The sequence below is a fragment of the Mediterraneibacter agrestimuris genome, from assembly GCF_943193195.1.
Lineage (GTDB): Bacteria > Bacillota > Clostridia > Lachnospirales > Lachnospiraceae > Schaedlerella > Schaedlerella agrestimuris.
This window is the reverse complement of the sequence record NZ_CALPDG010000007.1, coordinates 1-115,343: the sequence shown is the minus strand read 5'-3', so window position 1 is coordinate 115,343 and position 115,343 is coordinate 1. Positions and strand designations below refer to the sequence as shown.

The following is a 115,343-nucleotide window of genomic DNA, read 5'->3' as shown; positions in this document are numbered from 1 at the left end:
ATTGACACTTAAATCATCAAAACAGTAATCTACAAATGCTTCATAACCTGCACACAACAGTTCATCCTCTGGTACCAGATGCTGCGCCAGTTCCTGAAGAATCACAACATCACTCTTGCTTTCATAAAGCGGTTCAATAACTGGTTTAGTAAATGCTGCATATCCACCGCCATAGAGACGGCACTCTCCACGTTCAAAAGAACTGCATGCCGGCAGAACAATATCTGCAAGCTTTGTAGCCGGTGTTTCAAATAAATCTACTGCAACAAAGAAATCAAGTTTCTTCAATGCTTCTGCCATCTTACCCGGATCTGGGAACATATCTACGTTCATTCCCTGCCCAAACAGTGCTTTTACCGGATATGGATCTTCTTCCAGCACCTGTCTGGAGAAATCACTCATCTGCATCTCATCCACACATTTTCCCCAAAGAGGATAAGTAACTTCACCTACACGCGGTTTTGTCTGTTTCGGACGTACTGCATCATAATATTCACCCTCTTTTGTTTTGAAGCCTCCCATCTGATACACAAAATCAAACGGATATAACGGAAAGTTTCCGCCCGGGCAGTCATAATTGCCTGTCAGTCCCAGCAGTGCATTCATCGCACGATAATTCTGCAATCCATTTATGTGCTGGGTGATCGGGGATGCACTCTGATGAATGCTTGCCGGTTTCTCCGCAGCAAATAATCTGGCTGCTTCATATACCTTCTCCTTATCTGCCCCTGTAATTTTATGTACCCTCTCCAGATCAAATTCTTTTACATACTCTGCAAATGCTTCATAGCCATGTGTATGATTTTCCACGTATTCTTTGTCGATCCAGTCATTTTCAATGATGATTTTCGCCATGCCGAGAGCCAGCGCCCCATCTGTTCCCGGACGAATCTGTATAAAGATATCTGCAAATTTTTTCGCTGCAAGTGTTTTCTTTACATCGACAATAATCAGTTTGCCGCCTCTGTTCTTATATCCTTCCAGCCCGGCAATACCAAGATGGTTAGAATAATAAGGATTCAGTCCCCAGCCGAGATGCACCTTGCTTCTTGCCATATCAGGCACAGAAAAGCCGTCTGCCATCGTCTCCCATGCCACATCACTTGCATGCCAGCAGACACTGGACTCTGTTCCATAGTTACTGCTTCCGAAGGAAAATGCCAGACGTTTCAGCATAGGACGATACCATTTGGAATATCCGCAGAAAAATGAAACCGCATCTGCCCCGTCACTCTCTTTGATTACATTAAACTTCTTTGTAATCTCTGTATATGCCTCCTCCCATGTGATTGGTTCAAACTTACCTTCACCCTTTTCACCAACACGCTTTAACGGAGTCTTTAATCTGTCCTCTCTGTATATATACTGCCGGCTTGAGGCTCCTTTCGGACAAAGCAGGCCATGACTTCCCGGATGCTCCTTTGTACCTTCAACTTTGATAACTTTTCCATCTTTTACATAAGCGTCAATTCCGCAGTGAAAATTCGGTGCACAGATATCACAAAGAGTTTTCTTTACTTCAATCCCGGTTTCTGCACACGGAATCTTTGCTTTAAGAAGTTTGTTTACATCATTACTCATTCTTTTACTCCTCCAAGTATTTTTATAAATGCAGAATCAAATCCCTGCTGTCTTAGCTTCTCTTCCATAAAGGTATCAAATGAAGTACTATTTCCTCTCATACGCTTCATCATCATATTTTTAATGATACCTGTATTTTCATAGCTTCCAAGGATGTTCACGCAGATGAGTCCTTCTTCGCCTACTTTGGCAGCTGTCATTAATTCCGGATTCGGATTGTTGTATACAACGGTCTCTCCCGGCAGATTCTTATCACCAAAACTAATAAAGTCCATATCCATAAAATGTGTGATATTATGCACGATATTTCCTTCATAAGTATCTGAAAAACCTGCCATATTGCGTCCCGCGCATCTTCCCTGCGAAGCCGCGTTTGCCCACAGTCCGATTATCTGACTTGCTCCTGTCTGAATGTTCTTACCCTCTGCACAATCTCCGGCAGCATAAATCCCTTTCACATTCGTCTGCATTCTTTCATCAATCAGAATTCCTTTGTTAATCTCGATCTTTTCATCCAGTATTCCGGTCACAGCTCTTGTTCCGATGCAAAGTACAACCAGATCACATGGATAAGAGGATCCATCTGTCAGCTCCACGATAAGACCGCCGCCATCCTCAGTCACACAGCTGATTCCTGCCCCGAAAGCCAGTTCCACTCCGCGTGCCTGAACCCGTCTTTCAATTTCCTCTGCGATCGGATCCAACGCTGCCAGTGAAAAAATATGCGGGGCAAAATCATTTAACACGCAGTGAACCCCTTTGTTCAGCAAGACCTCTGCCACTTTGATTCCTGTCATGGAAGCTCCCACAACAACTGCCTTTCTGATATTTCCATTTTCCAGAAATTCTTTCAATCTGAGGCTGTCTTTCAGTGTTCGCATGACAAGCACATTTTCATTATCCCCGCCTTCCATATTGGGAACAAATGCATCCGCTCCAGCAGCGATCAGAATTTTTTCAAAGGAAAACCTTTGTCCGTCCGCCATCTCAACTTCTTTTTGCTCTGTATGAAGCTTCTCCACTCTTCCTTCATGTACCGTCAGATTGAGCGCCTCCGCTGCTTCCCCCAGATTTCCAAAAGGAAACGAAGCAGCTTCATCCAGCCTGCCGCCCGCCACATAAGTCGTCAGCATCGGATTAAAAAGCGCCTCGTTCTCCCCTGTAAATACATGGATTTCGCCTGTATATCCCGAATCTCTCAGCGCTTTTGCGCCATGATACCCTGCACAGCCGAAGCCTACAATTCCGTAGCACTCCATAAATCCACTTCCTTTCTATCTCATATTGCATTTATTGTAGCATTCGTGCTAAAATATTACCAATATAAGAAGGATTAAATCTTCTCAAAACTTATACTATTCAGAACACGCAAAAGAATCAGGGGGAAATCCACCGTGAAAAAAGAATTCAACTCTCCACTGGCACCAATTGACTTTTTAAGAGCATCCAAATTACTTCGGGTTTTAATTTCCTCTGACATTTATCCCTCGCAGCCCTTTGATTTCCGTGCCCACCGTGAATGTGAAATCTGTATTGTCCAGAAAGGTCATTTTATTATAAATGTTGCAGGAACTGATCTTCAAATGAATGAAAATGATTTCTTGTTTATACTGCCTTATGTCAGTCACGCCTTTTCAACAGCAGATTCAGAACCATGCCATGTATATTCCATCCACTTTAATCTGGATTTCCTGAGCAATCCTCTGTATCAGCTTCCGCAGATCCTGAAAATCGATCTTCGCCGTCACTTTATGCTGTATACACAGAAGTATCTGTTTGGCGCCGCTGACCAGCAGCTGAAGTTCTGTATTAAGAATATTGCCGCTGAATATGAATCCTGGAAGAACAATGACCTGTCCATGATGAATTTCTATATTTTAGAATTGGTTTTGCTTTTGAGCAGGAATATACACAGTCAATATCCTGCCGACACTGACTTTCACAATCCGTATGTAGAACAGGCGCTTTCCTATATCCACGAACACTATATGGACAAAATCACGGTTCCAGAGATTGCATCTGCTTTAAAAATATCTGACCGGTACTTGAGCAAGATATTCTATCAGTGTACCCACTCAACAGTTATGGACTATGTTCACTCTTACAGGATCAATCAATCTGTCCTGCTGATGACAAAAGGCTGTTCTCTGACTGATATTGCGGTCAATGTAGGATATAGCAGTCCTCCGCATTATACAAAAACCTTCAAAAAATATATGGGGCAGACCCCCAGAGAATATCTCAATACTTTAACAAAAAGCTGAATCTGCCGCATAAGCAGCAGATTCAGCTTTTTGTTAAATACCATATCTGTATCTTTTCACTAATATATTTCTTTTTCTATGACACAATAATTTTTCAATTCTCCAACTAATGTCTGCAGCGCTTCGATCACATGGGGACGGATGTCCCCTCCGATCAGCACGAGCATGATATCATCGCCTACTTCCAGACGCCCTTCGTTTAACCACGCCCGGACATAGCCAATTCCCGGCATCTGACGTGCTTTGCTTACTGCTGCTTCAACCTTCTCTGTATCATAGCCAAACTCCATGCCCGTTACATCAGAGACAGTTTCATCTCCCTGACGCACCTTAGCTTTTGCGCTTCTGCGCACGATCCCATTATGAAAGAGATACATTCCGCATTCAAAAGCGCTTGCATCTGCCTTAGCCTCCCGCATCCATTCGTCCATAGACGGCGCCGTCTTTTTTATCTGTTCCATAGAATCCCCCTGTTTCTTATATTTTCCCCATTTATGCATCGGGCATAATAACTGCCGCGATAAAATACGCCAGCAGACCTGTTCCGAAACTGCATACCGTAAGTAATACCCACCCAAGCCGAATCAATGTAGGATCCACATTAAAATACTCGGCAACACCTCCGCATACACCACAAACCTTTCTGTCTACTGTTGAACGTAATAATCTTTTCATAATCTAATACCTCTTTTCCATTTTATTTTTATATTGTGTTGAAATCACTTTCTAGTCGTAACTGTCCCGTTACTGTTCACAGCCTGCTGCTGTGAACAGTAACACTGTCCCACATTCTGGCTGCACTGTTACTTGTCAAAGGTTATATTCACTTCGCCGATTCCACACTCAATCTCCATCAGAGGACCGCCATTCATGATCTTCTTGCTATTGGCAAGTCCACTGTAGTCCTCGTTCCCAATAGAAACCACTCCTGCGCCCACTTCCAGATCATAGCTGTAATCCTTCTGACTTCCTACAGCCTGATAATTCACCTTACCGATTCCACATTCAATGATTGCCTCAGCAGCCGCAGTTCCGGTAAGATCAGCCTCTCCTGCGCCGACCTTCACTTCCAGGGAGTTCACGGTGAACTGATGAATATTCGCCTCCCCGGCGCCGACTCCTATCTCTAGTTCACTGACCCGTATATCGTCTGCTTCCAGTATACCTGCGCCAATATACAATGCCATAGAACGCAGACTATGGTTTTTTGGTATCTGAATGGTAAGAGTTGCAAGCTCTCCCCGGCTGTTCATTACTCTTCTCCATTTTTTTTCGTTCCGAATATAAACTTCCAGCTCATCACCCTCCTGCTGCAGCACGAGTTCATCTTCTACTTCCTCCGGAATATTATCTGTCAAAAATACAATCTCATCATTCACGCTTTCCTGAATCTCTACCAGAAGATAACTAACTTCCACATCCAGTTCACCGATGCCCGCCAAACTTGCTCTGGAATTATCTGTCACCGTTGAAGCATTTCCCGAAAGCCCCTCATCCCATACGGCTTCAGTTTCATTCTCCTCTGCCTCTTCAAAATACTCGTCTTCATATTCTTCTTCCAGCATTTCAATCTTTTGCACAACATGAGTTTCATATCTCCACAGACTGTGCTCTATCCCGGCAAATGTTGCTCCAGCCACCCAGCCGCCGATACAAAATACGATTCCCAGTCCTGTAAGACAGGCGCATACGATCCAGAAAACCTTCCATCCCTTTTTCATAATTTAAGCCACCGCCTTTCCTCTGTGAAATGGCTTTCTGCAAATGTTTACAAGAATTCTGCACATTGCAGGATACATCACCATACACAGCTTCACAGTTACAACTGTTCCGATCAATCCAACCACAAACGTCAGCAGCCCGGTTCCCATAGCCAGCATTGCGGAAGGGACCGCTGTTGCCAGAAGTGTAATTCCCGCAATAATAATAACTACTCCGGCTATCATCACGCCGATGGCGCCAATAACCAGACCCGCGAAGAATGCAAATGCGGCGATCATAAATCCCAGCACCATACATACCACGCCAAATGCAATCGGAATGACAATGGGCGCCCCTACAAGTACGATCAGTATAATAAGCGCGATCTTTAATCCCGTACTTGTTCGGGGTGATTCCTGTGTTGTCTGATCCCCTGCATAGCCGTACGTGTTCGTATTGTCCTGATCAAAAGTACCGTTTTCATACCTTGAACTATCTGTTCTCTGTGCCGGAGTTTCCTTCCTCTCAAAACGTTCGTCCCTGTAACCCCGTTCAGTAAATTCTCCTGCTTCTCCACCATTATCATATTTCAAATCTGCCTTGATCGTCGCCGCAACCCGTTGTGGACTGCCAAGCTCACGGATAACATCTGCCTCATTCTCCGCGCCTGCATCTTCAAAATAATCGTGATAATACTGGAGGGCCTCTTCCCTTTCTTCGGAAGAAATATCGGCCAGCAGCGCTTCTAGTCTTGTCATAAATTCATTCCGATTCATATAGCCTCACCTCCCTCAAATAGTTCCTGAATCTTCTTTGAATAATTCTTCCATTCTACTTTGTATAAATTCAACTGTGCCATCCCTTTTTCTGTTGTTTTATAGTATCTCCTGTTTCTCCCGTCAAATTGTCTGTCATATACTTCCAGACATTCATCTTTTTGCAGTCTCCTGAGGACAGGATACAGTGTGGACTCAGATACGTCGATCGCCTTTCTCACATCTTGCGTGATCTTGTATCCGTATGTTCCTTCTGCCTCGTGTGAAACAACTGCAAGAACGATTGCGTCCAGAAGCGCAGCGCCGGTATTAAATACCATATGATCACCTCGTTTTTGCTTTTTGTAATATTATGCTTTTATTAATATTATGTTTGTGTCTATATTATATTCTGTATAATATTATTTGTCAATAAGAAAATTTAGAAAAATTTCTGTAACAGTTCGGCGCAGGACTTTGCACTTGCTGCAAAGTCCGTAAGACTGCGTGATGGAAAAAAGAATCCGCCCTTTCACCGTAGGTGATCTTAAAATAGGGCGGATTTTGTAACTATGAAGCCGATAGGCTGAATAGTTACGAATTTCTTAAGAATTATGTAAGACAAAAAGAAAAAACAAAACCAATAATTGCATTATCAAAAACATCGGCACTCCAATGCGAAATTTCCGTTTACGGGTCTTGTGATGAAATGTTTTCATTCCAATCAGGGCGCCAAAGGCGCCCCCAAAGAATGCAAAAAGTAAAAGAGTCCGTTCCGGAATACGGTATTTATTCTGTCTGGCTCTTTTTTTATCTTCACCAAACAATAAAAAAGTAATAACATTGATCAATATAATACAGCTTTCCAAAAACATAACTTTTCACCCTTTCACTTTTTATACTGAAATCTCTTCTCCCAATGTAAATGAATATATAATTTTTTCTTTGACTCTTTTCTGAAGCAGCTGTTCCAATGCCTGAGCATAATAATCAAGCTGGGCATGATATTTCTCTTTTAATTGCTCTGCGGTACGGACGTTATCCGTTTTATAGTCCAATACTACCAGTTCTCCCTCTTCTTCAAAATATACGTCAATGATTCCCTGTACCAGAATGGTTTCATCGCTTGTGATATCGGGATAGATTTCTTCCGCATGAACTCCCAGCACGAACGGCTGCTCTTTGAACAGCTTCGACTGCACCGCTGCCTTTTGCATACGGACTCCCGCGCCGCAGTGCAGAAACTCCAGAATATCCGTTATCCGAATGCAGTCTGCCATCTCATCTGACAATTTTTTCTCTTCTTTTAACTTTGTAACGGCATCTGCAAGGGATCTTTCCTCATATTCCTTCCTAAAATCCAGCAGTTCCAGCAGTTTATGGTAGGCGCTTCCCCTCGATGCTCCGGTCAGTTCCTCTTCTTCCCGCAGAAACTGTGGGATCAAAGGAACTACTTCGGGTTCTTCATACAGAAGTTCCCCACTCTCTTCCTTCAAATATACCCGTTTCTTCAATTCAGATACGGTAAATTTCAGTTTTAATTTCTGTTCATCTGCATAAGGATACAGATACGCAGACTGCTGCTCCAAATGTTTCCTCAGCTCCCCGTCATATACCGCTCCCCGGTTCCAATGTTCCAGCACATCTCTCGCAAGTACATCACCCAGATCTTCCTCCTTTTCTGCCAGTTCGATTTCCTGTCTGCCCATCACACCGATAGCCACAGGCGCATCTTCCCAAAGCAGCGCCGGAAGTACCCAGTCCAGATAACTCTTTGCCCCGGCAAGCTGATGAAACGGAAAACTTTCACCTTCCGGCTCCTGACTAGCTCTTGGCTGCGTCCCGTCCCCGGATCCGATCACCTGCATAAGCTGCTTTTCTCCCGCCTGCCCGATCATAATTAATTTTTCTTTTGCACGGGTCAGGGCGACATAAAGCACCCGCAGCTCTTCCCCAAGATTTTCCAGCTTTACTTCCTGTTGGATCACTTTTTTCAAAATGGTCGGTATCTTCGTTCTCCGTTCCAGATCCACTGCATCCAGCCCAACGCCCAGCTCCGGATGAATAATCATACTTCCTGTCACATCACGCGTGTTAAACTGTTTTCCCATCCCGGCTGCAAATACGATTGGAAATTCCAATCCCTTACTCTTATGAATACTCATGATCCGTACGGTATTTGCCTGTTCATCGGCAAGATTCGCTTCTCCGTAATCCACATCATATTTCTGCAATTGCTCAATATACCTTACAAAATTGAACAAACCCTTATAACTGGTTCCTTCAAAAGCAGACGCCTTTTCCACCAGCATATCCAGATTCGCCAGACGCTGCTCTCCGCCCGGCATCGCCGCAATATACAATCCATATCCGGTTTCTTCCGTCAGCTTCCGCAATAATTCGTGGATTGCTGTGTAAGGAACGATTTCCCGAAACTGTGTAAGCTGTTTATAAAATCGTCTTAATTTTTTACAGATGCTCTGCGCATGCGTACCGCTTTCTGCCGTCTGACTGCATTGTGCCAGCCTTTCTGCCGCTTCGTAAAAGGAGCCGTCCTTTGCCGCCAGCCGGATCTCAGCCAGCTCCTGTGCGCTTAAGCCTACAAAAGGTGAGGTCAGAACTGCTGCCAGAGGCAGATCCTGCCTCTGGTTATCCAAGAGCTGTAAATAGTCCAGAAGAATACTGACTTCATACGTCTCAAAATACCCCTCCTTGCTTCCGGCATACGCAGGTACGCCTTCCTCCGCAAGAACTGCTGAAAATACATCTGCCCAGCCTTTGATACTCCGTGTCAGGATAACAATATCCCTGTACTCCGCGCGGCGGAGCTTCCCTGTTTTTTTATCTGTCACATTTGCTGTGCGTACCATTTCCCTAATTCTTCGGGCGATGATCCTTGCTTCCAGCCTTCTGGCAGTCTCTTCGATTTCCTCGCCTCTTCCACGTTCCTCTGCCGCCCCTTTTTCCAAAACTGCGCCTTGTTCTCCCACATCGCCGCCGTCCCCGGCTTCTTTCTGCCAATCTGGATTCACCAAGATCAGTTCCATCTTCTGACGGGATGCCCCTTCTTCGTCCATATCCGGCTCAAACTCTGCGCCCGGATTCAGTGCCACCTTATCATCGTACTGAATTCCGCCCAGATCCTTGCACATGATCTGCCGGAAAATATAATTGACTCCATCCAGCACCTCACTCCGGCTCCGGAAATTCTTGTGAAGATCGATCCTCTGCTTTTCCCCGTCTTCTGTAGAATACAAATCATATTTCTCCATAAACAGTTCTGGTCTGGACAGACGGAAACGGTAGATACTCTGTTTCACATCTCCTACCATGAAAATGTTGTTTTTCCCCTGACTCACTGTAGACACACTTGTCAGAATTGCCTCCTGTATCAGATTGCTGTCCTGATATTCGTCGATCATGACCTCATAAAACTGCTCCTGATATTCCCTTGCCGTAACCGATGGAACCAGCGCCCCATCCTGTTCCACAGTCAATATCCGAAGAGCAAACTGCTCCATATCTCCAAAATCAATCAGATTTTTTCTCTGCTTTTCCTCTGCAAATGCTTTTGCAAACTGATTCACCAGTTTTGCAAGTACATCCATGGTCCGACCGGCATCTGCCATATCCTGAAACAGTTCCTGCGGCTCTTCATAAAAATAGGCAGATATCAAATCTTTCGTCATTTTTTTTACAGAATCCCTCAGCGTTTTTACCGCTTCTCTTTTTTCTGCCGATACAGACTCGTCCTTTTTTCGAGAAAGGGCTTTCCACTTCAAAGCTGCCATATGCTCATACATACTTTCAAAATGCTCCGCCTGTATGACCTTCTCAATCTGCGCCTGATCAGATTCCAGCATTTCTGCATACATATAAGGTCCGTCCGGTTCCTCGCATACTTTCCTTCCAGTGTCCAAAACCCTTTGCATATCCTGCAGATACTGGTGTATCCGTTCTTCTGCTTTTCCCATAAATGCTTTACATTGTACATACTGTTCCACGCACTCTCTAAGCCACTTTTCCGGCTGGGGATAGCTGCGGGAATATTCGTATAGTTGTAAAATCAACTCCTCCAGCTTCTTATCCGTTCTCCCGTCTCCCAATTTCTCCACCAGTTCCAGAAATTCCTCTGTTCCACCGGCATAACATTCCTCCAGCAGATTCTCCAGTACATCTCGCTTTAGCAGTTTTAACTCTCCTTCTTCTGCAATACGAAATCCCGGATCTATATCGATCACATGAAAATGTTCCCGGATCACCGACAGGCAGAAACTGTGAATGGTCGTAATCTGCGCACTATGAATCAATGTTGCCTGCCGCTGCAAATGCACATTTCCCGGATTCTGTTCCAACGCCACTTCAATTGCCCCTCGGATACGCTCCTTCATTTCTGCTGCTGCCGCTTCGGTAAATGTCACGATAAGCAGGCGGTCCACATCCACCGGAGCAGTTTCATCTGTCAACATCCGGATAATACGCTCTACAAGTACGGCGGTCTTACCGGAACCTGCCGCCGCGGACACAAGGATATTCCTGTTCCTTAATTCTATTACTTTCTGTTGTTCTGTTGTCCATTGCACACCCATCAAACCGCTCCTTCTATCTGTGTAACCCTTTCTCAGTAACAGTTCAGCCTTCGGCTTCCTGTTACAGGCATCAAGCCATGCAAAACCACTTCGTGGTGGCTTGATGCTTCTCTACCTGTACGTTATTTCACGGACTTTGCAGCCAGTGCAAAGTCTTGGGCTGAACTGTTACCTTTCTCATCTATATTTTCTGCATGATCGCCGCTCTTTTCGTTTCCCAGCGCACTCCGGATCTTTGCCATTACCTCCTCTGAGGAATATTTTTCCAGTGTACGGTAATTACAACCCTCGATCCGTATATCAAATCCACAGATGTCCCTGTAGGCACAGTAATCACATCCGGTGCCATCCCCCAGTTCATATGGTTCCGCCCCTGCCGCGCCGTCTGCCATCTCTGCCTTCAATTCGGATTCTTTCTGCTTCGTATATTCCAGAAATTCCAGAAAGTCTTCCTCTGAAAGCACCTTAGAGTTTGCTTTCAGACTTCCATCGTTATTGCGTCCAATAGGATTCAGGTAAGAAAATCCTCTCAGATCCCTTTCTAAGTGCTGAAGCACTGCTTCTTTTGCATTGACCAGTCCGTCCAGCTTTAATTCTCTTAAAAGTTTTTCTTCCAGCACCGTATCATTCTTCTCTTTCTCTACGATCGGATCCTTCATGCGATAATAAAAGATTCCCGCCGGAACAATATTTTCACCATGGTGTTTCTTTTGCTCAAGTTCCATAGCCGCATTCAGATACACCGGAAGCTGCATCTGTAATCCGTAATAAAATGCCGTAATATCAAACGCCTTCGTCCCCGTCTTGTAATCCGTCACCTTCACATAAACTGTTCCGTCATCCTCACAAGTATCAATCCGGTCAATCTTACCGCTTCCGAACTTCAGCTCATATCCGCTCGGACGGAAATCTCCTTTCTCCATCTGCTTTGTCAACGCCCATACAGAGCGGCGGATCAACCGCTTGATCCGGGTGATCATATACTCATTACGCGCCGTACTGTAAAGCACCGTATTCCCATAATCTACAATACTTTCCTCCACACTTTCTTCAATCAGACCACTTTGCGCCTCATCGGACATTTCTGTCCAGTCCAGCTGCCTTTCATCTGCCTTTCTTGCAAAACGCTCCATAGACTGATGTGCAATATTTCCCAGATCCATAGGCTCAAACTGATACCGCTCCCGTTCAGACAGATGCAGTCCGTATGTCAAAAAATGTGCATAGGCACAAGACGCAAACCGCTCCAGCCGGGTCACGCTCACACGGGTTAAATCGCCAAACAATTCCTGAGCAGTGTCTTTCGATAACTGCTCTGCCCTTTTATGGTAAAAAGCCGCATCCAGCAAACGATGAATTTTTATCTTTTCAGCCATCACAAGGTCATCGGTCGTTTCCTCCCGCTTTCGTTCCTCGTCTGTGTACCATGTATACAGCTCTTTCCACTCATCACTGAATCCCAGATGCCTGTTCCGCAGTCCCGCGGCAAGCTCTTTCATGCCGCCGCTCCAAGTCAGTTCCCGTACAGACAGTTTCTTATTTTCCTCTTCTGTCACACTGATTTCCGGGAACATCCGCAGCAGATCCTGTACCAGATATGCAGGACGCAGCGCTTTCCCTTCCGCAGATGCCTTTGCATAGGAAATCACAAGCTGTTTTGAAGGCTTGGTCAGATTCATATATAAATAGAATTTCTGAATATATGTTTTCTCTTTTATTCCCGGAGAAAGCGGCAGTTTCTGTCCGGCAAATTTCTCCCTGTCACGCTCAGACAGCAGACCTCCCTGCCCCAGGTTGCCCGGAAGAAACATATCATTTGCCCCTACAAAGAACAATACTTTCAAATTATTCAAACGTGTCCGTTCCATATCTCCGATCACGACCTGATCCAGACCTGGCGGTATCACTCCTACCTTTGCCTCTTCCAGTCCCGCGTCCAGAAGCTCGCAGTAATCCCTGAGCGAAATCCTTTCTTCTCCCAAAAGCTCTACAAACTTATCGAATAAATCAATCACGATCCGATAAATCTGAGAGTACTCCTTCGCAAGAGCCAATTCACCTTCTGCCTGAAATCTCAGTTCCATTGCCTGAATCTGTTCCTGTATCTGCTCCCGGCGTAAGAATTCATAGACTGCCAGAGTCACATCTCGGATCGTTTTGCCGCGCTTTTTTAAAATACCCGTCAGACCGTCTGTCATTTCTACAAACCGCACCCGCAGATGATTGAGTTCTGCCAGCTCTTCTTCTCCTACACCGGAGGTTCTTCGTACCCACGCGCCCTGCCATTTCTTATAACCGCGCAGACCAAGGGCAATGACATAGTTCTCCAGCTTGTCCACTTCTTCACGGGTAAATCCGGTCATGTCAGTTCGTAAAAACCGAAATACACTCTCATATGAAAAGTTCTGCTCCTCCATTGCCAGAAGACTCCGCACATACTCCACAAATGCATTGAGGAGTATGCTTTTCTTATGATCCATAAAAATCGGTACGCCATAAGCGCAGCACTGCGCCTCTAACTGATCTGCATAGGCATTCATATCACTGGCGATAATCGCTATATCCCGGTAACGACAGCACTTTTCCCGCACAAGACACCGTATTTTGGCAGCCACAAATTCTGCTTCTTCCCGAGGATTTCTCGTGGCATGAATGGAAATCGCCAGAGATGCATTCTCTGTCTTTCTGCTGTCTTCCCCTACAATATATTTTCGTCCCGAATACCGGAACAACTCTTCCTCCAGAAATCCCAGCATGGGATTCTCTTTAAATCTGACCACCGGCTTTTCATACAGACAGACCGGTTCCTCCACCGCCGTCTTACATTTCCCTGCTATTGCTGCAAGCGAAGTCACCATCTGCTTACTGATCGCAAACAACTGATAGGGATGACGATAGGTAAAAGCATCTTCTCTTTCATCTATCACCACCGTTACGATCACCTGACGGCACACCTTCAGAAGTTCTCCCAGCAGACGGTTCTGTACCGGGGTAAATCCGGTAAATCCATCCAGTACTACGACACTGTTTTTTAAAAGCGCAGATTCCGGCACTGCATCGCTCAATACATCTAATAATTCTTCCTTCGTAATATATTTATCAGAAAGGTAGTCTTCAAACCCCTCATATACCTTACGGATGTCTCTCAATTTATATGCCAGATAGCTCTCCGGCTCCAATGACTCCAGAAATGTATCCAATTCTTCAAATCCGATCCCATACTGGGTAAACTCAGATATCACCGACTTTACTTCACTGATATAACCCTGTTTTTTCAAGTTGCCCTTCAGCACCTTCAATTCGTCTTCATATTGCCCGGCGATTTTCCGCAAGATCAGATTCTTCCCCTCATCATCCAGAATCCGCTTCGTCCCTCGTCCTGTTTCTTCAAATACACGGTGCGAAAGGCGCACAAAACTAAGCACATCGATATTCATGATCCCATGTCTTTGATGTGTCATACACAAGTCCTTCTGCGTCTGCATAGTGAACTGCTCCGGAACAAGAACCAGATAGTTCAATTCCGGATGCGCCATGGACTCCTGCACAATATAATTGTATAAAAAGTGGGATTTTCCCGCTCCCGAATTACCAAAAATAAACTGCAATGACATAAAGAACCTCCCCATTATTGTAAGATTTATATATTACTGAATTGTAACAGAATTTAAAGAAATAAGTCAGTCAGAAAATAGCAATTTCCCGGCTGACTCATTTATATCTCCTGTCTGTTTTATCGCATGCTTGGCAACTCAAATCTCACCTTTATATACGCTTTGATCTCCTCCACGCATTTCTCAAATCCTAGTTTTCCGCTGTTTAAACAGAGGTCATAATTTCTTGCGTCGGACCACTCTCTTCCCGTATAATGCTTGTAATAATCTGCACGGTACTTGTCTGTCACTGCAATGAATTTCTTCATTTCCTCTGTTGTCATACTATTGCGCTCCATCGCCCTGTCCAGATTGAATTCCGGCGATGCATGTACAAATACGCTGACTACGTTCGGATAATCTTTCAGCACAAAATCGGCTGCACGTCCTACGATAACACATGTCTCTGTTTTCGCCAGACGCTTGATGACTTCTGCCTGATAATTAAACAGATTCTTGGCTGATACAAAATCCTTGCTTCCCGGCGGAATCACCTTCCCATCATATATGTCTGTTGTCATGCGAAGCAACGGACTGTTGCGAAGCTTCTCATCCAACTGATTAAACAACAACTGGTTGATCCCGCTTTCCTCAGACGCCATCTGGAGCAGATTCCGTCCGTAGCACGGAATCCCCAGTTCCTTTGCATACATTTCTCCGATCGTTTTACCGCCGCTTCCATACTGTCTTGCAATCGTTACTACAATATTTTCCATGATACGAATCCCCCTATTCTCCGAGATATGCTTTCTTAATAGAATCATCGTTCATCAATTCGTTCGCATCGCCTTCCAGCACAATCTTGCCCGTTTCAAGCACATATGCACGGTCCGCAATGGATAACGCTTTCTTCGCATTCTGCTCTACCAGAAGAACTGTCGTTCCACTGGCGCTGACTTCCTTGATAATGTCAAAAATCTCGTTGACCAGTATCGGAGAAAGCCCCATTGAAGGTTCATCCATCACGATGATCTTCGGTTTGGACATAAGGGCACGTCCCATTGCCAGCATCTGCTGTTCTCCGCCGCTTAATGTTCCTGCAAGCTGATTCTTTCTCTCTTCCAGACGCGGGAAACGCTTATAGACCATCTGTAATGACTCCTCAATCTCCGTCTTGTCTTTTCTTGTATAAGCTCCCATTTTCAGGTTCTCGTATACAGACAGTTCTGCAAATACACGGCGTCCCTCTGGTACATGTGCCATTCCCAGCGATACAATCTTGTGTGCCGGAACCTTGGTGATATCCTGCCCTTCAAATAAAACGGAACCTTTCTTTGGGGACAGCAGTCCTGTAATCGTATGCAGTGTCGTTGTCTTACCCGCACCGTTGGCGCCGATCAGGGCAATGACCTCTCCTTCATTGACTTCAAAGGAAATGCCCTTGATCGCCTGAATCACACCGTAATATACTTCAATATCTTTTACCTCAAGCATTGCCATGACGTCACCCCCTATTCACCCAAATATGCCTTGACTACTTCCGGATTGTTCAGCACATCGCTGGTTTTCCCCTCTGCCAGTACCTGTCCAAAATTCAGCACAGTCAGATTCTCGCAGATACCAGATACCAGTTTCATATCATGTTCAATCAAAAGAATTGTCATATCAAATGTATCACGTACAAAACGGATTGTTTCCATCAGTTCCTTTGTTTCGTTCGGATTCATACCTGCCGCAGGCTCATCCAAAAGCAAAAGCTTAGGTTCTGTCGCCAGCGCCCGTGTGATCTCAAGCTTTCTCTGCTTTCCGTAAGGAAGATTGGATGCCAGCGTCTGAGCCTCCCCGTCCAGATCAAAGACCTTCAAAAGCTCCATTGCTTTTTCATCCATTGCTTTTTCCATTCTTCGATAATTTGGAAGACGCAGGATTCCTTCAATTGTAGAATATTTATAATGATTATGAAGTCCTGCTTTTACATTATCCAGCACTGTCAGTTCCTTAAACAGACGGATATTCTGAAATGTTCTGGCAACTCCCGCTTTGTTAATCTCAATGGTGCTCTTGCCGACTATATTGTCACCGTCCAGCTTAATGATCCCGGTATCCGGCTTATACACACCGGTCAAAAGATTGAACACGGTCGTTTTACCTGCGCCGTTTGGTCCGATCAGACCATACATACAGCCTTTTTCAATATTTAAGTGGAACTCGTTGACAGCACGAAGTCCGCCGAAGGAAATTCCCAGATTCGTTACTTCTAATAATGCCATCACTCTTAAACCTCCTCTTCCACTTTAAACTTTAAGAAATATAAATATTTCTTTCTCCACTGAATTGCTTTCGGGCTCCAGTTATAAAGCATCATAACAATCAGCACAATTGCATAGATCAACATCCGGTAATCGCTTAATCCGCGCAGCAATTCCGGCAGCAGTGTCAGCACAATTGCCGCAATGATAGAACCACGGATATTTCCGATTCCGCCTAATACAACGAATACCAGTATCATAATAGACATATTATAACCGAAATTCTTCGGCTGCGCCGTCAATGTCGCCAGATTATGCGCATAAATGACACCTGCCACACCAGCCAGCGCTGCTGATACAGAAAATGCCATCATTTTATACTTTGTTACATTGATTCCCACAGATTCTGCCGCAATCCGGTTGTCGCGGATTGCCATAATTGCACGTCCGCTTCTGGAATGAATCAAATTCAGCACAATAAAAAGCGTAATCAGTATCAAAATCACTCCGATTGTAAATGTTGAATCTTTCGGAGTCCCCGTAATTCCCTGCGGGCCATTGACAATAATCACTCCATCAGGTTCCATGCCAAGAGAAACCGCATCCTTTGTGGAGAAATGAAATCCATTTGCATCCTTTCCGATAAACATGATATTTACGATATTTTTAATGATCTCACCAAAAGCCAGTGTGACGATCGCAAGGTAATCACCTTTCAGACGGAGAACCGGAATTCCGATCAGAATACCGAAGACCCCCGCCGTCACTGCACCGATCAGCAATGCAAAGAAGAACCTGAGCCCCGCGCTCGGAATCACATCTACCATACATTTTGAAAAAAATGCACTGGAAAATGCTCCCACACACATAAATCCCGCATGTCCCAGACTCAGCTCTCCAAGAATACCCACTGTGAGATTCAGCGAAACTGCCAGAATCACATAAGCACAAAGAGGTACAAGAAGTCCCTGCATCAGACTTGACATACTTCCTGACATCACAAGCGTCTGCACCACGATATATATCACGATTACCAGAAGATAGGTAATGAAATTGGTTTTTGTTGTTTTGTTCATAGCTTTCATTTTCATCATCCCCACCTACACTTTCTCCTGAATATTCTTACCAAAAATTCCGGCAGGTCTGACAAGCAGTACCACGATCAGAACACCGAATACAATCGCATCTGCCATCTGAGAAGATATGTATGCTTTTCCGAAAATCTCTATGATGCCAAGCAAGATGCCGCCCACCATCGCACCCGGAATCGAACCGATACCGCCGAACACTGCCGCAACGAATGCCTTGATACCCGGCATTGCGCCTGTATACGGAGTCAGTGTCGGATATGCCGAACATAAAAGTACTCCTGCGATCGCTGCCAGCGCAGATCCGATCGCAAATGTCAGGGCAATCGTTCCATTTACATTGATCCCCATTAACTGAGCCGCACCCTTATCCTCGGAAACAGCCAGCATAGCCTGTCCTGCTTTTGTTTTCTTAACAAACAATGTCAGTCCGATCATAATAATAATACATGCGGCAATCGTCATAATCGTCTCTCCTGAGATTGTCAGTTCTCCGCCGGCAAGTGTCAGCGGCGGAATCGGTACGACCGATGCAAATGTCTTTGTGTTTGCGCCAAAAAACAGAAGTGCCGTATTCTGCAGAAGATAGCTTACGCCGATTGCAGTGATCAGAACTGCCAGCGGTGAAGCCGCATTTCTCAGAGGTTTGTATGCTACACGCTCGATCAGCATTCCGAGCGCGGTACAAAATACAACCGCTGCCAGAACCGCCGCTGCCGGCGGAAGTCCCATTCCGGTCATGGAGGTCAGCGCCACATACGCACCGATCATGATGACATCACCATGCGCAAAGTTCAACATCTTAGCGATACCATATACCATTGTATAGCCCAGGGCAATAATTGCATACACGCTTCCAAGGCTGATACCGTTGATTAAATAAGATATAAAGCTCATATCCACCCACCTGTCTCTCATTTATTATAACTGTTCATAATACAGAACAATTATCTTCTCCTATTGTGACATTTTTTCACACTAAAGTCAAAAGAATTTTTATGTGATAAAAGAAGGTTACCCCGAAAGATAACCTTCTTATTTTTATCTTGAAGCTGCCTTCAGGATTTCTTGTATTAGATTTTTATCTACTCTACTACTGCATAATCTCCGTCAGCAATCTTAACAACCATAGGTTCCTTACTCGGCTCGCCGCTTGCTTCCCATGTCAGTCCCTTTGCTGTTACACCGTCAATTGTAATTTCTGTCATAGCAGTCTTCATTGCCTCACAAATGTCAGAAGCACTCATGTCCGGTGTTACTTCTGCTTTCTCCATAGCTGCCTTAATTGCATATATTCCATCGTAAGCATCTGCTGCAAACTGATTCGGTGTTCCGCTATAAGCTGCCTCAAAATCTGTAACAAACTTTACAATTGTTTCGTCATCAGAGGTCGGTGTAAACGGGCTTAAGAACATCAGATCCTGTGCATTCTCTGCTTTAAATCCTTCAACACCAAGAATTCCGTCCATTCCATCGCATCCAAAGAAGATCGGTGCATAGTTCATACCTGCTGCCTGCTGAAGTACCAAAGCCGCTTCTGAATAGTAGAATGGCAGGAATACCAGTTCTGCTCCCGCATCCTTTGCCTTCTGAAGCTGTACAGAGAAGTCTGTCTTGCTCTCTGCTGTAAATGCTTCTGCCGCCACAATTTCAATACCAGTATTTTTTGCTTCTGCTGCAAATGAATTATAAATACCTGTTGAATATACATCGGAGCTGTCATAAATAACTGCTACCTTTGATGCCAGCTTGTTATCGCTGATATACTTTGCAGACTCAACACCCTGCATCGGATCTGAAAAGCATACACGGAACGCATTTTCGCCCTGTACACACTCTACTGCTGTTCCTGACGGAGTCAGAAGAAACATATTGTCATTCATCGCTTCAGAACCAACTGCAACACACGGTGCAGAAGTAACAGTTCCAAGCAGTGCCTGCATTCCCCAGTCTTTCAATGTATTATAAGCGTTAACTGCCTTCTCCGGATCGTTCTCATCATCCTGAAAATTTAATTCAATCTGAACACCGTTGATCCCGCCTGCTTCGTTGATTTCCTTCACTGCCAGTTCTGCGCCATTCTTAACGGCTTCGCCGTAAATAGCTGCTCCTCCGGTCACCGGTCCGATTGAACCGATCTTGAATACCGCTTCGCCGCTCTCAGAGTTTCCAGAACTTCCAGAGCTTCCTTCATTCTTATCATTGCCGCCACATCCTGCAAGCATACCTACTGTCATTGCGGTAACCATAGCCGCTGACATCACTTTTTTCCACTGTTTCATAATATCATTCCCTCCAGACTTTAAATAACAGAGTGCACTCTGTATTTTGCTTTTTTGAAATAATACCGTGTATTTTTAATTTTGTCAAGAGGTTTCTAAAATTTTATTGAATTACTTGTAACACTACTTGTAACACTGCAGCCGAAAGGCTGAACTGTTTTATCCTATCGGCTCAAAATCAGCAACTCCATGTTTACACAGCGGACAGATATAATCATCTGGAAGTGTCTCCCCTTCATAGATATATCCGCACACCTTGCAGACAAATCCTTTTTTGCCTTCTGTCTGCGGTTTCGGTTTTACATTGTTCTGATAGTAAGTATAAGTCATGGTCTCCTTGTCGCTCATTACACGTGCCTCTGTCACGGTACAGATGAACATACCGTGTGTATCCAGATCCACATACTGCTCAACCTTCAAAGACATAAATGCATTGATATATTTCGGAAGGAATACAAGACCATTATCGGAACGAAGTACTTCCTTACCTGCAAACTTGTCCACCTGACGTCCGCTCTGGAAACCAAATCTCTCAAACACACTAAACGGCGCTTCTACAGACAAACAGTTTACATTCAGCACACCGGTCTGTTTAATAACATGGTGAGAATAATTTGCCTTATTAATATTAACAGCCACACGGTTCGGAGTATCTGTCAGTTGGGTGACAGTATTGACAATCAGTCCGTTGTCTCTTGTACCATCATTGGAAGTCACCACATACAGGCCATATCCAATCTTAAACAGGGCAGTCATATCACTCTTATTCGCAGTCTCACCGGACTGTGCTACATATTCTTTACACAGCTCTTCTGCCATGCCTTCCATCTGCTCCATGTTTTCCTCACTGACAGAAGAGAGAATCTTCACTTCATTGTTAAGCCATGTAATTCCCTTACTCTTTTCAAACATTCCCTTCATTGTACGGATTGCCATCGGCGCCCAGGAACCGTTCTCGATCAGCCCGATCGTACGTTTCTGATAACCGCGTTCTGTCAGATGATCAATAAATGTCTTCATAAACGGGAAAATATCTGCATTGTAAGTTGTTGTAGCCAGTACCAGTTTCCCATAGCGGAATGCGTCTTCTACAGCCTCAGCCATATCCTCACGCGCGAGATCACATACAACTACCTTCGGGCATCCCTTTGCTTTCAGCTTGTCTGCCAGAATTTCAACTGCCTTCTTTGTATTACCATAAACAGATGTATAAGCGATCATCACGCCCTCACTCTCTACAGAATACGAAGACCAGATATTATATTTTTCAAGATAATGTCCCAGATTCTCAGTAAGTACCGGTCCGTGAAGCGGGCAGATAATCTGGATATCGAGTCCTGACGCCGCTTTCAGAAGGTTCTGGACCTGTGCTCCGTACTTGCCCACAATTCCAATATAGTAGCGGCGTGCCTCACAGTCCCAGTCCTCTTCTACATCCAAAGCACCAAACTTGCCAAATCCATCTGCCGAAAAGAGCACCTTGTCTGTACTGTCATAAGTTACCATAACTTCCGGCCAGTGTACCATCGGTGCAAATACAAAAGTCAGTTCGTGTTTACCAAGTGACAATGTCTCTCCATTTTTCACTTCTACTTTTCTGCCTTCCAGCTCCATCTTGCGGAAGAAGTTCTGCATCATAGTAAATGTTTTCACATTTGCCACAATTTTGGTATCTGGATACACCTTCATAAAATTCTCGATATTCGCAGAATGATCCGGCTCCATGTGCTGCACGATCAGATAATCCGGCTTTGTTCCATTTAATGCCTGTCCGACATTGTCCAGCCACTCATGTGTAAATTTCGCATCCACGGTGTCCACAACTGCCGTCTTTTCATCTTTTATTACATAAGAATTATATGCCATACCATTTGGCACAATGTACTGCCCCTCAAACAAGTCAACGTCATGGTCGTTCACTCCTACATAAATAATGTCGTTTGTAATCTGCATGATTATTACCTTCTTTCTTTTCCTATTTGCTATCCTATAAAATCTTCCAGTGTATTCTATTATGCAAAGTGCTTACAGCATGTAACAGTTACTACTGCATTTCTGCTTTCTTTTCCAGAATTGCTTCTACAGCCGCGCATGCCGGACAGTCACAGTAGACTGCGCCTGCATCTTTAATCTCTTTTCCATGGGCTGCCACAACTTTCGCATGGTCTGCCCCGAAAATCTTTGCGCCCATCTCAGACTCCGCAAGCGCAATCAGAGCATCAACCGTTACAATATCTTCTTCCAGCTCTGTGATGTACTTCTTTGTCTCTTCTGCCTCATCTGCTGTTCCGACAGCATCAAGCCAGCTTTGAGCAGCATCCCTTGCTTCCTGGCTGCAAGTCGGCGCCCCCATCAGTTCATGCGTTTTCTCAACTACAAAATCCAACACGTCCTTTGTCATGCTGCTTGTCCTCCTTTTATTGTCTTAGTTAAAAACACTGCACGGATTGTTCCGTGCGGTAACTCCCACAATCCTGTCTATCGTTTTATAAAATATTCTTCATACCATACAAGGAATGTGTAGATTGTCCACACTTTTCTCCAGTTGTCGGAGTTGCCTCCCACATACTCATTGAAGATTGCCTGAATCTCCTCCTGCTTAAAAAACTTCGCTGCATAATCACTGCGGAATTTCGCCTGCACGTCCTGATTGTAACGTTCATCCGCCATCCAGATACGAATCGGCACAATAAATCCCAGCTTTTTACGGAAAGCAATCTCCTCCGGAAGCACCTTTGCTGCAGCAGTACGAAGCGCAATCTTATTCTGCTCTTCTGTTACTTTATGCTTCGACGGCATTCTGGATGCAATGTCAAAGATTCTGCGGTCAGTCAGCGGCATACGAACTTCCAAACCAGCCGCATAACTCATCTTATCCACATTCAGATAAATGTCTCCCTCCAGCCAGATCTGAATATCCACATCCGACATCTTTGTCAACGGGTCTAAACCTTCCGTCTCCTCATAAATCGGAGCGGCAATCTCAATCGGAAGTACATCGGGATCATAATGCCGCAGAATCCTCTTTTTCTCATCTTCCTTCATAATATTCGTATTGCCTACATAGAATGTCTTTAAATTCTCTCCATAACGCTCTGCATTGCGGTACATATTATAGCCACCGAAGAACTCGTCAGACCCTTCGCCGGAATAGCAGATCTTCGTATGCTTCGCAGTTTCCTTACATCCAAGAGCAAATGCGATCGCAGAAGCATCTCCAAGCGGCTGTTCCATATTATACATCACCCACGGCACAATTTCAAAATATTCTTCCGGTGTGATCCGGCATCTTCTGTTGCCTCTCCCGAGCAAATCTGCGGTTTCCTTTGCCATACCGGACTCATCGAAGCGTTCTTCATCATAACCACAGGAATCTGTCATCTCCACGTCAGACATTGCCAGTACATAGGAAGAATCCACACCGCCTGACAAAAACGACTCTGCATACTCATCCTCTGCTTTTACTTCCGGCATAATCTCCTGCACGGTCGTATGGATTTCTTCTGCCCATTCTTCCAAAGACCGACTTTCATCCGGGTGAAACTCAGGCTTCCAGTAACGTACAATCTCCAGTTTTCCATTCTGCCACACCAGATATCGACCCGGCAGAAGCTTTTTCAGTCCACGGAAAAATGTATTCTCTCCCGCTCCATAAGTCAGACTCAAATAAATCTGAAGCATTTCTTCATTGAGTTGCTTTACAAAGCCAGGCTGCTCTATAATCTGACGAATCGTTGTGCCGTACAGCAGATCTCCATCCTCTGTTTCATAATAATAAAACGGTTTTGTTCCAAACTGGTCTCTCAGACAGAACAACTTCTTCTCATCCTCATCCCACAGCGCAAACGCAAACATACCATGCATATGATCCGCCATCTCACGGTCCCATGTCTCATATGCCCTGATCAGAATCGCTTCTTCGCGTTCTTCTCTTGGCAGATCCAATGCAACTCCAAGCCGCTCACAAAGTGCCTCCCAGTTACGGATGTGCCCTCTGTATTCCTGAATTTTTATCATCTGTTTATCCTCTTCTGTTAATAAATGCTTTCTTTAGTTCCTTTCTTTTTGTTATAATAATCACAAAAGACTCTTTCGTCATTATAAAACAATTCTGCTTTGCTAGCAAGAGTTTTGAAAAACTGTTATTACATGAGTTGGGGTCAAAAGCCCCCAACTATGATGCTCATATCGGGGCGGGTTCCAAGGTCTTTCACCCACTTATGAGCAAGTTCATGTGGGTTTAGGCCTTTTGACCCTGGCATCATTACATTATCTTATAAAATTAGTCCGGCTTGTGCGCTTGGTATCTGGCAGTGCAACGCCACTTTGTCTGCCAGCCTCAAAACACTTCATCATCCATGCCATATTTCTTGCCAGATTCCGCATCGTCTGCAGACCTTCCGCATCCTCACACGCTTCACCCTTTCTCGCCCCATGAATAATATTCCAATAAGTTGATCCGGCAACCGGCATCTGTGAAATTCCGAAATATTTATTCAGCACATCAAAAGATGCTGTTGTCCCGCCGCGTCTTGCCACCGCAACCGCTGCCCCCGGCTTAAAAGCAAACGCCTTGCTGCTGCTGTAAAATACACGGTCTAAGAAGGACTGGATCCGTCCGCTTGGATGTGCATAATACACCGGGGTTCCAAATACCATTCCATCTGCTTCCTTTGCCTTTGCAATAAATTCATTGACTTTGTCATCAGTAAATACACATCCTTGCTCAGAGCATTGTCCGCAGCCGATACAGTCTCTGATCGGATCTGCGCCTAATTGAAATATCTCATATTCAATTCCTTCCTTCTCCAGCTGCTTTCCGATTTCTTCAAGAGCAGTGTATGTATTTCCATTCAGTCTCGCACTGCCGTTTAACATTAATACTTTCATATATTTTTCATCCTTTCTTTTTTATTTACTTTCTGCCAAATATTATGCTATTTTTAATTCATATATTCACCCAGTTCTTTTTATTATATATACATCCTCCTTCGATTACAATATTTCTGCAGCATCTTATAAAGAAAACCCGGAACACCATCCTGAATCTTTCCAGTCCGATGTCCGGGTTTCTCTATTCACTATCTTATCCTAGTCCTCGCCTTCACATACCTTCGCGATCCATTGTCCGACTTACCAACCGCTATGCATGCCATGCAAGACGCACACTTGCTGTATGATGTGCTCCTGTCAGCCAGTCTACATCATTAGTGATCCAGTCCATGATCTCAAGCTGCCGTGTCTCCCACTCAACCGTAAACTTTTTGTCCTCTTCTGTAGGCTCTGTTTCCATTGTGGTATCAATCTCATTATAACCGAAAATATAACCTCCTGCATTCCAAATACTGAAATTACTGTCCGGTCCCTGTGTCACTGCACCTCTGCGCTTTTCAACCAGTCTGTCATGTCTGCGCTTATACTCTTCTTCACAGCCTGGCTTCAATTTCGTCATAAACATTCTATGGCGGATCAATTCCTTATTTTCTCTTACCACACCAAAATCCTGATACATCAGCCGCATCGGCTCCCCCGGTGTGGAAATCCATTCAAAAGTATCCTCAATCTTCGCTGTCAGTGCTTCTTTTACTGTATTTTCCTCTGCTGAAAGAACGGCACCGTCCACTGTCTCACAATACCCAAAAATCAGATTCTCTGCATTCCAGATACTAAAATTCCTCACCTGGTTTCTGTCCAGAAAAGCTGTCAGTTCCGGCCAGATCATCCCCAACTGCTTACGGTATGTATTCATCTGTCCATCCTTTACCTTCATTGCAAATGTGTGTCTCTTCATGTCTTTGTCCTCCTGATTTTATTTATCATATTGTTTCTATATTAATTGCTCAATGACATACAGAACTCCATCCTCATCATTGGAACGGGTAATCGGCTAAAACCATTATAACCATAACAACAATAGAATACAATTATATTATAAAAAACAGAACTGATTTTATAGTTTTCAAACGACTGCGTAATGCCACAGATATTAACTCAAATATCGAGCAGCCTACCCTGTCACGGTAAGCTGCTCGATACTTCTTCCCTTTGCTGCCTGAGCACAATATGAATTTGTACATTTCTGATATTCTTCAAACTGTCTTCTTGCTTTCTGCTCATTTCCGTATACTTTCCAATATCCGGTGCATTTACATCCTTCTCCCGGGTTATTGATAAATCCACAGACATCCTCGAAAGGATAACTTAAGAACAACCCGATTTCATGCGGAAATGTATCCGAACTGTATATTCTCTGACTCAGCTCTGCCACACATTTCCCCGGCTTATCCACAGAATAACCATATTCTTCCAACATCCCGGCAATCTTTTGCTCCGCAAAATCCTGTTCCAGACGGCTTGGCCTATAAATATATAAAAGAACCTTATTATTCCCCAATAGTTTCATCGGAACCACCCGCACACCTTTCGGCGCAAGCCTCCGATTCAGAGAGCGTAAGGACAGAAGAAGTTCTTCCTTCCCCGAATAAGGACAGTTGAACAGATTTCCTGTTTTCAGCCCCGCAAGCGTCGGAGAACTATGGCGGATAATAAATTCATCTGACATAGACACCTCCCATATGGCATAATTCTCTTCTAACGGCACGGGTTCTTACCTATTTTGTGTATGTATATCATATCTTATACATGTATCTTGCCTGCAATGCTTACCTTCCGGCAGATGAAAATTCCAACTAACAATAAAACCGGAAATATACTTCCTGCCAGAATCCCCATTTTCAGGTCATCATTCAACAATCCCGCTGCAAATCCGACCAAAGCCGGACCACTTGAGCAGCCTACATCACCGCCCAATGCCAGTAATGCAAACATAGCAGTTCCTCCTTTTGGCAATACTGCTGAAGCCTTGCTGAATGTTCCCGGCCACATAATCCCTACTGACAATCCACATATTGCACAGGCAGCAAGACTAAACTGGGGAACCGATAGCAATGATATTCCAATGTAGGATGCGATACACAAGATACTGCTCCAAACCATAAACCGGTCTAATTGTATCTTGTCTCCATATTTTCCATAAAATGTTCTGGCTGCTCCCATCAAAACCGCAAATGCCATTGGTCCTGCCAAATCTCCTGCCGTTTTTGAAATCCCCAGTCCTTGCTCGGCAAATGTAGATGCCCACTGGCTCACCGCCTGCTCACTGGCTCCCGCACAGATCATCATCACCAAAAGCAGCCAAAATACTTTATTGTGAAGCAGCTCCTTCAAGCTTAATCCGGACTCTCCTTCTTCCATTAAGGAAGCAATCGGCACCTTCATAAACGCAAACATATTGCAAAGAGGAATCAATGCCCAGACAACTGCCAGTACCTTCCAGTTTCCGATTCCAGCCGCTTTAAAAAACAGAGTGGACAGAAGGACGACACCCACATGCCCCCAACAGTAAAAAGAATGCAGCATACTCATTGCTTTTTCCTTATTATCAGACGGACATGCTTCCACCACCGGGCTGACCAAAACCTCCAACAATCCGCCGCCAACAGCATACACCATGACCGACAGCAGGATCCCGCCGAATGCAGACGGTAATACTTCCGGCAATATGGTAAGTAAGATCAGTCCCGCTGCTGAAAAAACATGCGCCATGATCATACACAGACGATATCCCAGTTTGTCCACAAACCCGACAGACAGCAAGTCTGTCAAAAGTTGTACTCCAAAGTTAAACGTAACCAATATTGTGATCTGTGACAGTGGTATCCCATAGCTCCGTTGAAACGTTAAAAATAGAAGCGGCACGAAATTATTTACAATCGCCTGTACAATGTACCCCGTAAAACAGGCAATGATCGTTTTGTTGTACTGATTTTGCATAATTGATCCTTCTTCTCCCAAGTATTTTTCTCATTGAAGTTTTTCTTGTTGTATGAAATCTGTACGATTTAAAAACAAGTCGTTTTCAATTATACTTCTTTTCTTCCTGCCCTGCAACACCTCAATATTCCTTATGGATGTCAATCTACTGTTGTGACATACCTAATGCAGCGTCACAGCCAGTATTTCTAACGCATTCGATTCTTCCACATCCAAAACCACCTCATATGTTCCGGCCGGAATTTCTGTTTTGCCCCAAGCTGTCTGTATCTTTCTTTCTGGTTCCTTTGTTCCGCCCTCCGCAGAGCATATGACTTCTCCCGCCTCAATCCGGCAGCCGGCATTCTCCTTCTTTTCTTTTTGAGTTCTTACATCTGTTTGAGGTGTCACACGCACACGGATTTTTCCGGAGCCTGTATACGTAATTTCTGTTTCTGACCACGAAGCACTATTCTTTACATACCGAAATACCATTTCATCTCCCACAGAAAGATTCATCAGCTTTTCTTCGTATCCGTTCTTTTTCTCTTCTTCTGTACTCAGGCCGATATAAACCGATCCCTTCATTTGACACGCCTGATATCCCATCATCGGTTCATGCGGTGCAAACGGCTCCCCGACTCCCTGAGATGTCATCTTCACTTCATCGATCGTTCCGTCCTCATGAATCGTGATCGGTTCGATACACAATCGCCTATGCTGCTGCACACCGCGGCTGCATCGATGATAGAACACATACCACTGGCCATTCACATTTTCAATAGAACCATGATTATTCCAGCTTTCCGGATCACAGCCATCATTGTCGATGATGATTCCCTGATATGCAAATGGTCCCAGCGGAGATTTTCCCGTAGAATATCCAAGTGATGTCGGCTTTCCCCGTTCCATATCTGCATATACATAATAATACATATCTCCTATTTTCCGCATTGACGATCCTTCGTGAAAGAAGTGTTCCTCCTCCGTCACCAGATCGTCTACAATATTTTCCGGATCAAAGGAAATCATATCTTCATTGAGTTTTACCCCATGCGAAAACAATTGGCCCCAGTAATAATATGCTTGTCCGTCATCATCAATAAAAATTGCCGGATCGATCCCGCCGCACGGAAGTTGGGTCGGATTTGTAAACGGTCCTTCCGGTTTTTCAGATACCGCTACTCCCTCACTATCATCTGACATACAAAAATACAAATAATATTTTCCGTCTTTCTCAATACAATCCGGTGCGAAAAGTAATGCCGGTTTTTCACCCTCATTTTTTTCAAATTTCTCTTTCATATCCTCTTCGCCGTCCGCCATAGCCGCAAGCATTTTCTGAATAAACGGAGTCGGATGACTCCAGTCGATCCCGGGATATTTCGGCGCATCCGGATTGTAAAACCATGGAATCTGCTGTCCTGTAAGGGAAATATCATGAATCGTCCAATTTTCCATATCCGGTGTTGAAACAACATGATATTTTTCACTGCAGTACACATCTTCCCTATCATCAAAGCTTCCGTAAATATAAAGCTTTCCATCCGGCATCATATGCCCCTCGCTGTCCGGAATGTGATATTCCAACGGAAGGATTGGATTGCGGGTATTTTTAAACATTTTCATTTTCATAATCTCCTGTCTCAGTACTATTTCCACTGCATTTTCTACTGTCTATTCTGTATCACTGCCTATATCATACGCTCTGATCCTGAGTCTGCATATGATAAAATCTGACATTCACCCTTGAAATGACGACATATTGACACTTGATTCTTTGAACTTTATACTTTTAATTAAATCCTGCACTTTTTGATTAAAAGAATTTGTACTGAAAATCTGATCCTATTTCGATCACTTACCTTTTTCATCATGCTTTTTTGCCCAAAGGAGGTTACTGCCATGAAATTTATCGAACAATATACACGTGAAATCAATACAAACCTACGTCCTTTAGAGATTACTCTAAAAAAACTGTACAAACAAAACCAAAATCGTGACCTTGAACTTCCCCATAAGATCGAGGACTGTAAAGATATCCTGACAAAAGCAAGCTTGATGAGCGAAAATCTGTTTCCTCAGATTTTATCGAATACATTGGAGGAAGACTTATTTTTCCATGAAAACCTGGACTGTGAAATCTACATGCATCTGCGTTATCTCCCATGCAACTGGCACTCCCATTCTTTTCTGGAAATTGTATGCGTCATGAAAGGCTCTTGTATCAATTATATTCTGGAACAGAAAATCGAGATGAAAGCCGGAGATATCTGTATCATTGCCCCTGATACCAGACATGCCATAAGCGCTTTTTCCGATGACAGTGTGATTTTCAATTTAATTCTACGAACCAGTACGTTTGAAACCGCCTTTTTCGGAACTCTTTCTGAAAATGACGTTCTATCGGATTTTTTTATGCGGAGTCTTTACAATTCCAAAACACACCCTTATCTTTTATTCCGCACAGGCGGCGATTCGGAAACTTTTAATTATGTAGGTTTTGCATATGAAGAATATTCCGGAAACCGACAGTATAAAAACCGGATGCTGAATTCCATCATCAACGCTTTCTTTATTATACTACTGAGAAATCACGGAAACAAAGTGATCGTCCCTGAACTGGGAGACGGCGATAAAGAACAGAATCTGATCTACATCCTGAAATATATGCAGGAACACTTCTGCACCGTAACGCTCAAAGAATTGTCTGTGTTTTTTAATTACAGTGAACGGCAGATCCAGCGGATCATCAAGACAAGCACAGGCATGAGTTTCAGCGAAAATATCCAAAAACTGAAAATGAACCGTGCAGCCCGCCTGCTTGCCAATCCGGATTTATCCGTCACAGCGATCGCGGAAGAACTTGGATATGCCGATGCAGGAAACTTCCGATATATATTCAAGAAATATTATAGCATCACCCCTGTAGAATTCAGATCAAAGATATCATGATGTCGTAAATTCTCCCCCCAGTGTCACCTCACCCTCTATCCGAAATCCTTTTGCCTTGTTATGCTGTATTTATCTTAAGAAACAGTTTCTAAAGGAAAGAACTTTTAACAGGTAAAATGAACGGAGGTAATTACAAATGAATGAGAAAAAAGAAATGTCTTTTTCACAAAAGCTTTTTTGGGCGCTGGGGCAATCTACGGGACGTCAGTTTATCACCGCATTAGTTTCCACTTATATTCTGGTATTTTTGACTGATATATTCGGTGTGGCGGCAGGCGCTGCCGGTGTGATCATGACTGCGGCAACCATCTGGGATGCGATCAATGATCCGATCATCGGAAATATTGCCGACAGGACAAAATCCCACTGGGGAAGCTACAGGCCATATTTATTATTTGTACCGCTGCCGCTGGCAGTTGCCGCAGTACTTTTGTTTGCCGCACCGCATCTGTCACCGGCCGGGAAGGTTGTCTATGCAGCTGTTCTGTATGTTTGTTACGGAATGCTTCTGACTGCACTTGAGATTCCGTATACAGCGATCCTTCCTACATTGTCAAAAAACGATATGGAAAAAAATGATGTGATTTCGATCGCAACCTTTATTTCTTCTGTCATGATTTTGATCGTTTCTTCCTTTACAACCAATCTGGTCGCTGTGCTCGGCGGTGATGATCCGGAAAAAGGATATATGATCCTTGTTGCAATCGGCGCTGTACTGATGTGCATTACAAGCTGGTGTGCATTTGCAAAATGTAAAGAGAAATACGTGACAGATACTACAAAGAAGGAGCCCGTCGGCAAAAGTCTGAAAAAATTGTTTAAAGTAAAAGAAATGTACCCGATGCTTTTATTCTGGTGCACAGGATGTATTTTGTTCCAGCTGATCATGACATCTTCCGTATTTTACTGCATGTATTATCTGATGAATCCTGCATTGATCGCAACCTATATGCTTGTGATCTCTGTAAGCGGTATGGTCGGTGTCATGGCATTGATGCCGGTCATCTTACGGCTGCTCAAGGGAAACCTGAAAAAAGCTGTTACTTATACACAGGCAATCTGTATCGTGTGCAACCTGATCCTGTTCTTTGTCGGCGGAAAATCTCTCCCGGCTTTGTATATTCTGACTGCCATCTGCAGTGCATTTGCAACTATGACAAATGCGTTCCGCCCGATGACCGTTGTCGGAATGACAGAATATGTGGCAAAAACAACCGGAGAACAGCTAAACGGAACAATTTCAGCGATCGGTGGATTTTCTTATAAATGTGGTACTGCAATTTCAAGCGCAATTCTGGCAGGCGTTCTGGCAGCGACAGGTTATATTGCCGGCGCGATCGGCCAACAGCCGGAAGCTGTTCTGACAGGAATAAATGCAGTCAGATTTTTAGCGCCCATGGCTGCAACTATCTTATATATTATTTTCATTCAATTCTATCCGGAAAAGAGTCCGGAGAATATCTGAAATGATCTGACAGATCAAAGATATCCGATGAAAGTAATAGGAAACGGAGATGAAGTGAAAATACTATGAAGAATCATTTAGGAAAATGGATTACCGGAGAAACGGCAGCACCGTTTTATGCGCGGAAAAAAATTAAGATACTGAAAGCCGTCAAAAAGGCGACTGTAAATGTCTGTGGCCTGGGGCAGTTTCATTTTTACATAAACGGAAAAAAAGTCGAGGATCACGAATTAGATCCGGGATGGACCGATTATCGCAAGTTAGTAGAATATGTAACATTTGATGTAACGAAATATCTGACGCCGGGAGAAAATGTACTTGGCGCAGAAGTCGGAAACGGCTGGTATATCAAAATGGATGAACATTACACATTTCATTTTCCGGAATTCATGCCGCCCAACCCCAACCCCTACCAACCCTTCGGAAAACATCTGGTGCTGGCGTTGAAACTCGTCATTGACTATGAAGACGGTTCCTCCGAGATCATCACGGCAGATGACACATTTCAGACGCAAAAGCATCCTGTCGTGATGAGCAATGTGTATGGTTCTGAGACAATAGACGGCAGGATCCGTGCAGAAAAAAACGTAAAAGGGCAGCCGCTTTCACAGTGGTGCAATGCAGATTATGATGCCTCCGGCTGGCGGCATGCAGTGATCGTAGACAGCGAAGATGCCCCCAAAGGCTTGCCAAAGGAACAGATCCAGCCGCCGGTCAAAGTCATCCAATCTTATGAAGGAAAATATCTTCGGGATGTAAATAACAGAGCAATCTATGATTTTGGGCAAAATATGTCCGGAATCCTGGAATTTGACGCAAAAGGAAACACAGGAGATACGATTTCCATCTATCCGGCAGAAAAGCTGTCGGAAGATGGAGATGTGGATCAGATTGCAAAAAACTGGACGAATGTAGACTCCTGTATCACATATATCATTGGCGAGGATCATGTGTGGGAAACATGCCGAATGAAATTCACTTATTTTGCGGGACGATATGCAGCTGTTGCAAAAAAGGCAAATATGGACGGCAGTAATGAACCGGTCCAGATCCGTAACCTGACCGCCCATGCGGTCACCAGCGCCCATGTCACACACGGTATGTTTACCTGTGATGAGAAACGTTATGAACAAATTTATCATCTTGTGGAAAAATCCGTAGAAGCAAATATGCTTAGTGTCCACACCGATTGTCCGACTATTGAGCGTTTTGCATGGCAGGAACCAAATCATCTGATGGCGCCTTCTATCATGTATATGAAAGACGGACGAAAGCTTTGGGAAAAATTTTTACTGGACATGCGGACTGCCCAACATAAAGACGGAGATTATTTTCTGAATATGGACGGCAGCAAATACGATATGCCTGAAGGTCTGATGCCTTCTCAATGTCCATGTTATATTCCAAATGTACTCCCGGTACCGGGTCTGGGTGATTTTTACGATATCATCCCCTGGGGAAGTACCTGTATTCTGGGAACATACTGGCATTATGTATTCTACGGCGACAAAAAAATCATTGAAGAAAACTACGATGCCGGAATGCGCTATCTGAAGCATTTAAAAACAAAAGTAAATGCCGGCGGCTTTCTCAATCATGGTCTGGGCGACTGGGGAAATCCGAAAAATGAACTGGTACGCGAAAATGTAGAAACCGCGTTTCTATACGCAGACACCATAACACTGGCTTATTTTGCAGAGATTCTCGGAAACAATGCCGATCAAAAAGAACTGGAAGATTATGCACAAGATATCAAACAGAATTATAATGAAAAACTGCTTGTATGGAATGAAGAGAAAGGGTTTTGGTGTTATCGCGCATGGGAAAAACCAGATGAGATTTTCATGACTCAGGCGGCTGAAGCACTTCCCCTTTACTGGGGACTGGCGCCAAAAGAAAAAGAAGCAGATATCGTAAAAGCCTTTCGATACACATTGGAACAGGAGCAGGCATTTGTCAGCGGAGAAGTCGGACTGCCCTATGTGATCCAGACTGCCCGAAAATATGATATGAACGATCTGATCTGCCGGTTTATTCTTCGCAAAAAGCATCCCAGCTACTATGCATTTGTACTGGACGGCGAAACGACACTCGGAGAATACTGGGAAACCAACCCAAGAAGCCATTGCCATGACATGATGGGACATATCATAGAATGGTATTATAACGGCATCGCCGGGATCCAACCGGAAAAGCCGGGATTTGAAAAAGTAACCATCTGCCCCTATCTGCCGCCCGAAATGCAGGAATTTCGCTGCAGCTATGAATCTGTAAAAGGAAAATTCACAGTCCATGTAAAAGCAGACCAGACACAGGTTCTTTTAGAAACAGCGATCCCACAGGGTGTAGAATATCGGATCGATACGAAAAATCTAGAACTTCGGGGAAAAGCGGTTATTGTAAATAAGATTTAATTGTTTATGGGGGCTCCCTCCTGACAAATATCAGGTGAGAGTCCCCATATTCTCTAATGGAGACAGTACCTTTTTACAAATTCTCCCCATTGCTTTTTATTACATTTTGATACCAATAGAAAGACTTTTTCTTTTTTCTTTCCAATGTACCATTTCCTGCATCATCTCTGTCCACATAAATAAATCCATATCTTTTCTTCATTTCACCGGTAGTAAAAGAAACACAGTCAATGCATCCCCATGGGGTATATCCTATCAACTCCACACCATCTTCTGAAACCGCCTTTTCCAATTCCAGAATATGTGATCTCAGATACTCGATTCTGTTATCATCCTCAATCTTTCCATCCAGTTGGAGTTCATCAATTGCGCCGAAGCCATTTTCCACAATGAAAAGCGGTCTCTGATATCTCTCATATAATACATTCAAGGAGTATCTTAATCCTACCGGATCGATCTGCCATCCCCAGTCACTTTTTTTCACATATGGATTGCTTATACTTCCCGGAAATCCATCAACTCCATTTCCTTCCATAACAGCATTTGCTTTTACGGCATTGGACATATAATAACTAAAGCCAACATAATCAACCGTACCGGCTTTTAATATTCGTTTATCTTCCTCTGTAATCTGTATATGAAAGCCTTTACGTTCCCATTCTTTATAAATATAAGACGGATACTCTCCTCTCACATGCACGTCTCCGAACAAATATCTGTCATGCATGGAAAGTGTCGTAAACATAATATCCTCCGGATGACAGGAATATGAATACAGAGGCACAAAAGCCATCATACATCCAATCTGAAAGCCCGGATTAATCTCATGCCCTTTTTCTACTACAAGCGCGCTTGCTACCAGCTCATGGTGCACGGTCTGGTACATACATTCTTCCGGATTTGACTCTTTCGGGAAGATCACTCCTGAACAAGTATAGCCAAACAATGGATATTTATAGTTTTTTTGATTATTGATCTCATTAAATGTCATCCAATATTTCACTTTATTCTTATAACGTTCCATCACTGTCACAGCATATTTCACAAAAAAATCGATCACTTTTCTATTTTTCCAACCGCCATACTCTTTGACAAGATGATATGGCATCTCAAAATGAGAGAGCGTTACAACCGGTTGAATATCATATTTCAACAGTTCATCAAACAGATCATCATAAAACCGAAGACCCTCTTCATTCGGCATTTCCTCATCACCTTTTGGGAAAATGCGAGTCCATGCAATGGAAGTCCGAAAACATTTAAAACCCATTTCTGCAAACAATCTGATGTCTTCTTTATAACGATGATAAAAATCAATTCCATCATGGTTTGGATAATAACAGTCATCCTTTATTCCATCTGTAATTCTACGGTCAACCCCATGCGCCCCTGCTGTAAGTACATCCACTACGCTGATTCCTTTTCCGTCTTCATTCCACGCACCTTCCACCTGATGGGCCGCAACGGCTCCTCCCCATAAAAAATTTTCCGGTAATCTGCTCATATGATAGCCTTCTTTCTACTATTTTAATTCGATAACTTTTTCCTCTACCTGCACATCTTTCCTTGTAAAAGACTTGATATCCTTTTTGTTTCCCATGTCTGTAACTATGAATATCACTGTACTGTCATATCCCTGTGCTTCAATAAAGTCTTTATCAAATGACACCAGCAAATCTCCTTGCTTTACAGTATCTCCCTGCTTTACATGTGTTTCAAATCCTTTTCCATCCAGTTCTACCGTATCAATTCCGATATGAATCAATACATCTACACCATTTACAGAAATACCTAACGCATGTCCGGTAGGAAATACCACAGATGCTGTACCATCACAAGGCGCATACACCTTTCCGTCGATAGGGATAATTCCCACACCATCCCCCATTGCCTTTGACGCAAATGCTTCATCATTCACTTCCTCTATTGCCACAACACAGCCATTTACCGGACTAAATAAAATCAGTTCTCGATCTTCATCTTTCGTATTTTTATTCAGTTCTGGCATTTCCCGGATATTTATAGTCTCCTGCGTTTCCTCTTCTGCTTCTTCAAACCCTACGATCCATGCCAGCACCGTACCCAAAATAAAGGATACTAAAATAGAAATCAAAAATCCAAGAAATTCGCTCATATGTCCGGCTTTAAAATATGCTGGGATCGTAGCAATCCCCGGCATATTATAGCCCCAGGATACAGCATGAAATCCACCGGCGACCGCACCGCCGAGTGCACCGGCAATACATCCACAGATCATTGGTTTTTTCAATCTAAGATTTACGCCGTAAATCGCAGGCTCTGTAATACCGAAGAGCCCCGTTATCGCTGCGGAAGATGATACTCCCTTCATATCACGGTCTTTTGTTTTTAAGAACACCCCAAAAGCAGCTCCAGCCTGTGCAAATACTGCTGATGCCTGCAGACCTGTAAAGGTATCATATCCAAGAGCAGCATAATTTCCGACTGTTACAGGAGTAATTCCCCAATGTACACCAAAGATTACCAGAACCTCCCATAAACCACCTACAACAATTCCTGCTACAATCGGGCTTAATCCATAAAGATAATTGTAAACGCCTCCGATTGCGCCTCCGATCGTATTACCTATGGGACCGAATGCCAGCAGAGTTACAGGTACCATAAGCGTAATTGTAAACATCGGAGAAAACAAATTTCTAACCACGATCGGTAAATGCTTATCAAAAAACTTCTGAACATAGGATGCCATCCAGATCGTCAAAATAATCGGAATAACAGAGGAAGTATAACTTAACAGCTGTACCCGCATGCCAAAAAAATAAACTGCTTCGCCCGCATTCACCATATTAATATAATCTGGACATACCAGTGCACATGCAATTACGATCGCTGCGTAAATGTTCATTCCGAACTTTTTCGCCGCTGTTACAGAAATCAATACCGGAAGGAACGTAAACGCTGTCCATGAAATAAAATTCAAGATCTGGTAAGTACCGCCTGCCGTATCGATTGCTCCAAGCGCTACAAAGATTCCCAAAATCCCCTGCAGAATACCACATGCTGCAAGCGTATATAAAAACGGAGCGAAAATGCTGGAAATCACATCGATGATCCTGCTGAAAATTCCTACTTTATTTCCTCCATTTCCTGAAGACTGATTTTCATCAACAGTAACCAATTCCATAACAAAATCATACGCATCTTTTACATGATTACCAATTACAACCTGGTACTGACCGCTTGCCTGAACAGATGTAATGACACCGGGGATTTTTTTCACCTTATTTGAATCCACCTTCGATTCATCTTTCAAGATAAATCTCAACCTTGTTGCACAATGGGAAACATTTGTAATGTTCTCATTTCCTCCCAATTCATTTACAAGCTCTTTTGCTGTAGCTTTGTAATCTATAGCCATAACTGCTACTCCTTTCTTCTATTTCAGCACCGGTCGCTTTATGGCTTTATTATACGATAATCATAAAAAAATACTATAGTTTCACTTTTCTCAGACATATGTTACAACCATAAAAAACATGTATCTTTCAAAAAACACCTTGTTTTTTATATCAATCGTCTGCCGATTGTTTCCAGCAGATAAATAACCGGCACCTGTGTTGTAATATTATACTCTTCATGAACCATATGATGTCTGACAAAGTAATCCAAATGGAAATCAGATATTTTTGCCAAAGTATTGCTATTTCCATTCGTAATACTCAAAATCTTTGCATGGTGCCGTTTAAAACGTTCTGACATCTGTATGATCTGCTGAGTCTCCCCTGATTCCGACAGCACGATCACAATCGTATCATCCAGATCCTCATGTATCGGATAATATGGATCCTCAATATACTGACTATATTTACCGATATTTGAAAAAAACCTTGCCCCGTATTTCCCAAGTATCCCAGACGTTCCGATTCCGATAAAGATCAGATTCTTTGCATCCTGAATATTTCTGACAATATAATTTATCTTTTCTTCATATTCCGCTGAAGTTGTCGTGTGGAAGAAATACATGATCTCATCAATTCCACAATCCTTTATCTTCTGTTTCTTCATGTCTTCCATCAAAAACTGTTTAAACTTCATTTTAAATTCCGCATAACCATCACATCCTGTTTTTTTACAAAATCTGAGTACTGTTGATGTTGAAACATGTACTGCCTCTGCCAGTTCCCGAATTGTCATATACCTTACTTCATCCTTATGATCCATAACATATGTATACACCAACATCTCTAAATCATTGTACGTCTGTAAAATACTATAATGAAACATGATAACCTCCCCTTTAAAAACAAAATACGCGCTCCTTCTAGATATAATCATTTTGTCAACAAATATAATCCATTGTATGTCTGCAAAATACCTCTGTCAACTTGTTCTTGATTCTTCGCTTCCATATTGCTTTTAAATTATTTTGTATATCAAAAGGAGCTGCCGTACAGACAGCCCCTTTACCTACTACAGTGAAGAGCCTATAATTAACGTTACTGCTAAATCAGACTTGCAGCTCCGATCATCCCTGCCTCATTTCCCAGTGCCCCAATCTCAATTTCTGGAAGTTCTCCTTTAGCTCCTCCAAAACACCCTTCCCTCACAATCTTACGAAGAGGCTCTGTAAGAGATCTTCCCTGACCTGGAAGCCCTCCGCCAAGAAGAACAAGCTGCGGTCTGAATATGTTCACTATATTTACGATTCCAATTCCCAATCTGCGGATATAGGTATCCACAACTTCTTTCAAAATAGTATTACCATTTTCTGCGCCTTCAAATATTTCCTTCGGTGTCAGGTCTTTTCCTGTCGCGTGCTTTGCTTCTCTCATCAACGCCGTTGCTGATGCATATGTCTCTAGGCATCCTTTTCTTCCACAAGTACATGGCTGGCCATCTTCCACAATGACCATATGTCCGAGTTCACTTCCGCCGCTTCCTTTTCCTTCATAGATATTTCCATCTATAATGATTCCGCCGCCGACTCCGGTTCCAAGGGTAATCATAATCACATCCTGACACTCTTTTCCGGCGCCGGCTACTGCCTCTCCCAAGGCAGCACAATCCGCATCATTTGCTATCTTAATCGGGATAGGTAAATATTTCCCTATTTCTTTGACGATTTCTACATTTTCCCATCTAATATTATTGGAATAACGCACTACACCATTCTTACGGTCAATCGTTCCCGGAATTCCGACGCCTGCGCCGACGCATTGGTCCATAGCAATTCCCTGCTGTTCCATAAGATTCAAAGTTTTTTGACCGATTTCCGAAATAACTTCTTCTGATGTCCTTGCAGCGTTAGTCTTAATCTTCTCATAAGCAATTATCTTCTGATGGATATCTACCAATCCGATCTTGGTGTCAGTCCCTCCGATATCAATTCCAATACGGACAGGTGCTGCCTTCTCACGAATCGTAGTAATCAGTGCATCACAAGTTCCTTCCAGCGTATAATTTCCACTTCCCGCTGATACAAAAAAGCTATCACCTTTTCGGAATTCCAATGTTTCTTTTCCATCAGAAATAGTTCCCTGACCATCCAGTATCAGAATACTTGCAAAGGACTCCTCTGAAACATTTCCTTCCATCTTCTTCATAACTTTTCCGTCAAGGTTCAGCTTATCAACGGTAAAGTAATCACAATCCGCCACATGTGGATAACTGCTTTTATCTTTGATGATCGGCACACGATTGGTCACAGCCAGTGCTTTTTCAATATGTAAGTCTCGTTTCTTTCCATCTTTACCGACTCTTCCGTAATCGTAAACACGGTAAGTCACGTTAGAGTTCTGTTGTATTTCCGCAATTAAAATATCCTTACCAATAGCATGAATCGTTCCTGATTCAATAAAAAGCACGTCACCCTTCTGAACCGGAACCGCATTCAACACTTCAAGAAGAGTATCTTCCTGGATTCTCTGCGCAAACTCTTCCTTACTGATTTCTTTTTTGAAACCATAATACAGGAATGCATTTTCTCCCGCATCCATTACATACCACATCTCTGTCTTTCCGTACTGTCCCTCATTTTTCAGGGCATAACGGTTGTCTGGGTGAACCTGGATAGAAAGATTATCTTTTGCGTCAATAAACTTTGTCAAGATTGGAAAATCACGGAATCTCCGGCAATGAACTCCCAATACTTCTTTTCCTTCTGAATCAATATATTGCTGTAAGGTCTTTCCTGCATATGTTCCATTCGTAATATATGACGGTCCATCCGGATGGCAGGACAATTCCCACGCCTCAGCCAGTACATCCCCACTATATTCTATTCCATATTCTTCTCTGAGTCTGTTTCCTCCCCAGAGATAGTCTTTACAGCTTGGTTTTAATTTTAAAATGCTCATAATTCATCCCCATTGCTTTGAATCACATCACGATACCAGTATGCCGAATCCTTCAGGATTCTTTCCTGTGTCTGATAATCCACGTAGACCAATCCGAAACGCTCAGAATATCCTTTCGCCCACTCAAAGTTATCCATTAGTGACCACTGAAAATATCCACACAGATCAATTTCACCTGCTACACGTTTTAATTCACGCAAATATCTTGCCAAAAAATCAATTCTGTTCGGATCATGCACTTTTCCGTCCAGTGAAACAACATCATGACAGGAAAGTCCATTTTCCGTGATGTAAATAGGCTTCTGATACCGCTCATATAAAAACTTTGGTCCCCAGTAAAGTGCCTCAGGTGTCACCGGCCAGTCAATGGCAGTCTTTGGAAATCCCTCATACCTTTTTACATCTTCCGGTTTTCCATCTGCTCCCATACGAATACATCTTCCGTTGTAGATATTTTGTCCATAAACATCGATCGGCTCTGAAATCAATTTCATATCCTCATCTGTGATCTTCGGAAGATATTCCTCATACCGATTTAACCCTTCTTCCGGATAATGTCCTAAAAGTACCGGATCTGACCACCATGGTATATTCCATGTCCAGTTACGATTATCCGGCTGCAGGGAAAACATCATCTGTCTTGCTGCTTCAATATCCTCTGGCTTATCAGTTTTTGGATAACACATACCACAAGTCGGCGCATAACCTATTGTAAGCTTCTGCTTTCCATACTGACGCAACATCTGAACAGCTTTTCCATGAGCCTTCAATGCATTATGAGCCATTTCAAAGGTATCACGAAGCGGCATCTTAAGTCCCGGTGCATGCTCTCCTGTCAGAAATCCAAGACCCACAAAGCACTGCGGTTCATTCAAGGTAAAATAATGAGTTGCTCTGTCGCTGAACCGTTCTGCCACCAGCTTCGCATACTCGCCAAACCATTCTACAATCTGCGGATTCATCCAGCCGCCACGTTTGTAGATTTCATAGGGCAGTTCCCAATGATGCAGCGTAATATATGGCTCGATCCCATTTGCCAGAAGTTCGTCGATCAAGGCATTATAAAATGCAATTCCTTTTTCATTCACACGTCCGAATCCTTCCGGGAGAACTCTGGACCAATCAATAGAAAAGCGATAAGCCTTAAGTCCCATTTCCTTCATAATTCTGACATCCTCACGGTATCTGTGATAATGGTCACATGCCACTTCTCCTGTATGCTCTTCAAACACATGGTCCGGCTCCCCGGTATAAACATCCCAGATATGAAGACCTTTTCCTTCATCCTTTACAGCTCCCTCAATCTGGTAAGAGCTGGTTGCCGCACCCCACACAAAATCTTTTCTAAAAGCCATTATTCTTGCCTCCGTCTATTCTGCCAATTTGGATAATGCCGTTGTCATTGCATTCAATTTATCAGCAGCTTCCCCTTCATCAGCACCTCTCACTCCAATGTAAAACTTTATCTTCGGTTCTGTTCCTGATGGCCGGATACAGCACCATGTCCCACCTTCCAGTTCAAAATACAATACATTTGATTTTGGAAGCCCGGTTGATTTCTTTTCACTTGTGGGATAATCTACCAGAATATCCTCCCGGTAATCCCGAAACTGTGTCACTTTCACTCCGCCAATCTGGACCGGGACTTCACATCGGATGTTTTCCATCATTTCCTGAATCTCCTTTGCCCCATCCTGACCTTTCAGAGTAACAGTAGACAACCCCTCTTTATAATATCCATATGTCTGAAACAGGTTTTCCATCTGATCACATAGGGTGATTCCCTGATGCTTACACCATGCAGCCACTTCACAGAGCGCCATCACTGCAACAACGGCATCTTTATCTCTGGCATGTGTTCCCACCAGACATCCATAACTCTCTTCATACCCGAAAAGATACTCATGTTCATGATTCTTTTCAAAGAACTTGATCTGTTCTCCGATATACTTAAATCCCGTAAGTGTTTCGATCAAATCCACATTGTACGCATTGGTAATGTCTCTTGCCATCTTCCCGGAAACGATAGTCGTAACGACTGCACCATTGTCCGGAAGAATGCCCATTTCCTTTTTTTGAGACAAAATATATTCCAGAATTAACATACCAGACATATTTCCCGTAAAACTTATATATTCTCCAGTCTTAGCATCCTTCGCATAGACACCCAGGCGATCCGCATCTGGATCAGTTGCAAGAATAATATCTGCATCCACTTCTTTTGCAAGCTTTAATGCAAGTGTAAATGCATTCTTATCCTCTGGATTTGGATAAGCTACGGTTGGGAAATTTCCATCCGGAAGCTCCTGATCTTTTACAACATAGACCTGCCCAAAGCCCAATTCCTTTAACACTCTCCGAACCGGGAGATTGCCAGTACCATGAAGTGGTGTATAGACAATCTTCAGATTAGAAGCTTCTTTTCTGATGATCTCCGGATGAAGTACCTGCGTCTTTAATGCTTCCATATATTTATCATCAATTTCAGAAGAGATTACTTCGTACATCCCTGTTTTTTCTGCTTCTTCTCTTGTCATCGTCTTCACTTCATTAAAATCTGTAATGGCATTCACTTCTCCGATAATTTCTTTATCCTTTGGTGCTGTAATCTGTGCGCCATCCTCCCAGTATACCTTATAACCGTTGTATTCCGGCGGATTATGACTCGCTGTTATTACAATTCCAGCTGTACATCCAAGCTCTCTGAGAGCAAAAGACAACATCGGAGTCGGACGAAGTGATGGAAAAATATTAGCTCTTATTCCGTTTGCCGCCATACAGAGTGCTGCCTCTTCAGCAAATTCCGGAGACATGTTTCTAGAGTCATAGGCAATTGCTACGCCTTTTTTCTCTGCTCCCTCTTTTAAAATATAATTTGCCAATCCCTGTGTCGCCCTTCGTACGGTATAAATATTCATACGGTTTGTTCCGGCACCGATAATACCGCGAAGCCCCCCCGTTCCAAATTCAAGATCACGATAAAAACGTTCCTCAATTTCTTTCTCATCATCTGCGATGGCAGCCAGCTCTTTCTTCGTATCCTCGTCAAAATAAGAATCACTCATCCAAAAATTATAAATCTCTCTCGTATTCATAATGCCCTCCTGTTTTTCCTAATACTTTATGCAATAATCAATGACAATAAATAAAATTGGGATGATTTCTCTAATCCGTCATCTATAATTTCAATCTCAACAATGTGTTTTTTATGTTCCCCATGGTGAAGTATTGGCTCCAAATATAGGCAATCTCCCCAATCCTCTTCAAAATTTCCATCCAGGATCCTTGCTTTTTCACTCTCTCCATCCAGCACCAGTTTTGCCCTCAATGCCGGTTTTTTTATAGTTTTTCTATACTGAATGGCTATGCAGGAAGCCTCGATCTCAAACAGGATCTTATCTCCCGCCCTCTTCCCTATCCAGCCATTTTTAAAAAAATCCAGATGCCCTGTTTTTTCTGCTGTATCTGTCTGGAATCCCGAAAGCTTCGGAGAAATCTCCCGAATGGTCAGCCTCTTCGCATTTTCATAGGCATTTGCTGTCATAGGAAGCGGTAGTGGCACCTCTGCTTCCCATTCACTCTTATGCTCTTTTACCTGATCTAAAAATGAAATAATCTCAGCCGCAACCAACTTATGTCCTTTATCATTTGGATGCAGTCCATCTGATGTCAGCTCTTCTCTGGTATACATGCCGCTCTTCATCTTCTGATACAGTGTGTCCTTAACACTTACATGCGGCACATGATACCAGTCACCGATTGCATTATGATACTCCTGCGCATTTTCACCTGTATCATAAAAAACATTATTTAGTAAAATAACTGCTGGTTTAGATTTCCATGTAAGAATTTTTCTTATAACCCCTTCATATGTTTCCTGATAAAACTCATTCTCCTTATCATTGACACTGAAATCCACAATTACCACATCTGGCTGATACATCAACACATCTGTCACAGCCCGTGATACTCCAAACAGAGAATCTGTTCCGCCGATTCCCCCATTCACATAAGCGGACTCTGCAGCTGGGAAATTCTCTTGCCACCACTGAAACACACGATATGCATAACAGTTTTCGTGTTCACTTGCCAGTGATCCCTGAGTGATAGAACCACCCAGAAATCCAATGACCAGTTCCTCTCCTCTTTGCGCTCTTTGCATGCAGCCTTTTAGTCTTGCAAGATTCATTCTTTTCATTATTCGTCCCACCCTTCTATCTCAAGAGTTTCTATATATGCCGCCAGCTCATCTGCCATTTCCTGAGCCTCCGGTATTCTCAAATGCCCTGGTGTTCCCTTTCCGTTCCGTTTAAAAATATACTGTGTGATCCTCGGGTCTTTCATCTCCTGTACCACCTGTCCGATAGAACGGTCCCAGTTTTCATCATGCTGAAGCAACGTCGTACAACAAACAATCTGTGCATCAGGATATTGATTCTTTAATTTTCCGAGAAAAACACCATACCGTTCTCTCCAATGAACCGCCTTTTCCCCATCACAATCCTCTTTCATATAATCCTGCGGGTGGCTGTCGTTTTGTCCGATTGCTACGATTACTACCTGTGGAATATATTCGGAAAAGTCCCATTTCACCGGGGACCCGAAAACCGGATTATAATGAGTCGTATCCCATGCTGTCTCCATACCAACTGCTTCGGGCTCATAAAACCATCCCGTTTTGTCCATAAGTGCTACACCACCCTGTGCAATATCATGAATCTGAGCATTCAGCTTTCTGGCAGTCATCCACGCATAGGAATACCAACTATTGGAATATTCCCCATTATGCTCCGGGTCTTCCTTTCCAACATAATCCACCGCTTCAGAAACTTCCCCGGCAGACACCGAATCTCCGTATACTTCAATTTTTCTCTTCAGCTTTGTCGGCATATCAAGAAGCCGTCCCCCATCATCGATCTCAAAGCCAAGCACCGTCAATTCATGACAGGAATCCTGCCTTTTGAAAAACAACACTTCGTGTTCACCCGTCATCGTTTTCTCTATAGGAATGTCCAGAATAGCCGCACCCTCTTTGGGAAGTAAAAGTGACATCTGCTTACCGTCAATAATACACCCTAAAAAATTGTCCCAGTACGCATTTTTATTTTTTATTCGAATCTTCAATACATTGCCGGTAAATTTCATTCCCACAGAGGTACAGGGATATACAAATACCGGTTCATTGGGTATGCTCCAGTCAATTCTTCCACAGTACTGCAATTTTTTATTATCTGGTTCAATTCTCATTTTTCTGTACCTCCTCACTTTTTGCCATAAATTCCCGAAAAATCTTATCAAAGAATATACTGTTTATTTTTGCCGTCAGCGCAAATCCTGCGAAGCAGTATATCGGAAAAGCCATCATAGTCGTAAATGTTCCTGCGGCAAGACATATAACCGGAATACTGTTCAGACCGATGATCAAAACTGTATAAGGCAGATGTCTTACAGACAAAACTAATGCATTTTTAAATGTATTTTTAATGGTATTTTGAAATCTGGCCTGTAGTGGAAATGCATAACTGAACACCAAACTCCAGACAACTGTTACACAGCCAATTGCGATCGCCATTCCCTTCCCTAGATTCCCTACATAGAAAATATCAAATAACAGAAGCACACCTGTCATCAGGAATATGATCCACAATACCGTACTCTGTTTCCACTCTTCCCGGAACGCCTTTATGTATTCTCTCGCCACATAATTGCTTTCTCTTCTCTGCCGCCTTAATGCAACCTGATAAAGGGCTGTCAGTGAGGCTCCTGCTGTAATTACCGGCACAGATGTGACTACAAACAGAATATTCAAAATAATCCAATCACCCAAATTTCCTGTAAAGTCAAAAAAGGGATTGTCAGTTGATAATTTCTTCATATTCTATACCTCCAATTTCCCCACTTTTCACACTTAAAAGATAATCGAGAAATTCATCTGCTGCTTCCTTATGATCCCCCGTCTCCGGAAAAGTCAGAAGAAGCCGTTCATTCGCATCTCCTGTCACTTTCTCCATAAAGCTGTCATTCCCCAACACGATAGCTCTGCATATTCCGGCATCCATATATGTCTCAAAACTTCCGGCATCCTCTATATGCCGAAACTCACCGCCAAGCTGCCTACAATACTCATAAAAGCTTTCTGATATAATTGCTACATCAAGTTCACCATTCTGCCATTGAAAGAAGAATTTCTCATAGGAACTTTCATTTACACCTTCCAGATGCACATCCGCATATGAGAAATGATAGTCCGAATCAATCACAACTTCTTCTCTCCGAAGCCCTGTTTCTTTGGCATATGTTTCCGCCATCCGATTATCCCGCTCAGTATCTGCTCTCTGATTTACCATTACACATGTAAAAGAGGGATTTACATTTCCAAATAAATAGTGCCTGCCAAACAAAAGAATCAGAGCAATAATGGAAATGCCTCCAACAATGTGCGGCCAATAATAAGTGACAATATAAGAAAACGCCTCTTTTTTATTCATATCAGAAGTTTTTTCTTTAATATCTTTTATCCATTTTTTCCAGAACATTTCCAACACTCCTCTGATTCTTTTCTCCCGGGCAGCCTTTTTGCCGCCCGGAGATAAGATAGTACCTTATAGCAACTCAAGATTATTCTTAATCAATTCACATCTTTGCTTTACACAATCCGGGGAACGATGTGGGTCTTCAAGCGTAGAGAACAGATAATCTTCCAGTTTATCGATGGTAGTTGTAGCCACATGCATTCTAGTATCACAGGAAGCATAGTAAATGTAGACCTCTCCATCTTCCGTTGCAATTGCGCCATTTGTAAATACCACGTTGGATACATCCCCTATCCGTTCATTTCCCAACGGTACAAGGAATACTCCTGATGGCTCTGCGATCACTTTGGCAGGATCTTTCAGATCTGTTCCGAATACATACAACACATATCTGAGACCGGCAGCTGTGTTTCTCACACCATGAGCAATATTGATCCAACATTTTTTACCTTTGATCGGCGGTGCTCCTGCTCCGTTTTTTGCCTCGGTAAGCGTATGATAGATTCTCTTGCTGATAATTTTTTCTTCATCGATCACTGCATGCTCTATATCATCACAGAGTCCGAATCCGATTCCGCCACCGCTTCCAGTCTCAATGAATCCATCCATCGGTCTGGTATAAAATGCATATTTTCCATTCACAAATTCCGGATGAAGAACAACATTTCTCTGCTGTGGAGAGTGCAATGTCTTCAGGTTGTCCATCCGTTCCCAAGTCTTCAAATCTTTTGTTCTTACAATCCCGGCTTCCGCAACTGCAGCCGACAGATCTGAATTCTCCTTATCCTTACTTTCTGAACAGAAAACGCCATAAATCCACCCATCTTCATGCTTTGTCAGACGCATGTCATATACGTTCGTCTCCTCGGGGCATGTGTCCGGAAGAACCACAGGATAGTCCCAGAAACGAAACCCATCAATTCCTGTATCACTCTCAGCTACTGCAAAAAAGGATTTTCTGTCGTTTCCTTCCACTCTCACAACAAGATAATATTTTCCATCTAACTCAATAGCACCCGAATTCATTACTGCATTGATTCCCAGACGCTCCATAAAATATGGATTTGTCTCTTCATCCAGATCATATCTCCAGTAAACCGGTGCAAACTCTCTGGTGAGCACCGGATATTCATAACGGTCATAAATCCCATTATAGTACTCACTTTTTTGATTCTTTCTGGATATCAGCTTATCTACTTTCGCCTGTTCCACATAATATTGTTTATGAAGCATCCTGTAACCTCCTTATCACCTCAAAGCACATTCTTCCGTTATGGTATGGACATTTCCACGGCTCCACGATTGGTTTTCCGATAGGCTTTCTGTCTTTATCCAGTTCTGAAAACCATTCAGACCCAGTTCTCTTATCAATCAGATTGTTTTTAATGTAATCCCAGATATCTTCCGCCGCTTTCTGGTACTTTTTCTGTTCCGGGGATTTCTGGTACCCATTCAAGAAACCGACTAACGCCTCTGCCTGTACCCACCACACACGAGTCGTATCCACAACACCGTTTTCTGCTTCATTTACCAGTGAATGATCAATATATGCTCTGTTATAAATGTTTTCCGTAATTGTTTTCGTGATTGGTGTAAGCTTCGCCGTATAAACTGCATCACCAAGAACTCCAAGTCCTCTGTCAACAAGCCATGCTGTCTCGATATCATGCCCATAGGAGTACAGATCAATAAGTGTATTCCATGTTCTGTCAAAGAAAACCTCCTGACGACCAAGTTCCGGATTATAGACTTTATCAGCAATGATATCCAGCATAAACCGAAGATTATCTGCCACAAACGCTTCCCCTGCAACACGATATAATTCTGTATATGCCTCAAATACATGGAGCAGGGTATTCATAGTTTTTTCTGCCAAAACACCGTTTTCAGAAAGTTTGTCATTGTCCACAGGTTCAAAATTCCGGCTGAACGCTTCCAGATATCCATACTCGTCCTTGCACTTTGTCTCCACAAGATTATAAAGACTGTGGGCAATTTCCAAAGCTTCTTCATCACGTGATGCATCATAATAGGAGGAAAGGGCATAAATAGCAAATGCTTGATTATAGGTATGCTTCGTTGTATCATCCGGCTCTCCCTTATAGTTAAGTGACCAGTATACACCTCCGTATTGTCTGTCCACACAATGTTCTTTTAAAAAAAGGAACGCATGACGAGCACTTTCTAGAAGCGATTTCTCTCCAAGAATCATATATGCATTGGAGAAAAACCAGAGGATCCTGCTGTTTAAGATGCAGCCTTTCACAGCTTCTTTATCCAGCTTCAAGTCAAATCCTAAATAGCCGTAGAATCCTCCGTATACTTCATCTTTCATGCCCTGCCAGAATGGTATAATGTCGTTCTTCAAATGTTCTTTCACTTCTGCTTTCAGCATGATGATTCCTCCAATATTTTATCTCTTTCCAATCTCTGTTTCGGCTTCTGTTACAACGCTGTGTTCCTTAATATAGGATATAACTTCATCCACTTTTGTAAATGCAAGCCCAACATACGTATCCGCACATCCGTAATAAATGGCGATCTTTCCACTTTCGGAATCATGAATCGTAGCACATGGGAAAGTCACGTTTGGCACAAATCCACGCTCTTCATACCACTCCTCCGGTGTCAAAAGGAATGTTTCACAACGGTATTTCACAATCGATGGATTATCAATGTCAAGAATCGCACCTCCGATACTGTATACATATCCGTTACATGTTCCGGTCACACCATGGTAGAATAATAACCATCCTTCGGTTGTCTCGACCGGCGCCGCGCCGCCGCCGATTTTTACATTCTGCCACCATTCGTTTCCTTTCCCCATTACATGACGATGTCTTCCCCAGTATTCCATATCGGGACTCTCTGAGATAAAGATATCCCCGAATGGTGTATGACCACTATCGCTCGGACGAGATAACATCAGAAATTTTCCATTTACTTTTCTCGGAAACAATACCGCATTTCGATTAAATGGCAGAAATGGATTTTCAATTCTGGTAAATGTCTTAAAATCCTTTGTTTTAGCAATACCAATAGATGCACCGTAAAAATCCTGACACCAGATAATATAATAAGTATCCTCTACTTTCACCAATCTTGGGTCATACGCATATTTGGGCATAAAATCATTGCCTTCTTCATCTTTAAACGGTATCTTCTCTTTATCAAATTCCCAGTGAACAGCATCCTTACTTCTTCCCAGATAAATGTACGGGATTCCGTTCGTCTGTTCTCCTCTGAATACTCCGATAAACTCTCCTTCATAAGGCATCACCGCACTGTTAAAAATACGGGCAACTCCTTCGGATGGGTTGCGTCCGATGATGGGATTTTCACTGAACCTCCAGAGCGGCATCTCTGATTTATTGTCACTCGGTCTTTCCTGCCAAGGAACATTTGGTACAGCAGCTCCGATAATTTTCACCTTACTCATTTAATTGTCCTCCATAGTCTAAATTAGCCTTTTACGGCCCCCTGTGTCAAACCACTGTAAATCTGCTTCTGACAAAGGATAAATATGATAAGAGCAGGAAGCATCGTAATAATCACACCTGCACAGATATAGTTATACTGGTTTCCAAGCGGTCCTGTAAATTTAAACAAAGAAGTTGCAACAGTAACCAGCCGGTTTTTGTCCTGAAGGTAGAGGTTTGCCGTATAGTATTCGTTATATACACCAACACCTTTAAGGATCATAACTGTTACGATGGCAGGTTTTAAAAGCGGAAACAGAATCCGGAAAAATACGCCAAAGTAAGTACATCCATCCATAATTGCCGATTCATCCAGAGATGTGGATATATTTTCAAAAAACTGGATAAATATATATATGGAAATGATATCCGTACCACACATCATAATGATGTAACCCGGCAGGAAATTGATCCATCCCAGACTGTACATAATCTGATATACAGATACCTGCATTGCAATACCCGGAAGGAGGGATGCAAACAAAAACAAGTTTCTAATCAAACCGTTTCCTTTAAATTTAAATCGACTCAGCACATATGCCAGCATAGAACCGGTCATAATAGAGCCTGCCAACACAAACATCAAAATAATAGTTGAGTTACGAAATGCAATGCCCATGTTTGCCTGCGACCACGCCTGAACAAAATTTTCAATATATGCCCAGCTCTGTGGAAGCGTCATAACATTTGTAGATGCATATTCATCCGGTGTCTTAAAAGCAGTAATAATACAAACAACAACCGGGAGTATAGAAATAAATGATCCCAAAATCAAAGAAACATATTTAAAAATCGACCATACAATTCTTTTAATTCCTGCAAATGTCATTATTTTACGCCTCCCTTCGCCTGTAATTCCATCTGTTTTTTACGTTTTCTCACTGCCCTGACCGCCTCATGATCACCTACACCAAAGTAGTATCTTTCAATACCCTTCTGAATCAGGGTAACAATCATGATCAGAACTAACAATACGATCGCCATAGCTGATGCCAGACCAACTTTCTGACTTTCATGTGCCAGCTTATTCATAATTACAAAGTAAGTTCCTGTACCGAAGTTGCCTCCTGTAATAACATAAGGCGGTTCAAACACACTGAGTGAACCCGTTATGGAAAGAATCATATTCAATACGATGATCGTTTTGATACTCGGAAGAACAATATATCTAAATTTCTGAAATCCATTTGCCCCGTCGATCGCTGCCGCTTCATAAAGAGAAGCATCTACAGACATGATTGCTCCGATGAACATTACCATATTCTGTCCCATATACCGCCAAATTGAAGTTGCGGCTACAGAGATATTGTTGATACTTGTATCCTTTAACCAGTATGGTAAGTTCTCCAGTTCAAATCCGCACCATTGCAGGACTGTATCCAAAACAAATCCTCTGGTATAAAAGAATTTGAAAATAAAACCTACCGCAATACCACATACCAGATAAGGGAAAAACATAAACCCTTTAAAGACTCCACCGGCTTTTGTTTTAAAACTCAAAATATATGCAAAATATAATGCCAGTCCAAGCTGAATAAAAGAAGCCACAATGTAATAACCGCTTAGCTTTAATGCACTAAAACAGTCTTTTCTGGTGAAAACTTCCAGATAGTTCTGAAATCCTACGAATTCTCTGTCACCGATGTATTTCATATCATAGAAACTAAATCCTATCATTTTTCCAAAAGGAATATATGTAAACACAATTAATAAAGTTAACGGCACTAACATGAATGTAATTATTACCAGTTTTTGATTAACCTTCCCTGATTTAAGCCACGCTGAAAAACTTTTCATCTTTTTCGTATTCATAAACCCTCTACACACTCCTTTCTCCCTATTAAAAAGTGGGATTTTCACCCCACTGACTAATATTAATATGTAATACCATTAGACTCCTGAGCAGCTGTCCATTTTTCATTCCATTCATTCACCATATCTTCCATCGTTTTTGTACCAGCTGTAGCTTCTTCAACAATTTCTTTAGGTATTGCTCCGGATACATTGATTCCCAACTCAGACTCATTATTTACATCATTAAATAAGTTCACATCCTCACTTGGAGCCGGATTGTTAACTACAAGCTCTACACCTTCCAATGCCGCAAGTGCATCCGGCATCTCAGCTCCGATTACTGCAGATAATCCGCCCTCTCCCTGTGCAAATCCGGATTCTTCCAGCAGCCATTTAATATAGCACATTGCAGCAATCTGATTATCTGTTGAGCTATTGCAGTTAATACCATAGTTATAATCACCACCGGCTGCAATATACTGTTTTCCGTCAACTGTAATAGGAAATGCCATATATCCAATATCATCTGCATTATCTCCAGCCTGCTGCATTTGAACCAGTGACCATGAGCCGAGAGCCATGCATCCAATCTTACCGCTGTTTAGCATTCCCTTACTTCCTTCCCAGTCAGTTGTAGTCGGATCTTCTTCAGTAAGTCCACGTTTTACAGCTTCATATAAAGTGTTATATACAGCATACGGACCGGTGCCGTCACCTCTGTCAGAAAACGGATTTTCTCCCTTTGTCAATCCTTCATATGCAAAATCTGGATCTCCGGTTGCTCCCCCGTCAATATATGCATCCCATGCTGTCATGGTCCATCCTGCCGCAAAGTTTGTATAAAGCGGGATTGCATCTGTATTGTCTTTAATTTTTTGCAGCGCATCCAAAAATTCATCCGGTGTTTTAGGAACTTCTGTTATTCCTGCATCCTCAAACACTGCCTTGTTATATACAACCCCCTGAACATTTGCCATAGACGGAACGCCATAAGAAGTGTCCTCATAAGAATATGCTTCCAGGAACTTGCCTTCATATATTTCCGAAAGCTTTTCTTTTTCTCCCAAAGCAGCAAAATAATTTCCAAGTTCATCCTTATCCACTGTCATAGGAATCATACAGATATCTCCCCAGTCACCTGTGGTAAGACGTGTTGTAATATCATCTGCATAATTTGTAATTCCTTCGTATTCGACATTAATATTCGGATACATTTTTTGAAATTCTTCAACATATCCCTTAAAAGTAGTATCGACAACATCTGTCTTGTGTGTCAGGAATTTCAGATCCGCTTTGATATCCGTATAGTCCTCTCCCAGCTTAATCTGATCAATCGTTACGTCTACCTCTTGCTTTTCAACCTTCTCCTTTTTGCCTCCACAAGCTGTAAGTGACATAACCATCGTTGCTCCAAGTACTACTGTCAGTACCCGTTTCAATGTTTTTCTTCATAACTATTCTCCTTTTCTTTTTTATAGACTTACTTTTAAGTTAAATTAACTATAACATATTAACTTAACAAACTCAATATTTTTTCATTAATAAACATATGTACTTTTCATTTTCGTCAATTTAGCAAATAATTGTAATCGTTTTTTGTCTATTATTACTATTTTTCTTTTATTTTATATATCTTCCCCGCTTGAAACACAACCTTTTGTTTAACTTAATTTAATTAAAAAAGAAGAGTGATCATAAATCACCCTTCCTCAATTACCTTTATTCCGACTTTTTACAGTCTTCTTTTTAACTATTCTTCCTGTTATAATCTGAATCCCACTGTCATATTTCTTATGTTTGATTTTTTTGATCAATCCTTTTACACACATTTCCGCCATACGTTCCATATCGACTTCATAAGAAGTAATCTGATGTTCATTCATACCTATCGGTAAAAAATTATCAAATCCAACCACTGAAAAATCTTCCGGCACTCGATATCCGGCCTCTTCAAGATTTCTAATCAAAATCTGGGCTGTCCCATCACAGTTACACACAAAAGCATCCAAATCCCCCGGCTCTTCCAGTATTTTCTCAAGGAGCTTTCCGTTTTCACCACGATCAGGTATCTCCCATTCCGGTTCAAACGCAATCCGGTTCTCCCTCAATGAATGCCTGTATCCCCAATATCTGTCCGCGATACTGCTGGTTACATCCACACTGCCTACATATCCAATTTTTCTATGTCCTAATTCTATTAAATAGTTTGTTAACTGATAAGTCCCATAGTATCCATCCGAAATAACCGTATCAAGTTCTATAAAAGGAACATAGGTATCTAAAAAAAACACCGGCAGTTCCGTTTGCTTCACCATATTAATAATATATCTCTCATCCATTTGCCCAAGAAAGATTAATCCATCCACCTTGCCATCTTGCATTACTTTCGGAATATTACCTGCTTTTTCATCTTCATTTGTAAGTAATTCCAGAATCCCGAAATATTGATTGTCATATAAAGCCCTTACAACCTTTTCATAAAGCTGTCCATAAAATGAAATAGAAAATCCATAATAATTTTCAGGAATAATTACACCAATATTTCCAGTCTCTGGCTTGGATGTTGTATTAGAGACGTACCCCATTTCATCCGCAATAGTTTTGATCTTGACTCTGAGTTCATCACTCACCCCCTGCTTTCCGGACAATGCTTTTGACACAGCAACATTACTAACCCCAACTTTTGCTGCTATATCTGCCAACGTCACATCCTTAGCCATTCACAATTCCTCCATTCTAAGTTAACATTTCCCTATCCTTATGTTAAATAAACTTATTAATCCACTACATTTAATATAGCTAAGCTACTTCAAATTGTCAAGCAGAGCTTACCTGTTCTTACTATATCTATTTTGAAACTTATATTTTTATTGAGAACCAGGTAAAATATTATAAAGACTATTCAGAAATCATGGAGGCACTTTCGATGACAATGCAAACAGATCAGCAGACTGACTATGATTCCATATATCAGATAGTTAAAAATGCTTTTAAAACCGCTGAACAAAGCGATGGAAATGAACAGGATATTATTCCAGTCTGTTATTCATGGATTAGTTATCTACAGGCTGATGATCCGTCTAGATCATGGACGAGATTCTACCGGCACGGATTCTTACAATGACCGCAGTCTCCGCCGCAATGTATAGATTTTCCTGCCTTTTTATCCTTTATCATTTTCCGTAGGACAAGTCCTACAGCTCCTGCCAATATAAGTAGTACAATTATTGTTCCCATAAATTCTACACCTCACTTCTATATTCTTTTATGGTTAGTTTATGCTAACTCTCGGTATTTGTCAATATCTTTTTTATTATTCTTTACTATCTTTCGCTATATGGAGTCAAAATCACAACCATTTATTCGCCTTCCGGCAGATGAAAATTAACAGCCTACATCACCGTCCAATGCCAGTAATGCAAACATAAAAAAACAGAGGGGACAGAAGGACGACATCCACATGCCCCCAACAGCATACACCATGACCAACAGAAGGATTCCGACAAATGCAGAGGTTACCGCATTTTTATAACAAGCAAAAACATGAATATTCTATCGGGTATTTGACTTACTAAAAGAATTGCCGCAAATGATTTGAAGATTAAATTCAAATTGTTTCTATGAGTCAATTAAACCAATCCGTTCCGAGCTTTATTTTTAACCTATTCCACTGTTCTCTAAATTATCTTTTGGAATATTTAAAGGATGGTTGACAATCTGTTGTCTTATTGCACCAGCAGCTGTTATTGCTTGTGCAAGGCTTCTTAAAGGCCGCATCCGTACTCGGTTATCATAAGCATTATGATGTAAAGTCGCCGCGGTAGCTCTATGAAATGCGTTTGGAGAAGGAGGTATCATCAAATTTGTCCCTGGCGCTCCATCTAATTCGATTAAGTTCCAAGGTTGATTCACATTATTTTCGTTAAAATAATTCTCATGCATGTGTGCTATATTAAGCGGAATAATGTGATGCATTTCTCCCCCTGAGGATGCATGTGGTGTCTTATTACGCCAGGGGTCTGTCTTATGCTGGCTATATGTAGGATCCGTTTTACGCAGATATGGATTCGGATCCATACCTGAATAATTTACTTTTTCTTGCTTTCTTGTCTGCATGTGATATTGACATGAGTACATTTTAGCGCCTCCTTTTTCATTTTGTAATCAGATTATAGCAAAAAAGAAAACACAAAATGTAGATATATCACAAACAGTCTTGTATTGTCAGAAAATGATGTCCGCATCAGAACAACTCTCCTAGCCTCTGCGGAAAGTTTCCTGAATAGAAAAGAGGCGACCTTGACTACGGCTTCTCACCTTGTCTTAGACCACTTCTTTTATTTTTCCAGACATTGCAAAATTGGTTCAATATATTTTTTATCCGAAATATCATAGGATGAAGAAATCATTTTTAACATTACCTGTTCTTCTTTGGTCTTGTCTTTTTTTGCTTTAAGCGTTTTTACAAACATTTTCATCATAAGCTTAGACGGAACAGACATTTTCTCATAACTGAATCCTCCCGGGCAATAAAATATTTTTACCTTTTTTCGCTCTGATTCATTAAAAATCTGCTTAAAGGCTATTTCAATTTCTGGATTGTCTATCGGACTTCCCCCAACGCAAAATACAATCAGCTTCTTATCTGCCCACCTGTCTATATTGCTCTTAAACCAACTGATTTTACTGATACTGCCCGCACAAGCCCAGCTTCCGAAAATAATTGCATCATATGATGTCAAATCTTTCTTTTTTGCAACTGATAATTCAATGCAGTCTGCCCCTGCCGATTTTGCTATCCATTTGGCATACCGCTTTGTAAACCCTGTTTGTGAATTATAAATGATTGCTGTTTTCATTACTTTTCCTCCCTCCTTCTTAGTGCATCGTTCATAAATATCTGGTATACAAGCCCCTGCTGTGAAAAAATCTCATCTATAGGTATGCCCGGTGAAGATACAGAAAAAATCGTACCAAGACCAATCGTATAGATCAGCATATTCAAATGTAGCCGCTTTGCACATTCAACGCTTATATCTAAGTCTTTGGCAATCACTTCTGCCATATCGGGATTCGTTTCAGTTTCATATATATCATTTAAGGAAGTTATGTTTTTGCGTTCCTGCAAAATAAACATTTTTAGAATATAAGGTTCTTCTTTCGCGAGCTGAATATATGCCCTACCGGTACTTCGGAACAAATCATTCCTGTCAATGTGGGAAACAATGTATCTTCTGATGAAACTCCTTGCTTTATTTCCAACATCCTCACGAAGTCCATCCATATTAGTACAATAACTGTAAATCGGCTGCACCGAACAACCAAGTTCATCAGCAATGCTCTTGACCATCACCTTCTCCATACCACTTCTACGGGCAATTTCAAAAGCGACATCTACTATCATATCTTTTGTTATCCGTTGTTTTGGCATTGTTGCCCCTCCATATAATCAATTTATATAAGTCATTTATATAAGTTGATTATATTTCTATACCAGACAAAAGTCAATACAATTAAATTATAAGTAAGAAAGCAATCACATGCTTTTCGGAAGTTTCCTAAATAAAAAAAGAAGTAACCTTGACTATACTTCTCACCTTGTCTAAGATCACTTCTTTTATCTTTCTAATTTCTCCTCACAATATCCATCTTTACCTTGTCATGCTACTCAAGTTCACCTCGGGACAATCATTTTATAATCCATGTCTATGTAAAACCTCACACCTTCCAATTCAATAAACGAGAAGTCATCGCCTTTTATATACAACTATCTGCGGCTCCGCACCATTGCATCCATATTCACACACAAGAAGATACTTATCATCCGCCACAATGCCATAGCATCTGTCACTGCCGGAGATTTCAATTTGATTTCCCCAATAAACACGATTATCTTCCAGCAATTTTACGGATTGCCCGTTTGTCAATGTATACTCTAAATTAACGTAAAATCCATTCAACAAATTTAGGTCATTCACATGTAGACCTTGAATCCCAAGCGCATTAAATTCCTCAATCAACGTTTCTTTCATCTTTTTGAACACTTCAAAACCGCCCCGTTTGATACACTCTGCCGCAATGCATGTTCCTCCAAATGGATGTCCCTCTGTTTTCACGCAACCACCGCAATCATCTCTTCTATTACATTCGCCGCAGCATTCGGCCCCGCAAATTGATAACATAATTTTTCCTCCCAATTTTGATTTATATGATTCAATAGTAACTTGACTTTCTGTTTGGCCTTCTTTTGATTCTCAACAGTTTAATGAAGTCATTAAACAAAGAGGTATCCACTGGCTCAAACATTATCCATTTCCCGTCATGATAAGTTTGAGCTTTGTCATATATTTCTTGAATTTCCTTCCCGTAATTTTCTCTTTCTGTTTCAAATTTTAATCTTTCGTTTTTCCCGAAGATAATCATAAACCCCACACAGTTTTCTCTTGCATATAATGCACACAGCGTTTTACCACCCCGGCGATATTTATATTCATATTTCCATACTTTACCGCCTTTATCCCATAAACAATCCATGTCATATTTTTCATCAATTAAAGCACATAACTTATTCCATACATCATATAGAGATTTTCCAACTAAAGATGTCATTTCTTCTTCGTTAGGTATCGTGTCAAGCATTTTAGCCCTTGTATGATGTTTGTAGAAACAAAACACCATAACTTCCTTTCTTTTTAATATCGTGGTTCAATACAACTCAGATACTGTGGACTTTTGATTATTACCCTGTAGCCTGACTACTCAACAGGAGTGTATTGCCGCTGCCTTTATCTGAATTGTTTATCTGCTGGATGAGCCGGAGCATATATTCCCGAGTTCTTATTTCAATCAAGTCTACGATGATAATCGCCTGTGGATATCACAGTATCAGACTTTTAGGAAAGGGAGGTACAACCTCATGATTTACGTAGGCATCGACATTGCCAAGCTCAACCATTTTGCATCAGCCATATCTTCTGATGGCACTGAACTCATGAAGCCGTTCAAATTTATGAATGACGGTGATGGCTTCCAAATGTTGGATCCCCGTCTCTCTGCATTTTCTTATGAAGACGACAGCTTCATCATCGGTCTTGAATCGACGGCACACTACGGCGACAACCTTGTAAGACACCTTGTTGACGGCAGTTACAACGTGTGTGTGTTGAACCCCATCAAAACCTCAGTCATGCGTAAAGAGAACAGCTCGGCCGGTTCCGCCAGAAGACCATCAAGCAGCAGACACGCTTAAAAATCCAGCTGACTTCCTATGTTGACTAGGTCTTCCCGGAACTGCAGTATTTCTTCAAGTCCGACCTGCTTTTTGCTAATTTAAGCTTGACTTTTCATAGCTGGTCTCTTTGTTCACCTCATTATTTTTTACTTTGTTTCTTTAACTCATCTTCCATTTTTCTTTGTATATACTCAATATCAGGAAATATCAAATGAATCCCCCTCCTATACATAGCAAGAACCTCTCGCAAATTAACGGACAGTTCCCTATTCAATTTGCTATGTATAACTACCGGCTTGCCCTCAACAGTATGCACATGATCAAAGTATTTCTTTAATATGGGAAAGGCATTTTGTATCAGAAAAGTATTATCCTTTCCGGCAAATGTCCCTATAATGATGGTATTACATTTCTCATATCGTTTTATTTTCTTTTCTATAATGACTTTATACTTATCTACCTGTGAACTGATTGGAATCATCCAGTACAATTCCTTATTCCTATTATCTTAAATTGCTAAAAAATGAGGACGATAATTTCCATTCTCTTTATTGCTCATCAAGTATTTATCTTGTATTATATTAAAAAATTGGTCTTTGATATGATAAGAATATCCCTATGTTACTTCCATGCTTTCTCCCTATACAAAATCCCCACCAGAAACTGATGGGGATTCATTGACGAACTATACTACTTTTATCCCACCTGTATAGCAAGTGGCAATTATTTACGCACCGAATTATTTATACCACACACCATCGGCAAGTGGCAAAATTACGCACTATGCTTCTTATACCCGTCACATAACAAACGGCAAACATTTACTTTTATTCATAGTATAGCAAAATCTGCCGTAAATGCAACAGATTTTTCAATACCGCCACATTTATTTATGACATTAATCCATGAATGAACCCAGATAAGGATAAAATTCAAAAATTGCGTTAAAGACAGCAGGCACAGGGTATAACGGAACAGCTAAAGGAAGAAAACGCCTTAGAATGGACAGGAAGAATGAACAACATAAGGGCTTGTGTGCGGGAGATTGTAAATAAGGAAATCCTATACATATAAATATAAAAGCAGCAGGCATTGTCCCGCTGCTTTTATATATTAGAGAACTGGCATAAATTATATTTTGTAATCCCTCATATTCTCCGGGATTTCATCAATAGGTAAGTTCTTTACTGCTTCCTCACTTCCGGCTGCAATAGCCGTATCATAATACCAACATTTGTATTTCAGCATATTTTTTGTTTTTTGTAATGCTTCAATCTGCTTTTCCACTTCCTCCAAACGGGCATGAAACATTTCCCTGCGTTTTCCTAAAGAGGCATCGCCCTCTTCACACCAAGTTAAAAATTCTTTAATCGACTTGATAGACATTCCCGAAGATTTCAGACATTCAATCACTTTAAGCGTATTAATCTCTGTATCAGAAAAAACACGGATACCCCCATTACTCCGTTCCATATTCGGAAACATACCCTCACGGTCATAATAACGTAGCGTGGATATAGCAATCCCGGTGGCATTAGCGACCTCTCCAATCGAATAATACATAAGATTTTCTCCCTCTTCTGAATTTTATTAAAATTTCTCTTGACCTAAACCTAACTTTAGCTTCTATAATAATGCTACACCTGCTAGACAGCTTTGTCAACATAACATTTGTAGTAAACAAAAAAATCAAAGAGAGGTAAATGTATTATGAACATGAATTTTAATTTTAGCAACCCAACAAACCTTATTTTCGGCAGAGGTGCTTTGAACCAATTAGGGAGCCTGCCTATGCCTGGAAAGAAAGCACTGGTACTGATTTCTAACGGCAAGTCCACAAGGGAGAACGGCTACCTTGACCGCACTTTAGAACAGCTAAAAAAAGTAGGCGTAGAAACAGCCCTGTTTGACAAGATTATGGAAAATCCGATTAAGGACGTAATCATGGAGGGGGCTTCTTTTGCGAGGGAGAACCAATGTGATTTTATCGTTGCGCTTGGCGGCGGGGCTGTTATTGACGCTTCGGCTGCGATTGCGGCAATGGCGACCAATGCGGGCGACCTTTGGGACTATGTATTTGGCGGCACTGGAAAATGCAAGCCGCTTGAAAAGAAAGGGCTTCCGATTGTTGCGGTTGCGACTACTTCCGGCACGGGTTCTGAAATGAATGGGTTCGGTGTTATCTCCAATTTGGAAACAAAAGAAAAAATCGGCTTTGGCGATCCGGGGCTTACCCCCGTACTGGCAGTTGTTGACCCGGAACTTATGACAACCGTTCCTGCAAAATACACGGCATATCAAGGATTTGATGCCCTGTTCCACAATACCGAAGTGATGATGTCAAAAGGCGTTAATGTTTTGAGTGAAGCAATCGCCCTGTCTGCGATTGAAAACATCACAAAGTACCTGCCCCGTGCGGTAAAGGATGGAAAAGATATTGAGGCGAGAGAACATATCGCTTACGGAAGCACGATTGCAGGCGTTACCATGCAGCTTACCTCAACAATTGCACAGCATAGCATGGAGCATTCCATGAGCGCATATCATCATAACCTGCCGCACGGCGCAGGGCTGATAATGATTTCCAAAGCCTTTGCGGAATTTTTTATTGAGCGTCATGCCTGTGATGAACAGTTTATCAAAATGGCAAACGCTATGGGAATTGCAAATGCTGATAAGCCAGAAGATTTTATTACTGCACTTGTCAAGTTACAGGAGGACTGCGGCGTAGCTGATTTAAAAATGAGTGATTTCGGTTTTACTCCCGATGAAGCTATGACTTTGGCAAAGGGCGCACGTTCCATGCAAGGAGGACTGTTTGAAGCAAACCCTTGTGAAATGACTGACGAGGACTGCGCCGGAATTTTTGAAAAATCCTATCAATAACATTTGATAAGATAGTACCATGTCGGAAATGATACGGCATATTTAGAGAAAGGTTAGGTTATCCATTATGAAAACATTACATTAAACAATGGTATTGAAATGCCTATGATTGGCTTCGGTGTGTTCCAAATTACGGACTTACAACTATGTGAGCAGGTTGTTTCGGATGCAATTTCGGTTGGTTATCGTTTATTAGATACAGCCAGTGTTTATAAAAATGAAAGTGCTGTCGGAGCTGCAATCCATAAAAGCGGCATACCGAGAGAAGAATTTTTTGTCACATCAAAAGCATATATGCCGGAAATGGGATATGAAAAAACAAAAGAAGCATTTGAACGAACACTGTCAAAAATGGGATTGGATTATTTAGACTTATACTTAATTCATCAGCCATTTGCCGATTATTATGGGGCATGGCGGGCAATGGAGGAATTATACAAAAAAGGACTTATCCGTGCTATTGGCGTAAGCAATTTCCCCAGTGACCGCATTATCGACCTTTGCTACAATACAGACACTATTCCTGCTGTTAATCAGATAGAATTACACCCATTTTATCAGCGGGAAGATGAACTTGAAATTTTGAAAGAGTACAAAATTCAGCCGCAGGCATGGGCGCCATTTGCAGAGGGATTAAATAATATGTTCTCAAACCCGGTGCTTACTAAAATCGCTAATACACATGGTAAGTCTGTTGCACAGGTAATACTCCGTTGGAATGTTGAGCGCAATGTTATAACAATACCAAAATCAACCCATAAAAACAGAATGGAAGAAAATTTCAACATTTGGGATTTTGAATTGTCTGATAATGATATGGCGGAGATTTCCAAACTTGATTTACACCGCCCGCAGATGTTAGATACGAGAAATCCTAATGAAGTAAAACGGGTATATGGATTTAAGGATAATCCCGTTATTACTTCTCTGTAATAAAAAATTGGAGGTATAAAAAAATGAACATCTTAGTATTGAACGGAAGTCCACGCCCACACGGTAATACGGCTGCATCAGTGAACGTTTTTACTGACGAAGCACAAAAAGCCGATCATTATGTAACTGTCTTTCAGATTGGAAACAAAGATATTCGAGGTTGAAAAATTGTGATAGCTGTCGTTCCACACTGAACGGGAATTGTGTTCAGAAAGACGATATACAGGAGATATACCCCGTTATGAGGAAATGTGAAATGCTAGTGATTGCCTCCCCAATCTACTACTATTCACTGACCGGGCAGACCCATTGTGCAATCGAAAGGATATGAACAAGGAGTGAAACATCATGGCAATTGGCGAGAGAATACATTTTTTCCGCATCATGCGGGGCATGACACAGAAATATCTTGGTATGCTTGTCGGGTTTCCCGAACGGAGCGCTGGCTCTTGACATACCCGACATATCAAACTTAATTGATGCTTCATGGTAGTGGTTATGTCTCGCACAGATTCATATGTATAAATCCACTGTTTTGATTCATTATATATTTCTGAAACAAATTTAAAAATCTGGGGGTTGTCAACAATAGTTGAAAAATTTCCTTCTTTATTGGCTTCCCATATTTTTAATTGACTATGTAACTGCTTGTCCACAAACACAAATACTGGAATCCCTTTAGCTTTTGCATGTAGATATTCTAAATTCGTAATAGATTTCCCTCTCTCTGTCACATACCCATATCTTGTTCCAACAATAAGTATAAAAATATCAGCCAATTTATCAACATTACTCAAGCAATTTTCAAAAGTACCAATACACGGGTCAATAGGAAATGAACTAAATTCAGACAACATAGCTTGAAAACCGTAATTGATTTCAAAAAAATCTTTTAAGTCTTCTCGAACCTGTTTGAGGTCATAGCAAGTAGAACTAACAAAAACTACTGGTATATGTCTATCTGTATTCATAATTTCTCCTTATCTTGTTTTATACTTTGTTAATAAGATTTTGCCTCAACGCTTCAATGCTCTCTTGATTCCTTCTTAGAATTTCCAGCTGCCTATATGCTTTTTCTCTTAATATTTTTAACCTCTCAATTTTAGGCACTTCCTGTCTTATCAAATCAGCATTGGTGTCCTCCAAATTAATAAGCACAACTAATTCCTCTGCAGAAGCAAAATCTCTGATATTAGGTGATTTTCCGCTTATTCCCTTTTCGTTTCTCCATTGCGCCGCTGTCTTGCCAAACAAAGCCATATTAAGAATATCCGCTTCGGATGCGTATGTATATGCCATTTCCTGCGGGGATAATGTTGGTGTTATCAGAAATTCCTTTACCGCATCTGTATGAATACGATAATTTATTTTTGAAAGTTCCCTCTTAGCATCCCAACCAATCGCTAGTCGATTAGCTTCATCTTTCTTTAACCGCTGATAGTCCTTAATAATATAGAGCTTAAATTCTGGGGAAATCCACGATGCAAACTCAAAGGCTATATCTGTATGGGCATATGTACCTCCATATCGTCCTGATTTTGATATAATACCGATTGCGTCTGTTGCTCTTATCCACTGTTGCGGTGTCAATGTAAATGCATTATCTCCCGATTCCGCTTTAAACCTATCGAATTCGATAGGTTTAAAATTGGGATTATGAATCTGTTCCCACAAACCCAAAAATGAGATTGTGGAATGATTACGCATCCAGTTCGCAACCACGATAAAAGCATTGTCTGGATTTTTATATTTGGCAATATCCGTTAAAGAAATATAAGCTTCTTCATTTACGACATCACCCATTACTCTGATTTCTGTTCCATTGGCATCTATTTTCATATTTTTCATTATCTCCAATCACTTCCTTTAGCACAGATTATCCCTTATATGACAGCATATATAACAGACACTCTTGCAGCAATTTTTCTGGATTGTGTTCCAATTCTATTATTGCTTTTATCTCCACTTTAGCCTTATACGGAATATTGTTATTATTCTCAATAATCTTTTTTAAGACTTCCTTTACTGTTTTTTCATCTAAATTACCAGCCATTTACAAATACCCTCCCCATCACATTACAACCGACAAACCATAATGTATTCTTCTTCATTTTCGTCAATGACTTCAAAACCTGCTTTCTGATACATACGAGCCGCATAATTTGCCTTTTGCACAGAAAGAGAGGTCTGCTTATAGCCTTTATTCTTTAAAAATTCAAGCATATCTCTCATAAGCGCTGTACCAATGCCCATATTTCTGTATTCCTCATACAGTGACATAGCAAATGAGGGTGTCTCATCATCAATATGCCCGTAATCATCCATAACACGCACCCATACTGCGCCTACAATCTTTTCTTTTACTTCCGCAACCAAACACCAATCGTCTGATTTTCCAAAATCAGCAATATATACCTGAAGTTCTGGCTGTTCAATAATAGCTTTTGGCGGCTTTTCCATTCCCACTGGAATAAAAATCGCTTCATACAGAAACTCAGATAATACGTAATATTCATTTTCTCTGATTTCTCTAATCCGATAATCCATACTTATATAACCTCAAAAAATCAAACAACAAAATTAGCGATACCATATATTAAATGACAAATTAGAAAAATGGAAATTGGCACAACTGCTATCATATTTTTTCTATCAATAGCAAAAAACATAAACGCCAAACACGGGGAAATTGTCAACCCCAATATAACACCTGTATTCACAACGCCTACATAATAGCTTACCCAACTTGCAAAATATATTAAGCAACAAATTATCACAAAAATAATCAAAGGAGTAATATGGAATTTATGGTTCTTTATGTTTACAAAAATACACAAAGCTATAACCATCAAAATCTGACAGACAGAAGCTATGGTATCAATCACTTCAGTAACCGATTCCGTCCTTAATACATCATTAGGTGCTGGAACAGCAAACCAAATAAAGTTAGGTATCATTATAATCAAAAACAATAACAGTCCATAAATATTGAAACCAAACTTATATTCTTTTAGCACCAAATTCACTCCTTTATTTCCGCTTTTAACAAAGAATACATTTTCATATCAATCACCTTGCTATTCTTCACAGCATTGTTTCTCAATGTACCCTCATACTGAAACCCTACTTTTTCAAGCACCCTGCAAGACGCTATATTATAAGCAAAGGGCTCTGCGTAAATACGGATAATATCGCTTTTAGCAAAAATATATTCGCAAATTTGCTTAACAGCTTCGGTCATAATACCTTTGCCCCAGTATTCTTCGGCAATATAATATCCTAACTCGGCGGTTTGCCTATGAATATTGCCCTGCCGAAAAATGCCAATACTGCCAATCACCATATTATCTACAGTAATAGCAAAAGCAAAGGTTTCGTTTTCCTCTGCGGAAAGCATAGCAGAAATAAACTCTTTTCCATCCTGTTCGGTGTAAGGATAGGGCAACCCATCACGAAGATTATCTTGTACTTTTTTATTTGAAAGCGCAGCCGCCAAATCTTTTGCGTCTGATAGTTCCCATTTTCTTATTCTGCATTTCATTTTTCAAGTCCTCTCAATCTACATTTTCAATTATCTTTCAGTTTTTTCTCCATGATTTCATAAACCAACTTCACATCATTTTCCAATTCGTATATCCCATGTCCCACCGTTTTATAGCCTCTATGCTCATATAAACACGCTGCCGGAAGCGAAGCGTCCAAGATAACCGTATCATATGTTTTGGAAATTTCTTTTTCCAAACAATTCATAATATACGAGCCGCAGCCATGATTTTGATAAGCGGGCAACACATATACTCCTATAATATGATTATCATCAAAACAACCTGTTCCGATAATCATATCGTTATACATCAACACTCCCATATTTCCCGATGCTATTCCGTTTAGAATGTGTTCTTTACTATGATGTCTGCAAAAGAAATCCACTACTTCCTTTGGATAATATTTCGGATATATGGTTTCAATAGCCGTATGTAAAACATTTTGAATATCATCCGCCATATCAAAAGTTGCACCTATATAATTCATATCGTTCCTCCGACAAGCTGCTTCTCATTCTAACTTTTCTTATCAATTATACACAAAAGCATAGGCTTTTTCAATTCCCCAAACTACTCTTGTTTAGGCTTCTGCGGCACTCCCATATACCATAGAAGTGCCGCCCCACCGCCTATAAATAAATTATCTCACGCTCTACAACCTCCCTCACGCAAGCCCGAATATTATTTATTTTCTGAACCCATAAAAGCTGATTTTCTGCTTTTAACTGTTCCGTCACCCTCTGATTTTCGGCATATTCCTTTACCAACCGAAAAAACATATCTTCTGCCTGTTCATTCACACTTGACAAATATTCATTCAACCTGCCGCTTGTCAGCAGATTGAGATATACAAGCTGCTTGTGCTCTTTGAGATACCGTAAATGACGTTTCCTCGCCTGCCGTCTCGGTCGGTTCGCAGCTTGAGTGCCACCGGCACTCGCTCACCCCCAAATTCCAATCGGCTTTTCTTCTTTGGAAGGTAATGCAAGCACTGGGATGTAATAGTCGCCTTGCTTTGCATACCAAAGACCGTTTCGTCATAAATTCTGTTTTCCATAGTGTTTTTCCTACTTTTCCTCTTGATTATTTCTAAAGCGTTTCCCACGCCGCTTAGACTGTTGTTCTGCTTTTGCCCGCTCTAAAAGATTGTTCATCTGCTTACTCCCGAAGGACTTTCGGAGAAGCTTATAATCTTTGTTTTCCGCACGGAGATTTTGATTTTCTCCTACTAATTCTTCGTTGTCTTTTGTCAATCTCTCATTTTCATGGTGAAGATTACTATTTGTGGTATTCAACCGATAATAGTTGTCATACGCTTCAAAACATCTTATAAGAGCTGTTTTAACAAGCGATTTCAGCTTTTGCACCAAAGGTTCTGCCACTTTGTTTCTATATGGCTTCGCAGACATGAACCCCTGCGGCTCTAGTAACTGATACTCTGGAGAAGTATCAAGCACCTGCTCAAGTGTTTTTAAGTTTTCCATGCCTTTGTCGTAATTCTCCACCCTATTCGACAATACTTGAAATTCCTCTTTTTTCTCCAAAGTTTCTGCTCTTGTTGGTCTCTGCCCGACACTTCAAGCGTGGCGGCGTTGCCGATGCGTTTTTCTTTCCGCAACAGGAACGCACCGTCAGCCGCACCGAGCAAGCCAGTAGTCCCCGAAATCATATCGAACTTATCATCAGACCCTTGCTTTCTGGTATGATGGACAATCAAGATACAGATGCCATAGCTATCTGCAAACCGTTTCAAACTTGTAATAACCTCATAGTCATTTGCGTAACTGTAATTATCCCCGCCGACTTCACGCACCTTTTGGAGGGTGTCAATAATAATCAGTCTTGTGTCTGTATGCTGTTTCATAAATTCCTGCAACTGTTCATCCAAACCATTGCCAAGATTACCCGCCGAAACAGAAAAGAATAAATTGTCTGCCCCGTCCGTGCCAAACATCCGGTACAGCCTTTCCTGCAGGCGGCGGTAATCATCTTCAAGGGCAAGGTACAAGACCGTTCCTTTTCGGACGGGATATTCCCACAGCGGCACTCCCATACTGGTATGGTACGCAATCTGCGCTATAAGAAAGCTCTTGCCGACTTTTGGCGCGCCTGCGAAAAGATAAGTGCCAGGGTAGAGCAGACCCTCAATCAAAGGCGGCTTGCTCGGATATACAGAATCATACAATTCAGCCATAGATACAGTTTCAAGAACTTTTCTATTGTTTTTCGGCGGGTAATTGGTTATACTGTTATTGTTTACATTAGGCGGTTGTTCCGTATCTGCGCCAACAGATACATTCGGGGCAGCCGTTTCTTTTTTATTCGCCATCTTCACTCTCTCCTTTCAGACCACCAAGGATAACGGCAATCAGCTCGATTGTGTCAAGCAGTTCTCCATTTACACCCTCACCCGCTTCAATTCTCTGCAATTCTGCAAGGACGGCGGCAAGCTCATTGCGGAGCGCCTTATACACCCTCGGATTGCCCTGCACTACTACATCTTGGCATAAGAGCCGCCTTGTGATATAGTCCTGCTTGGTAAGCCCCGAAAGCCGCACCGCTTTATCAATCCGCTCATTTTCTTCGGGAGATACCCGAAACGCAACGGTCTTATTCCTCCAACGGTTGCAGTTATCTAAGTTCTTTGCTGACATATCAAAAATCCCCCTTTCCTAAATCATCAAGCCTGTCTGCCATTTCTGCCTGCTTTGACGGAAACAAATGAGCGTAACGGTAAGTGATTTCAATGCTCTCATGCCCTACTCTGTCAGCAATCGCCACCGCCGAGAATCCCATGTCAATCAATAAACTGATGTGGCTATGCCGCAAATCGTGAATCCGTATGCGTTTCACCCCTGCGGTTTTTGCGCCCCTGTCCATCTCGTGATGGAGGTAACTCTTTGTTACCGTGAAAATGCGGTCTTTCTTCTTTAAACCGTACAGCATATTGATATATTCCTGCATTTCCTCACAGAGAAACTTTGGCATCTTGATTGTGCGGTTGCTCTTTTTTGTTTTCGGAGAGGTAATCACGTCCTCCCCATGCAGGCGTTGGTAGGATTTGTTAATCGTGACCGTTTCCTTATCAAAATTGAAATCAGCGGCGGTCAAAGCTAATAATTCTCCCTCTCGGATTCCGCACCAGTAAAGCATCTGGAACGCATAATAGGAAACTGGCTTGTCCATCATTTCATCCGTAAACTTCTTATATTCCTCTTTTGTCCAGAACAGCATTTCCTTGTGTTCCTCGCTCCCCATGTTCCCCGCCTTTGCCGCAGGGTTGGAACGGAGGTCATAATAGCGCACTGCATGGTTGAAGATAGCGGAAAGCTGGTTGTGGACAGTTTTCAGATACGTCTGCGAATAGGGATTGCGTTTTTCATCACGGTAGGCAAGCAGCTCATTCTGCCATGCGATGATTTCCTTTGTGCCAATCCCGCTGATTTTCATCCTGCCAAAGTACGGAAGAATCTTCGTCCGAATGATATGCTCCTTTGTCAGCCAAGTGTTTTCTTTCAGTCGGTTCTTGACATCATTTGCATAAAGCTCTGTAAAGGCTTCAAAATCCATGTCAAGGTCAGCGGAATTTTGTAGCTGAAACTTACGCTCCCATTCCTGCGCCTCCCGTTTTGTGACAAACCCACGCTTACACTTCTGTTTCCGTTCCCCTTTCCAGTTCACATACCGAGCCATCACATACCAAGTGCCGTTACCCTCGTTCTTAAATACTGGCATTTAATCCATCTCCTTTCCCTGTTTTTCTCCTGCCCCGTAAAACCTTTCTTGGAAATACTGGCGGTTTACTCTCCCTGCAATTGTGATAACCCCCTGCTCCTTCAGCTCGTCATTTAATTTCTTGATGAGTTTGTAGGCATAAGGCTTTGATACGGAAAACTCTTGCGCCACCTCATCTACACGGATAAATTTGTTGTCCATACAACCTCTCCTTTCCTTATCTTTCCTTATTGCCGCCCGTTACTCTTGGCATATAGGTATGCCCTTGCGGCGTTTCTTTTTCTAAGCGTTTTTGCTTAATTCATAATACTAAACATTTTTGCTACTGTCAATAGGTTTGTAAGAAAATATTAAACTTTTTTGCTTTGTTTCTCTTGACTTTCATTAAGCATATATGCTATACTCCTTATAAACATACCCACAGGGCATACCGCAACACATGCCCTTCGGGCGGGCAGACTTCGTCTGACAAAGTATAAGAACAAGGAGTGAAACATCATGGCAATTGGCGAAAGAATACATTTTTTCCGCATCATGCGGGGCATGACACAGAAATACCTTGGTATGCTTGTCGGGTTTCCCGAACGGAGCGCAGACGTACGTCTGGCACAATATGAAACAGGCTCTCGTAAGCCAAAAGCAGACTTGACGGCTACACTGGCGCAAGCTCTGGACGTTGTGCCGCAGGCTCTTGACATACCCAACATTGACAGCTACATCGGGCTTATGCACACCTTATTTGCCCTTGAGGACATTTATGGTATTACCATTACTGAAGCAAACGGAGAAGTCTGCTTAAAGGTCAACAAAGACAAAAGCAAGGATGCCGCCGAACTGCTGAAAATGCTCTGCGCTTGGCAGGAACAGGCTGCAAAGCTCTCCGCAGAGGAAATCAGCAGGGAATATTACGACCAGTGGCGGTACAATTACCCGAAGTTTGACACCACGCAGCATTGGGCGAAAGTCCCCTCTAAAGAATTGGGCGATGCCTTAGTTGAAGCGTTCAAAGACAAGCTGCCAGAATAACCAAGCCAGATTGGAAGGTGTAAAAAACGTGATTATCAGAAAATACCGCCCCTCGGACTGTAAACACTTAGCGGAGCTGTTTTATCAGACTGTCCACTCTATAAATGCCAAAGACTACACAGATGAACAGTTAAACGTCTGGGCAACTGGCAATGTAAACATAAATGAATGGAATCAATCATTATCCGAGCATTTTACGCTTGTCGCTGTGAATGACCACATCATAGTGGGTTTTGGCGATATTGACAGTACAGGCTACCTAGACAGACTGTATGTCCACAAGGACTATCAAAGCCAAGGGATTGCCACCGCTGTCTGCGATAAACTGGAACACGCTTTTTCGGTAAGCAAAATAACCACACATGCTTCCATCACTGCAAAGCCGTTCTTTCTTCACAGAGGATATAGCATAATTAAGGAACAGCAGGTAGTCAGGTCAAATATCTCCTTGACGAATTACATTATGGAAAAACCGCTTTAACCATTACCCCAATTCACCAATCAAAAAGAACGACAAAAACGCCCTTAGCCATGAGTTCCTACCCACAGCTAAGGGCATTATAATATGGATTCGTTCAGAGCCAAGCAGAGTTTGGGCAATATATGCGATGAATGTTTACATTCAAGAGCATATATTGGCAAAAATCCATTTGGCGGATACGCCACAACTCGGAAATATGTAATATTTCCGAGTATGGCTCTGAACACTAGCCAGCCGCTTGCAAATCATTCTCCCACCAACAAACCACTTGACAGTAAGAATAATCACACTCAAACGACTGTTATCAATTTGTTATCAAAAGACCTTTCAAAAATCCGCAAACCCGCATAAACACTGGATTTACTAAGCATTTTTGTTTATTCGAACTCTATGGTCGCTGGTGGCTTGGGGCTCATATCGTAACATACTCTGTTGACATTATCTACTTCATCCAGTATCCTCTGAGTAATCTTATCCAGAATCTCCCAATCTACACGCTCAATACTTGCAGTCATAGCATCAATCGTATTGATTGCACGGATAATTACCATATATTCAAAGCATCTTGCATGGTTCTTCATACCGACAGATTTGAAATCAGGCACAACAGTAAAGTACTGCCATACTTTCTTATCCAGTCCAGCTTTTGCAAACTCTTCTCTCAAAATCGCATCTGATTCACGAACAGCCTCCAGCCTGTCTCTCGTAATTGCGCCAAGACATCTTACTCCAAGCCCCGGTCCCGGGAACGGCTGACGGTAAACCATCTCTGCCGGCAATCCAAGTTCCACACCGCAGGCACGAACTTCATCTTTAAACAGCTGTGCCAGAGGCTCTACCAGCTCAAACTGTAAATCTTCCGGCAGTCCCCCCACATTGTGATGAGATTTTACCATCTTCGCTGTCTTTGTTCCGCTTTCAATGATATCGGGATAAATAGTTCCCTGTCCAAGGAAATCAATCCCGTCCAGTTTTCTTGCTTCTTCCTCGAAGACACGAATGAACTCGCCGCCGATAATCTTACGTTTCTCTTCCGGCTCTGCCACACCTTCCAGCTTACCAAGGAAACGCTCTGTTGCATCTACATAAATCAAATTTGCATGGAGCTGATTTTTGAACACTTCTACTACATTCTCAGATTCATTTTTACGCATCAGACCATGATTCACATGTACACAAACAAGCTGCTGACCAATTGCTTCTAACAAAAGCGCTGCCACTACAGAAGAGTCTACACCGCCTGACAAGGCTAATAGTACCTTTCTGTCGCCAACCTGCTGGCGAATCAGTTCTACCTGATCTGCAACAAAGTTCTTCATGTTCCAGTTTGGCTCTGCCTTACACTGCTCAAAGATAAACTCACTCAAGACATCCCGGCTTGGAAGTTCCTCCAGCTTCACCGCACATTTTGCAGTCGGATGGTCAATAGCGATTACTGGATATCCGCAGTTATAAATCTCATCGAGCACTTCTACTGCCGCACCGTCTACTATACGGTTCTCTCCACCATTCAAAATAATCCCCTTTACATTATCCAACTTCTTCAGTCCGTCTGCGGTAATATCATGCGGATGGATTTCACTGTACACACCAAGATCCCTGATATTTCTTGCCAGTACGGTATTTTCTGTACTTCCCATATCAAGAATTACAATCATATCCTGCTTCATAATAATTTCGCTCCTTTACGATTTTTATATACCTATTGTACACGTTCTTTCCTCATTTATCAATTTATTATTTATCGTTTACTCCATCTGGTTACTGTCAAGTAATCATTTCTTATGACAAATATTTTACTTTAATCAATAAAAATGTGCTATACTGTATACGAATTATAACAAAGGAGTATGCTTATGAATCTGAATTTTACCCAGCTTGCCGCAATACAGAAAGCAAAGGAAGCAGTTGACCGTTTTCGCAGAAACCACCCGAAGTTTCCGATATTCTTAGATGCTGTAAGCAAAAATGCATTAAAGAACGGCACTTTAATCGAAATCACCGTTACTACACCGGATGGAACACGTTACGAATCCAATCTGAAATTAAATAATGAAGACATGGAATTAGTGGAGATGCTCACATCATTAACAAAGAATATATAAAGGAGCCTGATCATGAGTAATCGCTGCTATAGTTTTGAAGAAACTGAATTAAAGAAATTAGATGTTCAGCTCCTTTATATCACCCAGGCGCGTTATGACCTTGACTGGCATAGTACAGAGCACATCCATCATTTTACAGAATTATTCTATGTGCTTCACGGCAATGGTTATTTTCTCGTAGAAAATGAGAAGTTCCCTGTTGCTGAAAATGACCTGGTCATCGTAAATCCCAACGTCTCTCATACTGAAATGGGCGGTAATGAAGATCCATTGGAATATATTGTACTCGGTATCAGCGGTCTGGTATTTAAAGATGAGATCATGGATACTGCTTACAATTATAGTATGCACAATTTCCACAACTGCAAAGATGATTTTCTATTTTATCTGAAAATGCTTGTAAAAGAGGTAGATGAAAAAGAAGAAGGATTTGAAACGATCTGCCATAACCTGTTGGAATCTCTTGTCCTGAATCTGATACGGCGCACTCACAATAAGATTGCAATTGCGCCTTCCAAAAAAGTCACAAAAGAGTGCCGTTTTGTGGAACAATATATTGATGAGCATTTCACAGAAAATATTACGCTCCAAAAGCTGAGTGAACTGACTTTTCTTAACAAATATTATTTGGTACATTCTTTTAAGGAATATAATGGAACTTCACCGATCAATTACCTGATCAACAAACGAATCAGTGAAGCCAAGCACCTGCTTGAAACAACGAATCACTCTGTTGCAAAAATAGCTTCTGCCGTTGGATTCTCCTCTCAGTCTTATTTTTCACAGGTATTCAAAAGGGAAACAAATATGACGCCAAACGAATGGCGGAAAGCAATGGAAAGGAGCTGATGTTAAATCACCAGCCCCTTTTTTACTTTCAGATATATTTCACACGCACTATTTATATTGTCTGTTATACAGCCACAACAAAACTATCAATCCTGTAAGTCCGGCAAGCATCATAAGCAGTCCTTTCGGTCCGACACTTCTCTGACCAATGACCACCAAGGCGATACATACGATGAATACAGCTATTACAATAATACCAATTAATATCCTCTTTCCCTGTTCGCTCACAGTATCCCCTCCTTATCCTTTTAATCCGCCGACAGTCATTCCCTGTGTCAGCTTCTTCTGTACACACATATACAGAATCAGCGTCGGCAGCATTACGATAACAAGTCCGGCATACATTCTTCCGTATTGTACCGCAGAACGTTGTGCTGCCATCAGGTTCATCAAGCCTACCGGAAGTGTCTTTAGCTCCGGCTTCGTCAGTAATGTCATAGAAATGATGTACTCATTCCAGAATGCCAGGAAGTTGAACAGAATAACGGTAACGATACTCGGTTTTGCCATTGGAATAATGATCTGCACCATAGTACGGAAATATCCCGCTCCATCCACATAAGCTGCTTCTTCATAATCCTTTGCCAGTGTCTTAAAATAACCAGACAGCAGATAGATTGTAAATGGCAAGGCTGTTGCCGCATATACTACAGCCAGGACAAACAAATTATTTAAAAAAACGGTGTGTCCGACTGTCTTATTCAAAAAACGGTCTGCATCCGTCAACATCAGGAAAATCGGAACAACTATGTAATTTACATTGATAAACAAGCCTGCCATAAATAAAACATTCCAGAATTTACTGGATTTAAATTTAAATCTTGCCAATACGTAGGATGCCGGAAGAGCAATGATAATCAGCAGGAAAATAGCGATTACCGTTACAACTACGGAATTTAACATGTATGATGCCATATTCGCACTTTCCCATGCATCGGCAAAGTTCTGTAAATATATTCCCTCAGGCAGTGCCCACGGATTTCTATAAAATTCCGAATTCTCCTTGATGGATGCCATAAACACCCAGAACACCGGTACAATAATTATAACTGACAGGAGGACCAACGGAATGTAAATCAAAATTTTTGCAAATTTGGAAGTCTCACGAATTGCTCCCTTATTCTTTCTCCGCATCTTTCTTCCTCCTTAGAATTCAATCTCTTCACGCTTTGTAACTGCATTCAGAACACCAGCAAGTGCAAACGAAAAGATAAATACAACAGCACCGATTGCCATACCATATCCGTATGATGAGTTGGTATATGCCTCCTGATACATATAACTCAGGAATACATGGGATGCACCGTCTGGTCCTCCATTTGTCATAGCTTTTACAAAGAGGAAACTCATGTTGATTGTACTGATAATAAAGAACGTTAATGTCGTCCTGATATTTGTCCAAATCAAAGGAAGCGTAATGGAAAAGAACTGTTTCACCCTTCCCGCACCTTCCAATCCGGCAGATTCATACAGGCTTTCCGGCACATTTGCCATACTTGCCATGTACATAACCATATAGTAACCGATCGCCTGCCAGATCATAGCGATTACAATACTGTAAATAACAAGTTTCTGACTTCCCAGCCAAAGAATTGGGTCTTCTGCCCCTGCCGGACCACGGAATAAATTCAAGAATGAATTCATAAGTCCTTGGTTGGGGTCATAAATCGCTGAGAAAATCGCACTGATCACAACTACCGATAAGATATTCGGGATATAGAATATGATACGGAAAAAATTCTGTCCCTTAATTTTTTCTCTTGTCAGAATTGCCGCAAATACCAGTGCAAATGCAAATGTAAATATCGTTACAATAATAATCAACAATATTGTATTCTGGAATGACTGATAGAACTTGTCACTTTTAAACAATGTCTGGAAGTTCTGTAATCCTACAAATGTTTTATTTGCTGTATATCCACCCCATTTATACATGGACATCCGAAAGACTTCAATTGTCGGATAAATCATAAAGATTACAAACAAAATTGCCGCGGGAGCCAGACAACAGAATATAAATCTCCCTCTTCCTTTATTACTTCCCATTTTTTCATCTCCATTCCTTGAATAAGAAGTATATATACGAACAGCCGGCGAAAGAAAACCGCCGGCCGTTTCGCCATCTGATTATCCACAGACGGATCGTTTATTTATACCTTATCGTACGCAGCACGCCCATGCAGAGCATTAAGCTGCGGGATGCCCGAATGGGTATACTTATTCTTTTAATGCTCCACGGAATGCGTCGCTTGCTTCTGCAAATTCTTTAACCCACTGTTCCTGTGTCTTGTCTCCTGTTACCAGAGAGTTGACCGGATCAAAGAATGCGCCTCTTGTTGTCAGACCCTCAACTGGTTCTGTTGTTGCGAAAGCATCCAAAACTGCAACTGCACCTGTATCATAAATCTGATAATATGTTACAGCATCACCAGACAGCTTGTCTGTCATACCTGCTATCGGCTGCACTGCTCCGCCTTCTGTTGCGAAGATTTCTGCTGCCTCATCAGAATACAGATAAGCGATAAATTCTTTACCAAGATCCACATTAACTGCTTCTTTCGGCATCCATACCTGCTCAAAGAAAGAGTAAGATGCTCTCTCTCCGCCTTCCTCAACTGCCGGAAGTGCTGTGAATCCCCACTCAAATCCCTCTGCGCGCGGAGCCTCTGCCATCTCTCCGATTACCCAGTTGCCATTCGGCATAAAGATTGCTTTGTTATCCAGAACTAACTGCTGATTCTTCTGGAAATCATTATCGTTAGCATTTGCTGGTGTTGTCTTCTCTGTATAAGAAGCAAGTTTTGCGATAACGTCAAATACCTGCTGAGCTTCTGGTGTATTCCAGATACCTTCTTCATATTTGAGAGCCTTTGCAAAATTCTCTTCGCCAAGTGCTTCATGAAGCAGTGCATAGAAAAATGCATCAAAGTAACCTGTGGTCGGATATGTGAACAGTGCGATACCCTCTGCCTTTGCCTTGTCGCCCAGTTCCCACATCTCGTCCCATGTCTCTGGAACTTCCCAGCCTTTTTCTTTCAGCAATGCTGCATTGTAGAACAGACCGCACGGACCATAGAACATTGGCATCAGATATGTCTTACCGTCTCCGTAAGGATTCACGATTGTATTCTCTGTAAATCCAGGAAGAATCTTATCTCCAACTTTTACATCTTCACCAGGTACTGTCATATCTAAAACATCTGTCAATTCTGTCAGGTTATTATCTTTGACAAAAGTCTCTGTCAGTGCTTTTTCTCCACCCACTGCACGCAAGATAACGTCTGGGAAATTCCCCGCCTTCATATCAGGATCAATTACGTCTTCCAGTTTCTTATCAATTGTCAGTTCCACTGTTACACCATCGTGTGATGCTTCAAATGCCTCACAAACCTTCTCCCACATAGAAGCACCATAAGCAGTTTCTACTGCTGCAACTTTCAGCGTACTGCCGCCGTCACTTTTTGCTTCTTCCTTGCTGTCTCCGCCGTCACTGCTTCCACCATCGCCGCTTCCGCCGCAAGCCACAAGACTAAGTACCATCGTTCCTGCAAGAAGCAGGCCAAGTGCCTTTTTCATTTTCATATCTTTTCCTCCTTTTCCAAAAACAAGTTTCCACCCTTATTTGGTTTAATTCAAGGATATACCACATCCTCTATCTTTTGCAAGAATTATTTTGCGTTCTTTTTTAGATATCTTGCGCTCATATTTATTGTTTTGAATTTCTATAAAACAAACCGTTAATATTTTCCACTTTTCTTTCAATTTTATACACTTTTCACATTTTTACAAAAGACGACATATATTTTTTATTCAAAATATATTAAAATATTTTTTTACTTTTATCATATAAAATATTTTTCAAATTTGATAAAATTTGTAAAAAAATCTTGCGGATATTTTTCTCCGCAAGATTTCTAAAAGTGAATCTTCTTTTTCTGTTTTAATCCAGCATTCCTTTCAGTACTGCTTTTGGCAATGCGCCGATTTCCTTTTTTGTAAGCTCACCATTTTTAAACACTGCAAATGTAGGAATTGTCATTACTCCATACTTCTGTGCAATTGTCATCTGTTCGTCAATGTTAATCTTACACACCTTTGCATTACTTACTTCACCTGCAACCTCTTCCACAACCGGTCCCATCATCTGGCACGGTCCGCACCAGTCTGCATAAAAATCTACCAGTACCGGCTGTTCTGCCTTCAATACTTCCTGCTCAAAATTCTCTGTTGTCAATTTTACTACTGCCATTTTCATCCTCCTTGATTTAAACCATATACTCAAACTTTACTCATCGCTTAGTGTACCGGAGCGTATCATTTCTTTCTTTTTTCAAAGAAAGAATCTATCTCTTTTTTTATCTCCTCAGGCTTTAAATGCTTTAACAGATAGCCAGCCGGGTTAAGCGGCATTACCTCGATCATGCTTCCCGGATCTCTTCTGCCGGTCAGGAAAATAACAGGCAGATCTGCAAACGTATCATCTGAGCGCAGCATTTCCAGTGTCTGTTTTCCATCGCAGACGGGCATTTCATAATCCAGCAGAACCAGATCCGGACGGTTCAGGGTAATGGCACGAATTGCAGCCACACCGGATTCAGCCACAGCTACATCATAGTCTTCATCCAAAAGTCTCTTAGTCCCTTCTCGTATAGTCAGAGAATCATCGACTACCAGTACTTTTAGTTTTCCCTCTTCCTGCTCCTTCAATTCTTGTTCTTCCCGCTTCATAAGATATTTTTCAACCTCTGTCATGGCATTTTCCGCCCCGATAGGAGTCGCGATACCATTTTGAAGCAGATGAGGAGCAAGTGCACAATAGGCAAAGTATCCTTCTCCTGTATTTAGCAGCAGACTGACCTGTAGTTTTTCTTTTTCAAAAGCTTTCTGGAATTCCTCATATGACAGAAAATTTTCTTCCTTCAGTTCATAAGTCTCATCTGTTGAAAAATGCTCCATAACGCGCTCTACAAACTGTCTTGCCGTATATCTTGCGGCATGTGCCATCATAGTGTCCAGTTTATTTGTCTGGATTCCCATAATCTTTCCGACAGTGTTGACCAGCAGCCGTTCCTCAAAGATCAGAAAGACCTCCTGTTGTTTATCATTTTCCTTAGTGTTGTAGAGAAGCCTGTAATATACTCCTTTTCCAAATTTCTCTCCATTATAGGCATCGCTGATCAAATGTGATTCCAGATGGAACATATCAAATATAAGCTGGACGATCACTTTTTTCATAGCCTCAATTTCTTCACTGGGAAGAAGATTTTCCCATTTTCTAAGCGGTTTTCCTGTAATTGCAAGATCTTCTGTCAATGTATGACCGATAAGCCACCCGGCACAAACACCCAGGAAATGATCTACTGCATCTGGAGAATAGCCGGTCTGCTCCAGTTCCTGCTCAAGAACCGGAAGGGTATTGTCCCGGAATCCCTTATGTAGAAGCTTGTGCTGCTCATATCCTTCGTAATTAATAGAATCCATATATGCTTCTTCTTCTGCAAAATGCTTTATCGCATGACCTTTAAAAAACTTGATTCCTTCCTGGCACGCCCATTGGCTGTTTTTTCCTTCCCCTTTGAATTCAAAAATTTTATTAATGATCTTGAATAATCTCTGATGTTCTTTATCGATACTTTCTATCCCGATATTGAACTCATCCCGCCATACAAATTGGGTATCCATTTACAAAATCCTCCTTTGTTACATCTTAGTTCTTATTTTTTGACCGTTTGCCTTTTATCCTCAAACTTTCTGCATAAAAACAGGCAGACTATGCTCACGGATAAAAACATATTTCCGGTCTGTTTTATAAGCCTCTGTCTGTAGTATACCATATCTTTCAATTCTGTCTATGATAAAATCACAAAACATGTTTTTTAAATTTTTGCCAGCTTTCCGGCATCTAATACTTCTATTTTCCCACGGGCCAGTTTCACAAGTCCGTCCATCTGGAACTGCTTCAGCAGACGGGATACTACTTCCCTTGCAGTCCCAAGATCCCTCGCCAGCACATCATGAGTGATCGTCAGCACATCTTCTCCCCCGAGAGCACGGTGTTCCAAAATTGCGCCTGCAAGTCTGGATGCAACATTTGAAAAGACGTATTGATTAAACAGCCACATAATATCCGAAAACTTTTCTGATATCATTTCCAGAGTATAATCCTTTACCGCAGTATTTTCATCATGCACTTTTTTATAGACAAATTTCGGAATAGTGCACACAACTGAGTCTGTCTCAAGCTCCATATCCAGTTCAATATCCATCCCTTTCATCATACAAGCTGCGCTTAAAATGCTTACATCACCCTCTACCAGCCGGAATAGTGTAATCTCTCCGCCATTTGGAGAAGTGATGAACACACGTGCCTGCCCGCTGTATATAATCTGGACACCTGCACACTCTTGCCCGCCATAATGAAGTAAGGTTCCTTTTGGACACACATTTTCCACAACTGACTGCTGCAGTTCATCCTGTTCCTTTTTCGTCAGCTCTTTCCAAAACGGAAAAACCCGTTCCAACTCTAATTTATCATCCATCCTTCAATGCCCCCTGTTTTCTTAATGATGCTGCAATGTAAAAAATTACCTTTACTTATCAATTTTATTACATTATATCAACCCAAAAATAAAAAAACAAGGCAGCCGGCTCCTCGCTCACACGAACCTGCTGCCATTGATAAGTTAAAATTAGAGTAAACAGTAACAATGATCTTATGCCTCATCAATCGCTTTTCCAATGTCATGACGCATATATTTGTTCTCAAACTGCACCCATTCAGTTGCAGCATAGGCATTTGCCCTTGCTTCTTTCAAATCCTTTCCCTTCGCTGTCACACCAAGTACACGGCCGCCGTTGGTCACAATCTGTTCCCCGTCAAACTTGGTTCCGGCATGAAAACAGTAATATCCATCATGCTTCTGGAACTCACCCAGTCCATGGATCGGATATCCCTTTTCATATGCCACTGGATAGCCTTCCGATGCCAGTACCACACAGACTGCGGCATTATCCTCAAATTGCAGGTCGATCTGATCCAGTGTTCCATCAATACATGCCTCTGCCACTTCAATCAGATCATTCTTCATCCGCGGCAATACGACCTGTGCCTCCGGGTCACCAAAGCGTGCGTTATACTCCAGCACCTTCGGACCGTCCGCTGTCAGCATCAGTCCAAAAAATATAATTCCCTTGAATTCTCTGCCTTCTGCTGCCATAGCATCTACCGTTGCCTGATAAATATATTTGCCGCAAAAGTCTTCCACTTCCTTTGTATAGAATGGACTTGGAGAAAATGTTCCCATTCCTCCGGTGTTCAGTCCGGTGTCCCCGTCTCCCGCGCGCTTATGATCCTGTGCAGAAGTCATTGTCTTAATCGTCTTTCCATCCACAAATGATAATACAGACACCTCTCGTCCGGTCATAAACTCTTCGATGACCATTTCGTTTCCCGCACTTCCAAACTTCTTATCCAGCATAATTTCTTTCACGCCGGATTTTGCCTCTTCCAGATTCTTACAAATAAGTACGCCTTTTCCCAGCGCCAGTCCATCTGCTTTCAATACGATCGGAAACTTTGCCGTTTCCAAATAAGCAATTGCCGCTTCCGGGTCTGTAAAATTCTCATATGCAGCCGTGGGAATATTATATTTCTTCATTAAATCCTTGGAAAATGCCTTGGATCCTTCCAGTATTGCCGCATTCTTTCTTGGTCCAAAGGTACGGATTCCTGCTGCTTCCATTTCATCTACAAGACCGCCCACCAGCGGATCATCCATTCCAACGATTACCAGATCGATCTCTGTTTCCTTTGCAAATGCAACCAGTTTGTCAAACTCCATCGCACCGATTGCCACGCATTCCGCATACTCTGCGATTCCGGCATTTCCCGGTGCACAGTACATCTTCTCCACCTTGGGGCTTTTTGCAGCGCTTGACGCAATTGCATGCTCTCTTCCGCCGCTTCCTACTATCAATACTTTCATGGGCGCCTCCCTGTTCTTCTATATATTTCTCTTTTCTTGTACTATTCATTCCTGCCTGTCGTTTCTTACCCGTTCAGTTTCTATCTGTTTTTCTTATCTGCTGTTCAATCAGATATCACTGCTTTTCCATCTACGACACTTACTTTACCGTTTGCGATCAAATCAATCACTTCTGGAAGAATCCTCCACTCTGCCTGCTCCATCACTCTGCGCTGAAGCACTTCTGGGGTATCTCCTTTTTGTACCTCCACTGCTTTCTGTAAAATAATCGGGCCTGTATCAGTTCCCTCATCTACAAAATGCACGGTTGCCCCGACAACCTTCACGCCCCGGTGAAGCGCCGCTTCATGTACTTTCAGGCCATAATACCCTGTTCCGCAAAATGCCGGGATCAGAGACGGATGTATATTGATCATCCGGTTACGGTATTTCACGATCATTGCCGGAGGAATCACTACAAGAAAGCCTGCCAGTACGATCAAGTCCGGTGCATACGCATTAACTTCCTCCAGAAGTTTTTCATTGAACACTTCTCTGGATCTAAAATCCTTCGGGGAAATGCATTTTGCCGGAATATTATGCTTTTTTGCACGCTCCAGCGCATATGCATTTTTGTTGTTGCTGATGACCCCCACAATCTCCGTATTGCGGACCGCGCCATTCTCCACCGCATCTATGATCGCCTGCAGATTGGTGCCGCCGCCGGATACCATAACAACTATTCTTAACATAAAGTAACTCCTTTTTCGCCTGCCTCGATACGTCCTACTACATACGGAGTATCTCCTGCCGCTTGAATCGCCTCCATGGTCTTGTCCACATCCGCCGGATCAACAGCTACAATCATTCCAAGCCCCATGTTGTATGTATTATACATCATCTGTTCCTCAATGCCGCCCGTCTTTGCAAGCAGTCCGAAAATCGGCGGTACCGGATAGCTGTCTTTTTCTACCACTGCATGCATACCGTCGCAGAGCATTCTCGGAATATTCTCGTAAAAACCGCCTCCGGTAATATGACTGCATGCCTTTACAGACACGCCTGCATTCTTAATGCCTTTCAGTGCTTTTACATAAATTCTGGTCGGAGCAAGAAGCGCTTCTCCCAAAGTAGTTCCCAGTTCATCATAATATGTATCCAGTGATTCCTTTGTCATTTCAAACACTTTTCTTACAAGAGAGAATCCATTACTGTGCACCCCTGAAGACGCCATTCCGATCAGCACGTCTCCATCTTTCAGATTCTCACCTGTGATCATATCCTTTTTATCACAGACGCCGACTGCGAATCCTGCCAGATCGTAGTCCTCCTCCGGCATAAGTCCCGGATGCTCTGCTGTCTCGCCGCCGATCAGGGCAGCTTCTGACTGAAGACATCCTTCTGCAACTCCGCTTACGATGGAAGCGATCTTTTCCGGATAGTTCTTTCCACAGGCAATGTAATCCAGAAAGAATAATGGTTCTCCGCCTGCACATGCAATATCATTCACACACATGGCAACTGCGTCGATTCCGATGGTATCATGCTTGTCCATAATCATTGCCAGCTTCACCTTTGTTCCGCAGCCGTCTGTACCAGACAGCAATACAGGCTCTTCCATCTCCTTGATCTTCGCCAGGGAAAACGCGCCGGAAAATCCACCCAGTCCGCCAAGCACTTCCTCACGCATTGTTTTCTTCACATGCTCTTTCATCAGTTCTACTGACTTGTAACCTGCCTCAATATCCACGCCGGATGCTTTGTAATCCATACTCATCTTTTTCTCCTTCTCATAAATATATATAAGTGTACCTTATTTTTATTTTATAAATACGAAAAGGGCCTCTTTAAGAGAGCCCCCATATTCATTAATATGCTTCGTAACCTACTTCATCAAGACGCGCAGCCTTCGCCTGTACCGTCTCTTTCATCTCCTTGCTGTACTCCTTGAGCTGTGCAAGAATACTCTCATCGGAAACTGCCAGAATCTTAAGTGCAACGAGCGCTGCGTTCATACCTCCGTCAATTGCAACAGTTGCAACCGGAACTCCCGGCGGCATCTGCATAATTGAAAATACAGCATCCATACCATCCAGCTTACTTCCAGAAAGTGGAACACCAACTACCGGCATTGGAAATAATGCCGCACACATCCCCGGCAAATGTGCTGCCATTCCTGCACCTGCAATAATAACCTTCACGCCTCTGTCTTCTGCGCCCTTTGCCCACTCAAAGAACACATCTGGCTCGCGGTGCGCGGAAATAATTGTCATTTCATAATCAATTCCAAATTTCTCAAGCATCTTTGCGGCTTTGCTCATCACCTTCAGATCTGAGTCACTGCCCATTACGATTCCTACTCTTGGCATTTAAGTGTCCACCTTTCTCTCCTCTTTTGCTCTTACAGAGTTACATTGTTCGTCCAGAGGTTCATTTAACATCTCTGTTCCCGGAAGCACAAATCTTCCGTTCTTCAATAGTATAATCTGTTTTCCTTCTTTTGTTAATACACTTATTTCTTCTAACTCTTCATAAGGTATGGTTATATCTGTGTGGCACTGGAAATATGCCTTTGACACATCTTTCTTCCGCAAAAGAGAAATTTCGTTGTCTTTTGCTACTATTTCTTTTCCATTTGGATTGTAGACCCCGATATCCTCCGCCCAGCTATAACAAGTATCGCCTACTGCAAAATGTGGTCCCGTCTTCTCCGCGATCAGAATCGGCATCTTATCTTCTATCTGATATTTTCTTGCCGCCACATAAGCAGTTGTGTTCGTTCCGATGGCAAATTCACCAAGTGGAAGCGTCTCATGGTTGTGGAGTACATTATCATAAATATATTTCCGTCCATCAGCTTCATTTTCAAAATTACCGCAGCGGTAATCCTTAATCATACCATCTTGAAACGTAATTTCCAAATTCTTGTACTGCAGCTCATTCAGATATACCCGGCTTACATGAAGAACACCGTTGGTTCCTTCCAGCACTGGAGAAGTAAATACTTCACCTACCGGAATATTCACGTCCGCTACACAGTTCTCAAAAATTGTCTCTTTTTCCGGGTCTTTTAAAGTCCACAGCTTCACTTTCAGATCAGTACGGTTCTCTCCTTTCCCGAGAATGTGAACATATTCTCCCTGATCCAGAGCGTCGATCAACGTCTGCTGTACCTTTTCATAAAGTTTGGCGTCCAGTGTATTGATACGGATCACCTCATCAAAAATCTCCCCATACTGTGCTCCGATTTCCGGGACAGGATATGCGATGATCGTAAACGAACGCTCTTCTCCCTTGATATACTGGTTCGTAATCTGTCCTGATTTACTGTCATATGTCAATACCAGTCCCTGCTGGACCTCATTATAAGACAATGCCTCTTCATGTACATTTGGGGAAAATGGCTTTTCACCAAATGTCTCTATCACAGCCGGTCCCGCAAACTGCGCCGCCTGCTCCTTGTGCTTTTCATATACATTTTTCAGCACATCCAGCTTACGTTCCACATAACGCTTATCCAAAAACAATGCCTGATCCGAACGATGGTCATAATCATATTGTTTATTCGGAATCCCCCCGAAATAACCAATACGAATCTGCTCTTTTCTCGTGATCACACTGGCTGCCGCCCGGTAAATAACCGGTTTCAGACCCATTTTCTCAAAATTAGAAATAGCACGGAGGACAACACGCTCAAACCCCAGACAATAACGAATATTGACAATCGATTTTTTGGACAAATCTTTTCCGGTATTGATAAATCCGATCCGGTATCCTTCTGTATAGACATCCGCCATTTTCTGAATCACTTCTTCTGGCAGACACGCCAAGTGCCTTGCAGTTCCCAATTCATTTTCTGTTATATACTCGCCAAACGCATATAAATACCTCTCATCCTCCAAATCAGCAGTAAGAATCACATTTGCCGCAAACGAACGCTCGGGGTACAACTGCTCTTCTATCCGGTCTGCCAGAAATACATCGCAGTAGTCACTGGCATACCAGTACAAAATCTCCCTGATCGTCTTATACTCTGGAACTTGCTCTTCAAAACAATTGTACACTTCAATCAGCAGTTCATTTAAAATCGTCAGATAATCCATCCTGTTCTCAAAGGCATAAGCAATCCCGCTTCGGAGTTCTGTATAAAGCATACTCAAAACCTGTCCCATCTCTTTTCCGAATACACTGCACGCATACCCCGGAAAGGCGAAACTATTCTCATAGTTCCCCGGCAGAATCCTTTCGTAAAGGCGGCTATTGTACTCTTGCATTTCCTCAAGACCTAGTTCTGCCCAACTCTCATTCTCTACTTTTCTGCGAATAGCTTCCAGCTCCAGCAAAAATGCTGCACATTCCTGGAAATAAGGCTGGTATTCTTCCGATACCGTATTTTCTATTTCAATCTGTTTCATTCGTTCAACAGAAAGTTTATGCCGTTGTACACAAGATTTGTTACGCTCGTCCTGCCATGTTTTATCGTATATTTTATTTTGATGTCCATACTCTGTCATTTAAAAACTCCTCTGAAAAATATTATGATAAGTCCAAGTAAAATTACACTGTTCAGTACTACTCCAATCCGGCAGGTGATATAGTTGCGGTTCCTGTCCCGAAAACCTTTCACCGCCACACGTAAACCGCTTCCAGCCATTACAATAGATATAATTCCAAGACCCCCGACAACACTTATAGTTTTTCCTCTCATTACATATGCAATTAGAATCGAACCTGTAATCATTGTCAGTGACAAAAGTGCCGTCCAGCAAGAAACCATCCCCATGCCGGAATGCTTTATTTTTGTATTTCCGTACTTTCCGGTGGTCTGCTTTTTCAATGCTTTCTCCCGCCCTTTCCTATCACCGTTTTTTCCTCTGAACATTTCGTTTTCTCCTAGTAATTATTCCAAAAACCGCAAATACAATGTATCCAATTACACCACCCAGCGTATTAAGCAGAATATCGTCCACATCAAAACTTCCCACCCTTGTCACAAGCTGGAAAATTTCAACCCCCAGGCACAATCCAAAGCTATAAAGAAATGTTTTCCAGAACCCTCTGTATTTGCTCGCCATTGCAACAAAAAAACCATACGGTACAAAAATCAAAATATTTCCAAACAGATTTGTAAATACCGCGAACATCCCAAGCTCCTCCCGGTAATTTATAAATCGTTTTATTTCCTTAAATAATTCCAGATTATATCGGTATTCTTCAGTTATACCGACACGGCCGTACCACTCTGCAAAACACAAAAAGTAAATCAGAAAAATGATGTACAGCACAAATAATACTTTTCCGAGCGCACGGAATCTCTTTTCTTTCTTTTTACTCAAATTCCTACTCCTTCAAATCAAATACCGGAAAAGCGCCTGTTTTTGCAGGCGCTCATCGATTCCTAATATATAATTTCTCTTCTGTTTTTTAAAAGCCGTGCTCCGTTGATAATTGTAAGCACACCTGCTACAACTCCGGCAACTACCATCACAATTCCAACTGCCAGATTTGCCGCGCCAGAGGATGTCATTGTCTTATATGCCTTTTCCATTTACATAACTCCTTTTTACAAACTTCGCAGATTATTTCACTCCATATTGTTCATAATATGCATCGATTGCCACTTTTAATGTATCATCGATAATAATTTCGCCATTGTATTCCTTGTTATACAGACACTCAACAACATCTTCCATGGTTACGATAGAAGCAGTGTCGAATCCATACAGATCTTTTACTTCATCCAGCGCACATTTCTCGCCGCCTTTGCCGACTTCCATACGATTTAAGGAAACCATCAGACCAACAATTGTCACGTCAGCCGCCCCTTTTACCTTCGGAACAGTCTCTTCCATAGACTTGCCAGATGTGGTCACATCCTCAATCATGATCACACGGTCGCCGTCCTGCAATTTACTTCCGAGAAAACTTCCCTTATCTGCGCCGTGATCCTTCTCTTCCTTACGGTCGCAGCAATAACGTACTTCCTTGCCGTACAGCTCACTGTATGCCATTGCAGTTACAACCGCCAGCGGGATTCCCTTGTAAGCAGGTCCGAACAATACATCAAAATCATCTCCGTATGTATCATGGATTGCCTTTGCGTAATATTCTCCCAGCCTCTTAAGCTGTGAGCCGGTCACATACCCGCCTGCATTCATAAAGAACGGGGATTTTCTTCCGCTCTTCAGTGTAAATTCACCAAACTTCAGTACCTTGCTGTCTACCATAAACTGTATAAATTCCTGTTTATAACCTTCCATTTTCGTCCTCCATCAATCAAGTATTTGCTGCTGTATTTTCTAATAAAATTTCCTGTAAACACAAAATTATATGTGATATTGCTAGAACAATTCTAACATATCTCTGCCTCCATTTCAATTCAAGGCAAAGAAAAAATCACAGGGTTTTAATAATGATATAGGGAACAAAATTTCCTGTACCACTAAAAACGGACAGAAGTCCCTGCCCGTTTCCTACACTTTACTCATATCTCTCGTCAATGACACGTTTGGATTTCTTCTCGCTCCTCGGAAGCAGACCAAGTTCTACCACCTTTACAAGAGGTGTAAATCCAATCCGGCTCTTGACCGTTCCGGCAATTCGTTTCGCCAGATCCATGAAGTCCACGCTTCCGTTTGTCTCCACATAAAGACGCATCGTATCCTTTCCGTCCAAGTGGGAAATGCGGATCTGGTATTCACTGGACACCTCCGGGAACTCCTTCAGCACTTCTTCAATCTGACTTGGGAATACATTGACACCCTTGATCTTCATCATATCATCGCTTCTCCCCATGATTGTATCCAAACGTGGGAATCTGCTTCCGCATGCACATTCTCCAGGAATGATGCGTGAAAGGTCATGGGTACGGTAACGGATCAACGGCGCTCCTTCCTTCACAAGTGTCGTAATCACGACTTCGCCCAATTCTCCGTCTGGAATCGGCTTTAAAGTGACCGGATCAACGATTTCAATGTAAATATAGTCGTCCCAGTAATGCATTCCGGTATCTTCTTTACAACTGATGCCGATTCCCGGACCGTATATTTCTGTCAGTCCGTAGATGTCATACAGTTCGATTCCCAGCTCTTCGGAAATGCGTTTCCGCATCTTCTCTCCCCACCGCTCGGAACCGATGACACCTTTTTTCAAATGTATCTGCTCCTGAATCCCTCTTTTCTCAATTTCTTCTGCAAGCAGCAATGCATAGGAAGAAGTAGAACAAAGTACGGTAGACTTCATATCCATCATCATCTGCAGTTGTTTATCTGTATTTCCCGGTCCCATGGGAATTACCATGGCTCCCAATTTTTCTGCGCCATTCTGGAAGCCAATTCCCGCGGTCCACAGACCATATCCTGGAGTTACCTGAATCCGGTCCATATTGGTGATCCCTGCCATCTCATAGCATCGTTTGAACATAATCGCCCAATCGTCCACATCCTTGGCAGTATAAGGTATAATAACCGGAAGTCCCGTCGTACCTGAAGAGGAATGGATTCGTACGATCTTTTCTTCCGGGGCGGTCATCAATCCGAGGGGATATGCCTCCCGCAAATCATTTTTCTCAGAAAAGGGAAGTTTTTCAAACTCTTCCTGAGAAGAAACACCCGAGATTCCCGCATCTTCCAGCTTCTTCCCGTAAAAGCTTCCTGCTGCCACAAGCGCCAGTATCTGCTTGTTGACTTGTTCTAATTGTGTTGCCGTAATCTGCATTCTATATTCAATCCTTTCCATCTTTCGGTTTCATGATCATTCCTGTTCATTCTTTATGAAAACTTTTCCCGGCAAAATATCTCAGCGCCCGGAAATTCAATTCATGAAATTTCTCCGGAAGCCGTTCCCTGACCGCGCCTTGAATTTCCTCCTCTGTCAACCCAAGCGCTCCGCTCTGGATTGCAGCACCGAGAAGAAGAATATTTAAGACCTTGGCAAAACCAAGTTCCGTACATGCTTTCTCTGTATCTGCAACAAGCAGATTTTCTACCCGTTTCTCCAGATAGGCAGTCATATCTTCCCCGTTATAATCAGTTCCTGAAAGTGTTGCTGTCACCGGCATGATCTCGCGACTGCTGACGATGACTTGCCCTCCCTCTTTCAGATAAGGCAGCATACGCACCGTTTCTCCCGGCTCAAAACCGATGACCAGGTCGGCAGTACCTTTTGCAATCATCGGAGAATGTAAATTCTCACCCAAACGAATATGGCTGAATACACTGCCGCCCCGATGCGCCATCCCAATCGTTTCCGCACTCATAACCGGAATTCCCTTTTTCATAGCTGCGGCAGCGATTAATTTAGAGGCAAGGACAGTTCCCTGTCCGCCCACGCCACATAATACAATGTTCTTATTCATGGCTGCAACCTCCTGTACAATTGTTCTGTACACCATCCACTGTATCTGCCGGCTCTGTTTTTACTTCCTTCCCCGGCATACATTTCACCGGCTCTCGTTTTTGAATCGCACCTGTCGGACAAAGCTGTGCGCAAAGTGTACATCCAGTACAAAGAGAAGCTTCTATACTTACTTTCCCATCCTGTATTACCAATGCCGGACAGCCAAGCTCACAAATACATTTTTTACAATTGATACATTTCTCAGAAGCTACACACATACTGTGCTCCGGCTTTGAAACCGCAATACACGGAGATTTGAAAATAATTGCTTTTACCCCCGGCTCGTCTGCAACACGCTTTACACAATCAACTGCTGCTTTATAATCCAGTGGGTCAACTGTTTCCACCGTTTTCAATCCGATTCCGCAAAGCACTGCTTCGATATTGATCTTCTGCACCACATCTCCCATCATCGTTTTTCCAGTGCCGGGATGCGGCTGATGTCCGGTCATGGCTGTAGTCGAATTATCCAGCACAACCAGCGTCATCTCCGCCTGATTGTAAACTGCATTGACCACTCCGGTTATCGCAGAAGCAAAAAATGTGGAATCTCCTACAAACGCAAAGCATGTCGTATCCGGTTCCATATGTCCCACACCCTGTGCGATTCCCAATCCCGCTCCCATACACAGACAGGTGTCCACCATATCAAGCGGCATGGCATTTCCCAGTGTGTAGCATCCGATGTCACCGCAGAAAATCGTCTTGCGTCCCTTCATTGCCGCCTTCACTGCATAAAATGACGCTCGATGGGGACACCCTGCACAGAGGACAGGCGGACGGATCGGAAGAGCCGGCGCTGGCAAATCTATCTGCTCAACAGCATCTGCCTGCTTAGATTCTGCAAGGAACTCTGTAATATTTTTATGTACACTGTCGCGTGTGTTTTCTCCTGCGTTTGCCACATGTGACGTCAGCTTGCCATATATCTTTACCGGCAAGTGATATTTGCCGCACAGATAAGTCAGCTCCCGCTCCAGAACCGGGTCCAGTTCCTCAATACACAAAACTTCATCCAGTCCGTCTAAAAATTCCAACGCCAGCTTCTCCGGAAACGGATGCGGCGTGGCAACCTTGAAAAGCCTTGTCATCCCCATCTCTTCCAATGTTTCCAGTGCATAGGTGAAGCTGATGCCGGACGCGGCGATTCCCTTCTTTAAAGCCGCGTTTTTCTCATCTGCCAGATAAATCTTATTTTTTGGATAGACAGAAAACGCTTCTGCCAGCTTCACATTTCTCTCTTCTATCTTGATATGATTCTGATAGGACAGACGTGGGAAAATCACCCAGCGGTTAGAATCCTTCACAAAGCCCTCTGCTGTATGTACCGTATATTCTTCTGTATCCTTCACATCAATCGAAGCATAACCGTGACAGACACGTGTCGTCGGACGCAAGAATACAGGAGTTCCGTATTTCTCCGAATATTCAAATGCTTCCTGTACCATTTCGTATGCTTCCTGTGCGGATGTCGGATCAAAACAAGGCAGTTTAGAAAATGTTGCAAAATGTCTTGTGTCCTGTTCGGTCTGGGAAGAGATCGGTCCCGGGTCATCAGCCACAAGAACAACCATCCCTCCCTTAATTCCCACATATTCCAGGCTCATCAGCGGATCAGACGCTACATTCAATCCCACCTGCTTCATGGTGACCATGCTTCTGGCTCCGGTATATGCCGCCCCCGCAGCTACTTCCAGCGCAGCCTTTTCATTGACCGACCATTCCACATAGACATCCTTTGTCCGGCGCTTTGCCACTGTTTCCAGTACCTCTGAGGAAGGCGTGCCAGGATAGCCGGATACCAGATTGACACCCGCAGCTATGGCACCGAGGGCAATCGCCTCATTTCCCATCAAAAACTCCTTATGCATAAACAAATCTCTCCTTTTTGATTTCCTCTGCCGCCCCGCCTATTTTACAATCCCAACCATATCTGCAACACTTTCAAAGCCCTGCCGTTTCATATAAGCTTCGATACCGTCTACAACCTTCATGGTCACTGCCGGGTCATGGAAATTCGCAGTTCCGACAGAGACTGCACTCGCTCCAACTAACAGCATCTCAATTGCATCCTCTGCAGATGCGATTCCACCCATTCCGATAATCGGAATCTGAACTGCATTTGCGGCTTCATATACCATGCGCACCGCAATCGGATGGATTGCCGGGCCGGATACTCCTCCGGTTTTATTTGCCAGAACAAATGCCTTCCGGTTGATATCCACCTTCATTCCGGTCAGCGTATTAATCAGAGAAACCGCATCTGCTCCGCCTGCTTCTACTGCCTTTGCCATCTCGGCAATGCTGGTAACATTCGGACTGAGCTTCATGATTACTGGCTGCTTTGCATATTTCTTCACGGCCTTTGTAATTTCTTCCGCCGCTTTGGGATTCTGTCCGAAAGCGATTCCGCCTTCTTTCACATTCGGACAGGAAATATTAATTTCCAGCATATCCACGTCTTCATCTGCCAGACGCTCTACTACTTCACAATAATCTTCTGTGGATTTACCGCAGACGTTAACGATGATCTTTGTATCATACTGACGCAAAAACGGGATATCCCGTTCACAGAACAAATCGATTCCCGGGTTCTGCAGCCCTACGGCATTCATCATGCCGCCGTAAGTCTCAGCCACACGAGGCGTTGGATTTCCTGCCCATGGGATATTCGCCACACCTTTCGTTGTCACTGCTCCAAGTCTGTTCAAATCTACATAGTCCGCAAATTCCGCACCAGAACCAAACGTACCGGAAGCAACCGTCACCGGGTTATTCCATTCAACACCTGCAATATTTACTTTCATATTCATTACAGCTCCACCTCCGTTGACAAGAATACCGGACCATCCTTGCAGACGCGCTTGTTGTTCACATTACTGTGATGGTCTTTTTCCTTAGACTGGCAGACACATGCCAGGCAAGCGCCAATCCCACATGCCATCCGCTCTTCCATGGAAATATAGCATACAATATCTTTTTCCTCTGCGTACTTCTTGATCGCACGCAGCATCGGAGTCGGTCCGCAGGCATAGATAATATCCGCTTCCAACGCATTTTCCAAAATGGCGTCCATGACATTTCCTGTTGTTCCTACACTGCCGTCCTCTGTAGAAATGTACACCTCTCCGTTGGCTTCAAATTCCTCTTTCAGAAATGTCTCGGCATCCCGGTAACCTATTACAATTTGTTTCTGCTCACAGTCAAGCTGCTTTGCCAGTTCCAGAATCGGCGGCACACCAATTCCGCCGCCCATCAGGAATGCTTTCTTTCCCCTGCCTTCTTCTAAAGGAAATCCATTTCCCAACGGTCCTAATATATCAATCGTATCACCCGCAGTCATTTCGGAAAACTGCTCCGTACCCGTTCTTTCTCCTGTCACACGGTAAACGACGCGGAGCTGCTTTTTCTCTTTATCGATCTCGCAAAGACTGATCGGTCTCGGAAGCAATTTACTTCCATCATTGGTATATATGGAAATGAACTGTCCCGGCACTGCTATCTCTGTAGCCTCTTCTGTCTGAAGCCACATGCTGTATATCCCGTTTGCAAGCTGCTCCTGAGACACTACCACAGCGGTTTCTTTTCTTTTACAAGACATATCTCTGCTCCTTCTATTAAATGTCTGTTCCTGTTTACAGTAACGAATGTTTCTTATATTATCTGCTTTCAAGCGCACTGCGGATATCAGCAGTCATAGCTTCAACAGCCGCTCTGGATGCATCGCCAAAATTCTCTGCTCCGAACTTCGCATATGCTTCCTGTTTGTATGCCGCAATGATTCCACGGGAAGAATTCACGATTGCGCCAAGTCCGTCTTCATTAAAGAAGTGTACAAGGTCTTTACCCTGTCCTCCCTGAGCGCCATATCCCGGCACCAGAATATATGCCTTCGGCATTACTTTACGCAGTACTTTTCCCATTTCCGGATAAGTTGCTCCCACAACTGCTCCGATGTAGCTGTAGGAATCACCCATACACTCTGCTCCCCACTCTGCGACCTTTTCGCCAACCAGTTCATACAGTGGTCGTCCATCGACCAGTCTGTCCTGAAATTCTCCACTGGACGGATTGGATGTCTTTACCAGAATGAACAATCCCTTTTTCTCTTCCTGGCAAACCTTAATAAACGGATTCACTCCATCAGAACCAAGGTATGGATTCACGGTTGCAAAATCTTCATCAAACGGAACATATTCCTTGCTTCCAACCTGTACTTTTCCGAGATGTCCTACTGCATAAGCTGCGGAAGTAGAACCGATATCACCACGCTTAATATCACCGATCACAACCAGGTCTTTGGACTTACAATAATCCACAGTCTTCTTAAATGCCATCAGTCCCGGCACACCAAACTGCTCATACATTGCGATCTGCGGCTTTACTGCCGGAATCAAATCATAAGTCTTGTCCACGATTTCCTTATTGAACTGCCAGATTGCCTCTGCTGCTCCCTCCAGTGTTTCGCCATACTCGGCAAAAGCCTTCTTTTGAATATGCTCCGGCACATAGGAAAGCATCGGATCAAGTCCCACTACGATCGGCGCTCCTGTCTTCTGAATCTTTTCCACAAGTTTGTTGATCATTTGTGTATCCTCCTTGTATTTATATAATTGTTTTACATTCTTTGTGTTCGCGTATATTTTAACATATTCTTATTTTCCAGACAATCCATTTATACCTTCTGTTTGTGTCTGTTTGTGTCAAGTAATCGTTGGCAAATTATCTTTTTGTTTTTCAAACGATGTGCTGTTCTTTTTTTTGTATCACAATAAAACCCTGACGGGGTTTCTCTTTTATATACTGAATGCTTTCCCAAAAACTTTTCTTGATGCTGTCTGCATTGCTTCTAACAGCGGCATATGTGCACTGATTACATCTGCCGTTACCCTGTATGGTGATTCCGTTACTGTCATTGCAAGCTTCTCTGCAAGGTTCGGGTAATTTCACACCCAAGTTCACAGACATACCGAAAATTTTTCTGTTCCAACTCCTTGAAAGATATCCTTTTTTCCTCTACAATAAATTGCATCATACAGTCTCCTTTGATTTAATCTCATCAATTAACATCATAAAGAAAAACTGTATGATTGGGAAGTAGGGAATTATAAGCATGAATTTATTTGTACTATTGCAATTTGGGGCAAGGAAAGGGATATGAATTTATGAAAAACGAAGTAAGAGGATTTATTTTTTTGGTTTTATCAATCGTTTGCTTTTGTACACACCAAATATGTGATAAATTATGGTGGATTGCAGCTTATATGGACGCAGTTCGTCCAACAACAGGAAGTATAATGTATGGTGGAATTGTTCTGATTGCTCTATCAATCATCTTTTTTATAGCTGCAATTTTGTTTTTCATAAAAGCAGTGAAAGAAAAACAATAATCAGCGGAGGAATATGCGTGGAAGAAGAAATGGAAGAATTACTAAAGAAAGCATGTTATGTAATTGATATTTTACTCCAACGGGTTTCCGTGGAAATGTGAAATAATTTTGGACAGTAACACTGTAAATATAACGGGCAGAAATGGCAGGTTTATCTGATTGAATCCTTCTTTTTGATCCGATATAATAGTTTCATCAACGAAGGAGGAATCTGTTATGAACTTAGGAAACAGCTTATTTCACGCAAGGAAAAAATGTGGTCTGTCTCAGGAGACCGTTGCTGAAAAACTCGGTGTGAGCCGCCAGACCATCTCCAAATGGGAGAGCAATGAAACAGTTCCGGATATTTATCAGTCCAAGAAAATGGCGAATCTGTATCACATCTCACTGGATGAACTGATCGCATTCGATGTAGAGCTAAGTGAAATCCAGGAAGTCATCGACCGGACAGACGAAAAAAACACAGAGAAAATTGACTGGACATCTGCCTGGGGCAAAAAGTATCCCATTTTGATCCAATATCAAAAAGAGGTAAACATTCCGAATTATGCCCATAGAATCAACCTTATGTTAAATGAGTTAAAGCAGGAATATCATTACAATGAACAGGATGCCATGTTGGTTCTGAAGGACATTTTATATCAGACATGGAAAGCAAGAAAAAAATGATCATAATTGCAAAGTAATTGATCTCTAAGATTAAAAACACTCCGCAGACTGTGCAGCGCAAGACTGCCATGACGGCTGTACACCAGCGCGGCAAAGCGGAACAAGTCCCCCAAGGATCGAGGAACTTGCTCCGCTTTTTTCTATAAATTCCCAAGAACCATCAACTCATAGGGTTCCATCATATACAGTTCCCCCGCCTGCGATGTTTTCCGGTTTTCATAATTTTCCAATAGGACTTTATATCCGCCCCACTCATCTGACAGCGTGATCCGGTGTTTCTGTCTGTCCATGTTACAAAGTACAACTATTTTCTGGTCTCCCAGCATTCTTTGATATGCCAGTACCATATCATCCTCTGTTTCTACGAAAGAAATTTCTCCTTCTGCGATGATCGGATACTCTTTTCTCATGGCTATCAGAGTTTTATAGAAGGCAAATATTGATGTGTCATCCTTTTGCTGTGCTTCTACGGTAATCTCTTTCCGAAATTCTACCGACATCGGAAGCCACGGTTCCGCCTCTGAAAATCCGCCGTACTGCTCTTGATTCCACTGCATCGGAGTTCTGCTGTTATCTCTGGAGCGTGATGCCAGAATTTTAAGGGCTTCTGCTTCTGTCTTGCCCTGCTTCAACAGAATCCGATAATAATTCAGGCTTTCCACATCCCGGTACTGCTCTATAGAAGGATAATGAGCATTCTTCATTCCGATTTCTTCCCCCTGATAGATATATGGGGTTCCGCGCATCAAATGAATCATTCCAGCCAGCATTTTTGCCGACTCTTTCCAGTATGCTCCTTCATCTCCCATTCTACTTACAATACGCGGCTGGTCATGATTACACCAGAACAATGCGTTCCAGCCATGTTCCTTTTGCATCCCCATCTGCCACTCAACAAAAAGTTCTTTTAATTTCTTATAATCCGGGAGCATAAGCGCCCATTTATCTCCGTCCTTGTAATCCACTTTCAGATGATGAAAATTAAAGCACATAGAAAGTTCTTTTTCTTCCGGCGCTGAATATTTGATACAATTTTCCAGTGTTGTAGAAGACATCTCGCCTACTGTTACAAAATCTTCAATTCCGGCATCGTGTACCATTTCTTTCAGATATTCGTGAATATGCGGACCGTCTGTATAGAATCTGCGTCCGTCTCCTTCAAAATCATCCTCCATCTGTTCCGGCTTGGAAACCAGATTGATAACATCAAATCGAAATGCCCGGATTCCTTTTTCTTTCCAGAACCTCAGAATCTCTTTTAATTCTTCCCGCACTTCTGGGTTATCCCAATTCAGATCTGCCTGCGTTACATCAAATAACCGTAAATACCATTTTTTTAACTGTGGTACATATTCCCATGCAGAACCGCCGAATTTGGACTGCCAGTTTGTCGGAACATGTTCCGGTGTTCCTTCTCTGAAAATGTAATAGTTCTGATACTTCTCATCTCCTGCCAATGATTTTTGAAACCACTCATGCTGCGTCGATGTGTGATTAAATACCATATCCAGCATAATTGACATACCACGCTTTTCACTTTCAGAAATCAAACGCTCCAAATCTTCCATAGTTCCGAAGCTTGGATTGATCTTCCGGTAATCTGCCACATCATATCCATTATCTCTCTGAGGCGAGATAAAAAATGGGGTAAGCCACAGGTAATCCACTCCCAACTCCTGTAAATAATCCAGTTTTTCAATAACTCCCGGAATATCTCCGAATCCGTCTCCATTCGTGTCCCGAAAAGATTTCGGATAAATCTGATACACTACTTTATTACTAAAATCCGACATTTTGCGCCTCCATAAAATTTATATTTATTGGAATTCTACTACGACAGTTTCTTGCGCCTTTACTTCGATTCCTGTATGGAACTGAATTTTCTGTGCATTGCCTTCATCCGTAACGATACATACCGTAACATCCGGATGTCCTGCCGCCTGAATCTTTGCCCGGTCAAACCGGATCAGAGGTGTTCCTGCACTGACTTTTTCACCTTCTTTTATGAGATACTCAAATCCATTTCCGTTCATTTCTACCGTATCAATTCCAATATGCAGCAGAACTTCCATGCCATTTTCCAGCTTCAATCCACAGGCATGTTTCGATTCCGGCATTATCACGGCAACCTCTGCATCCGCCGGTGCATACAGGATGTCATCCTCGGGAAGAATCGCCATACCGTCTCCCATAATTCCTTCTGAGAAAACACCGTCGCCTACTTCCGATAAAGAAATCGCTTTTCCTGTCAAAAACGCCATTAATTTTGAAGGCGTTGTATTTTGTTCACCACTTTCCTGTATAGCAGATGCCACTATGCCAGCCGCCACACTTTTTCCTGCCACAGCGGCAATTTCAGCTAATTCTACTGTTTCGTTTTCTTTCTTCTCTGTCAGCTTCCTCTTGCCAATCATAGTTGTTAAGAGGAATGGAACTGCAACTGCGATCATCATACAGACTGCAAAGGATAACATATACTGAGTCTGAATGGATAAAATTCCCGGAATACCGCCTACTCCAATGGCATTTGCAGTCGTTCCTGTTGCCACACAGACAACTGCTGCAATACCGGAGCCAATCATTCCACATACGAATGGGAATCCTTTTTTCAAGTTCACACCGAAGATTGCAGGCTCTGTTACGCCAAGATAACAGGAAATGCAAGCCGGGATATTTACCTCCTGTGCTTTGGCATCTTTTCTCTGCAGCCAGATCATTCCGAGAACTGCAGACCCCTGCGCAATATTTGATAGTGCGATCATCGGCCAGAGCATGGTTCCGCCATAATCTGCGATCAGCTGCAAGTCAATGGCATTCGACATATGATGAAGTCCTGTAATAACCAACGGTGCATAAATCACGCCAAATACTGCGCCGAATACAATCTTAAATGTCCCGGTAATCCCTGCAAAGACAACGGATGAAATCACTTCTCCTGCTTTCCATCCAATTGGCCCCAATATAAAATGTGCAGCCATAACAGATAAGAGCAGACTACAGAACGGAACAACGATCATCGAAATAACCTGCGGTGTAATCTTTCGGAAGAGTCTTTCCAGATACACCAATGTAAATGCCGCAAAAATCGCGGGAAGCACCTGTCCCTGATAGCCGATCATATTAATCTGGAAACCACCGAAATCCCACTTTGGAATGTCTGCTGCCGCCGTTCCCGCAACTGCATATGCATTCAACAGCTGCCCGGAAACAAGGGTCAGTCCGAGGACAATACCAAGCATCTGTGTCGTACCCATCTTTTTGGTAACCGACCAGCAGATACCAACCGGAAGCATATGAAAGATCGCTTCACCTATCAGCCACAGAAAACTGTCGATTCCCGCCCAAAATTGACTGATGTCACACAAGGTTTTTGTTCCGTTCTCAAAGAAATAGATACTGTCGATACAGTTTCTAAATCCCAGAATCAAACCTCCCGTGATAATCGCCGGAATTAACGGGGCAAAAATTTCCGCCAACGTTGCAACCACTCTTTGCAATACAGTCTGGTTCTTCTTCGCCGCCTCTTTTACCGCTTCTTTTGAAACACCCTCGATTCCGGCCTCTTTCACAAAATCATTGTAAAAATCAGAAACTGTATTTCCGATGATAACCTGAAACTGTCCTGACTGTGTAAAGCTTCCCTTTACCACCTGCATCGCCTCAATAGCTTCCACATCTGCTTTCTCTGGTTCTGCAAGCACAAAGCGCATTCTTGTCATACAATGTGAGACTGCTGCGATGTTTTCTCTTCCGCCTACCAGATGCAGCAATTCTCTTGCGTCCTCTGCATATTTTCCCATTTCCTCTTCCTCCACTTGTTTGTTGACTTGTTTAAACAGGTTTCTTTACTCCTGTTATACCACACTTGTTTGAACATGTCAACTACTTTTATTCAATTTGTTCAAACAAGTTATTGACTTTTTTTCTTTCTATTTTTATAATATTTTATAGGAAGATGCCAGAAACGAAAGGATACCAACCAGTATGCCAAAATCAATTTACGAGGATATATATAAAGATTTGAAACAAAAAATCGAAAACGATGTTTTCACTTATCAAGAACTTTTGCCTTCTGAAAATACGCTGATCCAGACTTATCACTGTTCCCGCAACACACTCCGGCGGGCAGTCAGCCGTCTGGTTACTGACGGATATGTACAGACCATGCAGGGAAAAGGTGTTCGCAATATCTATCAGCCTGTGGATCAGACTGCCTTTACAATCGGAGAAATCGAAAGTTTCCGGGAATCAGCAGTACGAAACGGAAATCATGCCTTCACCAAGGTTCTCTTGTTTACCGAAATCGCTATCAATGAAAAACAGACCCGATATACCGGATTTTTACCGGGAACCGAAGTATACTATATTCAGCGTCTTCATTATTTGAATGATATCCCGCTGATTCTCAACCATAATTACTTTTTAAAAGAAGTCGTTCCCGGACTTACGAAAGAAATTGCAGAAAAATCCATTTACGAATATCTGGAACAGACACTGCACATGACGATCGTCAACAGCAAACGAATCATGACGGTAGAAAAAATGAACCAAATTGATGAAACATATTTAAATATGAATGCCGATGATTATAACTGCATGGCTGTCGTCAGCAGTCAGACCTACAACAGTAACGGCGTAATGTTTGAATATACCCAGTCCCGGCATCGCCCGGATTATTTTCGTTTTTATGACAATGCTGTAAGAAAAGGATAAAACAAATACAAAGAAATCAAAGAGTTGTTTAAAGAGTTGTTTAAAGATTTGCATATATAAGAATAGTAACAGTTCAGCCATAACAGCTCGAATTGGCTGCCGTAAAACAGTGGATTTACCATTTTCCGGCAGCCACCCCTTCATTCTGTCAGCTTCTTCTATTACATCACTTTTATCACTGCCTCATACGGACGCATCCGGCCGCTCTGGCAGTCATTTTTATAATTCCGGATCAGCGTTTCTGCATCATCCCATTCTTTCAAGATCGGGCATTCTGCCTCTTTATCGCTGAAATTTGCACAAACCAGCAGCTTTGTATCTGCATCAGTACGGGTATATGCAAAAATCTGCTCATCTTCTTCCATCAGAAGTTCAAATTCTCCGTCCACAAACACGGAATGCTCTTTGCGAAGCTGAATCAATTTCTGATAATAATGAAATACGGAATCTGGATTCGCCAGCTCTGATTCTGCATTGATATCCGTATAATTTGGATTTATGCCGATCCATGGATTGCCGGTCGTAAATCCGGCATTTTCCGCAGCGCTCCACTGCATAGGCGTCCGGGCATTATCACGTCCTCTGGCATAAATAGATTCCATGATATCTTCTTTTTTGTATCCGGCTTCCATTCGTTCCTTGTACATATTGCGGATTTCAATATCCTGATACTCACCGATATCTGCAAAACATACATTTGTCATTCCCAGTTCCTCGCCCTGATAAATGTACGGTGTCCCCTGCATTCCATGAAGCAGAGCCGCTAGCATTTTTGCAGATTCCACTCGGTACTTCTCATCATTCCCCCAGCGGGATACGATACGCGGAAGATCATGGTTATTCCAGAACAGACTGTTCCAGCCGCAGCCGTACAATTCCTTCTGCCACTTTGCCAGAACCGCTTTCAATTTCACAAGCGGAAGCGGCGCGGTATCCCATTTTTCCTTTCCTTCCTGCTGATCCAGTCCAATATGTTCAAACTGAAATACCATAGAAAATTCACTTCCATCTGGGTTGCTGTACAGCTTCGCCCGTTCGGTATCCGCGCCCCACGCTTCTCCGACTGTGATCAAATCTCCCTTTTGAAATGTCTCATGGCTTAATTCCCGAATAAACTCATGGAGCTTTGGTCCATTATTTGTAATCTTCAGATCCGGATCTTTGGCGATCTGGTCGATCACATCCAGACGGAATCCGCCCACGCCTTTCTCCATCCACCAGAGAATCATGCTGTAGATTTCCCGGCGCACCTTTGGATTCTCCCAGTTCAGATCCGGCTGTTTCACAGAGAACTGATGAAAATAATACTGTTTCAGCTCCGGCACCCACTCCCATGCAGAACCGCCGAAAACTGAATCCATATCATTTGGATAGATTCCCTCTTCACCGTCCCTCCAGACATAATAATCATGGTACGGATTATCTTTGCTTTTCTTTGCCTCCTGAAACCATCTGTGTTCATCGGAAGAGTGATTCAGCACCAGATCTAAAATGATACGGATATTTCTCTTTTTCGCCTCGGCAATCAACTGTTCCATATCTTCCATACTGCCAAACATAGGATCAATATCCTGATAATCGGAAATGTCATATCCATTGTCATCTTGGGGTGACTTACAGACCGGAGACAGCCACAGTGCGTCAACTCCCAGCTCCTTCAGATAATCCAGTCTCTGTATGATTCCCTTCAAATCTCCGATTCCGTCTCCGTTGCTGTCCTGAAAACTTCTCGGATAAACCTGATAGACAACTGCATGTTTCCACCATTTTTCTGTATAACTCATCCTACCACTCCTTTTCTTCGTATCAGCGTTCCATTCGCCCTCAGACATCCGTTCTCAAACTTCCGCGCAAATAATACTTCCCCGCCTTCTTTGATCCCGACATCTTTGCCAGAGCAGTTAAGAAGCACTTCCATCTGGTTTCCGGCCTCATCCAGCTTGATATACTCTACCAGCCTTTGTTCCTTGTATTCTTCCGGGAAATGGAAATACAGGCTCTTGCACATCTCTTCCCTCTTACGCATAGCAATCAGATGCTGCATCGTCTGGATTTTCTCTTGATACTCAGGCTGATCTACTCTGTCCCATGGCATGCATCTGCGGCAGTCCGGATCAAATCCGCCTTCCATTGCGATCTCTGTTCCGTAGTAGATGCATGGGCTGCCCGGCATTGTAAAGAGCACTGCCAACTGCTGATAGAACATATCCAGATCGTCAAAACGGCTCATCAGTCTCTGGGTATCATGGGAATCCAGAAGGTTAAACATCACATTATTATTCTGCTGCATATACATGGTGTAACAATGGTTAACCATATATTCAAACTCTGCTTTTTCCATCCCTTTATCCAGAAAGAAATCGTTAATCCCACTCATCAGCGGATAATTCATCACCGCATCATATTCATCTCCGGCAAGCCACTGACTGGCATCATGCCAGATTTCTCCCAGAAAATACAAGTCTGGTTTCAACTTCTGCAAATGTCTCCGCAGACATTTCAGGAAGGTATGGGATACTTCATTTCCCACATCAAAACGAATACCATCGATATCAAATTTCCGGATCCAATCCTCGCAGACCTTGCTAAAGTATGCGATCACTTTCTCATTGTTGGTATTCAGCTTCGGCATTCCGTCTGCAAATGCGAAGGAATAAAATCTGCCGTCTCTCGTATCGGCTCTCTTTTGAATGTCTTCCCAGTTCTGAACCATAAACCAGTCTGCATATTCCGACTCTTCCCCCTTTTCCAGTACATCCATCCAGGGGGCAAACTTACGACCGCAATGATTAAATACGGCATCTACCATAATATGGATCCCTTTTTCATGAGCCTCTTTGACAAGGGCTGCAAACTCTTCGTCTGTGCCGAAATGTGGATCGATCCTCGTATAATCAGTCGTATCATATTTATGGTTGGATTCTGCCTGCATGATCGGGTTCAGATAAATCCCTGTAATCCCCAACTCAGCCAGATAAGAAAGACGTTCTCTGATTCCATTCAGGTTTCCTCCAAAGCGTTCTTCGTTGGTCACTTCACCTTCCCGCCACGAAATCAAGCTCTCATCCTTCACACTGTTTTTTCCCCTGCAGAAGCGGTCCGGGAAGATCTGATACCAGACCGTCTCATTGACCCAGTCCGGGGTCTCGTTGATATCCGCCGGATTCATCCACGGTACGGTAAAACACTGCAGCATTCTGCCGTCCATTTTTGTCTGTTCCTCCGTCAGAAATCCGTCTTCAAAATAATTCCATACCTCATCTTTTGTATGTAGTTCAAAATAATATTTACACCGTTTGTACTGCGGCTTCAGAGTTGTTGTCCACCAAAGCTGATGCTTCAGTCGCTTCTTAAAACAGATTTCTTCCCGTTTTCCGGTCCATTTCTCATTTCCTCCAAGAATACCTGTTTCAAACGGGTCTCCATAATGTATGAAGACCCGTTCTACATCATAACCCGTTTTTAAATTGACGATCAGCTCTTGTTCGTTCAATGGATAACTCATCTGTTCCGATGTTTTGTGATAAATTCCGGTAAATTCCATTGCATTCTCCTTTATTACCTGAATATAAACAGATTTCGATATCGTTTCATCTCTTTTTCTGCAAGCTCAAAGTCTGGCATACGCCACTCCCAATTCGGGCTTCCCACCGTTCCCGGTGTATTTAAGTGACCTTCCTTTCCCTGACCAAGCACATCAGCCATCGGCAGAATCGCATATTCTGCCTTGCTTTTCAGCATATAAGTGATCAGCCTGTCTCTCACACTTCCCTGTTTCACTCCCTGACGGGCAAGGAATCTGCGAACCTTCCTCTGTCCGGCACAGGTCAGATTCTGATACCACTCCATCAGTGTATCATTGTCATGAGTGCCTGTATATGTAATCATATTTTCCACATCATGGAAGGTATCATATCCATACTTTCCTGCCGTATTAATGGAAAAGACAAGAATTTTCATGCCTTTCAGATGATAATGATCCTTCAATTCCAGAACCTCCGGACGCAGATCTCCTAAATCTTCTGCCACCAGATTCACTCCCGGAATCTGTTCTTTCAAAGTGTCAATGACTTCATATCCCGGCGCTTCGATCCATTCACCTTCAATTGCAGTCGGACAGCTTGCCGGAATCTTCCAGAATGTATCAAACGCCCGGAAGTGATCGATCCGTATAATATCAAATAATTTGCTGCTATAACCGATCCGGTCTACCCAGAATTGATAGTTATTCTCTTTCAGATAATCCCAGTCATAGATCGGATTTCCCCACCTCTGTCCGGTGGCGCTGAAATAATCCGGCGGCACCCCAGCGATAAATATCGGTCTTCCATCGGTATCCAGAAGGAAATTATCCTTTCCGCCCCAAACATCTACAGAATCCACGCCCACATAGAACGGCACGTCTCCCATAATCTGAATCCCGTCTGCATTCGCCTGTTTCTTCACCTGCATCCACTGTACAAAGAATTCATACTGCAAGAACATATGATACTGCGCTTCCTTTTCTGTTTCCTCTGGAAGTTCATATCGCTCTTTGGGCCAGTGTTTTGCTTCTTCGCTCCACTCATTCCAGCAGATACCGCCCTGCTCCCTTTTCAGCGCACGGAATACTCCATATTCATAGACCCACTTCTGGGAAACGAATGTCTGAAATGCCGCGTCCTGCTGCCCGCCCTGTTCACAAAATGCCTGAAATGCTTCCCTGAGATATGGTTCTTTATAGGTACGGACTGCATCGTAATCAATACTCGTTTCCCGTTCTCTGAAACTTTCTGCTTTCTCTTTCAGCAGTCTTTCCTCATACAATGTATCCAGACTGATATACAGTTCATCTCCCGCACATGAGGAATACGGCTGATATGGAGAATTGCCATATCCCACCGGATTCATAGGCAGAATCTGCCAGATTTTGATGCCGTTTTCTTTTAAAATTGTAAGAAAGTGATACGCTTCTGCCCCCAGTTCTCCCACTCCCGTGCGGGACGGGAGGGAAGCAACAGGCATTAATATTCCAGTCTGTCTCATGAAAATATTCTCCTTAAATTCTGGCTTTATTTTAACTTCCAAATATCTCTGTTGTATTCTGAAATGGTTCTGTCAGATGAAAAGAATCCTGCTTTCGCAATATTTACAAGCATTTTCTTCTCCCATGCTTTCTCGTCTTCGTAATCTGCAAGCATCTGTTCTTTGGTCTTGATATAATCCTTCACATCCAGAAGCGCCATGAACCAGTCTTTGCCTACGATTTCTTTATACAGGCGTCCCAGATTTACCGGATCTCCGATGCGGATCAGTTCCTTACTGATGATAAAGTCAACCAATTCTTCCACCATCGGATCATTATCATAAATATCTGCGGAACAATATCCACCTGTCTCATACAGGGAAATTACCTTCTCTGATTTTTCACCAAAGATATAAATATTGTCGTCTCCTACCAAGTCATGAATCTCCACATTTGCTCCGTCATCTGTTCCAAGAGTAACCGCTCCGTTCAGCATGAACTTCATGTTTCCGGTTCCGGAAGCCTCCTTGGAAGCAAGGGAAATCTGCTCGGAAATGTCACATGCGGGAATCAGCTTTTCTGCCTTTGTCACGTTGTAGTTTTCTACCATGACAATCTTCATATATGGGCTGACAGCCGGATCATTTTCAATCAACTGCTGTAAGCACAGGATCAGATGTATGATGTCCTTCGCGATCGTATATGCCGGAGCCGCTTTTGCGCCAAAAATCATTGTCAGCGGACGTTTCGGCAAATTGCCCTTCTTGATTTCTTTGTATTTATAAATTGCATACAACGCATTCATCTGCTGTCTCTTGTACTCGTGAAGACGTTTGATCTGAATATCAAAAACGGAATTTTCATCAATGTCGATATTCTGTGTCAGCTTCAGATATTTCTTTAATTCAAGCTTTGCATCCTTCTTAATCTCCCGCAGCTTCGCCAGAACCTTCTCGTCATCCTGATAAGCCATTAATTTCTCCAGCTCATCCGCACTTTCCACATAATCAGGACCAATCAGCTCTTTTAAATATTCAGCCAGATTATGATTACAATGTACAAGCCATCTGCGGAAAGTGATTCCGTTGGTCTTGTTGTTAAACTTCTGCGGATATATATCATAGAACGGTTTCAGCTCGGATTCCTTCAAAATTTCCGTATGAAGAGCCGCGACTCCATTGACCGCATATCCGAAATGAATATCAATATGAGCCATATGCACACGGTTCTGCTCATCAATGATATACACACGTGGATCATGATAATCTCTTCTGACTCTCGCATCCAGCTCGCGGATGATCGGAAGCAGATGCGGTACAACCTTCTCCAGATATGCAATCGGCCATTTCTCCAATGCTTCTGCCAGAATTGTATGATTTGTATACGCACATGTCCTGCTTACCACATCTACCGCTGTATCAATATTGAAGCCCTTCTGCTGAGTCAGAATACGGATCAGTTCAGGTATCACCATGGTCGGATGTGTGTCATTAATCTGGATACACACATGCTCATGCAGATGATACAGATTCACGCCGCGGTCCTCTGCTTCTTTGAGAATCAATTGTGCAGCGTTACTTACCATAAAATACTGCTGGTAAATACGCAGAAGCTGTCCTGCCTCATCACTGTCATCTGGATAGAGGAACAGTGTCAGGTTCTTCTGGATATCATGCTTGTCAAAGGAAATGCCGCTGCCGATAATACTCTCATCCACGCTGTCCAAATCAAATAAATGTAACTTGTTGCATCCACTGTTGTATCCCGGGATATCAATATCGTACATTGTAGATTTTACTGTAAAGTCTTTAAACGGAACCTCAAAGCCGGTTTCTGTTCTTGTCAGCCAGCTCTTCTTGGTAATCCACGGATTTTTCTCTTCCCACTGCTTGTTGCCAGAGAACTTCTGCAAAAACAGTCCCTCGTGATAATTCAGTCCTACGCCGTCCCCGTTCAGTCCCAGAGTTGCGATTGAATCAAGGAAGCATGCTGCCAGACGTCCCAGACCTCCGTTGCCAAGAGACGGTTCTAATTCTACTTCCTCAATCTCTGTTAAGTCATGTCCGTGCTTTTTCAGAACTTCTCTTGTTTCTTCAAAAAGACCTAAGTTGATCAGATTATTAGATAACAGCTTTCCGATCAGGAATTCCGCAGAAATGTAATATAACTTTCTGTTGCCCTCATTGTGCTTCATCCCCTGCATTTTCTCCTTGGACAGCTGTAATAATGCCTCATAAATCTCTTCTTTGGAAGCCTCTGCGATCCCCTTGCCGCAGATTGTCTGTAACATCTGTTCTAAATCTCTCTCCATCTTTGTTCTCCTTCCTGTTTTCCATTGTTTTTGTTTTAATTATACTTTTGCCTTTTTACTTTTCAAACACAATTTTTCTATCTTTTTCTAATTCTAACATGAAAATGGCATAAATACCTCCCTCTCCTCCCCTTTCTGAACCTATTGAAAAAGAGCGGAGTAAAACAAATAAACTTCATTTTTCGTATTGTTTCGTACATTTTGATAATATCACTGCGTTCTTGTTCCGTCAATGTGATTTTGTATAAACTGCTTTTCTTTCTGCATTTTTCACAACTACTCAGTAATATTTTTGTGCACATTTCCTAACAAATATTTTAACAATTAAAAACTCACCGAAACTTTATCTCTATTTTTTCAAAATCTACATTGCATTCATTTTTTATTTCCTTTATAATGTGTCATGATACCAGGGATAAAATAGCTTTTGTAAAAAAAGAAAGGACGTCCACTATGATTACACTACAAGATATTGCAAATCGGCTGAACATTTCCAAAGGTACCGTTTCCAAAGCTTTGAACGGTGCTCCGGACGTTAGCGAAACTTTACAAAAAGCCGTGCTTGAAACAGCCGTTGAAATGGGATATACAAAAATCCGACGGCAGAAGGACGTACAGAAAAAACTCTGTATCTTAATTGGAAACATGGAATACAAAGAGCCGCATCAGTTCGGCTATGAAATTATCCTTGGATTCCGTCAGCTTGCAGAACCCGCAGGATACGCAGTAGATATTGTTGATACAAATGAAAAATTACAGAAAAGCACGCCTTATGATGTTTTCATGCTTCAGAATCAGTACCACGGCGCATTTGTGGTCGGCTTTTCTTTAAACGATCCGTGGATGACAGATTTCCGCACAAGTCAGATACCAACCGTCCTGTATGACAACTATGTCATTGCCAATCCAAATATGACTTATGTGGGAATTGATAACAATGAAGGAATGGAACTGGCTGTCTCTCACTTAAAAAAGCTGGGGCATAAGAAAATCGGATACTTGAGCAGCGCTCTCGGTTCCCATATCATGCAGGTACGACACAAAGCATTTTTTCAGGCTTTGAAGCAAAACGGCATAAAAGCTGAACCTGCATATGCCGGAAATTCTTACTATATTACACAATGTCTGGAAAAGCATCTTCCGCGGCTGCTGGATCTGGGAGTTACCGCTATCATCTGCAGTCATGATCAGATTGCCAATTCTGCCATGATACAGTGCCAGCAGCTTGGCTGCCACGTTCCCGGAGACATCAGCATCATCGGATTCGATGATCTGCCGATCTGTGCTTATACCTCTCCGCCGCTGACTACCATCCGGCAGGACCGGATCCAACTGGGGAAGAGCGCGTTTTCTGCTTTGACAAACACAATGAAAAATGTGGCGATCGGAACACTGTTACTGCATGCGAAGTTAATCGTAAGGGGCTCTACAGGAGAAGCAAAAGAATAAAAATTATTCATCTCCATATAGTATCTCCGTCTCTTCTTTTGTTGTTGTTTTTTCCATGATTACCGCAAGAATAATGATACCCATTAGATTCAGGCAAAATCGGACTGCAGCAAACCGTGCTCCCAGCTGTGTTGTTTCAAACAGCATCATCGGTATTTTTGTTGTGGACCATGCGCCGATAAAAATCAATATATTCGCCAGCGCTACCCCTTTCTTCAAAAATACTGCCGCAACAGGAAATGACGCATACAGCGGTCCCGCTGAAAAGGAACCCAGGACAAACGCAAAAACACCGCCTTTGATCCCGGCTCCTTTTCCCATATATTTCATGATCGTCTCTTTTGGAACCCATACATCCATCAGTCCCAGCAAAATAAAAATCGGAGGTATAACAGACAGCATCTCCAAAAGATTTTCCACAGAAAGACTTGCTGCTTCCCGCCCCGGCTTCCAGAAGAGACGCTGCCAGCGGAAATGCTACAAATCCCGGAATCAGAGTAATACAGCCAATGATTGCGGCAACTCCCATTCCCATGATTCCTGAATCTGCGCCGATAAGTCTGGAAATCATTTCTGTGTCTAAAAAAGTAAGCATGAATCCAATCAGAAGGAGAACCACCAATACAGACGGCAAAATATTTTCAAATGACTTCCATGCCTTTTTCAATGCTGCTTTTGTCTTGTTCCTATCCTTTTGGAACGAAATCAAGAGACTGACAATCGCGCCTACATATAAAATTTTTGTGAACATTGTTCCCCTCCTCATACAACATTTCATTTATGTGCAGACGAAAATTTCCTGCACTCGCTGTCAGTTACACATGAAACTTTTTATACATTTCTTCCCTGAATTCTTTCCACTTAAACAAGAGTATCCCTGCCAGGAAGAGAAAGCACACTGCAATTCCAATCAGACTAGGGATCTGTAGATGCAATACACCGAATACAAGCAATAGCAGCGGCAATACAAGTCCATATGTGGATGCCATCACGAGATACGCCATATATTCTTTCGCAGGCCACCTCTGCACTGCGGCGACAACTACCATGAAGAGCAGAATCCCCATGCTTACCAGAGGCACCACAAAATCCACCGACCAGCCCCTCCAGCCAGTCAGCCAATCCCACAAAATACTTACCAGCGTCATAATCACAAGCTGCCACATTGCATTTTTCAGTAAATTGTACCGTTTGAAAAAACCAATCGTGGATGCCAGCCACATACTGGCGACCCCGCCCGCAGAAAACAGTGTCCACCGCACAGTCGGGCGGTAACTGAAATCCAGATCGATCATAAATACGATCGCGATCAGACACAAGAACGTAAATATTTTATATACTTTTATCTCAAGCTCTTTTGTTGCCTGCACTTCCGGGAACTCTGCTTCTACTGTTTCAGCTTCAATTCCATGTTCTTTTAATATCCGGTAAAAGTTCCGCTGAATATTTTCCGTATCAAAACGAGATGTAAAGCCGAGTGATAATTTATCCTCAAAGGAACATACACAGAGTTCCATTTTGGGCGTACTTGTATATACGCCAAACCGTTCAATGTACGGAACATAATCCTCCGGCATGGAGACCGAACTCATATTGGAAAAGATTGCCGTTGTATTTTTCTCAGAAAATTTAGCGCCTGCATGAATGCAGAGATTCTTCAGTTCTGCTGGCGCAAACTTTAATACCGGATGCATTTCCAATGCGATCAGCTTGTTCATATGCTCTGCCATCTTCTCTTTAGTTAATTCTTCTAAGAAGAACTGACTCGTTTCCGCCAGCACCTCTTCAAACGTATCGTGCCCCTTCCCATACGTATGCCCCGGCTCGATCCAGTTAAAGAAATTCAGCATAGAATCTGACGGAAAAAACTTCCGAAGATTTACCGGAACCATCAGCTTCACCGGATACTTCTCCTGTATTTTTGACATTTCTTCATGAATCGCCATCATATATACCGTTGTCAAAAACACAGTCATAGACACGCCCAATTCCCGGGAACGGGCAAGCACCTGTTTCACAGAAAACACGCTCTCCCGTACCTGTATAGCGCCGTTGTCTTTCCTCGGTTTCTTCAATTGATATGCCTTCGCCTTCTTTTCTTTTGGTTTCTTAGTATTCTTGGTGTAATACTTCGCAAAGCTGTCATTTTCCTGATCCTGTACCGTCACATCTTCCGGAAGAAATGAAACTTGTGCCAGTCCTTTTTCATGATGTGCCAAATAGAGATAGTTCTTCACCAGCTCCCGCAAAAACTCCGTCGCTCCTGTGCCGTCCGTAAGTACATGAAACACTTCAAAATTGATACGTCTTTTATAATAGGTCACTTCAAATAAAAGTGACTTTTTATCCTTGATATAAATACGGCTGCAAGGCTCTTTGTACTCTTTTCGAATAACCGGATGAAGACTGCTCATTTCCAGATAGTTCCAGAACACGCCCTTACGAATTACCGATAAAAAAACCGGATAAGTCTCTACCGTCAGATCCAGCGCGCGCTGCAGCAGCTCTGGTTGTACCGTTTCTTTCAATTCACAATAGAACCGGAAGACACGGGTATCATTCTTTGTGCTCGCTGCCAAAAACAGCTTTGCGGCGTTGTCTAATTTTCTCCAATGTGCCCGTTTCTGCTTCGCCATGACTCCCCCCTAAAAATGCATTGATATGATCAAAACTTTCCTGCACGTGAAAATACTTGATCCCCAGTGAAAAATATCCGTGCAGCGCATCCTTTATCCGATGTATCTCCACAAGATTCCCGGCTGCCATAAGCCGCTGACCGTATGCCTCTCCCTCATCTCTTAAAGGATCAAACTCCGCAGTCAAAATCAATGTGTCTGGCTGATTACTCAAATCCTCCGCCAGATAAGGCGCAAAATACGGATTCTGCATATCTGCTTCACTTTCTGCATACAGTGCAATATAGTCCTGCATCTTTCCTGCTGTCAGAAGATACTCCGTTCCATTCTCACGCACAGACAGAAAGGGGGAATTCTCCGAATAATCGTTATATACCGCCGGGTAAATCAATATCTGCCGTTTTGGAAGAAACTCTCCCTTATCTCTTGCCATCAGTGACACTGCCGCCGCCAGATTACCTCCGGCGCTGTCCCCGATCAAAGTGATATCATCTGGATTTAGCCCCAGTTCCTTATGCCTTCTAAACAATGCTTCCGCCGCCGCATAGCAGTCAAGAAGTCCTGCCGGAAACTTGTATTCCGGTGCCAGACGATACTCCACCGCAGCTACGATATTTCCGGTTGAAATGGAAAGTCTGGCGCATATGCGCTCATAATTATCCACACAGTTCGTCACCCAGCCGCCGCCGTGAAACAACAACAGCAGTTTTGGGAACCTAAGCTTATCCTCTTCATATGCGGTCTTTGTCCCCTCATCTGGAAAGAAAAGACGGATCGGAACCTCATACTCGCCGTTATATACATGGACGTCTGCTGTCTTGTAAAATATTTTCATTGGATCCAGACGTTTCAAGTCCGCCATGTGCCGTTCAGACTCCACTTCAATTCCATCAAAAGAAAGAGCCTTCAGCACTAAGCGCATTGCAGGATTAATTGACATAATGTACTCCTCTCAATTGCTTTTCATTATCATCTATAATGGCATTATAATACACTTATCTCATAAACTCCACTTTTTTCTTTCGGACTCTTTTCTGTTCAACAGGCAAATTGTTACTGTTCACACGGCATCTTGCACTGCGCTGCAAGGTGTCCGACCAGTGAAGTGATGACAGCGATATATCCAGCC

107 protein-coding genes and 7 pseudogenes (1 of these 114 running past the window's edge) are annotated in these 115,343 nt (G+C 42.5%); 20 read left to right on the top strand and 94 right to left on the bottom strand.

What is annotated here, in order from left to right; translation table 11 throughout:
• Window positions 1-1,581 carry the 5' portion of a molybdopterin-containing oxidoreductase family protein gene (locus NFS18_RS05915; protein WP_251388925.1) on the bottom strand. The gene continues 555 nt to the left of window position 1, outside the view, so 1,581 of the gene's 2,136 nt are visible here — the first part of the coding sequence; it begins with the start codon at window positions 1,579-1,581; its stop codon lies off the left edge, out of view.
• Window positions 1,578-2,840: an NAD(P)/FAD-dependent oxidoreductase gene (locus NFS18_RS05910; RefSeq protein ID WP_251388923.1), complete on the bottom strand. Its 1,263-nt coding sequence runs from the start codon at window positions 2,838-2,840 to the stop codon at window positions 1,578-1,580. The genes NFS18_RS05915 and NFS18_RS05910 overlap by 4 nt, the downstream gene beginning before the upstream one ends.
• 135 nt (window positions 2,841-2,975) lie before the next feature.
• On the opposite strand from NFS18_RS05910, the gene NFS18_RS05905 reads away from it, so the two are divergent.
• On the top strand, window positions 2,976-3,845 hold the full coding sequence (locus tag NFS18_RS05905) for an AraC family transcriptional regulator (protein WP_251388921.1): 870 nt from the start codon (window positions 2,976-2,978) through the stop codon (window positions 3,843-3,845).
• 59 nt (window positions 3,846-3,904) lie between these two features.
• Here the strand turns inward: NFS18_RS05905 and NFS18_RS05900 are convergent, their stop codons facing one another.
• From NFS18_RS05900 to NFS18_RS05795, 22 genes are all read right to left on the bottom strand, one after another.
• Window positions 3,905-4,306, bottom strand: a complete 402-nt coding sequence (locus NFS18_RS05900; protein ID WP_251388919.1) for a molybdenum cofactor biosynthesis protein MoaE — start codon at window positions 4,304-4,306, stop codon at window positions 3,905-3,907.
• Window positions 4,307-4,337: 31 nt separating this feature from the next.
• Window positions 4,338-4,520 carry a PspC domain-containing protein gene (locus tag NFS18_RS05895; RefSeq protein WP_251388917.1) on the bottom strand — a complete coding sequence of 61 codons (183 nt, stop codon included), beginning with the start codon at window positions 4,518-4,520 and terminating at the stop codon, window positions 4,338-4,340.
• A 128-nt stretch (window positions 4,521-4,648) separates the two neighbouring features.
• Window positions 4,649-5,566, bottom strand: coding sequence for a DUF4097 family beta strand repeat-containing protein (locus NFS18_RS05890; protein ID WP_251388914.1), 918 nt, complete (start codon window positions 5,564-5,566; stop codon window positions 4,649-4,651).
• Window positions 5,567-5,569: 3 nt separating this feature from the next.
• Window positions 5,570-6,322: a DUF1700 domain-containing protein gene (locus NFS18_RS05885; protein WP_251388912.1), complete on the bottom strand. Its 753-nt coding sequence runs from the start codon at window positions 6,320-6,322 to the stop codon at window positions 5,570-5,572.
• Entirely contained in the window at window positions 6,319-6,642 is a 324-nt protein-coding gene (locus tag NFS18_RS05880; protein ID WP_251388909.1) for a PadR family transcriptional regulator, read from the bottom strand. The genes NFS18_RS05885 and NFS18_RS05880 overlap by 4 nt, the downstream gene beginning before the upstream one ends.
• A gap of 264 nt (window positions 6,643-6,906) precedes the next feature.
• The gene (locus NFS18_RS19695) at window positions 6,907-7,176 is read right to left on the bottom strand and encodes a DUF1294 domain-containing protein (protein WP_251388908.1); all 270 of its coding nucleotides are present in this window, start codon (window positions 7,174-7,176) and stop codon (window positions 6,907-6,909) included.
• Window positions 7,177-7,197: 21 nt separating this feature from the next.
• Window positions 7,198-10,890, bottom strand: a complete 3,693-nt coding sequence (gene addA, locus NFS18_RS05870) for a helicase-exonuclease AddAB subunit AddA (RefSeq protein WP_251388906.1) — start codon at window positions 10,888-10,890, stop codon at window positions 7,198-7,200.
• Between the two features lie 122 nt (window positions 10,891-11,012).
• Window positions 11,013-14,504 carry a PD-(D/E)XK nuclease family protein gene (locus NFS18_RS05865; protein WP_251388905.1) on the bottom strand — a complete coding sequence of 1,164 codons (3,492 nt, stop codon included), beginning with the start codon at window positions 14,502-14,504 and terminating at the stop codon, window positions 11,013-11,015.
• 119 nt (window positions 14,505-14,623) lie between these two features.
• A complete protein-coding gene (locus tag NFS18_RS05860; protein ID WP_251388902.1) occupies window positions 14,624-15,259 on the bottom strand; it encodes a cytidylate kinase-like family protein in 636 nt (211 codons plus the stop codon).
• A 13-nt stretch (window positions 15,260-15,272) separates the two neighbouring features.
• Window positions 15,273-15,983, bottom strand: a complete 711-nt coding sequence (locus NFS18_RS05855) for an ABC transporter ATP-binding protein (protein WP_251388900.1) — start codon at window positions 15,981-15,983, stop codon at window positions 15,273-15,275.
• Between the two features lie 11 nt (window positions 15,984-15,994).
• The gene (locus tag NFS18_RS05850; RefSeq protein ID WP_251388898.1) at window positions 15,995-16,753 is read right to left on the bottom strand and encodes an ABC transporter ATP-binding protein; all 759 of its coding nucleotides are present in this window, start codon (window positions 16,751-16,753) and stop codon (window positions 15,995-15,997) included.
• 5 nt (window positions 16,754-16,758) lie between these two features.
• Complete coding sequence (locus tag NFS18_RS05845) at window positions 16,759-17,826, bottom strand: branched-chain amino acid ABC transporter permease (RefSeq protein WP_251388945.1); 1,068 nt, start codon at window positions 17,824-17,826, stop codon at window positions 16,759-16,761.
• Window positions 17,827-17,832: 6 nt separating this feature from the next.
• Window positions 17,833-18,717: a branched-chain amino acid ABC transporter permease gene (locus NFS18_RS05840; protein WP_251388896.1), complete on the bottom strand. Its 885-nt coding sequence runs from the start codon at window positions 18,715-18,717 to the stop codon at window positions 17,833-17,835.
• 188 nt (window positions 18,718-18,905) lie between these two features.
• The gene (locus tag NFS18_RS05835; RefSeq protein WP_251388893.1) at window positions 18,906-20,102 is read right to left on the bottom strand and encodes an ABC transporter substrate-binding protein; all 1,197 of its coding nucleotides are present in this window, start codon (window positions 20,100-20,102) and stop codon (window positions 18,906-18,908) included.
• 159 nt (window positions 20,103-20,261) lie between these two features.
• The gene (locus tag NFS18_RS05830; protein ID WP_251388891.1) at window positions 20,262-22,055 is read right to left on the bottom strand and encodes a flavin reductase; all 1,794 of its coding nucleotides are present in this window, start codon (window positions 22,053-22,055) and stop codon (window positions 20,262-20,264) included.
• A gap of 91 nt (window positions 22,056-22,146) precedes the next feature.
• The gene (locus NFS18_RS05825; protein ID WP_251388888.1) at window positions 22,147-22,503 is read right to left on the bottom strand and encodes a molecular chaperone Hsp90; all 357 of its coding nucleotides are present in this window, start codon (window positions 22,501-22,503) and stop codon (window positions 22,147-22,149) included.
• Window positions 22,504-22,580: 77 nt separating this feature from the next.
• A complete protein-coding gene (gene asnB / locus NFS18_RS05820; protein ID WP_251388886.1) occupies window positions 22,581-24,119 on the bottom strand; it encodes an asparagine synthase (glutamine-hydrolyzing) in 1,539 nt (512 codons plus the stop codon).
• 252 nt (window positions 24,120-24,371) lie between these two features.
• A complete protein-coding gene (locus NFS18_RS05815) occupies window positions 24,372-24,992 on the bottom strand; it encodes a flavodoxin family protein (protein ID WP_251388883.1) in 621 nt (206 codons plus the stop codon).
• A 253-nt stretch (window positions 24,993-25,245) separates the two neighbouring features.
• Window positions 25,246-25,893 (bottom strand): L-rhamnose mutarotase, encoded by a 648-nt coding sequence (locus tag NFS18_RS05810; protein WP_251388881.1) that lies wholly within the window; start codon window positions 25,891-25,893, stop codon window positions 25,246-25,248.
• 216 nt (window positions 25,894-26,109) lie between these two features.
• Complete coding sequence (locus tag NFS18_RS05805) at window positions 26,110-26,664, bottom strand: DUF3793 family protein (protein WP_251388879.1); 555 nt, start codon at window positions 26,662-26,664, stop codon at window positions 26,110-26,112.
• A 74-nt stretch (window positions 26,665-26,738) separates the two neighbouring features.
• A complete protein-coding gene (locus tag NFS18_RS05800) occupies window positions 26,739-27,935 on the bottom strand; it encodes an MFS transporter (RefSeq protein WP_251388876.1) in 1,197 nt (398 codons plus the stop codon).
• A 162-nt stretch (window positions 27,936-28,097) separates the two neighbouring features.
• Window positions 28,098-29,543: a family 43 glycosylhydrolase gene (locus NFS18_RS05795; protein ID WP_251388873.1), complete on the bottom strand. Its 1,446-nt coding sequence runs from the start codon at window positions 29,541-29,543 to the stop codon at window positions 28,098-28,100.
• Window positions 29,544-29,819: 276 nt separating this feature from the next.
• Here NFS18_RS05795 and NFS18_RS05790 point away from each other — a divergent pair, with 276 nt between their 5' ends.
• The 3 genes from NFS18_RS05790 to NFS18_RS05780 all read left to right on the top strand — a co-directional run bounded on the left by NFS18_RS05790 (window position 29,820) and on the right by NFS18_RS05780 (window position 34,748).
• On the top strand, window positions 29,820-30,869 hold the full coding sequence (locus tag NFS18_RS05790; protein ID WP_251388870.1) for an AraC family transcriptional regulator: 1,050 nt from the start codon (window positions 29,820-29,822) through the stop codon (window positions 30,867-30,869).
• 136 nt (window positions 30,870-31,005) lie between these two features.
• Complete coding sequence (locus tag NFS18_RS05785) at window positions 31,006-32,334, top strand: MFS transporter (protein ID WP_251388868.1); 1,329 nt, start codon at window positions 31,006-31,008, stop codon at window positions 32,332-32,334.
• Between the two features lie 65 nt (window positions 32,335-32,399).
• Window positions 32,400-34,748 (top strand): family 78 glycoside hydrolase catalytic domain, encoded by a 2,349-nt coding sequence (locus NFS18_RS05780; protein WP_251388864.1) that lies wholly within the window; start codon window positions 32,400-32,402, stop codon window positions 34,746-34,748.
• A gap of 73 nt (window positions 34,749-34,821) precedes the next feature.
• Here the strand turns inward: NFS18_RS05780 and NFS18_RS05775 are convergent, their stop codons facing one another.
• From NFS18_RS05775 to NFS18_RS05690, 17 genes are all read right to left on the bottom strand, one after another.
• Window positions 34,822-36,252, bottom strand: coding sequence for a 6-phospho-beta-glucosidase (locus NFS18_RS05775; protein ID WP_251388861.1), 1,431 nt, complete (start codon window positions 36,250-36,252; stop codon window positions 34,822-34,824).
• 18 nt (window positions 36,253-36,270) lie between these two features.
• Window positions 36,271-38,145, bottom strand: coding sequence for a beta-glucoside-specific PTS transporter subunit IIABC (locus tag NFS18_RS05770; protein ID WP_251388859.1), 1,875 nt, complete (start codon window positions 38,143-38,145; stop codon window positions 36,271-36,273).
• A gap of 146 nt (window positions 38,146-38,291) precedes the next feature.
• Window positions 38,292-39,011 (bottom strand): MurR/RpiR family transcriptional regulator, encoded by a 720-nt coding sequence (locus tag NFS18_RS05765; protein ID WP_251388856.1) that lies wholly within the window; start codon window positions 39,009-39,011, stop codon window positions 38,292-38,294.
• 218 nt (window positions 39,012-39,229) lie between these two features.
• Entirely contained in the window at window positions 39,230-41,083 is a 1,854-nt protein-coding gene (locus tag NFS18_RS19445; protein WP_331477539.1) for a type I phosphomannose isomerase catalytic subunit, read from the bottom strand.
• Window positions 41,080-42,438 carry a GH1 family beta-glucosidase gene (locus NFS18_RS05750; RefSeq protein ID WP_251388853.1) on the bottom strand — a complete coding sequence of 453 codons (1,359 nt, stop codon included), beginning with the start codon at window positions 42,436-42,438 and terminating at the stop codon, window positions 41,080-41,082. Before NFS18_RS05750 ends, NFS18_RS19445 begins: the two co-directional genes overlap by 4 nt.
• Window positions 42,439-42,453: 15 nt before the next feature.
• Window positions 42,454-44,178 (bottom strand): phospho-sugar mutase, encoded by a 1,725-nt coding sequence (locus NFS18_RS05745; protein ID WP_251388851.1) that lies wholly within the window; start codon window positions 44,176-44,178, stop codon window positions 42,454-42,456.
• A gap of 26 nt (window positions 44,179-44,204) precedes the next feature.
• The gene (locus tag NFS18_RS05740) at window positions 44,205-45,281 is read right to left on the bottom strand and encodes an SGNH/GDSL hydrolase family protein (protein ID WP_251388850.1); all 1,077 of its coding nucleotides are present in this window, start codon (window positions 45,279-45,281) and stop codon (window positions 44,205-44,207) included.
• On the bottom strand, window positions 45,281-46,330 hold the full coding sequence (locus NFS18_RS05735; RefSeq protein ID WP_251388848.1) for an SGNH/GDSL hydrolase family protein: 1,050 nt from the start codon (window positions 46,328-46,330) through the stop codon (window positions 45,281-45,283). Before NFS18_RS05735 ends, NFS18_RS05740 begins: the two co-directional genes overlap by 1 nt.
• Window positions 46,320-46,958, bottom strand: coding sequence for a YesL family protein (locus NFS18_RS05730; protein WP_251388846.1), 639 nt, complete (start codon window positions 46,956-46,958; stop codon window positions 46,320-46,322). Before NFS18_RS05730 ends, NFS18_RS05735 begins: the two co-directional genes overlap by 11 nt.
• Complete coding sequence (locus NFS18_RS05725; protein ID WP_251388844.1) at window positions 46,939-47,619, bottom strand: hypothetical protein; 681 nt, start codon at window positions 47,617-47,619, stop codon at window positions 46,939-46,941. Before NFS18_RS05725 ends, NFS18_RS05730 begins: the two co-directional genes overlap by 20 nt.
• A 66-nt stretch (window positions 47,620-47,685) precedes the next feature.
• On the bottom strand, window positions 47,686-48,849 hold the full coding sequence (locus NFS18_RS05720) for a glycoside hydrolase family 130 protein (RefSeq protein ID WP_251388841.1): 1,164 nt from the start codon (window positions 48,847-48,849) through the stop codon (window positions 47,686-47,688).
• Window positions 48,839-50,011: an AGE family epimerase/isomerase gene (locus tag NFS18_RS05715; protein WP_251388839.1), complete on the bottom strand. Its 1,173-nt coding sequence runs from the start codon at window positions 50,009-50,011 to the stop codon at window positions 48,839-48,841. The genes NFS18_RS05720 and NFS18_RS05715 overlap by 11 nt, the downstream gene beginning before the upstream one ends.
• An 18-nt stretch (window positions 50,012-50,029) precedes the next feature.
• Window positions 50,030-51,055 carry a glycoside hydrolase family 130 protein gene (locus tag NFS18_RS05710; protein WP_251388837.1) on the bottom strand — a complete coding sequence of 342 codons (1,026 nt, stop codon included), beginning with the start codon at window positions 51,053-51,055 and terminating at the stop codon, window positions 50,030-50,032.
• Window positions 51,056-51,078: 23 nt separating this feature from the next.
• A complete protein-coding gene (locus NFS18_RS05705; protein ID WP_251388835.1) occupies window positions 51,079-51,924 on the bottom strand; it encodes a carbohydrate ABC transporter permease in 846 nt (281 codons plus the stop codon).
• Window positions 51,924-52,907: a carbohydrate ABC transporter permease gene (locus NFS18_RS05700; protein ID WP_251388833.1), complete on the bottom strand. Its 984-nt coding sequence runs from the start codon at window positions 52,905-52,907 to the stop codon at window positions 51,924-51,926. Before NFS18_RS05700 ends, NFS18_RS05705 begins: the two co-directional genes overlap by 1 nt.
• A 62-nt stretch (window positions 52,908-52,969) precedes the next feature.
• Window positions 52,970-54,328, bottom strand: a complete 1,359-nt coding sequence (locus NFS18_RS05695; RefSeq protein ID WP_251388832.1) for an ABC transporter substrate-binding protein — start codon at window positions 54,326-54,328, stop codon at window positions 52,970-52,972.
• Window positions 54,329-54,598: 270 nt separating this feature from the next.
• A complete protein-coding gene (locus NFS18_RS05690) occupies window positions 54,599-55,609 on the bottom strand; it encodes a LacI family DNA-binding transcriptional regulator (RefSeq protein ID WP_251388829.1) in 1,011 nt (336 codons plus the stop codon).
• A 206-nt stretch (window positions 55,610-55,815) separates the two neighbouring features.
• Between NFS18_RS05690 and NFS18_RS05685 the strand changes: the two genes are divergently transcribed.
• Window positions 55,816-56,013, top strand: coding sequence for a hypothetical protein (locus tag NFS18_RS05685; protein WP_251388826.1), 198 nt, complete (start codon window positions 55,816-55,818; stop codon window positions 56,011-56,013).
• Here the strand turns inward: NFS18_RS05685 and NFS18_RS19925 are convergent.
• The 6 genes from NFS18_RS19925 to NFS18_RS05655 form a co-directional block, all read right to left on the bottom strand.
• Complete coding sequence (locus NFS18_RS19925; RefSeq protein WP_408631550.1) at window positions 55,989-56,066, bottom strand: hypothetical protein; 78 nt, start codon at window positions 56,064-56,066, stop codon at window positions 55,989-55,991. The two genes, NFS18_RS05685 and NFS18_RS19925, sit on opposite strands and share 25 nt — an antisense overlap.
• A 480-nt stretch (window positions 56,067-56,546) precedes the next feature.
• A complete protein-coding gene (locus tag NFS18_RS05675; protein WP_251388822.1) occupies window positions 56,547-57,026 on the bottom strand; it encodes a hypothetical protein in 480 nt (159 codons plus the stop codon).
• Window positions 57,027-57,226: 200 nt separating this feature from the next.
• Window positions 57,227-57,748: a flavodoxin domain-containing protein gene (locus NFS18_RS05670; protein WP_251388819.1), complete on the bottom strand. Its 522-nt coding sequence runs from the start codon at window positions 57,746-57,748 to the stop codon at window positions 57,227-57,229.
• A complete protein-coding gene (locus NFS18_RS05665) occupies window positions 57,748-58,320 on the bottom strand; it encodes a TetR/AcrR family transcriptional regulator (RefSeq protein ID WP_251388817.1) in 573 nt (190 codons plus the stop codon). The genes NFS18_RS05670 and NFS18_RS05665 overlap by 1 nt, the downstream gene beginning before the upstream one ends.
• 316 nt (window positions 58,321-58,636) lie before the next feature.
• The gene (locus NFS18_RS05660) at window positions 58,637-59,071 is read right to left on the bottom strand and encodes a DUF3795 domain-containing protein (RefSeq protein ID WP_251388815.1); all 435 of its coding nucleotides are present in this window, start codon (window positions 59,069-59,071) and stop codon (window positions 58,637-58,639) included.
• Window positions 59,072-59,102: 31 nt separating this feature from the next.
• On the bottom strand, window positions 59,103-59,528 hold the full coding sequence (locus tag NFS18_RS05655) for a DUF3788 domain-containing protein (RefSeq protein WP_251388813.1): 426 nt from the start codon (window positions 59,526-59,528) through the stop codon (window positions 59,103-59,105).
• Between the two features lie 277 nt (window positions 59,529-59,805).
• Between NFS18_RS05655 and NFS18_RS05650 the strand changes: the two genes are divergently transcribed.
• Window positions 59,806-60,138, top strand: coding sequence for an IS110 family transposase (locus NFS18_RS05650; protein ID WP_251388811.1), 333 nt, complete (start codon window positions 59,806-59,808; stop codon window positions 60,136-60,138).
• A gap of 121 nt (window positions 60,139-60,259) precedes the next feature.
• On the opposite strand, the pseudogene cptIN reads toward NFS18_RS05650, so the two are convergent.
• Window positions 60,260-60,616: pseudogene (gene cptIN, locus NFS18_RS05645) on the bottom strand (type III toxin-antitoxin system CptIN family toxin); the annotation flags it as partial.
• Between the two features lie 455 nt (window positions 60,617-61,071).
• Here cptIN and NFS18_RS05640 point away from each other — a divergent pair.
• A pseudogene (locus tag NFS18_RS05640) lies at window positions 61,072-61,194 on the top strand (TnpV protein); the annotation flags it as partial.
• A 57-nt stretch (window positions 61,195-61,251) separates the two neighbouring features.
• Here the strand turns inward: NFS18_RS05640 and NFS18_RS05635 are convergent.
• The gene (locus NFS18_RS05635; protein ID WP_251388807.1) at window positions 61,252-61,683 is read right to left on the bottom strand and encodes a MerR family transcriptional regulator; all 432 of its coding nucleotides are present in this window, start codon (window positions 61,681-61,683) and stop codon (window positions 61,252-61,254) included.
• Between the two features lie 147 nt (window positions 61,684-61,830).
• Between NFS18_RS05635 and NFS18_RS05630 the strand changes: the two genes are divergently transcribed.
• The 5 genes and pseudogenes from NFS18_RS05630 to NFS18_RS05615 form a co-directional block, all read left to right on the top strand.
• Window positions 61,831-63,006: an iron-containing alcohol dehydrogenase gene (locus tag NFS18_RS05630; RefSeq protein WP_331477538.1), complete on the top strand. Its 1,176-nt coding sequence runs from the start codon at window positions 61,831-61,833 to the stop codon at window positions 63,004-63,006.
• 105 nt (window positions 63,007-63,111) lie between these two features.
• Window positions 63,112-63,939, top strand: a complete 828-nt coding sequence (locus NFS18_RS05625; RefSeq protein ID WP_251388805.1) for an aldo/keto reductase — start codon at window positions 63,112-63,114, stop codon at window positions 63,937-63,939.
• A gap of 23 nt (window positions 63,940-63,962) precedes the next feature.
• On the top strand, window positions 63,963-64,103 hold the full coding sequence (locus NFS18_RS05620) for an NAD(P)H-dependent oxidoreductase (RefSeq protein ID WP_251388803.1): 141 nt from the start codon (window positions 63,963-63,965) through the stop codon (window positions 64,101-64,103).
• Window positions 64,100-64,270: a flavodoxin family protein gene (locus tag NFS18_RS19920; protein WP_408631549.1), complete on the top strand. Its 171-nt coding sequence runs from the start codon at window positions 64,100-64,102 to the stop codon at window positions 64,268-64,270. The genes NFS18_RS05620 and NFS18_RS19920 overlap by 4 nt, the downstream gene beginning before the upstream one ends.
• A gap of 17 nt (window positions 64,271-64,287) precedes the next feature.
• Window positions 64,288-64,383: pseudogene (locus NFS18_RS05615) on the top strand (helix-turn-helix domain-containing protein); the annotation flags it as partial.
• A 254-nt stretch (window positions 64,384-64,637) separates the two neighbouring features.
• On the opposite strand, the pseudogene NFS18_RS05610 reads toward NFS18_RS05615, so the two are convergent.
• From NFS18_RS05610 to NFS18_RS05550, 13 genes and pseudogenes are all read right to left on the bottom strand, one after another.
• Window positions 64,638-64,910, bottom strand: a pseudogene (locus NFS18_RS05610) (DUF4062 domain-containing protein); the annotation flags it as partial.
• Between the two features lie 19 nt (window positions 64,911-64,929).
• Window positions 64,930-65,787 (bottom strand): KilA-N domain-containing protein, encoded by an 858-nt coding sequence (locus tag NFS18_RS05605; RefSeq protein ID WP_251388801.1) that lies wholly within the window; start codon window positions 65,785-65,787, stop codon window positions 64,930-64,932.
• A 28-nt stretch (window positions 65,788-65,815) separates the two neighbouring features.
• Window positions 65,816-65,992: a hypothetical protein gene (locus NFS18_RS05600; RefSeq protein ID WP_251388799.1), complete on the bottom strand. Its 177-nt coding sequence runs from the start codon at window positions 65,990-65,992 to the stop codon at window positions 65,816-65,818.
• 23 nt (window positions 65,993-66,015) lie between these two features.
• Entirely contained in the window at window positions 66,016-66,486 is a 471-nt protein-coding gene (locus tag NFS18_RS05595) for a GNAT family N-acetyltransferase (RefSeq protein ID WP_251388797.1), read from the bottom strand.
• 20 nt (window positions 66,487-66,506) lie between these two features.
• Window positions 66,507-66,956, bottom strand: a complete 450-nt coding sequence (locus NFS18_RS05590) for a hypothetical protein (RefSeq protein WP_251388794.1) — start codon at window positions 66,954-66,956, stop codon at window positions 66,507-66,509.
• A gap of 5 nt (window positions 66,957-66,961) precedes the next feature.
• Window positions 66,962-67,480 carry a GNAT family N-acetyltransferase gene (locus NFS18_RS05585; protein WP_251388792.1) on the bottom strand — a complete coding sequence of 173 codons (519 nt, stop codon included), beginning with the start codon at window positions 67,478-67,480 and terminating at the stop codon, window positions 66,962-66,964.
• A 26-nt stretch (window positions 67,481-67,506) separates the two neighbouring features.
• Window positions 67,507-67,971: a GNAT family N-acetyltransferase gene (locus NFS18_RS05580; protein ID WP_251388790.1), complete on the bottom strand. Its 465-nt coding sequence runs from the start codon at window positions 67,969-67,971 to the stop codon at window positions 67,507-67,509.
• Between the two features lie 142 nt (window positions 67,972-68,113).
• Window positions 68,114-68,541 (bottom strand): annotated as a pseudogene (locus tag NFS18_RS05575) (TnpV protein).
• Between the two features lie 10 nt (window positions 68,542-68,551).
• Window positions 68,552-68,968, bottom strand: a complete 417-nt coding sequence (locus NFS18_RS05570) for a hypothetical protein (RefSeq protein WP_251388789.1) — start codon at window positions 68,966-68,968, stop codon at window positions 68,552-68,554.
• 56 nt (window positions 68,969-69,024) lie between these two features.
• Window positions 69,025-69,813, bottom strand: a pseudogene (locus tag NFS18_RS05565) (AAA family ATPase); the annotation flags it as partial.
• The gene (locus NFS18_RS05560; protein WP_251388787.1) at window positions 69,803-70,138 is read right to left on the bottom strand and encodes a plasmid mobilization protein; all 336 of its coding nucleotides are present in this window, start codon (window positions 70,136-70,138) and stop codon (window positions 69,803-69,805) included. The pseudogene NFS18_RS05565 and the gene NFS18_RS05560, both read right to left, overlap by 11 nt.
• 1 nt (window position 70,139) lies before the next feature.
• Entirely contained in the window at window positions 70,140-71,219 is a 1,080-nt protein-coding gene (locus NFS18_RS05555; protein WP_251388786.1) for a site-specific integrase, read from the bottom strand.
• The gene (locus NFS18_RS05550; protein WP_251388785.1) at window positions 71,220-71,420 is read right to left on the bottom strand and encodes a LysR family transcriptional regulator; all 201 of its coding nucleotides are present in this window, start codon (window positions 71,418-71,420) and stop codon (window positions 71,220-71,222) included. It abuts the gene before it with no gap.
• 297 nt (window positions 71,421-71,717) lie between these two features.
• Between NFS18_RS05550 and NFS18_RS05545 the strand changes: the two genes are divergently transcribed.
• Complete coding sequence (locus tag NFS18_RS05545) at window positions 71,718-72,245, top strand: helix-turn-helix domain-containing protein (RefSeq protein ID WP_251388783.1); 528 nt, start codon at window positions 71,718-71,720, stop codon at window positions 72,243-72,245.
• Between the two features lie 28 nt (window positions 72,246-72,273).
• A complete protein-coding gene (locus tag NFS18_RS05540; protein ID WP_251388782.1) occupies window positions 72,274-72,726 on the top strand; it encodes a GNAT family N-acetyltransferase in 453 nt (150 codons plus the stop codon).
• Between the two features lie 377 nt (window positions 72,727-73,103).
• On the opposite strand, the gene guaA is transcribed toward NFS18_RS05540, so the two are convergent.
• Complete coding sequence (guaA, locus tag NFS18_RS05535; protein ID WP_251388780.1) at window positions 73,104-74,396, bottom strand: glutamine-hydrolyzing GMP synthase; 1,293 nt, start codon at window positions 74,394-74,396, stop codon at window positions 73,104-73,106.
• A 186-nt stretch (window positions 74,397-74,582) separates the two neighbouring features.
• Here guaA and NFS18_RS05530 point away from each other — a divergent pair, with 186 nt between their 5' ends.
• Window positions 74,583-74,831, top strand: coding sequence for a hypothetical protein (locus tag NFS18_RS05530; RefSeq protein ID WP_251388778.1), 249 nt, complete (start codon window positions 74,583-74,585; stop codon window positions 74,829-74,831).
• 12 nt (window positions 74,832-74,843) lie between these two features.
• Window positions 74,844-75,680: an AraC family transcriptional regulator gene (locus NFS18_RS05525; protein WP_251388776.1), complete on the top strand. Its 837-nt coding sequence runs from the start codon at window positions 74,844-74,846 to the stop codon at window positions 75,678-75,680.
• A gap of 48 nt (window positions 75,681-75,728) precedes the next feature.
• Here NFS18_RS05525 and NFS18_RS05520 read toward each other — a convergent pair whose 3' ends face one another.
• The 22 genes from NFS18_RS05520 to pyrF all read right to left on the bottom strand — a co-directional run bounded on the left by NFS18_RS05520 (window position 75,729) and on the right by pyrF (window position 96,627).
• Entirely contained in the window at window positions 75,729-75,908 is a 180-nt protein-coding gene (locus NFS18_RS05520; RefSeq protein ID WP_251388774.1) for a DUF6903 family protein, read from the bottom strand.
• 12 nt (window positions 75,909-75,920) lie between these two features.
• Window positions 75,921-76,814, bottom strand: coding sequence for a carbohydrate ABC transporter permease (locus NFS18_RS05515; protein WP_251388772.1), 894 nt, complete (start codon window positions 76,812-76,814; stop codon window positions 75,921-75,923).
• A gap of 12 nt (window positions 76,815-76,826) precedes the next feature.
• Window positions 76,827-77,726, bottom strand: a complete 900-nt coding sequence (locus tag NFS18_RS05510; protein WP_251388770.1) for a carbohydrate ABC transporter permease — start codon at window positions 77,724-77,726, stop codon at window positions 76,827-76,829.
• A gap of 171 nt (window positions 77,727-77,897) precedes the next feature.
• Window positions 77,898-79,262 (bottom strand): carbohydrate ABC transporter substrate-binding protein, encoded by a 1,365-nt coding sequence (locus NFS18_RS05505; protein WP_251388769.1) that lies wholly within the window; start codon window positions 79,260-79,262, stop codon window positions 77,898-77,900.
• Window positions 79,263-79,620: 358 nt separating this feature from the next.
• A complete protein-coding gene (gene trxA, locus NFS18_RS05500; RefSeq protein WP_251388767.1) occupies window positions 79,621-79,929 on the bottom strand; it encodes a thioredoxin in 309 nt (102 codons plus the stop codon).
• Between the two features lie 65 nt (window positions 79,930-79,994).
• Window positions 79,995-81,362, bottom strand: a complete 1,368-nt coding sequence (locus NFS18_RS05495) for a hemerythrin domain-containing protein (protein WP_251388765.1) — start codon at window positions 81,360-81,362, stop codon at window positions 79,995-79,997.
• A gap of 194 nt (window positions 81,363-81,556) precedes the next feature.
• Window positions 81,557-82,219, bottom strand: coding sequence for a Crp/Fnr family transcriptional regulator (locus NFS18_RS05490; RefSeq protein WP_251388763.1), 663 nt, complete (start codon window positions 82,217-82,219; stop codon window positions 81,557-81,559).
• A gap of 174 nt (window positions 82,220-82,393) precedes the next feature.
• Window positions 82,394-83,665 (bottom strand): phosphoribosylamine--glycine ligase, encoded by a 1,272-nt coding sequence (gene purD / locus NFS18_RS05485; protein ID WP_251388761.1) that lies wholly within the window; start codon window positions 83,663-83,665, stop codon window positions 82,394-82,396.
• Window positions 83,666-83,769: 104 nt separating this feature from the next.
• Window positions 83,770-84,396 carry a phosphoribosylglycinamide formyltransferase gene (purN, locus tag NFS18_RS05480; protein WP_251388759.1) on the bottom strand — a complete coding sequence of 209 codons (627 nt, stop codon included), beginning with the start codon at window positions 84,394-84,396 and terminating at the stop codon, window positions 83,770-83,772.
• Complete coding sequence (gene purM / locus NFS18_RS05475; protein WP_251388937.1) at window positions 84,390-85,415, bottom strand: phosphoribosylformylglycinamidine cyclo-ligase; 1,026 nt, start codon at window positions 85,413-85,415, stop codon at window positions 84,390-84,392. Before purM ends, purN begins: the two co-directional genes overlap by 7 nt.
• A gap of 97 nt (window positions 85,416-85,512) precedes the next feature.
• The gene (gene purE / locus NFS18_RS05470) at window positions 85,513-86,013 is read right to left on the bottom strand and encodes a 5-(carboxyamino)imidazole ribonucleotide mutase (protein ID WP_251388757.1); all 501 of its coding nucleotides are present in this window, start codon (window positions 86,011-86,013) and stop codon (window positions 85,513-85,515) included.
• A complete protein-coding gene (locus NFS18_RS05465; RefSeq protein ID WP_331477532.1) occupies window positions 86,014-88,158 on the bottom strand; it encodes an aminopeptidase in 2,145 nt (714 codons plus the stop codon).
• Complete coding sequence (locus NFS18_RS05460) at window positions 88,155-88,526, bottom strand: DUF6142 family protein (RefSeq protein WP_251388755.1); 372 nt, start codon at window positions 88,524-88,526, stop codon at window positions 88,155-88,157. The genes NFS18_RS05465 and NFS18_RS05460 overlap by 4 nt, the downstream gene beginning before the upstream one ends.
• Window positions 88,504-88,980: a VanZ family protein gene (locus tag NFS18_RS05455; protein ID WP_251388754.1), complete on the bottom strand. Its 477-nt coding sequence runs from the start codon at window positions 88,978-88,980 to the stop codon at window positions 88,504-88,506. The genes NFS18_RS05460 and NFS18_RS05455 overlap by 23 nt, the downstream gene beginning before the upstream one ends.
• Before the next feature lie 62 nt (window positions 88,981-89,042).
• A complete protein-coding gene (locus NFS18_RS05450) occupies window positions 89,043-89,192 on the bottom strand; it encodes a hypothetical protein (protein WP_251388752.1) in 150 nt (49 codons plus the stop codon).
• A 31-nt stretch (window positions 89,193-89,223) separates the two neighbouring features.
• The gene (pyrE, locus tag NFS18_RS05445) at window positions 89,224-89,904 is read right to left on the bottom strand and encodes an orotate phosphoribosyltransferase (protein ID WP_251388749.1); all 681 of its coding nucleotides are present in this window, start codon (window positions 89,902-89,904) and stop codon (window positions 89,224-89,226) included.
• Window positions 89,905-90,124: 220 nt separating this feature from the next.
• Window positions 90,125-91,360, bottom strand: coding sequence for a phenylacetate--CoA ligase family protein (locus NFS18_RS05440; RefSeq protein WP_251388933.1), 1,236 nt, complete (start codon window positions 91,358-91,360; stop codon window positions 90,125-90,127).
• Window positions 91,361-91,406: 46 nt separating this feature from the next.
• Window positions 91,407-92,000: an indolepyruvate oxidoreductase subunit beta gene (locus NFS18_RS05435; RefSeq protein ID WP_251388747.1), complete on the bottom strand. Its 594-nt coding sequence runs from the start codon at window positions 91,998-92,000 to the stop codon at window positions 91,407-91,409.
• Window positions 91,993-93,912, bottom strand: coding sequence for an indolepyruvate ferredoxin oxidoreductase subunit alpha (gene iorA, locus NFS18_RS05430; protein WP_251388745.1), 1,920 nt, complete (start codon window positions 93,910-93,912; stop codon window positions 91,993-91,995). The genes NFS18_RS05435 and iorA overlap by 8 nt, the downstream gene beginning before the upstream one ends.
• Before the next feature lie 39 nt (window positions 93,913-93,951).
• Window positions 93,952-94,854 carry a dihydroorotate dehydrogenase gene (locus tag NFS18_RS05425; RefSeq protein WP_251388743.1) on the bottom strand — a complete coding sequence of 301 codons (903 nt, stop codon included), beginning with the start codon at window positions 94,852-94,854 and terminating at the stop codon, window positions 93,952-93,954.
• On the bottom strand, window positions 94,854-95,642 hold the full coding sequence (locus NFS18_RS05420; protein ID WP_251388741.1) for a dihydroorotate dehydrogenase electron transfer subunit: 789 nt from the start codon (window positions 95,640-95,642) through the stop codon (window positions 94,854-94,856). Before NFS18_RS05420 ends, NFS18_RS05425 begins: the two co-directional genes overlap by 1 nt.
• Before the next feature lie 58 nt (window positions 95,643-95,700).
• Entirely contained in the window at window positions 95,701-96,627 is a 927-nt protein-coding gene (pyrF, locus tag NFS18_RS05415) for an orotidine-5'-phosphate decarboxylase (RefSeq protein ID WP_251388739.1), read from the bottom strand.
• 579 nt (window positions 96,628-97,206) lie between these two features.
• Between pyrF and NFS18_RS05410 the strand changes: the two genes are divergently transcribed.
• Both NFS18_RS05410 and NFS18_RS05405 read left to right on the top strand, forming a co-directional pair.
• The gene (locus tag NFS18_RS05410) at window positions 97,207-97,431 is read left to right on the top strand and encodes a hypothetical protein (protein WP_251388737.1); all 225 of its coding nucleotides are present in this window, start codon (window positions 97,207-97,209) and stop codon (window positions 97,429-97,431) included.
• A gap of 216 nt (window positions 97,432-97,647) precedes the next feature.
• Window positions 97,648-98,100 carry a helix-turn-helix transcriptional regulator gene (locus NFS18_RS05405; protein WP_251388736.1) on the top strand — a complete coding sequence of 151 codons (453 nt, stop codon included), beginning with the start codon at window positions 97,648-97,650 and terminating at the stop codon, window positions 98,098-98,100.
• A 140-nt stretch (window positions 98,101-98,240) separates the two neighbouring features.
• On the opposite strand, the gene treC is transcribed toward NFS18_RS05405, so the two are convergent.
• Together treC and treP are read right to left on the bottom strand one after the other, a co-directional pair.
• Window positions 98,241-99,893 carry an alpha,alpha-phosphotrehalase gene (treC, locus tag NFS18_RS05400; protein WP_251388734.1) on the bottom strand — a complete coding sequence of 551 codons (1,653 nt, stop codon included), beginning with the start codon at window positions 99,891-99,893 and terminating at the stop codon, window positions 98,241-98,243.
• A 24-nt stretch (window positions 99,894-99,917) separates the two neighbouring features.
• Window positions 99,918-101,900: a PTS system trehalose-specific EIIBC component gene (treP, locus tag NFS18_RS05395; protein WP_251388732.1), complete on the bottom strand. Its 1,983-nt coding sequence runs from the start codon at window positions 101,898-101,900 to the stop codon at window positions 99,918-99,920.
• A 184-nt stretch (window positions 101,901-102,084) separates the two neighbouring features.
• Here treP and NFS18_RS05390 point away from each other — a divergent pair, with 184 nt between their 5' ends.
• Window positions 102,085-102,813, top strand: coding sequence for a UTRA domain-containing protein (locus NFS18_RS05390; RefSeq protein WP_251388730.1), 729 nt, complete (start codon window positions 102,085-102,087; stop codon window positions 102,811-102,813).
• Between the two features lie 161 nt (window positions 102,814-102,974).
• On the opposite strand, the gene NFS18_RS05385 is transcribed toward NFS18_RS05390, so the two are convergent.
• From NFS18_RS05385 to NFS18_RS05370, 4 genes are read right to left on the bottom strand one after another with little or no spacing between them, the layout of a single operon-like run.
• On the bottom strand, window positions 102,975-104,597 hold the full coding sequence (locus NFS18_RS05385; RefSeq protein WP_251388728.1) for a glycoside hydrolase family 13 protein: 1,623 nt from the start codon (window positions 104,595-104,597) through the stop codon (window positions 102,975-102,977).
• Window positions 104,594-106,357 carry a glycoside hydrolase family 13 protein gene (locus NFS18_RS05380; RefSeq protein WP_251388726.1) on the bottom strand — a complete coding sequence of 588 codons (1,764 nt, stop codon included), beginning with the start codon at window positions 106,355-106,357 and terminating at the stop codon, window positions 104,594-104,596. Before NFS18_RS05380 ends, NFS18_RS05385 begins: the two co-directional genes overlap by 4 nt.
• Before the next feature lie 14 nt (window positions 106,358-106,371).
• The gene (gene malQ / locus NFS18_RS05375; protein WP_251388724.1) at window positions 106,372-107,838 is read right to left on the bottom strand and encodes a 4-alpha-glucanotransferase; all 1,467 of its coding nucleotides are present in this window, start codon (window positions 107,836-107,838) and stop codon (window positions 106,372-106,374) included.
• Window positions 107,839-107,864: 26 nt separating this feature from the next.
• Complete coding sequence (locus tag NFS18_RS05370; RefSeq protein WP_251388722.1) at window positions 107,865-110,129, bottom strand: glycogen/starch/alpha-glucan phosphorylase; 2,265 nt, start codon at window positions 110,127-110,129, stop codon at window positions 107,865-107,867.
• A gap of 453 nt (window positions 110,130-110,582) precedes the next feature.
• Here NFS18_RS05370 and NFS18_RS05365 point away from each other — a divergent pair, with 453 nt between their 5' ends.
• A complete protein-coding gene (locus NFS18_RS05365; RefSeq protein ID WP_251388720.1) occupies window positions 110,583-111,578 on the top strand; it encodes a LacI family DNA-binding transcriptional regulator in 996 nt (331 codons plus the stop codon).
• A 3-nt stretch (window positions 111,579-111,581) separates the two neighbouring features.
• Here the strand turns inward: NFS18_RS05365 and NFS18_RS05360 are convergent.
• The 3 genes and pseudogenes from NFS18_RS05360 to NFS18_RS05350 all read right to left on the bottom strand — a co-directional run.
• Window positions 111,582-112,004, bottom strand: a pseudogene (locus NFS18_RS05360) (permease); the annotation flags it as partial.
• A gap of 389 nt (window positions 112,005-112,393) precedes the next feature.
• Window positions 112,394-114,214: a DUF6320 domain-containing protein gene (locus NFS18_RS05355; protein ID WP_251388716.1), complete on the bottom strand. Its 1,821-nt coding sequence runs from the start codon at window positions 114,212-114,214 to the stop codon at window positions 112,394-112,396.
• Window positions 114,135-115,154, bottom strand: coding sequence for an alpha/beta hydrolase (locus NFS18_RS05350; protein WP_251388714.1), 1,020 nt, complete (start codon window positions 115,152-115,154; stop codon window positions 114,135-114,137). Before NFS18_RS05350 ends, NFS18_RS05355 begins: the two co-directional genes overlap by 80 nt.
• Window positions 115,155-115,343: the final 189 nt, after the last annotated feature.

What these genes read in the sequence shown, in the direction of transcription:
- NFS18_RS05910 (WP_251388923.1), bottom strand. Translation starts at nt 2,840, where the DNA reads ATGGAGTGCTACGGAATTGTAGGCTTCGGCTGTGCAGGGTATCATGGC.
- NFS18_RS05900 (WP_251388919.1), bottom strand. Translation starts at nt 4,306, where the DNA reads ATGGAACAGATAAAAAAGACGGCGCCGTCTATGGACGAATGGATGCGG.
- NFS18_RS05895 (WP_251388917.1), bottom strand. Translation starts at nt 4,520, where the DNA reads ATGAAAAGATTATTACGTTCAACAGTAGACAGAAAGGTTTGTGGTGTA.
- NFS18_RS05890 (WP_251388914.1), bottom strand. Translation starts at nt 5,566, where the DNA reads ATGAAAAAGGGATGGAAGGTTTTCTGGATCGTATGCGCCTGTCTTACA.
- NFS18_RS05885 (WP_251388912.1), bottom strand. Translation starts at nt 6,322, where the DNA reads ATGAATCGGAATGAATTTATGACAAGACTAGAAGCGCTGCTGGCCGAT.
- NFS18_RS05880 (WP_251388909.1), bottom strand. Translation starts at nt 6,642, where the DNA reads ATGGTATTTAATACCGGCGCTGCGCTTCTGGACGCAATCGTTCTTGCA.
- NFS18_RS19695 (WP_251388908.1), bottom strand. Translation starts at nt 7,176, where the DNA reads ATGTTTTTGGAAAGCTGTATTATATTGATCAATGTTATTACTTTTTTA.
- addA (WP_251388906.1), bottom strand. Translation starts at nt 10,890, where the DNA reads ATGGGTGTGCAATGGACAACAGAACAACAGAAAGTAATAGAATTAAGG.
- NFS18_RS05865 (WP_251388905.1), bottom strand. Translation starts at nt 14,504, where the DNA reads ATGTCATTGCAGTTTATTTTTGGTAATTCGGGAGCGGGAAAATCCCAC.
- NFS18_RS05860 (WP_251388902.1), bottom strand. Translation starts at nt 15,259, where the DNA reads ATGGAAAATATTGTAGTAACGATTGCAAGACAGTATGGAAGCGGCGGT.
- NFS18_RS05855 (WP_251388900.1), bottom strand. Translation starts at nt 15,983, where the DNA reads ATGGCAATGCTTGAGGTAAAAGATATTGAAGTATATTACGGTGTGATT.
- NFS18_RS05850 (WP_251388898.1), bottom strand. Translation starts at nt 16,753, where the DNA reads ATGGCATTATTAGAAGTAACGAATCTGGGAATTTCCTTCGGCGGACTT.
- NFS18_RS05845 (WP_251388945.1), bottom strand. Translation starts at nt 17,826, where the DNA reads ATGATGAAAATGAAAGCTATGAACAAAACAACAAAAACCAATTTCATT.
- NFS18_RS05840 (WP_251388896.1), bottom strand. Translation starts at nt 18,717, where the DNA reads ATGAGCTTTATATCTTATTTAATCAACGGTATCAGCCTTGGAAGCGTG.
- NFS18_RS05835 (WP_251388893.1), bottom strand. Translation starts at nt 20,102, where the DNA reads ATGAAACAGTGGAAAAAAGTGATGTCAGCGGCTATGGTTACCGCAATG.
- NFS18_RS05830 (WP_251388891.1), bottom strand. Translation starts at nt 22,055, where the DNA reads ATGCAGATTACAAACGACATTATTTATGTAGGAGTGAACGACCATGAC.
- NFS18_RS05825 (WP_251388888.1), bottom strand. Translation starts at nt 22,503, where the DNA reads ATGACAAAGGACGTGTTGGATTTTGTAGTTGAGAAAACGCATGAACTG.
- asnB (WP_251388886.1), bottom strand. Translation starts at nt 24,119, where the DNA reads ATGATAAAAATTCAGGAATACAGAGGGCACATCCGTAACTGGGAGGCA.
- NFS18_RS05815 (WP_251388883.1), bottom strand. Translation starts at nt 24,992, where the DNA reads ATGAAAGTATTAATGTTAAACGGCAGTGCGAGACTGAATGGAAATACA.
- NFS18_RS05810 (WP_251388881.1), bottom strand. Translation starts at nt 25,893, where the DNA reads ATGAAGAGACACACATTTGCAATGAAGGTAAAGGATGGACAGATGAAT.
- NFS18_RS05805 (WP_251388879.1), bottom strand. Translation starts at nt 26,664, where the DNA reads ATGTCAGATGAATTTATTATCCGCCATAGTTCTCCGACGCTTGCGGGG.
- NFS18_RS05800 (WP_251388876.1), bottom strand. Translation starts at nt 27,935, where the DNA reads ATGCAAAATCAGTACAACAAAACGATCATTGCCTGTTTTACGGGGTAC.
- NFS18_RS05795 (WP_251388873.1), bottom strand. Translation starts at nt 29,543, where the DNA reads ATGAAAATGTTTAAAAATACCCGCAATCCAATCCTTCCGTTGGAATAT.
- NFS18_RS05790 (WP_251388870.1), top strand. Translation starts at nt 29,820, where the DNA reads ATGAAATTTATCGAACAATATACACGTGAAATCAATACAAACCTACGT.
- NFS18_RS05785 (WP_251388868.1), top strand. Translation starts at nt 31,006, where the DNA reads ATGAATGAGAAAAAAGAAATGTCTTTTTCACAAAAGCTTTTTTGGGCG.
- NFS18_RS05780 (WP_251388864.1), top strand. Translation starts at nt 32,400, where the DNA reads ATGAAGAATCATTTAGGAAAATGGATTACCGGAGAAACGGCAGCACCG.
- NFS18_RS05775 (WP_251388861.1), bottom strand. Translation starts at nt 36,252, where the DNA reads ATGAGCAGATTACCGGAAAATTTTTTATGGGGAGGAGCCGTTGCGGCC.
- NFS18_RS05770 (WP_251388859.1), bottom strand. Translation starts at nt 38,145, where the DNA reads ATGGCTATAGATTACAAAGCTACAGCAAAAGAGCTTGTAAATGAATTG.
- NFS18_RS05765 (WP_251388856.1), bottom strand. Translation starts at nt 39,011, where the DNA reads ATGTTTCATTATAGTATTTTACAGACGTACAATGATTTAGAGATGTTG.
- NFS18_RS19445 (WP_331477539.1), bottom strand. Translation starts at nt 41,083, where the DNA reads ATGAGCATTTTAAAATTAAAACCAAGCTGTAAAGACTATCTCTGGGGA.
- NFS18_RS05750 (WP_251388853.1), bottom strand. Translation starts at nt 42,438, where the DNA reads ATGGCTTTTAGAAAAGATTTTGTGTGGGGTGCGGCAACCAGCTCTTAC.
- NFS18_RS05745 (WP_251388851.1), bottom strand. Translation starts at nt 44,178, where the DNA reads ATGAATACGAGAGAGATTTATAATTTTTGGATGAGTGATTCTTATTTT.
- NFS18_RS05740 (WP_251388850.1), bottom strand. Translation starts at nt 45,281, where the DNA reads ATGAAAAGAATGAATCTTGCAAGACTAAAAGGCTGCATGCAAAGAGCG.
- NFS18_RS05735 (WP_251388848.1), bottom strand. Translation starts at nt 46,330, where the DNA reads ATGAGAATTGAACCAGATAATAAAAAATTGCAGTACTGTGGAAGAATT.
- NFS18_RS05730 (WP_251388846.1), bottom strand. Translation starts at nt 46,958, where the DNA reads ATGAAGAAATTATCAACTGACAATCCCTTTTTTGACTTTACAGGAAAT.
- NFS18_RS05725 (WP_251388844.1), bottom strand. Translation starts at nt 47,619, where the DNA reads ATGTTCTGGAAAAAATGGATAAAAGATATTAAAGAAAAAACTTCTGAT.
- NFS18_RS05720 (WP_251388841.1), bottom strand. Translation starts at nt 48,849, where the DNA reads ATGCTTCATAAACAATATTATGTGGAACAGGCGAAAGTAGATAAGCTG.
- NFS18_RS05715 (WP_251388839.1), bottom strand. Translation starts at nt 50,011, where the DNA reads ATGCTGAAAGCAGAAGTGAAAGAACATTTGAAGAACGACATTATACCA.
- NFS18_RS05710 (WP_251388837.1), bottom strand. Translation starts at nt 51,055, where the DNA reads ATGAGTAAGGTGAAAATTATCGGAGCTGCTGTACCAAATGTTCCTTGG.
- NFS18_RS05705 (WP_251388835.1), bottom strand. Translation starts at nt 51,924, where the DNA reads ATGACATTTGCAGGAATTAAAAGAATTGTATGGTCGATTTTTAAATAT.
- NFS18_RS05700 (WP_251388833.1), bottom strand. Translation starts at nt 52,907, where the DNA reads ATGAATACGAAAAAGATGAAAAGTTTTTCAGCGTGGCTTAAATCAGGG.
- NFS18_RS05690 (WP_251388829.1), bottom strand. Translation starts at nt 55,609, where the DNA reads ATGGCTAAGGATGTGACGTTGGCAGATATAGCAGCAAAAGTTGGGGTT.
- NFS18_RS05685 (WP_251388826.1), top strand. Translation starts at nt 55,816, where the DNA reads ATGACAATGCAAACAGATCAGCAGACTGACTATGATTCCATATATCAG.
- NFS18_RS19925 (WP_408631550.1), bottom strand. Translation starts at nt 56,066, where the DNA reads ATGATAAAGGATAAAAAGGCAGGAAAATCTATACATTGCGGCGGAGAC.
- NFS18_RS05675 (WP_251388822.1), bottom strand. Translation starts at nt 57,026, where the DNA reads ATGTACTCATGTCAATATCACATGCAGACAAGAAAGCAAGAAAAAGTA.
- NFS18_RS05670 (WP_251388819.1), bottom strand. Translation starts at nt 57,748, where the DNA reads ATGAAAACAGCAATCATTTATAATTCACAAACAGGGTTTACAAAGCGG.
- NFS18_RS05665 (WP_251388817.1), bottom strand. Translation starts at nt 58,320, where the DNA reads ATGCCAAAACAACGGATAACAAAAGATATGATAGTAGATGTCGCTTTT.
- NFS18_RS05660 (WP_251388815.1), bottom strand. Translation starts at nt 59,071, where the DNA reads ATGTTATCAATTTGCGGGGCCGAATGCTGCGGCGAATGTAATAGAAGA.
- NFS18_RS05655 (WP_251388813.1), bottom strand. Translation starts at nt 59,528, where the DNA reads ATGCTTGACACGATACCTAACGAAGAAGAAATGACATCTTTAGTTGGA.
- NFS18_RS05650 (WP_251388811.1), top strand. Translation starts at nt 59,806, where the DNA reads ATGATTTACGTAGGCATCGACATTGCCAAGCTCAACCATTTTGCATCA.
- NFS18_RS05635 (WP_251388807.1), bottom strand. Translation starts at nt 61,683, where the DNA reads ATGTATTATTCGATTGGAGAGGTCGCTAATGCCACCGGGATTGCTATA.
- NFS18_RS05630 (WP_331477538.1), top strand. Translation starts at nt 61,831, where the DNA reads ATGAACATGAATTTTAATTTTAGCAACCCAACAAACCTTATTTTCGGC.
- NFS18_RS05625 (WP_251388805.1), top strand. Translation starts at nt 63,112, where the DNA reads ATGATTGGCTTCGGTGTGTTCCAAATTACGGACTTACAACTATGTGAG.
- NFS18_RS05620 (WP_251388803.1), top strand. Translation starts at nt 63,963, where the DNA reads ATGAACATCTTAGTATTGAACGGAAGTCCACGCCCACACGGTAATACG.
- NFS18_RS05605 (WP_251388801.1), bottom strand. Translation starts at nt 65,787, where the DNA reads ATGAAAAATATGAAAATAGATGCCAATGGAACAGAAATCAGAGTAATG.
- NFS18_RS05600 (WP_251388799.1), bottom strand. Translation starts at nt 65,992, where the DNA reads ATGGCTGGTAATTTAGATGAAAAAACAGTAAAGGAAGTCTTAAAAAAG.
- NFS18_RS05595 (WP_251388797.1), bottom strand. Translation starts at nt 66,486, where the DNA reads ATGGATTATCGGATTAGAGAAATCAGAGAAAATGAATATTACGTATTA.
- NFS18_RS05585 (WP_251388792.1), bottom strand. Translation starts at nt 67,480, where the DNA reads ATGAAATGCAGAATAAGAAAATGGGAACTATCAGACGCAAAAGATTTG.
- NFS18_RS05580 (WP_251388790.1), bottom strand. Translation starts at nt 67,971, where the DNA reads ATGAATTATATAGGTGCAACTTTTGATATGGCGGATGATATTCAAAAT.
- NFS18_RS05570 (WP_251388789.1), bottom strand. Translation starts at nt 68,968, where the DNA reads ATGGAAAACTTAAAAACACTTGAGCAGGTGCTTGATACTTCTCCAGAG.
- NFS18_RS05560 (WP_251388787.1), bottom strand. Translation starts at nt 70,138, where the DNA reads ATGTCAGCAAAGAACTTAGATAACTGCAACCGTTGGAGGAATAAGACC.
- NFS18_RS05555 (WP_251388786.1), bottom strand. Translation starts at nt 71,219, where the DNA reads ATGCCAGTATTTAAGAACGAGGGTAACGGCACTTGGTATGTGATGGCT.
- NFS18_RS05550 (WP_251388785.1), bottom strand. Translation starts at nt 71,420, where the DNA reads ATGGACAACAAATTTATCCGTGTAGATGAGGTGGCGCAAGAGTTTTCC.
- NFS18_RS05545 (WP_251388783.1), top strand. Translation starts at nt 71,718, where the DNA reads ATGGCAATTGGCGAAAGAATACATTTTTTCCGCATCATGCGGGGCATG.
- guaA (WP_251388780.1), bottom strand. Translation starts at nt 74,396, where the DNA reads ATGAAGCAGGATATGATTGTAATTCTTGATATGGGAAGTACAGAAAAT.
- NFS18_RS05530 (WP_251388778.1), top strand. Translation starts at nt 74,583, where the DNA reads ATGAATCTGAATTTTACCCAGCTTGCCGCAATACAGAAAGCAAAGGAA.
- NFS18_RS05525 (WP_251388776.1), top strand. Translation starts at nt 74,844, where the DNA reads ATGAGTAATCGCTGCTATAGTTTTGAAGAAACTGAATTAAAGAAATTA.
- NFS18_RS05515 (WP_251388772.1), bottom strand. Translation starts at nt 76,814, where the DNA reads ATGCGGAGAAAGAATAAGGGAGCAATTCGTGAGACTTCCAAATTTGCA.
- NFS18_RS05510 (WP_251388770.1), bottom strand. Translation starts at nt 77,726, where the DNA reads ATGGGAAGTAATAAAGGAAGAGGGAGATTTATATTCTGTTGTCTGGCT.
- NFS18_RS05505 (WP_251388769.1), bottom strand. Translation starts at nt 79,262, where the DNA reads ATGAAAATGAAAAAGGCACTTGGCCTGCTTCTTGCAGGAACGATGGTA.
- trxA (WP_251388767.1), bottom strand. Translation starts at nt 79,929, where the DNA reads ATGGCAGTAGTAAAATTGACAACAGAGAATTTTGAGCAGGAAGTATTG.
- NFS18_RS05495 (WP_251388765.1), bottom strand. Translation starts at nt 81,362, where the DNA reads ATGGATACCCAATTTGTATGGCGGGATGAGTTCAATATCGGGATAGAA.
- NFS18_RS05490 (WP_251388763.1), bottom strand. Translation starts at nt 82,219, where the DNA reads ATGGATGATAAATTAGAGTTGGAACGGGTTTTTCCGTTTTGGAAAGAG.
- purD (WP_251388761.1), bottom strand. Translation starts at nt 83,665, where the DNA reads ATGAAAGTATTGATAGTAGGAAGCGGCGGAAGAGAGCATGCAATTGCG.
- purN (WP_251388759.1), bottom strand. Translation starts at nt 84,396, where the DNA reads ATGTTAAGAATAGTTGTTATGGTATCCGGCGGCGGCACCAATCTGCAG.
- purM (WP_251388937.1), bottom strand. Translation starts at nt 85,415, where the DNA reads ATGGATTACAAAGCATCCGGCGTGGATATTGAGGCAGGTTACAAGTCA.
- purE (WP_251388757.1), bottom strand. Translation starts at nt 86,013, where the DNA reads ATGCCAAGAGTAGGAATCGTAATGGGCAGTGACTCAGATCTGAAGGTG.
- NFS18_RS05465 (WP_331477532.1), bottom strand. Translation starts at nt 88,158, where the DNA reads ATGACAGAGTATGGACATCAAAATAAAATATACGATAAAACATGGCAG.
- NFS18_RS05460 (WP_251388755.1), bottom strand. Translation starts at nt 88,526, where the DNA reads ATGTTCAGAGGAAAAAACGGTGATAGGAAAGGGCGGGAGAAAGCATTG.
- NFS18_RS05450 (WP_251388752.1), bottom strand. Translation starts at nt 89,192, where the DNA reads ATGGAAAAGGCATATAAGACAATGACATCCTCTGGCGCGGCAAATCTG.
- pyrE (WP_251388749.1), bottom strand. Translation starts at nt 89,904, where the DNA reads ATGGAAGGTTATAAACAGGAATTTATACAGTTTATGGTAGACAGCAAG.
- NFS18_RS05440 (WP_251388933.1), bottom strand. Translation starts at nt 91,360, where the DNA reads ATGCAGATTACGGCAACACAATTAGAACAAGTCAACAAGCAGATACTG.
- NFS18_RS05435 (WP_251388747.1), bottom strand. Translation starts at nt 92,000, where the DNA reads ATGAATAAGAACATTGTATTATGTGGCGTGGGCGGACAGGGAACTGTC.
- iorA (WP_251388745.1), bottom strand. Translation starts at nt 93,912, where the DNA reads ATGCATAAGGAGTTTTTGATGGGAAATGAGGCGATTGCCCTCGGTGCC.
- NFS18_RS05425 (WP_251388743.1), bottom strand. Translation starts at nt 94,854, where the DNA reads ATGAATATGAAAGTAAATATTGCAGGTGTTGAATGGAATAACCCGGTG.
- NFS18_RS05420 (WP_251388741.1), bottom strand. Translation starts at nt 95,642, where the DNA reads ATGTCTTGTAAAAGAAAAGAAACCGCTGTGGTAGTGTCTCAGGAGCAG.
- pyrF (WP_251388739.1), bottom strand. Translation starts at nt 96,627, where the DNA reads ATGATCAACAAACTTGTGGAAAAGATTCAGAAGACAGGAGCGCCGATC.
- NFS18_RS05410 (WP_251388737.1), top strand. Translation starts at nt 97,207, where the DNA reads ATGAAAAACGAAGTAAGAGGATTTATTTTTTTGGTTTTATCAATCGTT.
- NFS18_RS05405 (WP_251388736.1), top strand. Translation starts at nt 97,648, where the DNA reads ATGAACTTAGGAAACAGCTTATTTCACGCAAGGAAAAAATGTGGTCTG.
- treC (WP_251388734.1), bottom strand. Translation starts at nt 99,893, where the DNA reads ATGTCGGATTTTAGTAATAAAGTAGTGTATCAGATTTATCCGAAATCT.
- treP (WP_251388732.1), bottom strand. Translation starts at nt 101,900, where the DNA reads ATGGGAAAATATGCAGAGGACGCAAGAGAATTGCTGCATCTGGTAGGC.
- NFS18_RS05390 (WP_251388730.1), top strand. Translation starts at nt 102,085, where the DNA reads ATGCCAAAATCAATTTACGAGGATATATATAAAGATTTGAAACAAAAA.
- NFS18_RS05385 (WP_251388728.1), bottom strand. Translation starts at nt 104,597, where the DNA reads ATGAGTTATACAGAAAAATGGTGGAAACATGCAGTTGTCTATCAGGTT.
- NFS18_RS05380 (WP_251388726.1), bottom strand. Translation starts at nt 106,357, where the DNA reads ATGGAATTTACCGGAATTTATCACAAAACATCGGAACAGATGAGTTAT.
- malQ (WP_251388724.1), bottom strand. Translation starts at nt 107,838, where the DNA reads ATGAGACAGACTGGAATATTAATGCCTGTTGCTTCCCTCCCGTCCCGC.
- NFS18_RS05370 (WP_251388722.1), bottom strand. Translation starts at nt 110,129, where the DNA reads ATGGAGAGAGATTTAGAACAGATGTTACAGACAATCTGCGGCAAGGGG.
- NFS18_RS05365 (WP_251388720.1), top strand. Translation starts at nt 110,583, where the DNA reads ATGATTACACTACAAGATATTGCAAATCGGCTGAACATTTCCAAAGGT.
- NFS18_RS05355 (WP_251388716.1), bottom strand. Translation starts at nt 114,214, where the DNA reads ATGGCGAAGCAGAAACGGGCACATTGGAGAAAATTAGACAACGCCGCA.
- NFS18_RS05350 (WP_251388714.1), bottom strand. Translation starts at nt 115,154, where the DNA reads ATGTCAATTAATCCTGCAATGCGCTTAGTGCTGAAGGCTCTTTCTTTT.